This is a genomic window from Oerskovia jenensis (assembly GCF_016907235.1).
In the GTDB taxonomy this organism is placed as follows: domain Bacteria; phylum Actinomycetota; class Actinomycetes; order Actinomycetales; family Cellulomonadaceae; genus Oerskovia; species Oerskovia jenensis.
The window spans coordinates 3,142,452-3,257,794 of the sequence record NZ_JAFBBO010000001.1 but is presented as its reverse complement, the minus strand read 5'-3'; the positions used below and the strand labels follow the sequence as shown (position 1 = coordinate 3,257,794).

101 protein-coding genes (2 of these 101 cut by a window edge) are annotated in these 115,343 nt (G+C 73.3%); 27 read left to right on the top strand and 74 right to left on the bottom strand.

Going from position 1 to position 115,343, the window contains the following annotated elements:
* On the top strand, window positions 1-940 hold the 3' portion of the coding sequence (locus tag JOD49_RS14695) for a DUF4032 domain-containing protein (protein ID WP_205307825.1). Its footprint begins 302 nt before the window's first position; only the last 940 of its 1,242 coding nucleotides appear in the window; the start codon falls outside the window, past its left edge; its stop codon occupies window positions 938-940.
* Between the two features lie 39 nt (window positions 941-979).
* On the opposite strand, the gene JOD49_RS14690 is transcribed toward JOD49_RS14695, so the two are convergent.
* The 5 genes from JOD49_RS14690 to JOD49_RS14670 all read right to left on the bottom strand — a co-directional run bounded on the left by JOD49_RS14690 (window position 980) and on the right by JOD49_RS14670 (window position 6,360).
* The gene (locus tag JOD49_RS14690; protein WP_205307824.1) at window positions 980-1,690 is read right to left on the bottom strand and encodes a YoaK family protein; all 711 of its coding nucleotides are present in this window, start codon (window positions 1,688-1,690) and stop codon (window positions 980-982) included.
* Between the two features lie 185 nt (window positions 1,691-1,875).
* The gene (gene rlmB / locus JOD49_RS14685; protein WP_205307823.1) at window positions 1,876-2,898 is read right to left on the bottom strand and encodes a 23S rRNA (guanosine(2251)-2'-O)-methyltransferase RlmB; all 1,023 of its coding nucleotides are present in this window, start codon (window positions 2,896-2,898) and stop codon (window positions 1,876-1,878) included.
* A 97-nt stretch (window positions 2,899-2,995) separates the two neighbouring features.
* Window positions 2,996-4,435 (bottom strand): cysteine--tRNA ligase, encoded by a 1,440-nt coding sequence (gene cysS / locus JOD49_RS14680; RefSeq protein WP_205307822.1) that lies wholly within the window; start codon window positions 4,433-4,435, stop codon window positions 2,996-2,998.
* A 102-nt stretch (window positions 4,436-4,537) separates the two neighbouring features.
* A complete protein-coding gene (locus tag JOD49_RS14675) occupies window positions 4,538-4,933 on the bottom strand; it encodes a PPOX class F420-dependent oxidoreductase (RefSeq protein WP_205307821.1) in 396 nt (131 codons plus the stop codon).
* A 98-nt stretch (window positions 4,934-5,031) separates the two neighbouring features.
* Window positions 5,032-6,360 carry an alanine racemase gene (locus JOD49_RS14670; RefSeq protein WP_205307820.1) on the bottom strand — a complete coding sequence of 443 codons (1,329 nt, stop codon included), beginning with the start codon at window positions 6,358-6,360 and terminating at the stop codon, window positions 5,032-5,034.
* A gap of 36 nt (window positions 6,361-6,396) precedes the next feature.
* Between JOD49_RS14670 and JOD49_RS14665 the strand changes: the two genes are divergently transcribed.
* Window positions 6,397-7,800, top strand: a complete 1,404-nt coding sequence (locus tag JOD49_RS14665) for a D-arabinono-1,4-lactone oxidase (RefSeq protein ID WP_205307819.1) — start codon at window positions 6,397-6,399, stop codon at window positions 7,798-7,800.
* A gap of 202 nt (window positions 7,801-8,002) precedes the next feature.
* Here the strand turns inward: JOD49_RS14665 and JOD49_RS14660 are convergent, their stop codons facing one another.
* Complete coding sequence (locus JOD49_RS14660; RefSeq protein WP_205307818.1) at window positions 8,003-8,674, bottom strand: TetR/AcrR family transcriptional regulator; 672 nt, start codon at window positions 8,672-8,674, stop codon at window positions 8,003-8,005.
* Window positions 8,675-8,877: 203 nt separating this feature from the next.
* Between JOD49_RS14660 and JOD49_RS14655 the strand changes: the two genes are divergently transcribed.
* Complete coding sequence (locus JOD49_RS14655; RefSeq protein ID WP_205307817.1) at window positions 8,878-9,447, top strand: hypothetical protein; 570 nt, start codon at window positions 8,878-8,880, stop codon at window positions 9,445-9,447.
* 34 nt (window positions 9,448-9,481) lie between these two features.
* On the opposite strand, the gene ispF is transcribed toward JOD49_RS14655, so the two are convergent.
* From ispF to JOD49_RS14640, 3 genes are all read right to left on the bottom strand, one after another.
* Entirely contained in the window at window positions 9,482-9,967 is a 486-nt protein-coding gene (gene ispF, locus JOD49_RS14650; RefSeq protein ID WP_205307816.1) for a 2-C-methyl-D-erythritol 2,4-cyclodiphosphate synthase, read from the bottom strand.
* Entirely contained in the window at window positions 9,964-10,713 is a 750-nt protein-coding gene (gene ispD, locus JOD49_RS14645) for a 2-C-methyl-D-erythritol 4-phosphate cytidylyltransferase (protein ID WP_205307815.1), read from the bottom strand. Before ispD ends, ispF begins: the two co-directional genes overlap by 4 nt.
* A 174-nt stretch (window positions 10,714-10,887) precedes the next feature.
* Window positions 10,888-11,370 (bottom strand): CarD family transcriptional regulator, encoded by a 483-nt coding sequence (locus JOD49_RS14640; protein WP_205307814.1) that lies wholly within the window; start codon window positions 11,368-11,370, stop codon window positions 10,888-10,890.
* A 341-nt stretch (window positions 11,371-11,711) separates the two neighbouring features.
* On the opposite strand from JOD49_RS14640, the gene JOD49_RS14635 reads away from it, so the two are divergent.
* Together JOD49_RS14635 and JOD49_RS14630 are read left to right on the top strand one after the other, a co-directional pair.
* On the top strand, window positions 11,712-12,197 hold the full coding sequence (locus tag JOD49_RS14635; protein ID WP_205307813.1) for a hypothetical protein: 486 nt from the start codon (window positions 11,712-11,714) through the stop codon (window positions 12,195-12,197).
* A gap of 300 nt (window positions 12,198-12,497) precedes the next feature.
* Window positions 12,498-13,037: a septum formation family protein gene (locus tag JOD49_RS14630; protein ID WP_205307812.1), complete on the top strand. Its 540-nt coding sequence runs from the start codon at window positions 12,498-12,500 to the stop codon at window positions 13,035-13,037.
* A gap of 117 nt (window positions 13,038-13,154) precedes the next feature.
* Here the strand turns inward: JOD49_RS14630 and pstB are convergent, their stop codons facing one another.
* From pstB to pstS, 4 genes are all read right to left on the bottom strand, one after another.
* Window positions 13,155-13,934: a phosphate ABC transporter ATP-binding protein PstB gene (pstB, locus tag JOD49_RS14625; RefSeq protein WP_205307811.1), complete on the bottom strand. Its 780-nt coding sequence runs from the start codon at window positions 13,932-13,934 to the stop codon at window positions 13,155-13,157.
* A 65-nt stretch (window positions 13,935-13,999) separates the two neighbouring features.
* Complete coding sequence (gene pstA / locus JOD49_RS14620) at window positions 14,000-15,085, bottom strand: phosphate ABC transporter permease PstA (protein WP_205307810.1); 1,086 nt, start codon at window positions 15,083-15,085, stop codon at window positions 14,000-14,002.
* A complete protein-coding gene (pstC, locus tag JOD49_RS14615; protein ID WP_205307809.1) occupies window positions 15,085-16,068 on the bottom strand; it encodes a phosphate ABC transporter permease subunit PstC in 984 nt (327 codons plus the stop codon). The genes pstA and pstC overlap by 1 nt, the downstream gene beginning before the upstream one ends.
* Before the next feature lie 134 nt (window positions 16,069-16,202).
* Window positions 16,203-17,339, bottom strand: a complete 1,137-nt coding sequence (pstS, locus tag JOD49_RS14610) for a phosphate ABC transporter substrate-binding protein PstS (RefSeq protein ID WP_205307808.1) — start codon at window positions 17,337-17,339, stop codon at window positions 16,203-16,205.
* Window positions 17,340-17,663: 324 nt separating this feature from the next.
* Between pstS and JOD49_RS14605 the strand changes: the two genes are divergently transcribed.
* Window positions 17,664-19,634 (top strand): BCCT family transporter, encoded by a 1,971-nt coding sequence (locus tag JOD49_RS14605; RefSeq protein ID WP_307822563.1) that lies wholly within the window; start codon window positions 17,664-17,666, stop codon window positions 19,632-19,634.
* Between the two features lie 122 nt (window positions 19,635-19,756).
* Here JOD49_RS14605 and JOD49_RS14600 read toward each other — a convergent pair whose 3' ends face one another.
* Window positions 19,757-20,461, bottom strand: coding sequence for a response regulator transcription factor (locus JOD49_RS14600; RefSeq protein WP_205307807.1), 705 nt, complete (start codon window positions 20,459-20,461; stop codon window positions 19,757-19,759).
* Complete coding sequence (locus JOD49_RS14595) at window positions 20,458-21,891, bottom strand: sensor histidine kinase (RefSeq protein WP_205307806.1); 1,434 nt, start codon at window positions 21,889-21,891, stop codon at window positions 20,458-20,460. The genes JOD49_RS14600 and JOD49_RS14595 overlap by 4 nt, the downstream gene beginning before the upstream one ends.
* Window positions 21,892-22,060: 169 nt before the next feature.
* On the opposite strand from JOD49_RS14595, the gene phoU reads away from it, so the two are divergent.
* The gene (gene phoU / locus JOD49_RS14590; RefSeq protein ID WP_205307805.1) at window positions 22,061-22,729 is read left to right on the top strand and encodes a phosphate signaling complex protein PhoU; all 669 of its coding nucleotides are present in this window, start codon (window positions 22,061-22,063) and stop codon (window positions 22,727-22,729) included.
* Window positions 22,730-22,991: 262 nt separating this feature from the next.
* On the opposite strand, the gene JOD49_RS14585 is transcribed toward phoU, so the two are convergent.
* On the bottom strand, window positions 22,992-23,729 hold the full coding sequence (locus JOD49_RS14585) for a phosphoglyceromutase (protein WP_030144068.1): 738 nt from the start codon (window positions 23,727-23,729) through the stop codon (window positions 22,992-22,994).
* Window positions 23,730-23,864: 135 nt separating this feature from the next.
* On the opposite strand from JOD49_RS14585, the gene JOD49_RS14580 reads away from it, so the two are divergent.
* Complete coding sequence (locus JOD49_RS14580) at window positions 23,865-24,302, top strand: nitroreductase family deazaflavin-dependent oxidoreductase (RefSeq protein ID WP_205307804.1); 438 nt, start codon at window positions 23,865-23,867, stop codon at window positions 24,300-24,302.
* Between the two features lie 43 nt (window positions 24,303-24,345).
* Here the strand turns inward: JOD49_RS14580 and mshA are convergent, their stop codons facing one another.
* The 21 genes from mshA to dacB form a co-directional block, all read right to left on the bottom strand.
* Window positions 24,346-25,581, bottom strand: a complete 1,236-nt coding sequence (gene mshA, locus JOD49_RS14575) for a D-inositol-3-phosphate glycosyltransferase (protein WP_205309010.1) — start codon at window positions 25,579-25,581, stop codon at window positions 24,346-24,348.
* A gap of 29 nt (window positions 25,582-25,610) precedes the next feature.
* Entirely contained in the window at window positions 25,611-26,753 is a 1,143-nt protein-coding gene (locus tag JOD49_RS14570; RefSeq protein ID WP_205307803.1) for a lactonase family protein, read from the bottom strand.
* Window positions 26,754-26,859: 106 nt separating this feature from the next.
* On the bottom strand, window positions 26,860-27,195 hold the full coding sequence (locus JOD49_RS14565; RefSeq protein WP_205307802.1) for a histone-like nucleoid-structuring protein Lsr2: 336 nt from the start codon (window positions 27,193-27,195) through the stop codon (window positions 26,860-26,862).
* Between the two features lie 106 nt (window positions 27,196-27,301).
* On the bottom strand, window positions 27,302-27,481 hold the full coding sequence (locus JOD49_RS14560; protein ID WP_205307801.1) for a hypothetical protein: 180 nt from the start codon (window positions 27,479-27,481) through the stop codon (window positions 27,302-27,304).
* A gap of 115 nt (window positions 27,482-27,596) precedes the next feature.
* The gene (lysS, locus tag JOD49_RS14555) at window positions 27,597-29,108 is read right to left on the bottom strand and encodes a lysine--tRNA ligase (RefSeq protein WP_307822692.1); all 1,512 of its coding nucleotides are present in this window, start codon (window positions 29,106-29,108) and stop codon (window positions 27,597-27,599) included.
* A gap of 166 nt (window positions 29,109-29,274) precedes the next feature.
* Window positions 29,275-30,186, bottom strand: coding sequence for a carboxylating nicotinate-nucleotide diphosphorylase (gene nadC / locus JOD49_RS14550; protein ID WP_307822562.1), 912 nt, complete (start codon window positions 30,184-30,186; stop codon window positions 29,275-29,277).
* Window positions 30,187-30,230: 44 nt separating this feature from the next.
* The gene (locus JOD49_RS14545) at window positions 30,231-31,994 is read right to left on the bottom strand and encodes an L-aspartate oxidase (RefSeq protein WP_205307799.1); all 1,764 of its coding nucleotides are present in this window, start codon (window positions 31,992-31,994) and stop codon (window positions 30,231-30,233) included.
* The gene (gene panD / locus JOD49_RS14540) at window positions 31,991-32,419 is read right to left on the bottom strand and encodes an aspartate 1-decarboxylase (RefSeq protein WP_239526437.1); all 429 of its coding nucleotides are present in this window, start codon (window positions 32,417-32,419) and stop codon (window positions 31,991-31,993) included. The genes JOD49_RS14545 and panD overlap by 4 nt, the downstream gene beginning before the upstream one ends.
* A gap of 53 nt (window positions 32,420-32,472) precedes the next feature.
* A complete protein-coding gene (panC, locus tag JOD49_RS14535) occupies window positions 32,473-33,516 on the bottom strand; it encodes a pantoate--beta-alanine ligase (RefSeq protein ID WP_205307798.1) in 1,044 nt (347 codons plus the stop codon).
* Window positions 33,516-34,481, bottom strand: a complete 966-nt coding sequence (locus JOD49_RS14530; protein WP_205307797.1) for a Rossmann-like and DUF2520 domain-containing protein — start codon at window positions 34,479-34,481, stop codon at window positions 33,516-33,518. Before JOD49_RS14530 ends, panC begins: the two co-directional genes overlap by 1 nt.
* Window positions 34,474-36,150 (bottom strand): PH domain-containing protein, encoded by a 1,677-nt coding sequence (locus tag JOD49_RS14525; RefSeq protein ID WP_205307796.1) that lies wholly within the window; start codon window positions 36,148-36,150, stop codon window positions 34,474-34,476. The genes JOD49_RS14530 and JOD49_RS14525 overlap by 8 nt, the downstream gene beginning before the upstream one ends.
* Window positions 36,147-36,722: a PH domain-containing protein gene (locus JOD49_RS14520; RefSeq protein WP_205307795.1), complete on the bottom strand. Its 576-nt coding sequence runs from the start codon at window positions 36,720-36,722 to the stop codon at window positions 36,147-36,149. The genes JOD49_RS14525 and JOD49_RS14520 overlap by 4 nt, the downstream gene beginning before the upstream one ends.
* Window positions 36,723-36,778: 56 nt before the next feature.
* On the bottom strand, window positions 36,779-37,288 hold the full coding sequence (locus JOD49_RS14515) for a DUF3180 domain-containing protein (RefSeq protein WP_205307794.1): 510 nt from the start codon (window positions 37,286-37,288) through the stop codon (window positions 36,779-36,781).
* Window positions 37,288-39,924 (bottom strand): 2-amino-4-hydroxy-6-hydroxymethyldihydropteridine diphosphokinase, encoded by a 2,637-nt coding sequence (gene folK / locus JOD49_RS14510; RefSeq protein ID WP_307822560.1) that lies wholly within the window; start codon window positions 39,922-39,924, stop codon window positions 37,288-37,290. The genes JOD49_RS14515 and folK overlap by 1 nt, the downstream gene beginning before the upstream one ends.
* Window positions 39,921-40,895 (bottom strand): dihydropteroate synthase, encoded by a 975-nt coding sequence (folP, locus tag JOD49_RS14500; RefSeq protein ID WP_205309007.1) that lies wholly within the window; start codon window positions 40,893-40,895, stop codon window positions 39,921-39,923. Before folP ends, folK begins: the two co-directional genes overlap by 4 nt.
* A gap of 79 nt (window positions 40,896-40,974) precedes the next feature.
* The gene (gene folE / locus JOD49_RS14495; RefSeq protein WP_372441312.1) at window positions 40,975-41,586 is read right to left on the bottom strand and encodes a GTP cyclohydrolase I FolE; all 612 of its coding nucleotides are present in this window, start codon (window positions 41,584-41,586) and stop codon (window positions 40,975-40,977) included.
* 1 nt (window position 41,587) lies between these two features.
* Window positions 41,588-43,642 carry an ATP-dependent zinc metalloprotease FtsH gene (gene ftsH / locus JOD49_RS14490; protein WP_205307793.1) on the bottom strand — a complete coding sequence of 685 codons (2,055 nt, stop codon included), beginning with the start codon at window positions 43,640-43,642 and terminating at the stop codon, window positions 41,588-41,590.
* Window positions 43,643-43,876: 234 nt separating this feature from the next.
* Window positions 43,877-44,431 (bottom strand): hypoxanthine phosphoribosyltransferase, encoded by a 555-nt coding sequence (gene hpt, locus JOD49_RS14485; protein WP_030144051.1) that lies wholly within the window; start codon window positions 44,429-44,431, stop codon window positions 43,877-43,879.
* 5 nt (window positions 44,432-44,436) lie between these two features.
* Window positions 44,437-45,669, bottom strand: a complete 1,233-nt coding sequence (gene tilS, locus JOD49_RS14480) for a tRNA lysidine(34) synthetase TilS (protein ID WP_205307792.1) — start codon at window positions 45,667-45,669, stop codon at window positions 44,437-44,439.
* Between the two features lie 7 nt (window positions 45,670-45,676).
* Window positions 45,677-46,798: an Rv3626c family coenzyme F420 biosynthesis-associated protein gene (locus JOD49_RS14475; protein ID WP_205307791.1), complete on the bottom strand. Its 1,122-nt coding sequence runs from the start codon at window positions 46,796-46,798 to the stop codon at window positions 45,677-45,679.
* 60 nt (window positions 46,799-46,858) lie between these two features.
* A complete protein-coding gene (gene dacB, locus JOD49_RS14470) occupies window positions 46,859-48,265 on the bottom strand; it encodes a D-alanyl-D-alanine carboxypeptidase/D-alanyl-D-alanine endopeptidase (protein WP_205307790.1) in 1,407 nt (468 codons plus the stop codon).
* A 274-nt stretch (window positions 48,266-48,539) separates the two neighbouring features.
* On the opposite strand from dacB, the gene JOD49_RS14465 reads away from it, so the two are divergent.
* The gene (locus JOD49_RS14465; protein WP_056645206.1) at window positions 48,540-49,043 is read left to right on the top strand and encodes an inorganic diphosphatase; all 504 of its coding nucleotides are present in this window, start codon (window positions 48,540-48,542) and stop codon (window positions 49,041-49,043) included.
* Window positions 49,044-49,193: 150 nt separating this feature from the next.
* Here the strand turns inward: JOD49_RS14465 and JOD49_RS14460 are convergent, their stop codons facing one another.
* Window positions 49,194-50,627: a C40 family peptidase gene (locus JOD49_RS14460; protein WP_205307789.1), complete on the bottom strand. Its 1,434-nt coding sequence runs from the start codon at window positions 50,625-50,627 to the stop codon at window positions 49,194-49,196.
* Window positions 50,628-51,074: 447 nt separating this feature from the next.
* On the opposite strand from JOD49_RS14460, the gene JOD49_RS14455 reads away from it, so the two are divergent.
* The 6 genes from JOD49_RS14455 (at window position 51,075) to JOD49_RS14430 (ending at window position 57,169) form a co-directional block, all read left to right on the top strand.
* Window positions 51,075-52,439, top strand: coding sequence for a bifunctional o-acetylhomoserine/o-acetylserine sulfhydrylase (locus JOD49_RS14455; protein ID WP_205307788.1), 1,365 nt, complete (start codon window positions 51,075-51,077; stop codon window positions 52,437-52,439).
* A gap of 73 nt (window positions 52,440-52,512) precedes the next feature.
* The gene (metX, locus tag JOD49_RS14450) at window positions 52,513-53,724 is read left to right on the top strand and encodes a homoserine O-acetyltransferase MetX (RefSeq protein WP_239525221.1); all 1,212 of its coding nucleotides are present in this window, start codon (window positions 52,513-52,515) and stop codon (window positions 53,722-53,724) included.
* A gap of 126 nt (window positions 53,725-53,850) precedes the next feature.
* Entirely contained in the window at window positions 53,851-54,564 is a 714-nt protein-coding gene (locus tag JOD49_RS14445) for a maleylpyruvate isomerase N-terminal domain-containing protein (RefSeq protein WP_205307786.1), read from the top strand.
* 87 nt (window positions 54,565-54,651) lie between these two features.
* The gene (gene cofD / locus JOD49_RS14440; RefSeq protein WP_307822559.1) at window positions 54,652-55,584 is read left to right on the top strand and encodes a 2-phospho-L-lactate transferase; all 933 of its coding nucleotides are present in this window, start codon (window positions 54,652-54,654) and stop codon (window positions 55,582-55,584) included.
* Complete coding sequence (gene cofC / locus JOD49_RS14435) at window positions 55,581-56,438, top strand: 2-phospho-L-lactate guanylyltransferase (RefSeq protein WP_205307785.1); 858 nt, start codon at window positions 55,581-55,583, stop codon at window positions 56,436-56,438. Before cofD ends, cofC begins: the two co-directional genes overlap by 4 nt.
* Before the next feature lie 158 nt (window positions 56,439-56,596).
* The gene (locus JOD49_RS14430) at window positions 56,597-57,169 is read left to right on the top strand and encodes a GNAT family N-acetyltransferase (protein ID WP_205307784.1); all 573 of its coding nucleotides are present in this window, start codon (window positions 56,597-56,599) and stop codon (window positions 57,167-57,169) included.
* Window positions 57,170-57,255: 86 nt separating this feature from the next.
* Here JOD49_RS14430 and JOD49_RS14425 read toward each other — a convergent pair whose 3' ends face one another.
* Entirely contained in the window at window positions 57,256-57,993 is a 738-nt protein-coding gene (locus JOD49_RS14425) for a nitroreductase family protein (protein ID WP_205307783.1), read from the bottom strand.
* A gap of 208 nt (window positions 57,994-58,201) precedes the next feature.
* On the opposite strand from JOD49_RS14425, the gene gadC reads away from it, so the two are divergent.
* Window positions 58,202-59,719, top strand: coding sequence for a glutamine/gamma-aminobutyrate antiporter GadC (gadC, locus tag JOD49_RS14420; protein WP_205307782.1), 1,518 nt, complete (start codon window positions 58,202-58,204; stop codon window positions 59,717-59,719).
* On the opposite strand, the gene JOD49_RS14415 is transcribed toward gadC, so the two are convergent.
* The 5 genes from JOD49_RS14415 to JOD49_RS14395 form a co-directional block, all read right to left on the bottom strand.
* Window positions 59,716-62,616, bottom strand: coding sequence for an FAD-binding and (Fe-S)-binding domain-containing protein (locus JOD49_RS14415; RefSeq protein WP_205309004.1), 2,901 nt, complete (start codon window positions 62,614-62,616; stop codon window positions 59,716-59,718). The two genes, gadC and JOD49_RS14415, sit on opposite strands and share 4 nt — an antisense overlap.
* 543 nt (window positions 62,617-63,159) lie before the next feature.
* Window positions 63,160-63,723, bottom strand: a complete 564-nt coding sequence (locus tag JOD49_RS14410) for a dihydrofolate reductase family protein (RefSeq protein ID WP_205307781.1) — start codon at window positions 63,721-63,723, stop codon at window positions 63,160-63,162.
* Window positions 63,724-63,821: 98 nt separating this feature from the next.
* Window positions 63,822-64,292, bottom strand: coding sequence for a DIP1984 family protein (locus JOD49_RS14405; protein ID WP_205307780.1), 471 nt, complete (start codon window positions 64,290-64,292; stop codon window positions 63,822-63,824).
* A gap of 139 nt (window positions 64,293-64,431) precedes the next feature.
* Complete coding sequence (locus JOD49_RS14400) at window positions 64,432-66,537, bottom strand: YhgE/Pip domain-containing protein (RefSeq protein WP_205307779.1); 2,106 nt, start codon at window positions 66,535-66,537, stop codon at window positions 64,432-64,434.
* A complete protein-coding gene (locus JOD49_RS14395) occupies window positions 66,534-67,571 on the bottom strand; it encodes an ABC transporter ATP-binding protein (RefSeq protein WP_205307778.1) in 1,038 nt (345 codons plus the stop codon). The genes JOD49_RS14400 and JOD49_RS14395 overlap by 4 nt, the downstream gene beginning before the upstream one ends.
* A gap of 219 nt (window positions 67,572-67,790) precedes the next feature.
* On the opposite strand from JOD49_RS14395, the gene JOD49_RS14390 reads away from it, so the two are divergent.
* Window positions 67,791-68,831 (top strand): NAD-dependent epimerase/dehydratase family protein, encoded by a 1,041-nt coding sequence (locus JOD49_RS14390; RefSeq protein WP_205307777.1) that lies wholly within the window; start codon window positions 67,791-67,793, stop codon window positions 68,829-68,831.
* A gap of 105 nt (window positions 68,832-68,936) precedes the next feature.
* Here JOD49_RS14390 and JOD49_RS14385 read toward each other — a convergent pair whose 3' ends face one another.
* From JOD49_RS14385 to JOD49_RS14375, 3 genes are all read right to left on the bottom strand, one after another.
* Window positions 68,937-69,377: an OsmC family peroxiredoxin gene (locus JOD49_RS14385; RefSeq protein ID WP_205307776.1), complete on the bottom strand. Its 441-nt coding sequence runs from the start codon at window positions 69,375-69,377 to the stop codon at window positions 68,937-68,939.
* 220 nt (window positions 69,378-69,597) lie between these two features.
* A complete protein-coding gene (locus tag JOD49_RS14380; RefSeq protein WP_205307775.1) occupies window positions 69,598-70,215 on the bottom strand; it encodes a hypothetical protein in 618 nt (205 codons plus the stop codon).
* Window positions 70,216-70,337: 122 nt separating this feature from the next.
* On the bottom strand, window positions 70,338-70,655 hold the full coding sequence (locus tag JOD49_RS14375; RefSeq protein WP_030144034.1) for a YbjQ family protein: 318 nt from the start codon (window positions 70,653-70,655) through the stop codon (window positions 70,338-70,340).
* A gap of 172 nt (window positions 70,656-70,827) precedes the next feature.
* Between JOD49_RS14375 and JOD49_RS14370 the strand changes: the two genes are divergently transcribed.
* Window positions 70,828-73,572, top strand: a complete 2,745-nt coding sequence (locus JOD49_RS14370; RefSeq protein WP_205307774.1) for a cation-translocating P-type ATPase — start codon at window positions 70,828-70,830, stop codon at window positions 73,570-73,572.
* Between the two features lie 66 nt (window positions 73,573-73,638).
* Here JOD49_RS14370 and JOD49_RS14365 read toward each other — a convergent pair whose 3' ends face one another.
* Complete coding sequence (locus JOD49_RS14365; RefSeq protein ID WP_205307773.1) at window positions 73,639-74,334, bottom strand: hypothetical protein; 696 nt, start codon at window positions 74,332-74,334, stop codon at window positions 73,639-73,641.
* 289 nt (window positions 74,335-74,623) lie between these two features.
* On the opposite strand from JOD49_RS14365, the gene JOD49_RS14360 reads away from it, so the two are divergent.
* The gene (locus tag JOD49_RS14360; protein WP_205307772.1) at window positions 74,624-76,924 is read left to right on the top strand and encodes a S8 family peptidase; all 2,301 of its coding nucleotides are present in this window, start codon (window positions 74,624-74,626) and stop codon (window positions 76,922-76,924) included.
* 68 nt (window positions 76,925-76,992) lie between these two features.
* Window positions 76,993-78,252 (top strand): DUF8811 domain-containing protein, encoded by a 1,260-nt coding sequence (locus JOD49_RS14355; protein WP_205307771.1) that lies wholly within the window; start codon window positions 76,993-76,995, stop codon window positions 78,250-78,252.
* A gap of 274 nt (window positions 78,253-78,526) precedes the next feature.
* Here JOD49_RS14355 and JOD49_RS14350 read toward each other — a convergent pair whose 3' ends face one another.
* From JOD49_RS14350 to JOD49_RS14310, 9 genes are all read right to left on the bottom strand, one after another.
* Entirely contained in the window at window positions 78,527-79,933 is a 1,407-nt protein-coding gene (locus tag JOD49_RS14350; protein WP_205307770.1) for an alkaline phosphatase family protein, read from the bottom strand.
* Window positions 79,930-81,240, bottom strand: coding sequence for a metabolite traffic protein EboE (gene eboE, locus JOD49_RS14345; protein WP_205307769.1), 1,311 nt, complete (start codon window positions 81,238-81,240; stop codon window positions 79,930-79,932). Before eboE ends, JOD49_RS14350 begins: the two co-directional genes overlap by 4 nt.
* The gene (locus JOD49_RS14340) at window positions 81,240-82,118 is read right to left on the bottom strand and encodes a TatD family hydrolase (RefSeq protein WP_205307768.1); all 879 of its coding nucleotides are present in this window, start codon (window positions 82,116-82,118) and stop codon (window positions 81,240-81,242) included. The genes eboE and JOD49_RS14340 overlap by 1 nt, the downstream gene beginning before the upstream one ends.
* A complete protein-coding gene (locus JOD49_RS14335) occupies window positions 82,118-82,912 on the bottom strand; it encodes an EboA domain-containing protein (RefSeq protein ID WP_205307767.1) in 795 nt (264 codons plus the stop codon). Before JOD49_RS14335 ends, JOD49_RS14340 begins: the two co-directional genes overlap by 1 nt.
* Complete coding sequence (locus tag JOD49_RS14330) at window positions 82,909-83,814, bottom strand: sugar phosphate isomerase/epimerase family protein (RefSeq protein WP_205307766.1); 906 nt, start codon at window positions 83,812-83,814, stop codon at window positions 82,909-82,911. Before JOD49_RS14330 ends, JOD49_RS14335 begins: the two co-directional genes overlap by 4 nt.
* A 32-nt stretch (window positions 83,815-83,846) precedes the next feature.
* On the bottom strand, window positions 83,847-84,866 hold the full coding sequence (locus JOD49_RS14325) for an SCO3242 family prenyltransferase (protein WP_205307765.1): 1,020 nt from the start codon (window positions 84,864-84,866) through the stop codon (window positions 83,847-83,849).
* On the bottom strand, window positions 84,863-86,083 hold the full coding sequence (locus tag JOD49_RS14320; protein ID WP_205307764.1) for an inositol-3-phosphate synthase: 1,221 nt from the start codon (window positions 86,081-86,083) through the stop codon (window positions 84,863-84,865). Before JOD49_RS14320 ends, JOD49_RS14325 begins: the two co-directional genes overlap by 4 nt.
* Before the next feature lie 316 nt (window positions 86,084-86,399).
* Window positions 86,400-87,905, bottom strand: a complete 1,506-nt coding sequence (locus tag JOD49_RS14315) for a hypothetical protein (protein ID WP_205307763.1) — start codon at window positions 87,903-87,905, stop codon at window positions 86,400-86,402.
* A gap of 56 nt (window positions 87,906-87,961) precedes the next feature.
* Window positions 87,962-88,558, bottom strand: a complete 597-nt coding sequence (locus tag JOD49_RS14310) for an RNA polymerase sigma factor (protein WP_307822558.1) — start codon at window positions 88,556-88,558, stop codon at window positions 87,962-87,964.
* Window positions 88,559-88,720: 162 nt separating this feature from the next.
* Here JOD49_RS14310 and JOD49_RS14305 point away from each other — a divergent pair, with 162 nt between their 5' ends.
* A complete protein-coding gene (locus tag JOD49_RS14305) occupies window positions 88,721-90,556 on the top strand; it encodes a DUF4012 domain-containing protein (protein ID WP_205307761.1) in 1,836 nt (611 codons plus the stop codon).
* Window positions 90,557-90,740: 184 nt separating this feature from the next.
* Entirely contained in the window at window positions 90,741-91,457 is a 717-nt protein-coding gene (locus JOD49_RS14300) for a peptidase (RefSeq protein ID WP_205307760.1), read from the top strand.
* A gap of 109 nt (window positions 91,458-91,566) precedes the next feature.
* Here JOD49_RS14300 and JOD49_RS14295 read toward each other — a convergent pair whose 3' ends face one another.
* The 4 genes from JOD49_RS14295 to JOD49_RS14280 form a co-directional block, all read right to left on the bottom strand.
* Window positions 91,567-92,253, bottom strand: coding sequence for a hypothetical protein (locus tag JOD49_RS14295; protein WP_205307759.1), 687 nt, complete (start codon window positions 92,251-92,253; stop codon window positions 91,567-91,569).
* A gap of 245 nt (window positions 92,254-92,498) precedes the next feature.
* Window positions 92,499-95,264, bottom strand: coding sequence for a glycosyl hydrolase family 18 protein (locus JOD49_RS14290; protein WP_205307758.1), 2,766 nt, complete (start codon window positions 95,262-95,264; stop codon window positions 92,499-92,501).
* Window positions 95,265-95,560: 296 nt separating this feature from the next.
* Complete coding sequence (locus JOD49_RS14285; protein ID WP_307822557.1) at window positions 95,561-97,525, bottom strand: glycosyl hydrolase family 18 protein; 1,965 nt, start codon at window positions 97,523-97,525, stop codon at window positions 95,561-95,563.
* Window positions 97,526-97,771: 246 nt separating this feature from the next.
* Window positions 97,772-100,789, bottom strand: a complete 3,018-nt coding sequence (locus JOD49_RS14280; RefSeq protein ID WP_205307757.1) for a LuxR family transcriptional regulator — start codon at window positions 100,787-100,789, stop codon at window positions 97,772-97,774.
* Between the two features lie 555 nt (window positions 100,790-101,344).
* On the opposite strand from JOD49_RS14280, the gene JOD49_RS14275 reads away from it, so the two are divergent.
* Both JOD49_RS14275 and JOD49_RS14270 read left to right on the top strand, forming a co-directional pair.
* On the top strand, window positions 101,345-101,566 hold the full coding sequence (locus JOD49_RS14275; RefSeq protein WP_205307756.1) for a hypothetical protein: 222 nt from the start codon (window positions 101,345-101,347) through the stop codon (window positions 101,564-101,566).
* A complete protein-coding gene (locus tag JOD49_RS14270; RefSeq protein ID WP_205307755.1) occupies window positions 101,563-102,576 on the top strand; it encodes a CorA family divalent cation transporter in 1,014 nt (337 codons plus the stop codon). The genes JOD49_RS14275 and JOD49_RS14270 overlap by 4 nt, the downstream gene beginning before the upstream one ends.
* A gap of 144 nt (window positions 102,577-102,720) precedes the next feature.
* On the opposite strand, the gene JOD49_RS14265 is transcribed toward JOD49_RS14270, so the two are convergent.
* From JOD49_RS14265 to JOD49_RS14225, 9 genes are all read right to left on the bottom strand, one after another.
* Window positions 102,721-104,286 (bottom strand): glycosyl hydrolase family 18 protein, encoded by a 1,566-nt coding sequence (locus tag JOD49_RS14265; protein ID WP_205307754.1) that lies wholly within the window; start codon window positions 104,284-104,286, stop codon window positions 102,721-102,723.
* Window positions 104,287-104,552: 266 nt separating this feature from the next.
* Window positions 104,553-104,978: a D-aminoacyl-tRNA deacylase gene (dtd, locus tag JOD49_RS14260; RefSeq protein ID WP_205307753.1), complete on the bottom strand. Its 426-nt coding sequence runs from the start codon at window positions 104,976-104,978 to the stop codon at window positions 104,553-104,555.
* A complete protein-coding gene (locus JOD49_RS14255; RefSeq protein WP_205307752.1) occupies window positions 104,975-105,985 on the bottom strand; it encodes an asparaginase in 1,011 nt (336 codons plus the stop codon). Before JOD49_RS14255 ends, dtd begins: the two co-directional genes overlap by 4 nt.
* A complete protein-coding gene (locus JOD49_RS14250) occupies window positions 105,979-106,323 on the bottom strand; it encodes a DUF2516 family protein (RefSeq protein WP_307822556.1) in 345 nt (114 codons plus the stop codon). The genes JOD49_RS14255 and JOD49_RS14250 overlap by 7 nt, the downstream gene beginning before the upstream one ends.
* A gap of 9 nt (window positions 106,324-106,332) precedes the next feature.
* On the bottom strand, window positions 106,333-106,758 hold the full coding sequence (locus tag JOD49_RS14245) for a type II toxin-antitoxin system VapC family toxin (protein WP_205307751.1): 426 nt from the start codon (window positions 106,756-106,758) through the stop codon (window positions 106,333-106,335).
* Between the two features lie 13 nt (window positions 106,759-106,771).
* Window positions 106,772-107,035: a type II toxin-antitoxin system Phd/YefM family antitoxin gene (locus JOD49_RS14240; RefSeq protein ID WP_205307750.1), complete on the bottom strand. Its 264-nt coding sequence runs from the start codon at window positions 107,033-107,035 to the stop codon at window positions 106,772-106,774.
* A 190-nt stretch (window positions 107,036-107,225) separates the two neighbouring features.
* Window positions 107,226-108,377 carry an FUSC family protein gene (locus tag JOD49_RS14235; RefSeq protein WP_205307749.1) on the bottom strand — a complete coding sequence of 384 codons (1,152 nt, stop codon included), beginning with the start codon at window positions 108,375-108,377 and terminating at the stop codon, window positions 107,226-107,228.
* A gap of 59 nt (window positions 108,378-108,436) precedes the next feature.
* Window positions 108,437-109,672, bottom strand: a complete 1,236-nt coding sequence (ygfZ, locus tag JOD49_RS14230; protein ID WP_205307748.1) for a CAF17-like 4Fe-4S cluster assembly/insertion protein YgfZ — start codon at window positions 109,670-109,672, stop codon at window positions 108,437-108,439.
* An 82-nt stretch (window positions 109,673-109,754) separates the two neighbouring features.
* Window positions 109,755-110,375, bottom strand: coding sequence for a heme-binding beta-barrel domain-containing protein (locus JOD49_RS14225; protein WP_205307747.1), 621 nt, complete (start codon window positions 110,373-110,375; stop codon window positions 109,755-109,757).
* A gap of 254 nt (window positions 110,376-110,629) precedes the next feature.
* Between JOD49_RS14225 and JOD49_RS14220 the strand changes: the two genes are divergently transcribed.
* Complete coding sequence (locus tag JOD49_RS14220; RefSeq protein WP_307822555.1) at window positions 110,630-111,037, top strand: DsrE family protein; 408 nt, start codon at window positions 110,630-110,632, stop codon at window positions 111,035-111,037.
* Between the two features lie 69 nt (window positions 111,038-111,106).
* On the opposite strand, the gene JOD49_RS14215 is transcribed toward JOD49_RS14220, so the two are convergent.
* The 4 genes from JOD49_RS14215 to JOD49_RS14200 all read right to left on the bottom strand — a co-directional run bounded on the left by JOD49_RS14215 (window position 111,107) and on the right by JOD49_RS14200 (window position 113,611).
* Window positions 111,107-111,781, bottom strand: coding sequence for a pentapeptide repeat-containing protein (locus JOD49_RS14215; RefSeq protein ID WP_205307746.1), 675 nt, complete (start codon window positions 111,779-111,781; stop codon window positions 111,107-111,109).
* Between the two features lie 104 nt (window positions 111,782-111,885).
* Window positions 111,886-112,347, bottom strand: coding sequence for a DUF4395 domain-containing protein (locus tag JOD49_RS14210; RefSeq protein WP_205307745.1), 462 nt, complete (start codon window positions 112,345-112,347; stop codon window positions 111,886-111,888).
* A gap of 39 nt (window positions 112,348-112,386) precedes the next feature.
* Window positions 112,387-112,818 carry a thioredoxin family protein gene (locus JOD49_RS14205; RefSeq protein WP_205307744.1) on the bottom strand — a complete coding sequence of 144 codons (432 nt, stop codon included), beginning with the start codon at window positions 112,816-112,818 and terminating at the stop codon, window positions 112,387-112,389.
* A gap of 58 nt (window positions 112,819-112,876) precedes the next feature.
* Window positions 112,877-113,611, bottom strand: coding sequence for a hypothetical protein (locus JOD49_RS14200; RefSeq protein ID WP_205307743.1), 735 nt, complete (start codon window positions 113,609-113,611; stop codon window positions 112,877-112,879).
* A gap of 219 nt (window positions 113,612-113,830) precedes the next feature.
* On the opposite strand from JOD49_RS14200, the gene JOD49_RS14195 reads away from it, so the two are divergent.
* Together JOD49_RS14195 and JOD49_RS14190 are read left to right on the top strand one after the other, a co-directional pair.
* Window positions 113,831-114,607: a winged helix-turn-helix transcriptional regulator gene (locus JOD49_RS14195; protein ID WP_307822554.1), complete on the top strand. Its 777-nt coding sequence runs from the start codon at window positions 113,831-113,833 to the stop codon at window positions 114,605-114,607.
* Window positions 114,604-115,343 carry the 5' portion of an alpha/beta fold hydrolase gene (locus JOD49_RS14190; protein ID WP_205307742.1) on the top strand. 193 nt of this gene lie beyond the right edge of the window, so 740 of the gene's 933 nt are visible here — the first part of the coding sequence; its start codon is at window positions 114,604-114,606; its stop codon lies off the right edge, out of view. Before JOD49_RS14195 ends, JOD49_RS14190 begins: the two co-directional genes overlap by 4 nt.

The following is a 115,343-nucleotide window of genomic DNA, read 5'->3' as shown; positions in this document are numbered from 1 at the left end:
GGCCGTGCTCATCACCGAGCACCTGCAGTTCTCGCTGCCCTACCGCGCGCTCTTCAGCCAGGCCCTCCAACCGGACACCGCGACGCGCCTCATCGACGCCCTCGCGGTGCTGCTCGTGCGCCTGCACCTCATCGGCTTCTACTGGGGCGACGTGTCCCTGTCCAACACGCTCTTCCGCCGAGACGCCGAGACCTTCGCGGCCTACCTCGTGGACGCCGAGACCGGTGACCTGCACCGCGAGCTGAGCCCCGGCCAGCGCAGCTACGACGTCGACCTCGCCCGGACCAACATCATCGGCGAGCTCATGGACCTGTCCGCGGGCGAGCTGCTCGACGAGGACATCGACGAGATCCTCGTGGGGGACGCGCTCGTCGCCCGCTACAACGAGCTCTGGGACGCCCTGACGAACGCCGAGACGTTCGCCTCGGACGAGCGCTGGCGCGTCGCCGCGCGCATCGAGCGGCTCAACAACCTGGGTTTCGACGTGGGCGAGCTCGCCATCACGACCGACATCGACGGCACGACCGTCCAGATCCAGCCCAAGGTCGTCGACGCGGGGCACCACGCACGCCGTCTCCTGCGCCTCACGGGGCTCGACGTCCAGGAGAACCAGGCCCGGCGCCTGCTCAACGACCTCGACTCCTACCGGGCCGCCGCCGAACGCCAGAACGACGACGAGGAGTTCGTCGCGCACGACTGGCTCAGCGGGGTCTTCGAGCCCACGATCCAGGCCGTGCCGCGCGACCTGCGGCGCAAGCTGCAGCCCGCCCAGCTCTTCCACGAGATCCTCGACCACCGTTGGTTCATCTCGGAGAAGGCCGGCCGCGACATCCCCATGCCCGAGGCCACGGCCTCCTACGTCGAGAACGTCCTGCGGCACCGACCCGACGAGAAGGCGATCCTGGGCCTCGCCCCCGGTGAGGTCGACCGGCAGGAGTAGCCCCCGGGCCCGAGGCCGTGCTCGGGGCCAGGGCTCCGGCTACCCGGCCTCGGCGCCGGGGGGCCGGGCACTCGCCCTCCGGCGGTCCGTGCGGCGGTACGCCTCTCCCACGACCGCGGCCCCGAGCGCGATCGCCCCGGGCACCACCAGCGCGATCCCTGTCCCCGCACGCAGAAGGAGCGCCCCCACGGCCGCGCCGCTCCCGAGCGCGACCACCGCGGAGACCCGACGGACCCAGGCCCGCCGACCCCGGCCGTCCTGGAAGGAGTCCGCGGCCAGTCCCGTGAGGGTCGAGGTGACCACGACGGTCGTCAGGTCCTTGACCGACAGGTGTCGCGCCGTCGCCGCCTGGACTCCCATCGACACCCCGAGCACGGCGACCAGCACGAGCAGGCGCCATCCTCCTGGCCGTCCGACCAGGTGCGCCACGAGGGACGCCACGAGCACCCCGAGACCGACCCCGGCGAACAGGCCGGTCGTCGTCCGGTGCCAGCCCGCAGGCTGGTTCCGGAAGGCGTACCCGGCGATCGCCGCGCCCGCGACGTACGCCGCCAGGGCCACGAGCGGACCGGCCGTCGGGACGTCCTGTCCCCCGGCCAGGCCCATCCCGAGTATCAGCACGTTGCCCGTCATGTTGGCCGTGAAGACCTGGTCGAGGGCCAGGTAGCAGATGCCGTCGATGATGCCCGTGGAGAAGGTCAGGACCAGGAGCAGCACCCGGTAGTGCCGGTGCACGGGTTCGGGGTCCATCTCGTGAGCATCCCTCGGGCCGCTCTCCGGCGCACCCGCACACCCGCCCTCCCCGCCCGCGCCTCGCGTCGCAGCGCGCGCGAAGGCCGTACCGGCGCGTCGAGACCCCCGGACGACGCAGGGCGCCCCGCCGCGCCACCAGGAAGGTGGTGCGACGGGGCGCCCTGGACGAACGGGACGGGGTCTCAGTCCTCCGCGGCGCGCAGGCGCGCGACCTCGTACAGCGAGATGCCCGCCGCGACGCCCGCGTTGAGCGACTCGACGTCCGAGAGGATCGGGATCGACGCGACGACGTCGCACGTCTCGCGCACGAGGCGCGAGAGCCCCTTGCCCTCGGACCCGACGACGAGCACGAGCGGGTCCTTGCCGAACGCGAGCTCGCCCACCGAGACCGGGCCGCCGCCGTCGAGGCCGACGATGAAGCAGCCTGCCGCCTTGTACTCGGTGAGGGTGCGCACGAGGTTGGTCGCGCGGGCCACGGGCACGCGCGCCGCGGCGCCCGCGGACACCTTCCAGGCCGAGGCCGTGACGCCGGCCGCGCGGCGCTCGGGCACCAGGACGCCGTGCGCCCCGAAAGCCCCCGCGGAGCGCAGGACGGCACCGAGGTTGCGCGGGTCGGTCACGCCGTCGAGGGCCACGATGAGCGGGGGCTCGCCGGCCTCGTGCGCGCGGTCGAGCAGGTCCTCGGGGTCGGCGTAGTCGTACGGCGGGACCTGGATCGCGACGCCCTGGTGGACCGAGCCGTCGGTCATGCGGTCGAGCTCGGCCTTGGTGACCTCGAGGAGGTTGTACCCGCGCCCCGACGCGATGTTCAGGATCTCCTTGGTGCGGTCGTCGGCCTCGAGGCGCGTCGCGATGTACACCGCGGAGACGGGGATGTACGCGCGCAGGGCCTCGAGCACGGCGTTGCGGCCGTTGACGACCTCGTTCGCACTGCTCGACCGCGTCGTGCGCGACGGCGTGCGACCGCTGGGGCGTCCTCCGCGAGCCGCGCTCTTCGCGTCGTGGGAGCGGGGGCCGGTCGAGGTGGCCTCGCGGCGCTCGGAGGCCGCCTTCGCCTTGTGGGCCTTGTGGTAGGTGCGGTCCTCGGCCTTGGGCGTCGGGCCGCGGCCCTCGAGGGCGCGGCGGTTCTTGCCGCCCGTACCGGCGACGGCGCCCTTCTTGTTGCTGCTGCGGGTCGCGCCGCGTCGTTGTGAGTTTCCAGCCATGGGTCTGCCCCGTCGGTCGTTGTGTGCGAGTGAAGTTGTGGTGGCGGATCCCGGCCCCTTCACGGGGCCACGTCCGGCCGTCGGGCCTGGGTACCCGTCAGGTGCCCTGGCGTGCAGCGAGGGACCAGCGGGCCCCGTCGCTGGAGTCCTCGACGACGATCCCGGCGACCGCGAGACGGTCCCTGATCGTGTCGGAGGTGGCGAAGTCGCGTGCTGCCCGGGCCTGCGCGCGGGCGTCGAGCTCGGCCGTGACGACCGCGTCGAGCGCCTGGCGGTACCGGGTGTCCCCGGCGTCGGCCCACTGCTCGCCCGCGGGGTCGAGCCCCAGGACGTCGAGCATCGCCCGGAGGGCGACGAGGTGGTGACGGGCGACGGCGTCCGCGGCCGGGGAGCGGTCGGCGAGCGCCGAGTTCCCCGCGCGCAGGTGCTCGTGCACGACGGCGAGGGCCGCGGGCACGTTGAGGTCGTCGTCCATGGCGGCCACGAAGGCCGCCGGGAGCTCGGCCTGCTGGACGTCCGAGGCGTCGATCGCGCCGACGCGCTCGCCCGCGCGCTGCACGAACCCGCTGAGCCGCTCCCACGTCGCCTCGGCCTCGGTCACGGTGTCCTGCGTCCACTCGAGCATCGAGCGGTACTGGACGGACGCGAGCGCGTAGCGCAGCACGGCCGGGCTGGTCGTGCTGAGCACCTCGCGCACCAGGAGCCCGTTGCCGAGCGACTTGCTCATCTTGGCGCCGCCCTGGGTGACCCAGGCGGAGTGGAGCCAGTACTGGGCGAACCCGTCTCCGGCGGCGCGGGACTGTGCCTGCTCGTTCTCGTGGTGCGGGAAGCGCAGGTCGAGGCCGCCGCCGTGGATGTCGAACGTGCTCCCGAGGTAGCGGTGCGCCATGGCCGAGCACTCGAGGTGCCAGCCGGGGCGTCCGCGGCCGAACGGGGTGTCCCACGACGCCGTGGCGGGCTCGCCGGGCTTGGGGGCCTTCCAGAGCGCGAAGTCGCGGGGGTCGCGCTTGAGCGAGTCCTCGACCGGGTCCGCCGGGGCGGGGGCGAGGTCTTCGAGGCGTTGGTTGGTGAGCGAGCCGTAGTCGGCCCACGAGCGGACGTCGAACCACACGTCGCCGGGTCCGGTCGTGTAGGCGTGCCCCGAGTCGACCAGGCGGGTCATGAGCTCGACCATGTCCGGCACGTGCCCCGTGGCGCGGGGCTCGTACGTGGGCGGTGTGACGCCCAGGGCGTCGTAGGCGGCCGTGAACGCGCGCTCGTTGATCGCGGCCCACGCCCACCAGGGTTCACCCGCGTCGACGGACTTGGCGAGGATCTTGTCGTCGATGTCCGTGACGTTGCGGATGAGGGTCACGCGCGAGCCCGTGCGACGCAGCCAGCGCACCAGGACGTCGAACGCGACGGCCGAGCGCATGTGCCCGATGTGCGGCGCCGACTGGACCGTCGCCCCACACAGGTAGATGCCGACCTCACCCTGGTTCTGAGGGATGAAGGCGCGCACGTCCCGCGTCGCGGTGTCGAACAGTCGAAGGCTCACGCCCAAAGGTTACCGGGGCGCACCCCTCCCGGCAGAACCCGCCCCCTCGGGGCGGCGTCCCGGTGCCCTCTCTCCCCCGTCGCGGCGGGGCACGCGACGGTGTCAGTCGCGCCAGTGGACCTTGCTCGGCTTCACGCGCACGACGACGCGGCGGTTGTCGGTGTCGTCGTCGCCCGTGTACCGCTCGGCGCCCGTGTACTTCTGGGCGAGCGCGTGGATGAGCGAGGCCGAGGGGTCCTCCTCGATCACGGCCTCGCCGCGGACCTCGAGGTACTGGTAGGGCGCGTCGCGCGGGTAGACGAGCACGCTCAGGCGCGGGTCCCGCTGCAGGTTGTCGGTCTTGCGGCGGCCGTGGACGGTCGAGAAGAGGACGTCGTCGCCGTCGCGCGCGACCCACACGACCGACGTCTGGGGGCTGCCGTCGGCCTCGATCGTGGCCACGGTCGCGAACTCGGGGGTGTCGAGGAGCGCCTTGGCGGCGTCGGGGAGGGTCGTCATGTCGTGCTCAATCGCACGGGACGTCCGCCTATTCCCGGATCGCCGGACTTCTCAGCACCTGGACGTCGGCGGGACGCGCGGCGTGCCCGACGGCGTCGCTACCCGAAGTTCTTGCCCTCACCCCGGTAGGTGGGGACCTCCTCGACGACCTGGTCCCCGCGCACGAGGTGCACACGGTCGAAGCGTTCCATGAGCTCGCCGGCCTTGGCGTGCCGGAACCAGACGCGGTCGCCCACGGCGAGGCGCCGCTCGGCCCCGCGGGTCGCGCGCAGCGGTGTCTGGACCTCGCCCACGCCCTCCGACGACGTGAGCCGCCAGCCCGGCTCGACGACACGCGGCACGCGCAGCGCCCCGGCGGGGCCCGAGGCCACGTAGCCGCCCGCGAACGCGGTCGCGTAGCCGGGCGCCGGCACGCGCACGACGTCGAGCCCGAAGTACGCCGACGGGTGCGGGGTGAACGACCGGTAGGCGTCGAACAGCCCGGGGACGTACAGCCCCGAGCCCGACGTCACCTCGGTCACGACCGGGTCCGAGGCCGAGGTCTCGAGGGACCCGGTCCCCCCCGAGTTCACGAGCTCCAGGTCGTGCCCGACGACGTCGCTCACGGCCGCGAGGACCTCGGCACGGCGCGTGGCCAGGTCCGCGACCGAGGCCTTCTTGACCAGCCGTACCGCGGGGCTCGTGTCGGGCAGGCCCGCGACCTGCGCCTCGTAGAACATCAGGCCACGCACGCGCAGGCCGGGGGTGTCCGCGATGGCCCGTGCGAGGGCCCGCGCCTCGGCCGGCGTGTGGACGGGCGAGCGGCGGGTCCCCAGATGGACGGTGAACGGGCCGAGGCCCAGGCGCAGCGACGCGTCGACGTCGAGGCAGAGCAGGACGGGCGGACCGTCCGGTGCCCCGCCGTCGTCCTCGCCCGGGTGGTGCCCCGCGAGCGCCGCGGCGACGAGCGCGACCTGCGCGACGTCGTCGACCATGAGGGTGATCTCGCGGCGTGCCGCCGGGTCCGCGGCGAGCTCGGCGAGCGCCCGGCGGTCGACCGTGGGGTACGCGACCAGGACGTCGCGCGCGCCGGTCTCGACGAGCCACAGCGCCTCGGCGAGCGAGTACGCCATGATGCCCGCGAAGCCCAGCTCGCCCGCACGGCGCACGAGCGAGCGCACGCGCACCGACTTGGACGCGAGCCGCAGGGGCACGCCGCCCGCGCGGGCCAGGAGCTCGCGCGCGTTGGCGTCGAACACGTCGAGGTCCACGACCGCGACGGGGCCCGGGACGCGCTCGGTCGCGGCCGAGAGCCGGTCGCCGAGGGTGCGGGCCTCGGCCACGGCCGAGGCGTCGTGCGCTCCCTGCCCCCCTGGGCCCACCCGTCCCCGGGACCAGGACGGGGTGGACGGGTCCTGCGCGCTGCGCTGCACGGGCGTCGTCGTCATGGAAAGAAACCTACCCCTCGTGAGACAGTGCGTGGTGTGACGAGCCAGCAGGCTCCCGGTTCATGGACGAACTGGGCGCGAAACCAGACCGCCGTTCCCCTGCGCCGCGTCGCCCCGCGCGACACCGACGAGCTCTCCCAGGCCGTGCGACGAGCCGCAGCCGACGGGCAGCGGGTGCGCGCCGTCGGCGCGGGCCACTCGTTCACGGCCGCGGCGGTGACCGACGGGGTGCTCCTGAGCCTCGACGCGCTCGGGGCCGTCGAGGACGTGACCCGCACCGAGACCGGCGCGCGCGTGACCGTGGGCGCCGGGATCCGCCTGCACCGGCTCAACGCGGTGCTCGCGGCCGCGGGCCTCGCGATGCGCAACCTCGGGGACATCGACCGGCAGTCGATCGCGGGCGCGATCTCGACCGGCACGCACGGCACGGGCGCCGCGCTCGGTGGGCTCGCGACACAGGTGCGTGGCGTGCGCGTGGTCGGAGCCGACGGATCGGTCACCGAGGCCACGCCCGACGAGAACCCCGACCTGTTCGAGGCGAGCCGCCTGGGCCTCGGCAGCACGGGCGTGCTGGCCGCCGTGACGCTCGACGTCGTGCCCGCGTTCCACCTGCGGGCCCAGGAGGAGCCCTGGCCGCTCGACCGTGTCCTCGAGGAGCTGAGCACCGCGTCGGGCGGCCGTGGCGGGGGCACGGACGCGGAGGGCCTCGAGAACGCGCACGACCACTTCGAGTTCTACTGGTTCCCGCACACCCGCCGCGCGCTCACCAAGCGCAACGACCGCCTCGCGCCCGACGACGAGGCCACGGCCGTCCTGCGCACGACCCGCGGCGAGCGGCCCGGCCCCCTGACCCGGGCCCGCGCCTGGGTCGACGACGAGCTCCTGTCCAACGGGGCCTTCGAGGTCATCAACCGGCTCGCGACCGCGGTGCCGCGCGCGACGCCGCGGATCAACGCGCTCTCCGCCCGCGCGCTCGCCCCGCGCACGTACGTCGCCCCCTCGCACGAGGTGTTCGTGTCTGCGCGCCGCGTGCGATTCCGCGAGATGGAGTACGCGGTGCCGCGGGCCGAGCTCGTGAACGTGCTCGAGGAGATCGACGCCTGGGTCCGCGCCTCGGGGGAGAACGTGCCGTTCCCGGTCGAGGTCCGCTTCGCCGCGGCCGACGACGTCTGGCTCTCCACGGCCCACGGCCGCGACAGCGCCTACGTGGCGGTCCACCAGTACGCGCGGCTCCCGCACGAACGCTACTTCGAGGGCGTCGAGAAGATCGTCGCCGGAGTCGGCGGGCGCCCCCACTGGGGCAAGCTCCACACGCTCGGCGCCGCGGACCTCGCCGAGCGCTACCCGCGCTTCGAGGACTTCCGCCGGGTCCGCGCCCAGGCCGACCCCGACGGGGTGTTCGCCAACCCCTACACGGACCAGGTCTTCGGGCCGCGCTGACCGTCATCCCCCGCGGGGTTCCTCGGGCGCAGGACGGCCCCGACGCCGTCGGGGCGCTGAGCCGCCCACGTGCGCGTGCCGCGCGGCGGAGGCCCACGTGCGCGTGCCGCGCGGCGGAGGCACCGTCGGGGCGCCGAGCCGCCCGGGAGGCGCCGCCGGGGCCGCTCCCTCCCAGGGACGCCCCGGGGGGCGGCGGGCGGGCCTACCGGGAGGCGGGAGCCGCGGCGTCGGGGCCCTCGTCGGGCGCCGCGCCGGGCGTCGCACCGGGTGCCGCGCCCTCGGGGTGCACCACGAGCGAGAGGACGTAGTCCGCGAGCGCGTGGAAGCTGCGGATCGCGGCGTCGTCGTCCTGCTGGACGAGCCAGGCGATCTCGATGCCGTCGATGTAGCCCGCGACGATGCGCGACAAGAAGGGCGTGTCCATCGAGTACGTGATGCCGGCGATCTGCGAGAGCTGGTCGAGGATGCCCTGCGTCATGGCCCAGGTCTGCTCGAGGTGCGCTCTCGCGACGGGGCGCAGCGCACGGTTGCGCGAGCCGGCGGTCGCGAACTCGAACGTCAGCAGACGCATGTGCCGGCGTGGGGTCAGCCCCTCCCAGAGCCCGTCGGCCGCCGCGTGGGCGATCGCGTAGAGACCCTTCGTGGGATCCATCGCGAGGCGGACCGGTTCCGAGGCGACCACCGCGACGCTGTGCCCCATGGCCCGGAGCATCGCGTCCTTGTCCTCGAAGCAGTAGTGGACCGTGCCCAACGAGATCCCGGCCTCGGCCGCGACGCCCCTGACCGTCACGGCCTCGACACCGTCGCGGACGGCGATGGACATCGCCGCGTCGACGATCTGCGCCCGACGTTCCTCGATCGACATGCGGTTCATCGTCGACCTCCTTCATGACCACACCGCGGCAGCACGACGGGCAGGAACGCGCCGTCGTCGTCCTTGTCCACCATGCCTTCAATGTCGTATTTTCGCACGTGGGAAGCCCGGGAGCGGCCATCCTGCGACCAGGACACGAGCACGACGTGGCAGGCTGGGACCGGGCCCCGGCAGGGCGTCCGACCGTCGCCGAGAGGATCCCCGTGCACCACCCGAGCCGCCCGCTCGCCGTCGCCGTGGTCGTCGCCGCCGTGAGCGCGCTGCTCACCGCGTGCGGGACGAGCACTCCCGCCGCCGCGCCGACCGCCCAGACCTTCGCCGTCCCGGAGGGCGCCGTCGCGGCGAGCGTGACCACCCCCGAGAGCTGGGACCGTGCGGGGCAGAGCGCCCCGCTCGTCGTCCGGTCGACGACCCCTTCCGGGGACCCCGGCTTCACGGCCAACGTCGTCGTCACGACGAGCGGTCCCGGCACCGCGACGCTCGCGGACAGGACCACCGAGGCGGCCCAAGCCCTCCAGACGTCCGACGACGTGAAGATGGACCCGACCCAGCCCGGGCCGGTCACGGTCGCGGGCCTGCCCGCCTACCGGCTCGGGGCGACACGCACCGTCGACGGCGTCCCCGTGACCCAGGTCGAGACGATCGTCGAGGTCGCGACGCCCACGGGCTCGGCGTTCGTCTACGTCACCGAGACCTACGCGACCGCGGACGCCGACGGCGCGGCCCAGGCACGCGCGGTCACCGACAGCCTGGTCGTCACGCCCGTCGGCTGACTCCCGCCGCACCGGCGAGGTCGGCCCGCCCCGGTCAGTCGACAAGGACGACCAGTGCGGTCGCGAGCGCGGCGACGCCCTCGCCGCGACCGGTCAGCCCCAGGCCGTCCGTCGTGGTCGCCGTGAGACTCACGGGCGCCCCGGCTGCAGCACTCAGCACCGCCTCGCCCTCGGCCCGACGCGGCCCGAGCCGTGGCCGGTTGCCGATGACCTGGACCGCCACGTTGCCGATCTCGAAACCTGCCGCACGCACCCGGCGGGCAGCCTCCGCGAGCAGAGACGCTCCGCTCGCCCCCGCCCACTCCGGGGCGCTCGTGCCGAAGTTCGAGCCGAGGTCCCCGATCCCCGCCGCCGAGAAGAGTGCGTCGGCGGCCGCGTGCGCGGCCACGTCGGCGTCGGAGTGGCCTGCGAGGCCGCGTTCCCCCGGCCAGTGGAGTCCGGCGAGCCACAGCTCGCGCTCCTCGCCCTCGGCGGCGTACGCGTGGACGTCGGTCCCGATGCCCGTCCGGGGGACGCTCATCGCCCGTCCTCCGTCAGGAGCTTCTCGATGTAGTAGAAGTCGCGTGCGGTCGTGACCTTCATCGCCAGCTCGTCGCCGTCGACCACGAACACGTCCTCGCCCAGTGCCTCGACGAGCGACGCGTCGTCCGTCGCGGCCGTGGCCTCCGTCCGGGCACGCGCGGCTCCCGCGGCGTGCGCGCGCACCAGGAGCGCCCGATCGAACGCCTGGGGCGTCTGGACGGCGCGCAGCAGCGTGCGGGCCGGGGTCGCGGCGACCCGGTCCACCCCGGCAGGCAGCGCGGGGTGCCCGTCCTCCCCCGGGCCGCGCGGAGCCACGATCTTGATCGTGTCCACGACGGGGAGCCCCGGGATGACGGCCTGGTGCCCCGCCTTGACCGTCTCGACCACGCGACGGATCATCGCGGCCGGAGCCAGCGGGCGGGCGGCGTCGTGCACGACCACCGTGTCGATGTCGGCCCGTGCCCGCGTCAGGCCGGCCGCGACCGAGGACTGGCGCGTGGTGCCACCCGCCACGACGACCACGGGCACGCTCACGTGCGGGTCGTGCTCCAGGACGTCGGACATGACCGAGACGAGACCGTTCGGAGCCGTCACGACGAGAGCGTCGACGACCCCCGATGCCGTCAGACGGCGCGCCGCGTGCAGGACGAGGGGAAGGCCGCGCAGGGGAACGAGCGCCTTGGGGAGGTCGAAGCCGAGGCGGGTGCCGGAGCCGGCGGCGGTCAGGATGGCGAGGGTCGTCACAGCGTTCACGGTAGACGATCTCGGCCTGCGGACCCTCTTCGGCCCGCTGACGAGACGATCGGCCGAGAGTGCCCCCTCACGGCGCGTCCTCGCGCGGGCGGGCCCACGAACGACGACGACGCACGGACCGGAGGAGGTCCGTGCGTCGTCGGTGGTACGGGGGTGAGGCTCTGCTCAGGAAGCCAGGACCTCGTCGAGGATGGCCTCGGCCTTGTCCTCCTCGGTGTGCTCGGCCAGGGCCAGCTCCGAGACCAGGATCTGTCGAGCCTTCGCGAGCATGCGCTTCTCCCCGGCGGAGAGGCCACGGTCTGCGTCACGACGCGACAGGTCGCGGACGACCTCTGCCACCTTGATCACGTCGCCCGAGGCCAGCTTCTCGAGGTTGGCCTTGTAGCGGCGCGACCAGTTGGTCGGCTCTTCGGTGTATGGTGCGCGAAGAACTTCGAAGACCTTGTCGAGGCCCTCCTGGCCGACGACGTCGCGGACGCCCACCAGGTCGACGTTGTCCGCCGGGACCTCGATCGTCAGATCACCCTGAGCCACCTTGAGCTTCAGGTAGATCTTCTCCTCCCCGCGGATGGTGCGGGTCTTGATCTCTTCGATCTTTGCGGCACCGTGATGTGGGTAGACAACGGTCTCGCCTACTGTGAACGTCATCTGCAGATGTCCCCTTTCGCGGAGGTCGATCTTACCACGGGGGGTACCTCCGTTCCGAGCCCCTGCCCTGGCCCGCAGGCGCACCGTCCCGGCGTTTTTCCTGGTCACACGGCAGTCGGACGGACATCTCGGCACGATTACCCACCGCTCGCGGCCCGTGGAACACGCCCCGAACAGGTCGTGGGGGCCTGTGAAGGCCCTCCACGAGCCCTCGAGCCGGATCCCCTCACGAGCGACTAGGCTGTGACCATCTGCGCCCAGGGGCGCCGGACGGCGGAGAAGCTCGCCCGGCACACACCTCCTGGGCACACCGAGACTGACCGCAGCACATTGGAGCGCACGTGACCCGCACCCCGTCCCGCCCGACCACGCCGCGCCGGTCGCTCATGCTCGCGATCCCCGTGATCGTGGCGAGCGCCGTCGCCGTGTCGGCCTGCTCACCCATCACGACGGACATCGCGTACTCGCCGTCCGACGGCATCCGCGTCAACCTGACCGACGAGGTCCGGGCGCTCAACCTGCTCATCGTCTCGGAGGCCGAGGGTGAGCCCGGGACGCTGCTCGGCGGGGCCGCGAACGACTCGGACGAGCCCCTCGAGCTCACCATCGCCCCCGAGGGCACCGACCCGGTCGACGTCCCCCTCGAGGCCGGCGAGACGGTCTACTTCAGCGTCGACGGCGGCTTCGAGGCCCAGTTCGGCAACATCGACGCCGCTCCGGGCGCGACGATCTCCGTCACGGTCACCTCGAGCACGGGCGAGACCGAGACCGCCCAGGTCCCGGTCGTCAACGGCACGCTCTCGGAGTACGAGGACTACCTGCCCTGATCGTCCGCCCCCGCCCGGGGCCCCGTCCGCCCTGCGCACGAGCCCCGCGCTCGGCCCGCTCCGAAGGGAGCGCGCCCGCGCCGGCCGGGGCGGGCCCGCGCGGCACGGTCGGGATCGGCACACCGGGCGGCAGCGGGCTGGAAGAGCGAGGCGACGGCGAGGTTCCCCGAGGGGGACCTCGCCGTCGCGCTACCGGGACTCGTGTGCCAAATCACAACGACACGCGTCAGTACCGGCCAGTAGCATCCCGGTCATCGGGATCGGCCGTCGTGGCCTCCCCCCTCGTAGAAACGACCTTCCATGGCAACAGCCCGCCCTCGCTCCGCCCGCACCGTCGCGGTCGCCGCAGGCCTCCTGACCTCTGCCCTCCTGCTCACCGGGTGCGGCGCGATCGTCGACTCCGTCTTCGGCCCGGCCGAGGCCCAGCGTGACGAGCCGGGCGGTGAGGTCACCGCGGCGTCCGACGCCGACGTCTTCTCGATCCAGGTCGGCGACTGCGTCAACGAGGCCGCCCCCGCGGAGACCGAGGAGGCGGTCGAGTACGAGTCGCTCCCCGTCGTCCCGTGCGCCGACCCCCACACGGGCGAGGTCTACGCCGAGCACGAGCTGCCGGCCGGAGACTTCCCCGGCGACCAGGCCGTCTCCGACACCGGCATGGAGCACTGCTACTCCGTCTTCGAGGAGTTCGTCGGCCTCGCCTACGAGGAGTCGACGCTCGAGTTCTGGGCCATGTTCCCCTCGAAGGAGAGCTGGGACATGGCGGACGACCGCACCGTCCAGTGCTTCGTGGGCCCCGTCGAGGAGACCGTGACGGGCACGCTCAAGGGCGCCGCGATCTAGCCCTCCCCGCGATGCACGACGGCGAGGCCCCCCCTCCAGGAGGGTGCCTCGCCGTCGTGCTGTCCGCACCCCGCGGACGAACCCGAGGTCGGTCGGGCCACGGGCCCGCACCGCGATCTACCCGAAGCGGCCCGAGATGTAGTCCTCCGTGGCCTGCTCGGAGGGCGAGGAGAACATCGTCGCGGTGTCGCCCATCTCGATCAGCCGGCCCGGCTTGCCCGTGCCCGCGATGTTGAAGAACGCCGTGCGGTCGCTCACGCGCGCCGCCTGCTGCATGTTGTGCGTGACGATCACGATCGTGTACTCGTCCTTGAGCTCGGCCATGAGGTCCTCGATCGCGAGCGTCGAGATCGGGTCGAGCGCCGAGCACGGCTCGTCCATGAGGAGCACCTGCGGGCGCACCGCGATCGCGCGCGCGATGCACAGGCGCTGCTGCTGCCCGCCGGACAGGCCCGAACCAGGACGGTCGAGGCGGTCCTTGACCTCGTTCCACAGGTTCGCGCCCTGGAGCGAGGTCTCCACGAGCTCCTCGGCGTCGGCCTTGGAGATGCGCTTGTTGTTCAGGCGCACGCCCGCCAGGACGTTCTCCTTGATCGACATGGTCGGGAACGGGTTGGGCCGCTGGAAGACCATGCCCACCTGGCGGCGGACCGCGACCGGGTCGACGTCGGGCGCGTAGAGGTCCTGGCCGTCCATGACGGCCTTGCCCTGGACGTGCGCGCCCGGGATGACCTCGTGCATGCGGTTGAGCGTGCGCAGGAACGTCGACTTGCCGCAGCCCGACGGGCCGATCAGGGCCGTGACCGAGCGGGGCTCGATCGCCATGGTCACGCCCTCCACGGCGAGGAAGTCGCCGTAGTAGACGTTGAGGTCGGAGACGTCGATTCGCTTCGACATGATGTGCTTCCTTCCGGCGGCCGGTCGCGCGGGGTGCGCTGCCCGGCCGGGCTGGTGGGCTCGGCTCAGCGAGCGGTCTTGGGCGAGAACAGTCGGCTGATGAGCCGGGCGATCAGGTTGAGCAGCATGACGATGAGGATCAGGGTCAGGGCCGCGGCCCAGGCCCGGTCGATCCCCACGCCGCCCTGCTCGTACTGGCGGTAGGCGAAGACCGGGAGGGTCGCCATGCGACCGTCGAAGAGGTCCCAGTTGACCTGCGTGATGAGGCCGACCGTGAGCAGCAGGGGTGCGGTCTCCCCGATCACGCGGGCGATCGAGAGCATGACGCCCGTGACGATCCCCGCGATCGAGGTCCGCAGGACGACCTTGACGATCGTGAGCCACTTGGGCACGCCCAGCGCGAGCGACGCCTCGCGCAGCTCGTTGGGCACCAGGCGCAGCATCTCCTCGACCGAGCGGATCACGACCGGGGTCATGAGCAGCGACAGCGCGACGGCGCCCATGATCCCGGCGCGGTAGGCGGGGCCGAAGATCAGGGTGAACAGCGAGAACGCGAACAGGCCCGCGACGATCGACGGGATGCCCGTCATGACGTCCACGAGGAACGTGATCCAGCGGGCGAGGGCGCCGCGCCCGTACTCGACGAGGTAGATGGCCGTGAGCAGGCCGATCGGCACCGAGATGAGCGTCGCGGCCCCCGTGATGAGGAGCGTGCCGACGATCGCGTGCCAGATCCCGCCGCTCGTCATGTCGCCGTAGACGCCGACCATGTCGGTCGACAGGAACGTCGCCCCGAACAGCTCGGCGCCGCGCGTCACCACGATCCACAGGAGCGAGACGAGCGGGATCAGCGCGAGCAGGAACGCGAACGTCACGAGCGTGGTCGCCAGGCGGTCGGTGGCCCAGCGGGCGCCCTCGACGAACCGCGAGGTCACGCTCAGCCCGACGGCGTAGAGCACCGCGCCCAGGCCCAGCACCCCCGCGAGGGTCGGGCTCCCGGCGAGCGCGAGGATCCCGAACGCGACGAGCACGCCCCCCGCGGCGAAGGCCCAGGGGGCCCAACGGGGCAGGCGCTTCTGCGTCGGGACGAGCTGGAGGGTGCCCGCGTCGCCCGGGGCGGCAGGCGTGGGGGTGAGGTCGGTGGCCGTCATCAGTTCGCTCCCGAGAAGTCCTTGCGGCGCGCGATGATCCAGCGCGCGATCATGTTGACGACGAACGTGATGACGAACAGCGCGAGCCCGGTCGCGATGAGCGTGCTCACCGCGAGGCCGCTGGCCTCAGGGAACTTCGAGGCGATGTTCGCGGCGATCGTCTGCTGCTGGCCCGGCTTGAGCAGGAACAGCGAGTAGAGGAACCCGGGCGAGATGACCATGAGCACGGCCATGGTCTCGCCCAGCGCACGCCCGAGGCCCAGCATCGACGCGCTGATCACGCCCGAGCGACCGAAGGGCAGGACGGCCATGCGGACCATCTCCCAGCGCGTCGCGCCCAGCGCGAGCGACGCCTCCTCGTGCAGCACCGGGGTCTGGAGGAACACCTCGCGCGAGACCGCCGTGATGATCGGCAGGATCATGACGGCCAGGACGATCGAGGCCGACATGATGTTCTTCGCAGGTGCCTGGTAGCCCTCGAACAGCGGGACGAACCCGAGCGTGCCGCTCAGCCACGTGAAGAACGGGTTGAGGATCGGGAGCAACCACAGGGCGCCCCACAGGCCGTACACGACGCTCGGGATGGCCGCGAGGAGGTCGATCAGGTAGCCGAGGCCCTGTGCCAGGCGCCGGGGCGCGTAGTGCGAGATGAACAGCGCGATGCCCACCGAGACCGGCACCGCGATCAGGAGCGCCAGGATCGAGGCCAGGAGCGTGCCGAACACCAGCGGCCCGATGTACGCGAGCAGCGAGTCCGCCTTGAACCAGGAGATCTTCTGGAGCTCCTCGGGGCTCGCCGTCAGCGCGGGCCACGCCTCGATGACGAGGAACACGGCCACCGCGGCCAGGACCACGAGGATGAGGATCCCGGCGCCCGTCGACAGGCCCGCGAAGAGACGGCCCGCCAGGCCGCCCTTGGTCACGGGGACCGTGGGTTCGGACCCGAGCCCTGCTCGGGTGGAGGGAGGAGAGGTGACGGCCACTGATGCTCCGATGACTGAGGTGCGGCGGTGGTGGGACGGGCTTCCAGGTGGTCACGCACCCGCGGCGGGCCGCGTCGGGCGCAGTGCCTCGACGTGACCCGCCCCTGGGTGAGTGACCGTGTTCAGCTGTTCGGTCAGCTCGTGACGCTGATCGTGTCGAGCGCTGCCTGGACCTCGGTGCGCAGCGCGTCCGAGATCGGGGCGGAGCCGGCGACGGACGGCTCGGCGGCGCGCGCCTGGCCCTCCTCGCTGGCGACGTAGGTCAGGTACGCCTTGACGTTGGCGGCGTCCTCGGCCGTGTCGTAGGTGTCGCACGCGATCGAGTAGGAGATGAGGACCAGCGGGTAGGCGCCGGCCTCGGTCGTGGTGCGGTCGATCTCGACGACGAGGCGCTTGTCGGTCGCGTCCGCGGCGCGCGGCGAGGCGTCGACGACCTTGGCCGCGGCCTCGGGCGAGAACGGCACGTACTCCTCGCCGACCTTGATCGCGGCCGTGCCCAGGTCACCGGCGCGCGAGGCGTCGGCGTACCCGATGGCACCCTCGGCGCCCGTGACGGTGTCGACGACACCCTGCGTGCCCTGACCGGACTGGCCGCCGGACAGCGGCCAGTCACCGCTCGCCTCGTGCGGCCAGGCGCCGTTCGAGGCGTCCGCGAGGTACTCGGTGAAGTTCTCCGTGGTGCCGGACTCGTCCGAACGGTTCACGGGGATGATCGCGGTGTCGGGGAGCGTGACGCCCTCGTTCTCCGCGGCGATGGCCGGGTCGTTCCAGGTCGTGATCTCGCGGTTGAAGATCTTCGCGAGCGTCTCGGCCGAGAGGTTCAGGTGCTCGGCGTCGACACCGGGCAGGTTGTAGATCACGGCGATGGGGCTGATGTAGAGCGGGACCTCGATGGCCTCGCCGCCGAAGCAGCGGTCCGTCGCGGTCGCGAGCTCGTCGTCCTTGAGTGCGGCGTCCGAGCCGGCGAACTGCGTCGCACCGGAGAGGAACTGCTCGCGGCCGCCGCCCGAGCCCACCGCGTCGTAGCTGAGGGTCACGCCCGGGGCGATGTCACCGAAGCCGGCGATCCAGCCGGCCACGGCCTTCTCCTGGGACGAGGCGCCCGCACCGGCGAGCGTTCCCGTGAGGTCCTCGGTCGAGCCGTTCGATGCGCCGTCGGTGGCGGCGCCACCGCCGGAGTCGGTGCTGTTCGAGCCGCACGCTGCCAACGTCAACGCGAGCACGCCGACGGCTGCTGCGGAACCTGCGCGGGTGAATCGGCTGAGCTTCACTCTCTTCTTCCATCCTGTCAACGCGGGGGCACCAGCGAGCGCCGGTGACAACAACGACGCTAAGCAGCCCGGGTGACGCGTTCCGGTGCTCCGGGTGAACGACGGATGAACAGTGCACAGACTCTTGCGGCCTGTGGACAGAGCAGGTGCAGCGTGCCCGACGGCGGCCCGGTGAGCGAGGACACGCTCCCCAGGGCCCCCACCGGTTGCCCCGCCCGGACGCGTCGGGAAGTCTGGTGAGAACAGGTCGCCGGGCCGTCACCACGACCCGGCGATCCGAGGTCGATCGACGGCCGCACCACGACGGACGTCAGGAGGACCCCTGTGACAGACGACGGCACGAGCCATCCGCACCCGGCCGAGGGCGAGCCGGAGGCGTCGGCGACGACCCCGGTCGGGGAGCCGGACGCCGGCACCGGCCTCGCCACGTCACGCACCGACGCCCCCGAGGTCGCCCCGACCGACCCGGCCGCGAACCAGACCCGGCCCGCCGACGGCACCCCGCCCCCGCCCGAGGACGCGACGGCGTCGGGCACTGCGGCCCTGCCCGCCCCGACCGGGCGCATGTACCCGCGTGTCTTCTACCCCGCCGCGGGCCTGATCCTGCTGTTCGTGCTCCTCGCGATGGTCTTCACCGACGGGACCACGGCGGTCCTGAAGACGCTCCAGGCCGACGTGATCGGTGCGTTCGGCTGGTACTACGTGCTCATCGTGGCCGGGTTCGTCATCTTCGCGCTGTGGATGGGGCTGAGCCGCTTCGGCGACATCGTGCTCGGCAAGGACGACGAGACCCCGCTGTTCCGGCTGCCCGTGTGGTTCGCGATGCTGTTCGCGACGGGCATGGGGATCGGGCTCGTGTACTGGGGAGCGGCCGAGCCGCTGACCCACTACGCGACCCCCAAGCCCGGAGTCACGGGCGATCCCGCCGCGCTCGCGCAGGCCGCGATGGGGCAGAGCTACCTGCACTGGGGCGTGCACGCCTGGGCGATCTACGTCGTCGCGGGCCTCGCGCTCGCCTACGCGATCCACCGCAAGGGGCGGCCCGTCTCGATCCGGTGGGCCCTCGAACCGCTGCTCGGCGACCGGGTCAAGGGCCGCCTCGGCGACGCGGTCGACGTCGTCGCGGTGCTCGGCACCGTGTTCGGCGTCGCGACCTCGCTCGGCTTCGGCGTCCTGCAGATCGGCGCCGGGCTCGGCTTCCTGAACGTCGCCGAGCCAGGACTCTCGCTCCAGATCGGTCTCATCGTCGGGATCACGGCCGTCGCGACGCTCTCGGTCGCGTCCGGCCTGGGGCGCGGGATGAAGTGGCTCTCCAACGGCAACATGGTCCTCGCGGGCGTCCTGGCCCTCACGGTGCTCGTCGTCGGCCCCACGCTCTTCCTGCTGCGCGACTACGTGCAGTCCATGGGGTACTACCTGCAGAACGTCATCCGGCTCACGTTCGACACCACGGCCTTCCAGGGCGACGCGGGCCTCGAGTGGCAGTCGTCGTGGACGATCTTCTACTGGGGCTGGTGGATCTCCTGGGCACCGTTCGTGGGCGTCTTCATCGCACGCATCTCCCGGGGCCGCACCATCCGGGAGTTCGTGATGGGCACGCTCCTGGTCCCGACGCTCGTGACGTTCCTGTGGTTCTCGGTCTTCGGCGGCTCGGCGCTGTACCGGCAGATCTTCGGCGACGGCGGGCTCATAGGCCCCGACGGGAGCGTCGACACCGACACGGTGCTCTTCCAGCTCCTGGGCGACCTGCCGGGCGGCCCGGTGCTCACGGTCCTCGCGATCGTTCTCATCGGGGTGTTCTTCGTGACGTCCGCCGACTCCGGCTCGTTCGTCGTCGGGATGCTGACCTCGGGCGGCGACCCGCACCCCGCCGTCTGGAACCGGATCCTGTGGGCCGTCCTGTCCGGCCTCCTCGCGATCGCCCTGCTGATCTCGGGCGGCCTCACCGCGCTCCAGACGGCCGCGATCCTCATCGCCCTGCCGTTCTCGGTCGTGATGATCGGGATGGCTCTGTCCACCGTGATCGCCCTGCGCGAGGAGCACAGCGCGATCCTGCGTGCCGAACGGGCGCAGGCCCGCCTGGCCCTCACCCAGCACGTCACGCGCCGCGTCACCGAGTCCATCTCCGAGCAGTGGGACGAGCTCTACGGCAGCGACGGGCGCAGACCGCCCAAGCCGCCGAAACCTCCAAAGACGCCCGCCGAGCGGCGGGGGGCTCTCATCGGTCGGCCTCGGCGGCGCGGCGACCGCGACGCACCGCCCGGCGGCCCACCCTCGGGTCCGCCGCCCGCCTGACACGACCGTCGCCCCGCCGCCCGGTCCGAGCGTCGCCCGGGCGGCCCGCGCCACGTGCGGCCCGGGCGGGCCGGGCGGGCCCTCGCCGGCAGGCGTACCGGCGCTCCCGTCCTTGGCGCGTCCTACGCGGCGCCGTCGGCCACCTTGTAGCCCAGGCCACGGACCGTGAGCAGGTAGCGCGGGGTCGCGGGATCGGGCTCGATCTTGGAGCGGATGCGCTTGACGTGCACGTCGAGGGTCTTGGTGTCGCCCACGTAGTCGGCGCCCCAGACCCGGTCGATGAGCTGCCCGCGTGTCAGCACGCGTCCGGCGTTGCGCAGCAGCAGCTCGAGCAGCTCGAACTCCTTGAGCGGGAACGAGACGAGCTCCCCGTGCACCGAGACGGTGTGCCGCTCGACGTCCATCCTGACCGGACCGACCTCGAGCGCACCGTCGTCCTCGGGCTCGCCAGCGGTGGCCTCCGCGCCGCCCTGGCGGCGCAGCACCGCACGGACGCGCGCGAGGAGCTCACGGAACGAGTAGGGCTTGGTCACGTAGTCGTCGGCCCCGAGCTCGAGACCCACGACCTTGTCGATCTCCGAGTCCTTGGCCGTGAGCATGATGACGGGCACGTTCCCGCGCTGGCGCAGCTCGCGGCACACCTCGGTGCCGCTCAGCCCGGGGAGCATGAGGTCGAGCAGCACCAGGTCCGCTCCCCCGGCGTCGTACGCGGCCAGTGCCTCGGGACCCGTCGCCGCCTCGACGACGTCGAAGCCCTCACGGGCCAGCTGATAGGTCAGAGGGTCGCGGTACGACTCCTCGTCCTCGACGACCAGGATGCGCGTCACGCACCCACCTCCTTGGTTCTGGGGGACGTGCCCTGATGGGGAGCTGCCTGGGAGCCCTGCGCCCTGGAGGGTGCGAGGCCGGGATTCGGGTGGTCGTCGGGAGCGGCCGGTTCGCCGGGGGCCGCCGGGTCGTCGGGGGCCGCCGGGTCGCCGGGGGCGGCTGGGTCGCCGGCGGCGGCCGGGTCGGCCGGGTCGCCGGGGGCGGCAGAGGCAGCCGCGGCCGCGGGCTCCGAGGACTCCGAGGGCTCGTCCACGTCGTCCCCGTCCGGGTCGGCGCTGCTCTCGAAGCCCTCGGCGGTCGGGTTCGCCGCGGGGATGCGCAGCGTGAACGTCGAGCCGCGGCCCGGCTCGGACCACATGGTCACCTCGCCGCCGTGGTCGGCCGCGATGTGCTTGACGATGCTGAGCCCGAGCCCGGTCCCGCCCGTGTCGCGGGAGCGCGCGGGGTCGACCCGGTAGAAGCGCTCGAACACGCGCTGCTGCTGGCCCTCGGAGATGCCGATGCCCTGGTCCACGACCGCGATCTCGACGAGGTCTCCGACCACGCTCACCCCGACCCCGACACGGGTGTTCTCGCCCGAGTAGGCGACCGCGTTGTCGAGCAGGTTGCGCACCGCGGTCACGAGCAGCGCGTGGTCCCCGTAGACCACGGCGTCGAGGTCCCCGCCGACGGTCAGCACGATGCCCTTGCCCTGCGCGGTGGTGCGGGCCCGGTCGACGGACTCCTCCACGACGCCGCGCACGGGCACGGCCGTGACGGCCTGGAGCGCACCGGCGACCTGGAGGCGCGAGAGCTCGATGATCTCCTGGACCAGCGCGGACAGGCGCGTGGCCTCCTGCTGCATGCGGCCCGTGAAGCGGCGGACCGCGACCGGGTCGTCCGCGGCGTCCTGGACCGTCTCGGCCAGCAGCGCGAGCGCCCCCACGGGGGTCTTGAGCTCGTGCGACACGTTGACCACGAAGTCGCGGCGGATCGCGTCGACCCGCCTCGCCTCGGTCCGGTCCTCCGCGAGGACCAGGATGTGGTGGGGGCCGACCTGCGCGACCCGGACCTGCAGCATGACCATGCCGCGCCCCACCGGCCCGCGCGGGAGCTCGAGCTCCTCGTCGCGGATCACGCCGTCACGCTGGACCTCCTCGATCATGTCGAGGATCGGGGCGTGCACGATCGCGTCGCCGCGCACCACGCCCAGCGCGTACGCCGGCGGGCTCGCCCGCACGACCTCGCCCTCGGCGTCGAGCACCACGGCTGCGGACCGCAGCACCGCGAGGACACGGACCAGGCCCTCGTCGAGCTCGGGCGCCTCCTCGTCCGGCATGCTCCGCAGCGCGCGCTCGCTGAACCGGAACGCGAGCGTCGCGAAGACGCCGACGAGGAGCCCGATGACTCCTGCGACGAGCAGCCCGATGCCCTCCTGGATTCCTTCCACGTCACCAGCGTACGGTCGTCCCCCGAGCCCACCCGACCACCCGGGGCGGTTCGCCCGGCGCGTGTCCAAGAGTTCACGTGGCGTCGTCCCACCGTTCACCTGACCGTTCACCTCCCCGTTCACCGCGGCTGTCATGGTGGTCTCTGCTGGTCACCAGGAAAGGGAACCGATGCGGGAAATCTTCGAGGCCGAGCTCAAGCAGGTCGGCGACGACCTCGCCGAGATGAGTCGGCTGGTCGAGTCGGCCATCAGTCGAGCCGGGACGGCGCTGCTCACCGCAGACCTCCAGCTCGCGCAGTCCGTCATCGCGTCCGACCACGCGATCGACGCCCTCGAGCGCGAGCTCGACGAGCGGTGCGTCCTGCTGCTCGCACAGCAGCAGCCGGTCGCGACCGACCTGCGCGTCGTCGTGAGCGCCCTGCGCATGAGCGCGACCCTGGAGCGCATGGGCGACCTCGCCCGGCACGTCGCCCAGGTCGCGCGCGGCCGCTACCCGGCGCACGCGATCCACCCCCTGCTGGAGGGGACGTTCTCCCAGATGCACGACGCCGCGACCCGGGTCGCGCGCCGCACCACGACGCTGCTCACGACGCGGGACCTGACGGTCGCGGCCAACGTCGAGCGGGACGACGACCTGCTGGACCACCTGCACCAGGACACGTTCGCGGCGATCCTGGGGCCGGACTGGACCGGCACGCCGCAGGAGACGGTCGACGTGACCCTCGTGGGCCGCTACTACGAGCGCTTCGGCGACCACGGGGTCTCGATCGCCAAGCGCGTGACGTTCCTCGTCACGGGCGACTTCGCGGAGGGCCGCGGCCAGGCCATGCGCGCCTAGCGAGTCCCCAGGCCCCGGGTCCCCGGACCCGGCCCCCCTTTTCGCTGCCGAGCATGCGGTTGGCGTCGAGAATCACGTGATTCTCGACGCCAACCGCATGCTCGTGGTGCGTCCACCGCATGCTCGGCAGCGAGGGGGCGACGACCCACGCGGACCGCACGGCACGCTGTGGGCGTCTCCCACCCCACCAACGCCCGACGGCGCCGCTCCCCTCGCGAGGGGAGCGGCGCCGTCGGGCGTTCGCGTCAGAGCGACGGGGCGATCAGCGACCCTGGTTCGCGACCGCGGCGATCGCGTCCGCCGCAGCAGCCGGGTCGAGGTACTTGCCGCCCTTGACGACGGGGACCAGGTTCTCGTCCAGCTCGTAGACCAGCGGGATGCCCGTGGGCACGTTGAGGCCCGCGATGTCCTCGTCCGAGATGCCGTCGAGGTGCTTGATGATCGCGCGCAGCGAGTTGCCGTGCGCCGCGACGAGGACCGTCTTGCCGGCCTTGAGGTCGGGGACGACCTCACCCTCCCAGTACGGCAGGGCGCGCTCGAGCACGTCCTTGAGGCACTCGGTCTGCACGACCGGGGCGTCCGCGTAGCGCGGGTCCGTGTCCTGCGAGAACTCCGAGCCCAGCTCGATCGCGGGCGGCGGCACGTCGTACGAACGACGCCACAACATGAACTGCTCCTCGCCGAACTCGGCGAGCGTCTGCTTCTTGTCCTTGCCCTGGAGCGCACCGTAGTGGCGCTCGTTGAGACGCCACGAGCGCTTCACGGGGATCCAGTGACGGTCGGCCGAGTCCAGGGCGAGGTTCGCCGTGGTGATCGCGCGACGCAGCAGCGACGTGTGCACGACGTCCGGGAGCACGCCCGCGTCCGTCAGCAGGCTCCCGCCGCGCTTCGCCTCCTCGACGCCCTTCTCCGAGAGTGCGACGTCCACCCAGCCGGTGAACAGGTTCTTGGCATTCCATTCGCTCTCGCCGTGGCGGAGCAGCACGAGGGTGTAGGTCATGGTGACCATCCTGCCGCACGAGGGACCCGGCGACCGCGCTGTCCCGGGAAATGGTCACCGAACATCTACGGAACGGGAATCTCTCGTCGGCACGTGGCCCGGGAATGGTGACGCGCGCCACGCGTTGCACCAGGTATGCCGATCACCGGAGAGTACGCACCCAGCACGAGCGACTGGGCCCGCAAACAGGCCGAGCTCTACGAGAGCTCCGGAGGGACGAAGGGCACCACCCTGCGCGGCATGCCCGTCGTGATCCTGTGGACCCTCGGCGCGAAGAGCGGCAAGATCCGCAAGACCCCGCTCATGCGCGTCGAGCACGACGGCGACTACGCGGTCGTCGCCTCGCTCGGAGGGGCCCCGCAGCACCCCGTCTGGTACCACAACATCGTCGCGGACCCCCACGTCGAGCTCCAGGACGGGCCCGAGCGCCACGACTACACGGCCCGCGAGGTCACGGGCGACGAGAAGGCGCTGTGGTGGGAGCGCGCCGTCGCGGCCTACCCCGACTACGCGAGCTACCAGGAACGCACCGACCGCGAGATCCCGGTGTTCGTGCTGGAGCGTCGGGACTGACCGCGGGCGTCCCGGCCGGGCGGGCCCAGCACCACCGCCTTGCTCAGCGCGGTCGGCGCGCCCGCACCTCGGCCGCCTGCTCGTACACCGCGAGCATGGCCTCGGCCGTCGCGTCCCAGCCGTAGCGTTCGCTCACCCGCCGGGCACCCGAGGCGAGCTCCGCACGGCGCGCGTCGTCGGCGAGGAGGTCGCTCAGCGTCCGCGACCAGGTCCACGGGTTGTGGTCGGGCACCAGGATCCCGGAGACGCCGTCCTCGACGACCGTCCGCAGGCCGCCCACGGCCGCCGCGACCACGGGGGTGCCGGACGCCTGCGCCTCGGCCGCGACCAGCCCGAACGACTCGTTGTGCGAGGGCACCGCGACGAGGTCCGCCGCGCGGTAGTAGCGCACGAGCTCGTCGCGCGGCACCGGAGGCCGCACGATCACGTGGTCGGAGACTCCCATCTGGTAGGCCAACGCCTCGAGCTCGCGCACGGCCGTCATGCGCCCGCTCGGACCGCCGAGGACCACGAGGGTCGGCAGCGGCTCGTCGTGGTCCGCGAGGACGCCGAGCGCCCGGACCAGCACGTCGGGAGCCTTGAGCGGCTGGACGCGCCCCGCGAACAGCACGAGCCTGCCCGTCGTGGGCAGCCCGAGAGCAGCCCGCAGCGACTCCTTGGTCTGCCCCGCGGCGGGGGGCGAGAACAGGTCGAGGTCGACGCCCGGCGGCACGACGTGCACCTTCGCGGGGTCCGCCCCGTACTCGTCGACGAGGTCCTTGAACTCCTCGGGCGTGCTCGCCACGAGTGCGTCCGCCTCGGCGACCACCTGCTCCTCGCCGATGATCCGCCCGAGCGGCTCCGGGGCGTCCCCCGGGGCGAGGGCGGCGTTCTTCACGCGGGCCATGGTGTGCATCGAGTTCACGAGCGGCACGTCCCACCGGTCGGCCGCGAGCCAGCCCGCCTGGCCGGACAACCAGTAGTGCGTGTGGACCACGTCGTACCAGCCCGCGTCCCGACGCGCCTCGGCCCGCAGGACCCCGGCCGTGAAGGCGCAGAGCTGGCCGGGCAGGTCGTTCTTGTCGAGCCCCTCGAACGGTCCGGCCACGACGTGGCGCACCAGGACGCCGTCCTCGGCCTCGACCACGGGAGGCTGGGCCGACGACGTCGCGCGCGTGAAGATCTCGACCTTGGCACCGCGTCGCGCCAGCGCCCGCGACAGCTCGGTGATGTACACGTTCATGCCGCCCGCGTCGCCCGTGCCGGGTTGGTCGAGCGGCGAGGTGTGCACCGAGAGCATCGCGATGCGCGGCGAGTCCTTCACGGCGCTCAGGCCTCCACGACGCAGGCCGGGACGGGGACCGCGAGCTCGTCGACGACGATGCCCCCACCGTCCACCCGGTCGATCCGCAGGACCGTGAGGTTCGACGAGTTCTGGTTCGCGACCACCACGAGGTCCGCTGCGGGGATGCCCTCACCCGTGGGAGCCAGCACCGCGAAGTGCCGCGGCCAGGCCCCACCGAGCGGGGTGTCGGTGAGGTGCTCGAGGACGGGAGCAGCGCCGTCGGGCCTCGTGACCGCGAACGTGGACAGGACGTCCGCGCCACGGATCGCGACGAACAGGCGCGAGCCGTCCGCGCTCAGCGCGACGTGCGACGGGTAGTTGCGCCCGCCCGCCGGGAGCGGGGCCGCCGTCGCGTCGACCGAGCCGGCCACCTCGAAGGTGCCGCCGTCGGTAGGGACCAGGACGTAGACACGCGCGTCGAGCTCGGTCGCGACGAAGAGCGCGGCGGGTGTGCCGTGAGCACCGTCGAGGACCGCGAGGTGCCGCGGTCCGGCTCCCCCCGGGAAGCCGGCCACGACGCGGGCCGGGCTGCCGCCGTCGGGTCCCTCGGCGAGGGCGCGAAGCTCCGCGAGCGAGTGCGGGTAGGCGCGGAGCTCGTCCGTGCCCAGGTCCACCACGACCGGCTCCCCCGCGACCGCTGCCACGAAGTGGGCGTGCGGCCCCTCCTGGCGGTCCGTGTCCGGCCCGGTCCCTCGGTGCCGCAGGCGCAGCGGCGCCGTCGGGGCGCCCGAGGCGTCGAGCGGGACGACCGCGAACGTGCCGTCCCCGTAGTTGGTGACCCACAGGGCCTCGTCGGTCGCGACCAGGTGGCACGGGTACGTGCCCCCGCTCGGGACCGTGCCCAGCGGCGCGAGGCCCCCGCCCGGTGTGATCTCGAAGCCGCTCACGGCCCCCTGCTCGGTCTCGGAGACCGCGTACAGGCGCGTGCCGCTCGGGTCGAGCGCGACGAACGACGGCGACGGGGTCACGGCCGCCAGGACCGGCGCACCCAGCGCCCCCGTCGAGGCGTCGACCGACAACCGCCAGACCCCCTCGCCGCTCCCGGGCTCCGCGCCCTCGGGGTACGTGCCGAGCCAGAGGGTCCGCGAGTCCGTGCCGGCCGCCGCGGGCGGCGTCGTAGAAGTCATGCACAGAGCCTAGTAGCACCCGGACACGCGTCAGGGGCGCCCTGACCAGCCCTCCGCAGGACGGAGAACCGGTCAGGACGCCCCTGACCGCACGCAGCGAAAGAAATCAGTGCGCCGCGTCGTAAGCCTGCTGGACGTCGGCCGAGATACGACCGCGCTCGCTGACCGTGTAACCGTTGGAGCGCGCCCATTCACGGATCTCCGTCGCCCGCGACGGACCCGCTGCAGAAGAACGCGTCTTGCGCGCGACCGGGCGAGCGCCGCCGCGCGTGACCTTGCGTGCGTGACCGACCCACGACGCAAAGGCGTCGCGCAATTCCTGGGCGTGAGCCGAGCTGAGGTCGATCTCGTAGGAGACACCGTCGAGGGCGAACGTGACGGACTCGTCCGCGACCCCACCGTCGACGTCGTCGACGAGAATTACCTGGACCTTCTGTGCCACTGTGCTACCTCGCGTCTTCGAGAATTGATGCTGGTATCTCGAAGTGTGCCATTACGAGGTTATGACGTCAAAGTCAAAGCGCGTGTCGCGGCAACTCGCAAGGAACCTAAGATTCCTCGGACGCCCGCGCACGGGCGTCGGCCCGCTCCGTCCGGGCGTCGAGCTCGGCCATGGCGTGCCGTTCGTTACGGTCCGCGCGGATGATGGCGCGCATCGCGAAATAGAAGAGGATGCCGACCCCGACCGAAGGGATCAGGGCATAGACGGCAGGCCAGAAATCGCTCATGCGGGCCAGTCTACGACCGCCGCACGCGTGCGGGGTGCGCGTCCGGCGGGCGCGCATCCCGCGCCCGCCGCCTCGTGCCCGCCCGCACGACACGGGCGGGCTCCCGCCTCGCGGCTCACTGCGCGGGCTTGACCAGCGGGAAGAGGATCGTCTCGCGGATACCGTGACCGGTCAGCGCCATGAGAAGGCGGTCGAGACCCATTCCCATGCCCCCCGAGGGCGGCATCGCGTACTCCATCGCTGTGAGGAAGTCCTCGTCGAGACGCATGGCCTCGTCGTCGCCCGCGGCCGCGAGGACCGCCTGCGCCTCGAAACGCTGACGCTGGATCACGGGGTCGACGAGCTCGGAATAGGCCGTCGCGAGCTCGAATCCCCGGACGTACAGGTCCCACTTCTCGACCTGTCCCTTGACAGTGCGGTGGTCCCGGGTCAGCGGCGACGTCTCGACCGGGAAGTCACGGACGAATGTCGGCGCGTACAGGTGGTCGCCCACCTGGTGCTCCCAGATCTCTTCCACGAGCTTGCCGTGCCCGGCACGCTTGGTGTCGTACGAAATCTCGAGGCGGTCCGCGATCTTGGACAGGTGTTCCACAGAGGTTTCCGGGGTGATCTCCTCACCCAGCGCCGCCGACAAGGAGTCGTACATCTTGAGCTGCGCCCATTCCCCGCCGAGCTCGTACTGCTCACCGTCGGGAAGGTCGATCGTGGTCGTTCCCAGCGCATCCTGTGCCGCACGCTGGACGAGGTTCTGGGTCAGCTCGGCCATGGTGTTGTAATCACCGTAGGCCTCGTACGCCTCGAGCATCGCGAATTCCGGCGAGTGCGTCGAGTCCGCTCCCTCGTTACGGAAGTTGCGGTTGATCTCGAACACCCGCTCCACGCCGCCGACGACCGCACGCTTGAGGAACAGCTCAGGCGCGATGCGCAGGTACAGCTCCATGTCGAACGCATTCATGTGCGTCGTGAACGGACGAGCCGCCGCACCACCATGAATGGTCTGGAGCATCGGGGTCTCGACCTCGAGGTAGCCGCGCTCGTGGAAGTTCTCGCGCAGCGACCGCACCACGGCCGCACGCAGCCGGACCATGTCGCGTGCCGCAGGGCGGGCGATCAGGTCGACGTAGCGCTGACGGACACGGCTCTCCTCCGAGAGCTCCTTGTGCAGCACGGGCAGCGGGCGCAGCGACTTCGCCGCGATCTTCCACTCGTCCGCGAAGATGCTCAGCTCACCACGACGCGAGCTGATGACCCGGCCGTGCGCGAACAGGTGGTCCCCCAGGTCCACGTCGGCCTTGAACGCCGCGAGCGACTCCTCGCCCACCACGGCCTGGCTCAGCATGACCTGGAGACGGTTGCCCTCGCCGTCCTGCAGGGTCACGAAGCACAGCTTGCCCGTGTTGCGCAGGTACACGACACGACCCGCCACGCCCACGACGTCGTCGGTCTCCTGACCGCTCTCCAGGTGGTCGTACGCCTCGCGGACCTGGGCGATCGTGTGCGTGCGCGGCACCGAGACGGGGTACGCCTCCTCGCCCTGCGCCAGCAGGCGCTCGCGCTTCTCGCGCCGGACCCGCAGCTGCTCGGGGAGGTCGTCCGTCTCGTCGACCTCGACCGGGTCGGGGTTCACGACGGGAGCGGCATCGGCGGCGGGCACGGCGGCAGCAGCGGGATCGGGGGAAGTCACGCGACGATTCTACCGGGGCGAAGCGGGGCCGGGTCCGGGCCCGCGGCGCCCCGGTCGGGCCGGGCCGACCCCGGGTGATCCGGCGCTGGGCCGGCCGGACCCCGGCGCCTCAGCCGATCAGGTCGAGCGCGAGGTCGAGGATCGGCGCCGAGTGCGTGAGCGCCCCCACCGACAGGTAGTCCACGCCCGTCCCGGCGACCTCACGGGCCCGGTCGAGCGTCAGGTTGCCCGTCGCCTCGAGCTCGATCTTCGCGGGGCCGCCCGGGGCGCCCTCGCGCTCGCGCACGAGCCGGACGGTCTCGGCGAGCACCGGGGTCGGCATGTTGTCGAGCAGCAGGAAGTCCGCGCCCGCGTCGAGGGCCTCCAGGGCCTGGTCGGTCGTGTCGGCCTCGACCTGGATCAGGACGTCGGGGAACATCGCGCGCACGGCCTCGATCGCGCCGCTCACCGAACCGGCCGCGACGACGTGGTTGTCCTTGACCATGGCGACGTCGTACAGCCCCATGCGCTTGTTCGTGCCGCCGCCCGCACGGACCGCGTACTTCTCCAGGGCCCGCAGGCCCGGGGTCGTCTTGCGGGTGTCGAGCACCTGCGCCCCCGTGCCGTCGAGCTCGCGGGCCCAGGCCCTCGTCGCGGTCGCGACGCCGCTCGCACGGCTCGCGAGGTTGAGAAGGGTGCGCTCGGCCGTCAGGAGCACCTGGACCGGGCCCGTGAGGGCCGCGAGGACGCGCCCGCGGGTCACCGCGTCGCCGTCCTGCGCGGTGAAGGTGACGGTCACGGGCGCCAGCCCGAAGCGCTCGGACACCTGCCGGGTGACCTCCTCGACCACGACGAGGCCCGCCACGACGCCGTCGGCCCTCGCCACGAGATGAGCCGTCCCCGTGCCCGACGGCGGCACGGTGGCCTGGGTGGTCACGTCCCGTCCGGGCGTGGGGCCGAGGTCCTCGTCGAGGGCGCGCGTGACGATGTCGGCGACCCACAGGGGGTCGAGACCGGGCTCGATGGGAGAGGGAGAGTTCACGGCGCTCACGCTACCGCCCGCCGAGGGAGATCGGTCGGAGTGCCTCAGCCAATCCGCAGCTCGCCGTCGGCCCCCAGCGTGATCTCGATCCGCCGCGCCCACGCGGGCTCGACCTCGGGGAAGTCCGTGCGGAAGTGGCCTCCGCGGCTCTCCTCGCGCAGCAGCGCGGCCTCGGTGAGCACGGTCGCGACCTGGTGCACGTTGGTCGTCTCCCACTCGGCGGTCTGGGGCGCGGCGACGACGTCGGTGGACCGGTGCGCGTCGGTGCGGACCGCCGCGAGCTTGTCGGCCGCGGCGCGCAGCCCCTCGCCGCTGCGGATCACGCCCGGTCCGGCCGACGAGACCGACTGGACCCGGGACCGTGCGGCGGCCGGCACGAGGGCCGCCTCGCCGTCGCGCTCGACGGGCGTCCCGAGCGGGAGCTCGCCGGCGGCCACCCGGGCCGTGATCTCCTGCGCGGCCCGGTAGGCGAAGACCAGTCCCTCCAGGAGCGAGTTCGACGCGAGCCGGTTGGCCCCGTGCACGCCCGTGCACGCGACCTCGCCCACGGCGTACAGGCCGTCGAGCGTCGAGCGCCCGTGGAGGTCCGTGACGATGCCGCCCGAGTGGTAGTGCTGGGCGGGCGCGACGGGGACGGGCTCCTCGGTGAGGTCGATGCCCTGGTCGAGCAGCCGTTCGGTGATGGTCGGGAAGCGCTTGCGCAGGAACTCGGCGCCGAGGTGGCGGGCGTCGAGCAGCACGTGGTCCGAGCCCGTCGCGGCCATCTGCCGCACGATCGCGTGCGCGACGACATCTCGCGGTGCGAGCTCGGCCATGGGGTGGACCGCGGGCATGAAGCGGTGACCGTCGGTGTCGAGGAGGATCGCGCCCTCACCCCGCAGCGCCTCGGAGATGAGCGGGAGCTGCCCCTTCGCGCCCAGGCCGAGCCACAGCACGGTGGGGTGGAACTGGACGAACTCGACGTCCCCGAGCGTCGCCCCGGCACGCAGCGCGGCGGCCATGCCGTCGCCCGTGGCCTGGGGCGGGTTGGTCGAGGAGCGGAAGACCTGCCCGATCCCGCCCGTCGCGAGGACGACCGCGCGGCCGAGCACGGCCCCGACGCCGTCGCGCGAGCCCTGGCCGCGCACGTGCAGCGTGACGCCGCAGGCGCGCGGGCCGCCGGGCTCGTCGGGGGACGTGGTGAGCACGTCGAGCACGAGGGCGTTCTCGATGACCTCGATCCCGGGGTCGGCGAGGACGGCCTCGAGCTGGGCGACGAGCGCCCGGGAGATCTCGGCGCCCGTGGCGTCGCCGCCCGCGTGCGCGATGCGGTCGGCGTGGTGCCCGCCCTCGCGCGTCAGGGCGATGTCGCCGCCGGGGGCGAGGTCGAAGTTCGCGCCGCGCGAGACGAGCTCACGCACGCGAGCGGGCCCCTCGGTCACGAGGACCTCGACCGCGGCGGGGTCGCACAGCCCGCCGCCCGCGGCGAGCGTGTCCTCGAGGTGCGCGGCCGGGGAGTCCGAGGGGTCGAGGGCCGCGGCGATCCCGCCCTGCGCCCAGACCGTGGACCCGGACGACAGCTCGCCCTTGGTCACGAGCAGGACGCGCGGCACCTGTGTGCGCAGCTCGAGCGCGGCCGTGAGCCCGGCGATGCCGGAGCCGACGACGATCGCGTCGACCGTGGTCGTCCAGCCGGGGGCCGGGGCGGCGAGGCGACGGGCCAGGCGGCGGGGCGCGCGCTCCCCGGTGCCCACCGCGACGGGAGCGGTACCGGGGGCCGCGACGGGCGCCCCGTCGGTGGAGACGTGCGCCTCCGCGGCCTGGGTCATTCGGCCGTGGCGGACTGGAACGGGGCGATGGGCAGGCCGCTCGGCTCGAGGTCGTAGCCCTCGGGCACGAGGCCGGGCTCCTCGCTGACCTCGACGATGCGGTTGTCCCCGTCGACGAACACGACGTTCGGCAGGAAGTGGCGCGCCTCGTGGTCGGCGATCATGCCGTAGGCGATGAGGATCACGGTGTCGCCAGGGTGCACGAGGTGCGCGGCGGCGCCGTTGATGCAGACCTTGCCCGAGCCGCGTTCGCCCGGGATCGCGTAGGTCGTCAGGCGTGAGCCGTTGGTGACGTCGACGATGTCGACCTGCTGGCCGGAGATGATGTCGGCGGCCTCGAGGAGGTCCACGTCGACGGTCACGGACCCGACGTAGTGGAGGTCCGCCTGCGTCACGGTGGCGCGGTGGATCTTGCCGATCATCATGGGTCGTTGCAAGGAAGCGGGGCGGCGCGTGCCGGCCTGCGGTCCCGTCTGGGTCACTGCGTGCCTCCTGGGCGGGCCGTGCTCGCGGCGGGGTCTGCCACGTCCACGGCCAGGTTGTCGATCAGTCGGGTGGTGCCCACGCGTGCCGCCACGAGCAGCAGCGCGGGTCCCACGTACTCCGGTTCCAGGTCGTCCACGGTAGTCGGGTCGACCAGTGCGAGGTAATCGACCACAACGCCGGGGTGCTCGTTGAGCATTCCCGAGGCCACCTCGATGGCCGCGGCGGCACCCTGCCCTGCCGCCGCGGCCGCCGCCCCGGCGCGCAGCGCGCGGCTCAGCGTGAGGGCGTCGGCCCGCTCGGTCGCGGACAGGTAGGCGTTGCGCGAGGACAGCGCGAGGCCGTCCTCGTCGCGCACGATCGGCACCCCGACGACCTCGACGTCGACGTCCAGGTCGGCGACCATGCGGCGGATCGCGAGGAGCTGCTGCGCGTCCTTCTCGCCGTAGAACGCCACGTCGGCCCTGGTCAGGTGCAGGAGCTTGAGCACGACGGTCAGCACGCCGTCGAAGTGGCCGGGGCGGAACGCGCCCTCGAGCACGGTGCCGATGCGTCCGGACGTGACGCGCACGATCGGGTCGCCGCCGGGGTACATCTCCTCGACCGGGGGCGCGAACACGAGGTCCACGGCAGGGCGGCCCGGCGCGGGCTCGGGGAGCCCCGCGAGGAGCGCCACGTCGGCGTCGAGGTCGCGCGGGTACCGGTCGAGGTCCTCGCCCGGGCCGAACTGCAACGGGTTCACGAACACGGTCACGACGACCTGCCCGGTGGGCCCCACGCGCTCGCGCGCCGCGCGCACGAGCTGGAGGTGTCCGTCGTGGAGCGCACCCATGGTCATGACGACGGCCCGCTCGCGGGTGGTGGCACCGCTCGCCGCCGCGTCACGCGGGACGTCGGGGTGCTCGCTCCCACGGCCCGACGGCGCCGCGACGGCAGGTGCGCCGGTCGCGCCGACCGGGGCGGCGAGGGCGCCGCGGAGCTCGCTGCGCGTCCGCACGACGCGCGGCAGCGTCCTGGTGGGGGACGTGGGTACGGACATCACTGACCTTCCTCGAGGACGTCGAGCAGCGCCTGCGCCTGGCGGGCGTCGATGCGCCCCGCGGCCAGGGCCCGGCTGGTCGCGCCCCGGCTGAGCTCGCGGTAGGACGCGGGCACGTCGGTCGCGGCGACGCGCGGCACGGTCTCGTGCGCCGAGGTCACCGCCAGGGCCCGCAGCACCTCGAGGTGCTCGGCGACGGTGCCGACGTCCCCGCGCGACACGGGGCCCGTCAGGGCCGAGATCGCTCCTGGCCCGGCCCCCTCGCCGGCGTCCGCCGAACGGGTCGCACCGTCGAGCGCGGCGGACAGCAGGGGGGCCAGCACGCGGCCGGGCTGCTCGATGCCCGCCGCCTCGAGGGCCTGCGCCGCCTGCGCGACGAGCACCACGAGATGGTTCGCGCCGTGCGCGAGGGCCGCGTGGTAGAGCCCGCGGGCCTCTTCCTCGACGATGACCGGTTCGCCCCCGAGCTCGACGACGAGCGCCTGCCCGATGGGCTGGACGGGCCCCGGCGCGGTGACCGCGAAGGTCGTGCCCACGAGGCGTGACAGGTCGAGCGACGTGCCGGAGAACGTCATGGCGGGGTGGATCGCGAGCGGGATCGCCCCCTGGGCACGCGCCGGGTCGAGCACGCCCGCCCCGTAGCGGCCCGAGGTGTGCACGACGATCTGCCCGCCCTGCCACGCCCCGATCTCGGCGAGACCCGAGACCAGGCCCGGGAGGGCGTCGTCGGGCACGGCGAGGAGCACGAGCTCGGAGCGACGCACGACCTCCTCGACCTCGAGCACGGGGATGCCGGGCAGGAGCGTCTCGATGCGCTCTCGCGACGCCTCGGAGATGCCGCTCGCGCCGACGACCGCGTGGCCGGTGGCCCGCAGGGCGCTGCCGAGAACCGCTCCGACACGACCGGCCCCCACGATGCCGACGCCCAGCCGCCCGGGCCGCCGGCGTCCTGCGGTGTCACTCACGTGCGTCCTCGCTCTTCCGGTGGTCCGCGCCGCGCGGGTCGTCCGCACGGTCCTCGTCGTCGGGCGCTCCCGCCGCGGGCACCGAGGTCGCCACGTACGGCGCGGTCGCCGCGTCGTCGTCCTCGATCCTCTCGACCACGGCTGCGACCTCCTCACGTCGCATCCAGAGCTCGGGCCCGGCGTGCGCGCGGGCCTCGCGGGCACGCCTCGCCTGCTCGTCCATGAGGGCGCCCGCGACGTGCTGGTCGAGGTGCGGGACGCTCGGGGTGACCGGTCCGGGGACCGAGTGCACCGCGAACGTCGCGACGCCCAGGCGACGCTGCCAGGGCCCCTGCTGGAGGCCGAGGGACTGCGTGCGCTCGTGCGGCACGATCTCGACCTGGCGCACCAGGCGGCCGCGCCGCAGGACCAGCGCCCGCCCCGTGACCGCGAACCCGTTGCGACGCCACGCGATCGGGTCGAGGATGCGGGCGCGTCGCGGAGCCGTCGTGAAGTGCTCTCCCGCGTCGATGCCCGACAGCGCCTCGTCGAGCAGGGCGCGCGGGTCGGCCGTGCCGAGGTCGGGCAGCACGAGCCACACCGCTCCCAGGGCCTCGTCGCGCGTGCCCACGGGCAGCAGGACGCTGTTGTTGGTCGTGCCGTCGGCGCTCTGACCGTAGCCCGCGACGTTGACCTCGACGCGCCACCAGTCGGCGCTGCGCCACAGGAGCCCCTGCGTGAGGCGGATCGCCTGGACACGGCCCGGCGGGATGGTCTGCGACCGGGTCTCGAGCAGGCCGTGGCGCAGCCGGATGCCGTCGGGCGAGATGGCGCTGCGGAAGTTGAACTCGCGCGTGAACCGGCCGAACAGGTAGCCGCCGACGCCCAGGACGAGCGGCAGGGCCGTGAACAGCGTCCCGATCTCCCGCGTGCCGACCGCGACCCCGATCAGTCCCAGCACCGCGAGGACCAGGACGATCATCGCGACGGTACGGATCAGCGACCAGACCAGGCGGCCCGAGGGGACCTCCATGACAGGCTGCTCGGGCGCCTCGGGCGCGTCCAGGGCGACAGGCCCGACGGCGTCGCTCACCTCTCCCGCGACGTCACCGTCCGTCGCCTCACCGGGCAGCGCACCAGGGCCACCACCGGGAGCTGCCGCACGCACGGGCGCCCCGCCCACGCGAAGCCCCGCCGCACGCGCCAGGAGCTCGGCACGCAGGTGGTTGGCGTCGTCGAGCTTGAGGAAGCCGAGCTTGATGCCCGAGTCCGAACCGCCCGCGACCTCGAGCTTGAGCTCGGCCAGCCCGAAGAGCCGGGCCACGAGCGGCTGGACGATGTCCACCGCCTGGAGCCGGTCGAGACGGGCCTTGCGCTGCTGGCGGAACAGGACGCCCGTGTGGAGGCGGACGGACTCGTCGTCGATCGCGTACGTCGTCATGCGCCAGGCCAGCGCCGAGTAGCCGAGCCCGACGAGACCGACCACGACGATCCCGCCCAGGATCTGCCACCAGCCGTTGCCGGCCAGCATGTTCTCCCCCGCGGGGAGCCCCTCCAGCGTCCGGTTGCCGACGATCACGAGGAGGACCGCGATGACCGACCAGCCCCTGACCACCGGGGTCACGGGGTGGACACGGTGCCAGGTGAGCTCGGTCGGTGGGGCGTCGGGCTGCGTGGTGCTCTCGCTCATAGCCCGGCCAACCGTGCCTCTCCGCGCGAGGCCAGACGGTCGCGCAGGCGCTCGGCCTCGGCCGGCTCGAGGCCGTCGATCGACGCGTCCGTCGCGGGCGAGGCCGTGTGGAGCTGGACCTGGGCGATGCGGAACCTGCGGGCGACCGGCCCGGCCTGGACGTCCACGTACTGCATGCGGCCGTACGGCACCACGACGAGCGAGCGGAACATCACGCCCTTGCGGATCAGGAGGTCGTCGTCACGCTCGGCGTAGCCGATGGCCCGGACCTGCCGCGGCACGACGACCACGCACCAGATCCCGATCGCGAGCACGACCGCGGGGACGATCCACAGCCAGACCAGGCTGAACACGAGCGCGAACACGGCCCCCAGCACGAACGGGACGAGCAGGAAGATCCCGACCGTGAGCAGCCGAGCGGTGATCAGCCGGCTCGAGACGCCCTGCCACCGCACGCCCGGCGGGTCGAAGGGACCGCTGTGGTCCGTCGGGACCGCAGGGGCCGGGGGCGCCGGGGCGGTCGCTGGGTCCTGGTCCGGTGCGGGGGCCAGGTCGAAGGCGTGGTCCGTCATGTCCCCATCTTCCCATCCGGGCTCGGCCCGCGCGTCGGCCGGGAGACCGACTCTCGTCAGGCCGTGGCACCGGTCTCGGGATCGGCCTCGCCCTGGGCGCGCGACCGTCCGCCGTTCGCGGGGTCGGTGTCGTCGGGCGGGACCTGGCAGAACTTCTCCACGACGAGCCCGACGACGGCGAGCACCACCGCGCACAGGGCCGCCACACCCGCGGCGATCGCCCGGTCACGGCGGGCCTCGATCGCGAGATCACCCAGCACGACGACGACCTGCGCGAGATACCAGCCCGCGAGCAGCGAGCCGGTGAGGGCCGCGGCCTTGGCGAGCACGAGGGTGCGGGCCGCCCGCAGGGGATCGAGCGACGGGCGTCTGCCCTGGAGGTACGACCGGACGGCCCAGCCGGCCCAGAACACCCCTCCGGCCAGCGCGACCAGGGCCACGTCCACGATCCAGGGCACGTGCGGCAGGTACGTCCCTCGGCGCTCCAGCCCGACGACGACGAGCCACCCGACCAGGGTCGTGGCGACCGTGACGAGCAGGAGCGTCGTGACCTTGGTGCGCTGCATCAGCTCGACGGACCGCGGAGGTCGGCCGGGAAGGACATGGGCACGCCCGTGATGGGGGGCTGCGCGGTCGCGGAGTCCTGCTGCTCAGGGTCGTTCGGGGCCTGCGGCGGGAGGAACGCGCCCGCCGGGGCCGGGTGCACGGGGTGGAACTGCGGGGCGACGGGCTCCTCCGGGACCGTCCGGGCGGGAGCCGCCGGGGCGGGCGCGGAGTGCACGGGGAACACGTCGGCCGGCGGCTCGGGGGCCGGTGCCGCGTGCGAGACGTCCGCCCACAGCGGCGGGACCTGGGCGTGCGGGGGCTCCTGCCCGTCCTGCGGGTGCACGGGGTGGAACGCCGGGACGAACGGTCCTGGCTCCTGCGCCGCGCGCTCGGGCGGGCCCTGCTGAGCCGGCGCGACCGGTGCCGGCGCCTGGGTGGTCGGCGCGGACGGTTGGTCCTGCACGAACGGGACCGTCGCCGGGACAGGAGCGTGCCCGACCGGCTCGCCCACCTCGTGCGGGGTCGCGGTGAACATCTCGCCACCGGGGCGCGCCGGGGTCGTGGGCGCCGTGGTCGGCTCGGGAGCCGCCGCCTCGACCGGGGGGCTCGCCGGAGCGGGAGCCTCCTGGGCCGCTGCCGCCTGAGCCTGCCGGGCAGGGTCGGCGGGAGCGTCGGGGCGGACCGCCGGAGCCGGAGCCGGAGCCGCCTCGGGCTCGGCGTCGGTCAGCCAGTCGAGGGCCAGCCAACGGATGCCGCCGCGGTCGGGCGCCGTCGCCGCCAGCGCGGCGACCGGACCGCCGCCCAGGCCGGGCAGCACGGCGTCCGGGGCGATCTGCGCCCACGGCTCGAGCACGAAGGCGCGCTCGTGCGCCCGCGGGTGCGGCAGCTCGAGGTCTGCGGTGAACTCGGTGACCGTCCCGAAGACGATCAGGTCGACGTCGAGGGTCCGCGGGCCGTTGCGCTCGGCACGGATCCGCCCGTGCGCGTTCTCGACCCCCTGGACGGCGTGCAGGAGCGCACGCGGTGCGAGCGTGGTCCGTGCCAGCAGGATGGCGTTGAGGTAGTCCGGCTGGTCCGGGCCACCGACGGCTGCCGTCCGCGCGAGGGGTGAGACGTCCGTGATCTCGAGGCCGGAGATGCGGTCGAGGTCCGTCACGGCGTCGCGCAACGTCTGCTGGGCGTCCCCGAGGTTCGCCCCCAAGGCCAGCACGACGGGCACGAAGCCCGAGGGGGCCTCGTCGAGCCGGTCGAGCGCGACGGCCGGCACGGGCGCCGCCTCGGGCACGTACGGCGCTTCGGCCGCGGTGGGCTCGGCGGGCGCCGTAGCGACCTCGGGAGCGGGACGCACCGGCAAGGGCACGGGGGCCGCGATCGGCTCGGGTTCTCCGAGCGCCGGCGGCACGGGCGCCGGCTCGCTCGAGACCTCCGCGGAGAAGGTCGCGGTCGAGGGCGCCTCGGCGACAGGCTCGGGGACCGCGGGCGTCTCGACCGGGGCCTGCGCGACCGGCGAGGGCGCCGGCTCGTCGTCCAGGACGCGCTCGCCCGGAGCGGGCTCGGCGGCGACCTGGTGCGCGGCGGGCGCGACGGCGTCGGGCAGTGCGGTCCCGGCGGGCGCGTCGAGGTCCGCCGTGGCGTCGTCACCGATGCGCGTCCCGGGCTCCACGGGCACGCCCCGGACGGACTGCGCCTCGGGCACCGCGAGCGGGACGGGGTCCGCGGACCCCTCGGCCTCGGGGGCCACGGCGGACGAGGCGGTCGCGACGCCGGGCGCGTCGGACGGCTCGGCAGCCTCCGACCGTTCATCGGCCGCCTCGTGGAAGGTCTCGGACGCGACGGGAGCCGGCTCGGCGGTGACCTCGGGGGCCGGCCGCACAATCACCTGGGGGGCCGCCTCCGACCCCTGCTCGACGACGGGCTCGAAGCTCTCGGCAGGGGCGCTCAACGCGTCCTGAGGGGCGCTGTAGAACGAGTCGAGCGCGTCGACGAACTCCTGGTCGGACACCCCGCCCGTGCTCGGCAGCTCGCCGGCGGCCGGCCCGAGGTCCTCGGCGGTGGCCGCGAAGACTCCTTGGTCGGGCGAGCGGTCCGGAGCGGGAGCAGGTGACACCGGCGGGATCGAGGGCGGCATGACGACGTGCTGGTCCGGCGAGGCCGGCTCCGCGGCGGCGACGTTCCCGAGCACGGCCGGGGTGATCGACCCGACCGGGATGGGCACGACGCGCGGGACGGCGTCGGCCACGACGGGCACCTTGACGCGGTCGCGGCGGACCACGACCTCGACGTCGTCGAACGGGACGGTGATGGGAGCCTGCGGCTTGTGGACCGCGACGTCGACCGCGACGACCGCCGGGTGACGCAGCGCGACCGCGGCGACCCGCTCGGCGACGGTCTCGATGAGGTCGGCGGGCGAGCCGGCGAGCACCGCGACGACGTCCTCGGCGACGACCGCGTAGCTCACGGTGTCCGCGAGGTCGTCACCGGCCGCTGCGGGGCGCGTGTCGAGGTGCAGCACCACGTCGGCGCGGAAGAGCTGGCCGTCGAGGCGCTCGTGCTCGAACACGCCGTGGTGGCCCGTCGCGCTGAGTCCCGTGAGCCGGATCTGGTCGAGCGGGCGCCCGTCGGTTCCCTGCACCGCCCCTGCGAACGCTGTGCTCACGTCGTACTCCTGTCGTCGCTGTCGTTCGTTCCGTGGTCGTCCGTGCTCTGCCGCGCCTGCCCCACGCGCCCCGTGTCCGCGGACCGGGAGCCGTGGACCGTGTCCCGTGCCCCTGCGGAGGGCTCGGCGGGCGGCGGCGTGGCAAGCACACGCCCGCTCGCATCCTCCCCCGTCCGACCGGCCCGAGTCCACGCGGCGGCGACCCGCACCGCGTCGGCCGAGGCCCGGACCGCGTGCACGCGCACGCACCAGGCCCCTTCCGCCGCGGCGAGCGCCGTGATCGCGGCGGTCGCCGCGTCCCGTTCCAGCGGCGGCGCGGGCGTGCCGTCCGGCCCGGCGAGCAGGTGACCGAGGAAGCGCTTGCGGGACGCCCCCACGAGCACCGGGAACCCGAGCTCGCGCAGCGCGCCCAGGTGCGTCAGGAGGGGCCAGTTCGTGGAACCCGCCTTGGAGAAGCCGAGGCCAGGGTCGAGGACGATCCGGTCGTCGCGCACGCCGGCCGCGCGCAGCGCCTCGACGCGCGCGGCGAGCTCGTCACGGACGTCGGTCACGACGTCGTCGTACACCTCGAGGTCGTCCATGACGTCCGCGTGACCGCGCCAGTGCATGGCCACGAACACCGCGCCGGTGCGGGCGGCGACCGCGGCCATCTCCGGGTCCGCGAGGCCCCCCGAGACGTCGTTGATGATCTGGGCGCCCGCACCGACCGCCTGCTCGGCGACCGTGGCCCGCGTCGTGTCGACGCTCACCACGGCCCCGCGGGCGGCAAGGGCCGAGATCACGGGCAGCACGCGCGCGAGCTCGTCCTCGACGGGCACCCGTCCCGCGCCCGGGCGCGTCGACTCGCCCCCGACGTCGAGGACGTCCGCCCCCTCGGCCAGGAGTGCGAGCCCGTGCTCGATCGCCGCGCGCGGCTCGAACCACTCGCCGCCGTCGGAGAAGGAGTCCGGCGTGACGTTGACGACGCCCATGACGAGCGTCCGGCCGATCCCCGCGAACGGAAGACCGGCCGGTGAGCCGCCGTGCTGTGTGTACCGCACTGCTGCGTGCCTACCGTCCGATGATCAGGCTCATGGCCTCGGCACGCGTGGCGCCGTCGCGCATCTGGCCGCGGACCGCGGACGTGACGGTCCGGGATCCCGGCTTGCGGACGCCCCGCATGGACATGCACAGGTGCTCGCACTCGACCACGACGATCACGCCGCGCGGCTCGAGGTGCTCGACCAGGGCGTCGGCGATCTGCGACGTGAGCCGCTCCTGGACCTGAGGGCGGCGCGCGTACACGTCGACCAGCCGGGCCAGCTTGGACAGGCCCGTGATGCGACCGTCGGCGTTGGGGATGTACCCCACGTGCGCGACCCCGTGGAAGGGCACCAGGTGGTGCTCGCACGTCGAGTAGACCTCGATGTCCTTGACCAGCACCATCTCCTCGTGGCCCAGGTCGAACATGGTGGTCAGGACGTCGGCGGGCTCCTGGCGCAGGCCCGCGAAGATCTCGCGGTAGGCGCGGGCCACGCGGGCAGGGGTCTCCCGGAGCCCCTCCCGGTCCGGGTCCTCCCCCACGGCGAGGAGGAGCTCGCGCACCGCGGCGCTCGCCCGCTCCTCGTCGTACGCGGGGACGTCGGCAGCGGCCCGCAGGCCCTGCTCGGCCCTCGTGGTCACGTCAGACCTGCCCGTCGTCGACCACGCGGTCCGCGGGGACCTCGCCGATGCGCTCGGGCGGGAGCTCGTCGCTCGCGGCCGCGGCCTCGTCCTGCGGGACGACGATGGGCTGCCCCAGCGGGTCCTTCGGCATCGCGGCCTTCTCGGCGTCGGTCAGGACCGGCGGACGGTGCGACACGGCGCGCTGCTCGCTCGAGAGCCAGACCTCGCGCGGGTCGCGCTTGACGACCGGCGCGAAGATCGCGGCGAGCTCGGCCTGGTTCAGCGTCTCCTTCTCGAGGAGCTCCAGGACCAGGTGGTCGAGCACGTCGCGGTACTGGACGAGCACCTCCCACGCCTCGTCGTGCGCGGCCTCGACGAGGCGTCGCACCTCGTGGTCGACCGTGCCGGCGACCGACTCGGAGTAGTCGCGCGTGTGGCCCATGTCGCGGCCCATGAAGGGCTCTCCCGAGCCCGTGCCGAGCTTGATCGCGCCGACGCGCTCGCTCATGCCGTACTCGGTGACCATCTTCTTGGCGATCGCGGTCGCCTTCTCGATGTCGTTCGAGGCGCCCGTGGTGGGGTCGTGGAACACGAGCTCCTCGGCGACGCGGCCGCCCATCGCGTAGGCGAGCTGGTCGAGCAGCTCGTTGCGCGTCGTGGAGTACTTGTCCTCGAGCGGCATGACCATGGTGTAGCCCAGGGCGCGTCCGCGCGGCAGGATCGTCACCTTGGTGACCGGGTCCGTGTAGCGCATGGCCGCGGCGACCAGGGCGTGACCGCCCTCGTGGTACGCCGTGATCTTCTGCTCCTTGACGTTCATCACGCGGGTCCGCTTCTGCGGGCCGGCGATGACGCGGTCGATGGCCTCGTCGAGGGCTCGGTCGTCGATGAGCTGTGCGCCCGAGCGCGCGGTGAGCAGCGCGGCCTCGTTGAGCACGTTCGCGAGGTCCGCCCCCGTGAAGCCGGGGGTGCGCCGCGCGACGGCGGCCAGGTCGATCTCGGGGACGATCGGCTTGCCCTGCGCGTGCACCGCGAGGATCGCCTCGCGGCCCTTGAGGTCGGGGGCCTCGACCGCGATCTGCCGGTCGAAGCGGCCGGGACGCAGGAGCGCGGGGTCGAGGATGTCGGGGCGGTTCGTCGCCGCGATGAGGATGACGTTGGCCTTGACGTCGAACCCGTCCATCTCGACGAGGAGCTGGTTCAGGGTCTGCTCGCGCTCGTCGTGCCCACCACCCATGCCGGCACCGCGGTGACGGCCCACCGCGTCGATCTCGTCGACGAAGATGATGGCCGGGGAGTTCTCCTTGGCCTGCTGGAACAGGTCGCGCACGCGGCTCGCGCCGACGCCGACGAACATCTCGACGAAGTCCGAGCCGGAGATCGTGTAGAACGGCACGCCCGCCTCTCCCGCGACCGCGCGGGCCAGGAGGGTCTTGCCGGTTCCGGGAGGCCCGTAGAGGAGCACGCCCTTGGGGATCTTGGCGCCCACGGCCTGGAACTTGTCGGGCTCGGCGAGGAACTCCTTGATCTCGTGGAGCTCCTCGACGGCCTCGTCCGCACCGGCGACGTCGGCGAACGTCACCTGCGGGGTGTCCTTGGACGCGAGCTTGGCCTTGGACTTGCCGAAGCCCATGACCTTGGAGCCGCCGCCCTGCATGCGGGACAGCAGGAACCAGAAGACCAGTCCGATGATGAGGAACGGCAGGATGAGCGAGAGCGCCGACGCGAGGAACGAGGGACGCGCGATCTCGGAGTTGTAGCCCTTCGGGGGGTCCGCCTCCGTGACGGCGTTCACGACGGCCTCGCCCTGGGGGGCGACGTAGAAGAACTCCACGCTCTTGCCCTGGGACTTGCCGTCGACCTCGTAGTTCTCCTTGAGGGTCAGCTGGACCCGCTGGTCGCCGTCGACGATGAGGGCCTGCTCGACCTTGTCGTCCTGGAGGAGCTCGAGCCCCGTCGAGGTGTCGACACGGTGGACGCTGGGCCCGGACAGCGCCATGAAGGCGATCCCGAGGATCGCCAGGCCCACGACGATCCAGATGATCGGTCCGCTGAGAATCTTCTTGATGTTCATCGGCGACGGGGACGATTCCCCGTATCCCTCCACTCGCGCAATGGTTCCGCCAGTGAAGTTACACGCACAACCTGGCAGTTGGCTGGTCTGTTCGCCCAGGGCGTGGCTTCGACGAGCGACGTCCGCACAGGGTGGCGGCCGAGGCCGCGGGCACCCGGACGGTGGGGCGAGGTGGGCGCACGACGGTCGGTCGTGGCCCTGCCTCGCGTCACCGTCCGGGTACTGGCAAGCGTGTCAGGAGGAGTAGACGTGCGGGGCGAGCGTGCCCACGAACGGCAGGTTGCGGTACTTCTCCGCGTAGTCCAGGCCGTAGCCCACGACGAACTCGTTGGGGATGTCGAAGCCGATGTAGCGCACGTCGACCTCGGTCTTCGCGGCGTCGGGCTTGCGGAGCATCGCGGCGACCTCGACCGAGGCCGGGCCGCGGCTGCGCAGGTTCGACAGCAGCCACGACAGCGTCAGGCCCGAGTCGATGATGTCCTCCACGATGAGCACGTGACGGCCCGTGAGGTCGGCGTCGAGGTCCTTGAGGATGCGCACGACACCCGAGGACTTGGTGCCCGACCCGTACGACGAGACGGCCATCCAGTCCATCTCGACGTCGTGGTGCAACAGGCGGGCGAGGTCCGCCATGACCATGACCGCGCCCTTGAGCACGCCGACGAGCAGGAGGTCCTTGCCCGCGTAGTCGCGGTCGATCTGCTCGGCGAGCTCCACCAGCCTCCCGCGGAGCTGGTCCTCGGTGAGGAGGATGTTCTCGAGGTCGTTGCCGACGTCGGATGAGTCCACGGGTTTCACTCCTGTGCTGGTTCTGCTGGGGTCTCGGCGGGCACGGTTCGCTCGGGCGAGGGGGGATGCGCGGGCCGTAGGAAGAGTCTCCCACGGGTCCGCAGTGCCCGGACGTCACCGGGAAGGTGCGCGGGCCCCTGGCCGCGCCAGTCGGTGATCATCGCGTCGAGCGTCGCGACGTGGCTCGCGAAGAGGGAACCGGCCGGGCTCCCGGCCTCGGTCGCGGCGCGTCGCAGTGCCCGACGGCGGAGCGCGGCCGGGGCGGACCGCAGCACCTGGGTGTCGAGCACCACAGGCGCGACGCTCGTGCGGGGCTCCGCGTCCCCGCGACGCCCGCCGTTCCCGGCTCCCGGGTCCTTGTGGTCCACCGGGTCGGCCGGATCCGCGAGGTCCGTGAGGTCCGTGAGGTCCGCGAGGTCCGCCGGGTCCGCGGCCCGGGCCTCGTCGAGCAGCCGCCCCGCGAGCTCGTCGAGCAGGTCCGCGTCCTCACGGAGCAGGCCGGCCGTCCGGGCGAGCGCGACCGCGACGCCCGGTCCGAGGACGTCCTCGAGGACGGGGAGCACGCGCGCACGCACCTGCGAGCGCAGCGGCAGGGGTGCGCCGTGGCGCATCGCCGGTCCGCTGGGGTCCGCCGAACGGTCGGGGGACGTCACGACCGCGGGCCCCCCGTTCGTGGGGTCGGTCCACCACGTCAGCCCGTTCGCGGTGCACACGTCCTCGGTGTCGGTCCGCCGCAGGCTCAGGAACGGGCGCCGATAAGCACCCCGCACGGCGGCCATGCCCGCGAGCGACCGGGCCCCCGACCCGCGCGCGAGCCCCAGCAGCACGGACTCGGCCTGGTCGTCCAGGGTGTGCCCGAGGAGAACGGCCGATGCCCCCGCGACGCGCGCGACGTCGTCGAGCACCGTGTAGCGCGCGTGGCGCGCCGCCGCCTCCAGCCCTCCCCTGCCCGCGACGTCGGCGCGCCGGACCTCGACCGGGGCGAGCCCGAGCGCGCGGCACTGCGCCGCCGCGACGGCCGCGACCTCGGCACTGCCCGCCTGCAGCCCGTGGTCGACCACGACGGCCCCCGCTCGCAGCCCGTCGCGCGAGGCGACGAAGGCCGTCGCGGCCGCGAGAGCGAGCGAGTCCGCGCCGCCCGAGCAGGCCACGAGCACGAGCGCACCGGGAGCGAGGTCGCGGACCGTACCGCGCACGGCGCGACGCGCCGCGGCCTCGGCGGGGTGAGGACCGACCACGGGCGCGTCAGCCGTGGACCCGGCGCACCCAGGCGCCAGGATCGGCGATCTCCCGGGCGGACGGCAGGCGCTCAGGGGACGACCAGACCGCGTTGAGCCCGTCGCGCCCCACCTGCTTCTCGACCCCGCGCACGAACGCCGCACCGTCCCGGTACTGGGCGAGCTTGGCGTCCATGCCCAGGAACCGGCGCAGGACCGTGTCGAGCGTGCTGCTGCCCTGCCCGTCGCGGCGCGCCTCGAACTGGGCCCGGATCCGGCGGACCGTGGGGACGGTCGCGCGCCCGACCGCGTCCATCATGACGTCGGCGTGGCCCTCCAGGAGCGCCATGACGGCCGACACCTCCTCGAGGGAGCGCCGCTGGTCGGGCGTGAGCAGCCCGTGGGCGACGCCGCCCTCCTGACCGCGCACGGCCCGCAGGACCACGCCGCCGGCGGTCGCGAGCTTGTCGCGCAGGCGCGCCTCGGCGAGCTGCCTCGACGACTCGGACAGACCCACGAGCAGCTCGCGGGCCGAGGCCCGCAGGTGCTGCGCGAGCCACGGGGCCGCCGCGAACTGGAGCGCGTGCGTCTGCTCGTGCAGGCACACCCACAGGCGGAAGTCCGTGGGCACCAGGTCGAGGTCGCGCTCGAGCTGCAGGACGTTCGGCGCGACGAGGAGAAGCCGACCCCGACCGGGCGTGCCGTGCGCGCTGTAGGGGTCGAACTGGCCCAGCACGCGGCTCGAGAGCGCGGCCAGGACGGCCCCCACCTGCGCCGCCCCGACGAGCGCCGTGGTCGCCGACACGGGCTTGTCGCCCCCACCCGTGAGGGAGTCCGCGACACCGTCGGTCAGGCTCGCCATGACCTCGGTGTTGGCCCGGGCCCAGCGCGACCGGTCGACGACGTACACCCGCGAGAGCGCCGCGGTCTCGGTCCGGGCGGCCTCCGGGCTCCCTGCCGGGTCGGCGGGCGTCATCCCCGTGACCCGCAGGACGTGCGGCACTGCCGCCGACGCCGCGTCCCGCAGGCCCGCCACGAGCGCGGCGAGCTCATCGCGTGAGGCCGTCGGACCCGGAGGTGCGACGCGGGCGGCGATCTGCGCGGCAGAGGTCCAGTCGACGAGCGGCGCGCCGACCACGGAAGACGTCATCGCCCCACCGTAGCCCGTGCCCGGGTGCGGGCGGCGCCCGGCCCGACGGCGGGCGCCGGGTCAGCCCGCCGAGCCCACCAGGCTGCCGACGAACCCGTCCATGAGCTGACGCGCGCCGTACCCACCGCCCGGAGGCAGCGCGTCCGCGAGGACCACGAACACGAGCTGGCGGTCCTGCGCGGTGACGACGGTGCCCGCGAGCGACGTCACGTTCGGCAGGCTCCCCGTCTTGGCCCGGACCACGCCGCGCCCGGGCGACGCGAGGTACCGGTCGTCGAGCGTCCCGGACAGACCCGCGACGGGCAGCCCCACGGCCCCGGCGCGCAGCCCCGGCTGCGCCGGGTCGGCCAGGAGGTCGACGACGGCGGCGAGCTGCGCGGCCGAGACGGCGGACCCGTCACCCAGGCCGGAGCAGTCCGCGAGGACGGCCCCCGTGAGGTCCACCCCGAGGCGGGAGACGCTCGCGCCGACGGCCTGCGTGGCACCGTCGAAGGTCGCGGGCAACCCGGCGTCGATCGCGACGACGCGCCCCACGACCTCGGTGATGGTGTTGTCCGAGTGCTGGAGGAAGTACGCGACGACCTCGCCCAAGGGGGCGGACTCGACCGATCCGAGCACCTTGGCGGCCGACGCGGACTCGCCGCGGACCGGGGCGCCGTCGATCGTGATGCCCTGCTCGGTGAGGCGCTGTGCGAGCACCTGGGCCGCCGCGACGGACGGGTCCGGGCTGCGCTTGGCGTACTCCGCGTCGCTGAGCCTCGCGATGTCGACGGCGACCGACGTCACGGGCGCGACGTAGCCCGCCGCGACGTTGCCGGGGAACACCGACGGGCTGACCGTCGGACCCGAGAAGTACCGGTCGTCGACCACGAGACGCACGGTCGTGCGCCCCGTGACCTTGAGCTTGTCCGCGACCTGGGCGGCCAGGTCGGCCATCCCGGCCCGGCCGTTGACGGCCAACGGGTCACCCGCCTGCGCCGCGAGCATCATGTCGCCGCCGCCGACGAGCGCGATCGTGCCGGCGTCGACCTCGACGACCTTCGTGGTGAGCGTCACCTCGGGCCCCGGGGAGGCGAGGGCCGCGGCGGCCGTGAGGATCTTCTGGGTCGAGGCCGGAACCATGAGGGTGTCGGCGCCGCTCTGCGCGAGCACCTCCCCCGTGATCCGGTCCAGCACGACCCCGCCCACCCGGCCTCCCAGGCGCGTGTCCTTGACCAGCGCGTCGAGCGACGCGGAGATCGCCGCGGCATCCGGCAGCGGGGCCGACTCGTCGAGGGCGGGCAGCGTCTGCGCAGGTGAGCCCGAGTCCACGGCGCCGGGAGGAACCGGGAACGGGGCCGCGGGGGCCACCGCGGGAGCCGTCGTCAGGACGCCGGGAACCACGTCGTACGCGTCGGCCGTCAGGTAGCCGCCCGCGAGGACCACCACGATCCCCACGGTGATCCCGGTCCGTGCCACCCAACCCATGTCGTCCCTCGTCCCTCCTGCCGTCGGCGCGCAGGAGTGCGCCGCTCACGTGCGCATTATCACCCAGGAACCGCAGAGTCCTCTGGGTCCGGCCACCGCCGACCGAGAACGTTCGTGTCACACTAGAGGGCGCATGCTGGCCTGATACCTCGTGGTCCACACCACCCGGCCGGGTTCACCGGCCGGAACGGCCGGGGCCGCGTGCGCACGACAGCCGATTCACGACCGCCACACCGCGACCGAGCGGGTGAGCCGGTTCAACTGGAGGAGAACAGTGGAGTTCGACGTCACGATCGAGATCCCGAAGGGCCAGCGCAACAAGTACGAGGTCGACCACGCGACAGGTCGCATCCGCCTTGACCGCATGCTGTTCACCTCGACGCGCTACCCGGACGACTACGGCTTCATCGAGGGCACCCTCGGCGAGGACGGCGACCCGCTGGACGCCCTGGTCCTGCTCGAGGAGCCCACGTTCCCCGGCTGCCTGATCCGTTGCCGCGCGCTCGGCATGTTCCGCATGCGCGACGAGGCCGGGGGCGACGACAAGGTCCTGTGCGTTCCCACCGGTGACCAGCGCGCTGCGTGGCGCCAGGACATCGACGACGTGTCGGACTTCCACCGTCTCGAGATCCAGCACTTCTTCGAGGTCTACAAGGACCTCGAGCCGGGCAAGTCCGTCGAGGGCGCCCACTGGACCGGTCGCACCGAGGCCGAGGCAGAGATCGAGCGTTCCATCCAGCGCGCGATCGACAGCGGGTACCACACCCCCGGTCACTGACCTGCGTCGTCCGGCACGGCCGGACGCCTCGAAGGCCCGGCCTCCCTCTCGGGAGGCCGGGCCTTCGTGCGTGGCCGGCGGGTGGCCGGCGGCCCCGCTCTCCGGTCCCGGTGGTACCGCTGGTCCCGTCGCTCGGACCGGGCAGACCGCTCAGGGCCGCCCCGCGTACGGCATGGTGCTCTTCCAGCGCACGGCGCTGATCTGCACCGGCTTCCCTTCGTAGATGGCCTCGATCATCTGACCGTTCCCGACGTACATGGCCACGTGCCAGATCGTGCTCGGGTCCTGGGGGTTCGTGCCGTAGAAGATGAGGTCGCCGGGCCTGAGCTGGCTGTAGGCGATCTTGGCGACCCGCGCGTACTGCGAGCGCGAGGTCCGGGTGATGTTCACCCCGACGCTCGACCAGGCCTGGGAGGTCAGCCCCGAGCAGTCGTAGGCCGGGCCCGTGCCGCCCCAGAGGTAGTCGGCGCCGATCTTCGTGCGCGCCCACGCGACGGCGGCCTCGCCCTTGGCCGCGCCCGTGTCGGGCGGCGTGACGGGGGGCGTGACGGGTGGGGTCACCGGAGGCGTGACCGGCGGCGTGACGGGTGGGGTCACCGGAGGCGTCACGGGAGGTGTGACCGGCGGCGTCACGGGGGGCGCGACGGGAGGGGTCACCGGAGGCGTCACCGGGGGGACACCGCCCGCGGGCGGTGCCGTCGTCGAGCCGCCTGCGCCGGGCGCGGGCACGCCCTGGCCACCACGGTCGGCCTGGGCCTGCGCCTCGGCGGCCCGCCGCCGCTCGGCATCGAGCGCGTCCTGGCGTTCCCGCTCGACCTCGACGGTCGTGGACCGGGCTGCGGCGAGGTCGGCGAGGAGCTCGTCGCGACGCGCGGCGGCCGCACGGACGGCGCCGTCGATGTCCTGCTGGGCCTCGAGCGCCTCGGTGTAGGCCCGCTCGGCCTGCTCGCTCGCCGCGGACCGCGCCTCCTGGGCGGCGACCGACCGGGCCCGTGCCGAGTCGGCCAGCGCCCGCGCCGTGCGGTGCCCGTCGGCGACCGTCTGGACCTTGCGACCCGTGAGCCGCTGAGCCTGCTCGGACTGGACGATCTGGTCGAGCGCCTCGGCGTCGAGCACGACGCGCAAGGTGTCGAGCGACCCACCGGACTGACGGGACGCGCGGTAGGTCGCCCCCATCGCGGAGCGTGCCTCCGCCTCGCCGGCCTCGGCCGTCGCGAGCGCGGCCTGCGCGGCCTCGACCTCGGCCTGCGCGGCCTCGAGCGCGCTCTGCGCCTCGCCCGCGTCCTCGGCGGCGGTGCCCGCACGCATCCAGGCGTCGTCCTGCTGGTCCGCGAGGCGGGCCAGGTCGGCCTCGATGTCGGCGACGCGCTGGGACACCGCGCGTTCGTCCTGCTGGGCGGAGCGGACGTCGTCGTCGCTCGGAGGCTCTGCCTCCGCGACCGGCACGACACCTCCCGTGAGCGTCACGGCGAGCGCGGCCACGAGCGCCAACCGACCCGCGCCGCGAGACGCGCCGGGGTCCTGGGGCGCGCGACGTCGTCGGGCCGGTGGTTCCTGCTGAGGGGAAGGCTGCGGGAGCGTCACGCTCCTCCTATGCGTCGTCGGGGGCTGTCGGCCGCACCGGCGGCCGGGGCCGCGAGGGCGGCGGACGTCCAGTCTCTCCGGCGGTCTGCGAGGCGGCGACTCGGTACACGGGTGAAGAGGCGCCGAGCAGGGGTGAAGATCGACCCCGGGGTCTCGTATGGCGAGATGGGGGTATCGCCGGATGAGATGCCGACCTACTCTCGGGACATGACCTGCCGCCGAATGTGTAGCTGACCCCCAGCGCACGTTCGCCTGCCCTGCGGGCGGCACCCGGACCCACCTCGGACCGGCGACCTGACGACGACCGTCAGCCGCAGCCCCCGACGTCCGGCCGGACCCGCCCACCGCGTGCGCACCAGTCCCCTCACTGCCCCGCCGCGGACCGCCCCGGAACCAGGCCACCGGACGCACCTGCGGCTCCCTCCCCCGCACCCCCAAGGAGCCACCATGAGCACCGAGCCCCGCTGGTCCTTCGAGACCCGCCAGATCCACGCCGGCCAGACGCCCGACCCCACCACCGGGGCCCGCGCGCTGCCGATCTACCAGACCACGTCGTTCGTCTTCCCCGACGCGGGCGTCGCCGCCGACCGCTTCGCCCTCAAGGACCTCGGCCCCATCTACACGCGCATCGGCAACCCGACCGCCGAGGTCGTCGAGAACCGCATCGCCAACCTCGAGGGCGGCGTCGGCGCACTCCTCCTCGCGTCGGGCCAGGCCGCGACGACGTTCGCGATCCTCAACGTCGCCGAGGCGGGCGACCACGTCGTGGCCAGCCCGTCGCTGTACGGCGGCACGTACAACCTGCTCCAGTACTCGCTCGCCAAGCTCGGCATCGAGACCACGTGGGTCACCGACCCGCACGACCCGCAGGCATGGCGCGACGCGGCCCGCCCGAACACCAAGGCGTTCTTCGCCGAGACCATCCCCAACCCGAAGGCCGACATCCTCGACATCGAGGCCGTGGCCGCCGCCGCGCACGAGGTCGGCGTCCCGCTCATCGTGGACAACACGGTCGCGACGCCCTACCTGCTGCGCCCCATCGAGTTCGGCGCGGACATCGTCATCCACTCCGCGACCAAGTACCTCGGCGGGCACGGCTCGGCGATCGGCGGCGTGATCGTCGACTCCGGCAACTTCGACTTCTCGAAGGACCCCGAGCGGTTCGCGAGCTTCAACACCCCCGACCCCAGCTACAACGGGATCGTGTACGCCCGTGACCTGGGCGTGGACGGCATCCTCGGCGCGAACCTCGCGTACATCCTCAAGGCGCGCGTCCAGCTCCTGCGGGACCTGGGGTCGGCCATCTCGCCCTTCAACGCGTTCCTCATCGCCCAGGGCATCGAGACCCTGTCGCTGCGCGTCGAGCGCCACGTCGAGAACGCCAAGACGGTCGCGGCCTGGCTCGAGTCGCGCGACGACGTCGTGTCGGTCGGCTACGCGGGCCTCCCGTCGAGCCCCTGGTACGCCAACGCGCAGAAGTACACGCCGCGCGGTGCGGGCGCGATCGTCACGTTCGAGCTCGACGGCGGGGCCGAGGCCGGCCAGGCGTTCGTCTCGGCGCTCTCGCTCCACTCGAACGTCGCCAACATCGGCGACGTCCGCTCGCTCGTCATCCACCCGGCGTCCACGACGCACGCCCAGCTCAGCCCCGAGGAGCAGGTCAAGGCCGGCGTCACGCCGGGCCTCGTCCGCCTGTCGGTCGGGATCGAGCACGTCGACGACATCCTCGCGGACCTCGAGGCGGGATTCACCGCCGCGAAGGCCGTGCTGGGGTCCGACGCCGCGACCGCTGCCTCGGTCGCGGCGGAGTAGGACGCCGGGACACGCGATGACGATTCTGGACGGCCGGGGCACCCCCGGTGCCCCGGCCGTACAGTGGACGGCGATGACCTCTCCCTCTCCTTCCGCGTCCCCGCGCCCGCTGCGCGGGTCGGACTCGCGCGCGCGGGCCAAGGCGCCCGTCCCGGCCTCGGCCGCGTGGCGTGAGGGGGACGACGCCGGAGCTCGCCTCTTCGCGGACGTCGGTACATTCGACCTCGAGGCCGGGGGCAGGCTCCCGGACGTGCGCGTCGCGTACGAGACCTGGGGCACGCTCGCTCCCGACGGCTCCAACGCGGTCCTCGTGCTGCACGCCCTGACCGGGGACTCGCACGTCGTCGGACCGACCGGGCCGGGGCACCTGTCGCCGGGCTGGTGGGAGGCCATGGTCGGACCGGGCGCCCCGATCGACACCGACCGGTACTTCGTCGTCGCGCCCAACGTGCTCGGCGGCTGCCAGGGCACCACGGGACCCGCCTCGGCGGCCCCCGACGGCCGGCCGTGGGGAGGGCGCTTCCCGCGCGTCACGACCCGCGACCAGGTCGCGGTCGAGATCGAGCTCGCACGCGCCCTGGGCATCTCGTCGTGGGAGCTCGTGATCGGTGCGTCCATGGGCGGCCTGCGCGTGCTCGAGTGGGCGATCCTCGGCCCCGAGGCCGGCATCACGGTCGAGTCCGTCGCGGTCATCGCGTCGGGCGCCCAGACGTCGGGCGACCAGATCGCGTGGGCCCACCCGCAGCTCGGCGCCATCCGCGCCGACCCGCAGTACCGTGGCGGCGACTACTACGACGTGCCCGACGACCAGGGCCCGCACGTGGGCCTGGGCATCGCTCGGCAGATCGCGCACGCGACCTACCGCAGCGCCCGCGAGCTCGACGAGCGCTTCGGCCGCCTGCCGCAGGGCGGCGAGGACCCGTTCACCGACGGGCGCTACGCCGTCCAGTCCTACCTGGACCACCACGGTGACAAGCTCTCGCGCCGCTTCGACGCGAACTCCTACGTCGTGCTGACCGAGTCCATGCTGACGCACGACCTGGGCCGCGACCGCGGTGGCATCGACGCGGCCCTGGGCCAGATCACGGCGCGCGCGCTCGTCGTGGCCGTCGACACCGACCGCCTGTTCCTCCCCGAGCACTCGGAGCGGATCGCCCAGGGCATCCCGGGCGCGCAACCCCTGCGGCTCCTGCACTCGGAGTTCGGGCACGACGGGTTCCTCATCGAGTTCGACCAGCTCGGCCCCATGGTCACGCAGTTCCTCGGGGAGCGCGCGCAAGTCTGAGCACAGGCGGCAGACGGGCTGCTGCCAACCCGGCACGGCCTGCTGCGCACCCTCAGGGCACCCTCAGGGCGTCCACCCAGCGCACCGTGCGTGACGTCCGACCCGACGACCGGGCACGATGTCCCCATGACCGCAGACCTGACCGAGGCCACCGCAGCCCTCCACGCCCAGTGGGACCGCCTGGAGAAGTGGCTCGGGTCGCTCGACGACACCCTCGACGACGCCGTGGACCAGCCCAGCGTCCTGACCGGCTGGACCGTGGGCGAGCTCGTGTCGCACCTGGGGCGCGCCATGGACGCGCTCGTCGCCGCGGGCCCCGTGGCTCCCGGGACCAACCCTCTGACGCTCGCCGAGTACCTGGGCACGTACCCCGAGCGCGCCGAGCAGATCGCCCAGGTGACCAGGGCCCTCGACGAGGAGATCGCGGCGGACCGCCTGGCCGCCGTCTCCGGGTACGCCCGGCGCGCGTTCGCCCGCCTCGACGAGCTCGCCCCGACCGAGACCGTGGTCCAGGCCCGCCGCGGCCCCATCACGCTGCGTGACATGGTGGTCTCGCGACTGATCGAGCTCGTCGTGCACGCCGACGACCTGGAGCGCAGCCTGCCGGGTGTCACCGAGAAGGCCGTCGACCGCGGCGCCCTGGACCTGGTCGCGGCCGAGCTGCTGCGCATCGTCGTGACGCGCGGCGGCTGGAGCCTCGAGGTCGTCGACCCTCGCCTGTGGGTCCGCCTCGCGACGGGCCGTGTCCCCTACGACGTCGACGACCTGGCCCGCGCGCTCGCCCCGCTCCACACGTCGGACTCGGTCCCGGACCTGGGGCGCATGCTGCCGCTGCTCTGAGGGTCGCCGCCGCGCCACGCCGCCACGGAGACTGGCGCAGACCTCGGCACGCCCACCGATCCTTGCCGCCCCAACTATGCTCGTCCGGTGGTGAACGACGTGCGGGTGACGGTCCTGGCAGGCGGTGTGGGTGGCGCGAAGCTCGCCCACGGCATGGAGCTCGCGGGGGCCGACCTCACGGTCGTGGTCAACACGGCCGACGACGTCGAGCTGCACGGCCTCGCGATCAGCCCGGACCTCGACACCGTGACGTACACGCTCGCGGGGCTCGCGGACGACGTGCGCGGATGGGGCCTGGCCGGGGAGACCTACGCGACGCTCGAGGCCATGCGACGCCTGGGCGAGGACACGTGGTTCACGCTGGGAGACAAGGACCTCGCGACCCACGTGGTGCGCACGTCCCGCCTGCGTGCGGGGGCGACGCTGACCGAGGTCACGGCCCAGCTCACGGCCTCGCTCGGCGTGCGCTCGCGCCTGCTGCCCATGACGGACGACCTCGTGGCCACCGTCGTGGAGACCGCCGACGGGTCGCTGGGCTTCCAGGAGTACTTCGTCGCCCGCCAGCACCGCGACGAGGTCCTGGGTCTGACGTTCGTGGGCGCCGCGCAGGCGACCCCGGCCCCGGGCGTGCTCGACGCGGTCTCGGGGGCGGACCTGCTGGTCGTGGCGCCGTCGAACCCGTTCCTGTCGATCGAGCCGATCCTGAGCGTGCCCGGTGTCCGCGACGCCCTCGCGTCCTCGACGGCCCGCCGCGTCGCGGTGAGCCCGATCGTCGGCGGCCGCGCGCTCAAGGGCCCGGCGGCGTCGGTCCTCGCGAGCCTGGGGCACGACGTCTCGGCGCTCGGCGTCGCCCGCCTGTACGTGGGGCTGGTCGACGTCATGTGCGTCGACGAGGCCGACCGCGACCTCGCGCCCGCGATCGAGGCCCTGGGCCTCGAGGTCCTCGTGACGGACACCGTCATGGGCGGGGCGCAGGGCCGCGAGCGCCTGGCACGCGAGCTGCTCGCGGCATCGGCATGACGCCCGACGGCGCCGCTCGCCCCACGGGCACGGGTGCGGCGGGTGCGTCCCCCGTCCGGCAGCGTGCCGTCGCCGTGGTGCCGCTGCGCGACGGGTCCTCGGGCAAGTCACGGCTCGCGACCGTGCTCGACCCGGCCGAACGCAGCCGGCTGATCGCGACGCTCGCGCGCCACGTCGTCGGGACGCTGCTCGCGAGCGAGGCCGTCGAGCGGGTGCTGGTCGTGACGTCCGACCCGCGGTTCACGTGGCGCGCGCTGGGCAGCCTGGTCGAGCCCGTGGCGCCGCCGCTGGACGAGGCGGCCACGCCGACGGTGACCGGCACTCCCGCCGAGGGGGACGGCGACAGCGCCGAGGGCGGCGGTCCCGGCCGCCTCCAGATCGTCCTGCAGCCCGCGAGCCGCCCGGGTCTGAACGCCGCGCTCGTCGTCGGGCGGGAGATCGTCGCGAGCCTCGCGGCCGACCTGGCGGGCCAAGGTGCGGGCGCCACGGCCGTGCGACCGGTCCGGCTCCTGGTCGCCCACGCCGACCTCCCGGCGCTCACGGCCGAGGACGTCGACACCCTGCTCGCCGAGGACGCCCCGGTCGTCGTCGCGACCGACCGGACGCGCTCGGGCACCAACCTCCTGGTGCTCGACGCCGAGGCACCGTTCACGTTCCGCTTCGGCGTCGGGAGCCTCGAGGCGCACCTGGCCGAGGCCGAGCGACGGGGCGTGCGCGCCGTCGTCGTGCAGCGGACCGGGACCGCGGTGGACCTCGACACGCTCGACGACTGGTCCGAGCTCCCGGGCGACGTACGAGCCCGCGACGAGCTCGCGGACCTGCACCGCGCCATGGACCGGGCCCACCGGAGCTGACACCGCCGCTCCGCCAGGTTGTCAGAGCACGCGAGCAGCGGAGGTCACGCTCGTTCTGACAGCTCCTCACAGGATGCCGACGTGTCAGAGCCAGCGAGCACCGGTGGCCACGCTCGTTCTGACAAGCAGGCGGGAGCGGCCGGTGGCATCGTGGCGGCATGGTGATCGAGGTGCGGCCCGCGACGGAGTTCGCCGACGTGCGCACGATGGTGGGGCCCAGGCGGCCCGACGCGAACGTGTGCTGGTGCCTGAGCTACCGCCTGCCCTCGAAGGAGAACGTCGCGCTCGTCGGTCCCGACCGCGGCGCGCTCGTCGAGGAGCTCTGCCGCCAGGACCCGCCGCCCGGCGTGCTCGCCTACGACGGGGACGAGGTCGTCGGCTGGGCTGCCGTGCACCCGCGCGCCGGCACGGCCTTCGCCCGCAACCGCAAGATCCCGCACGTCGACGACCTCGACGTGTGGTCGGTGTGGTGCGTGCGGGTGCGCCCGGGCCACCGCGGGTCGGGCATCTCGCACCACCTGCTGAAGGGCGCGGTCGCCTTCGCCCGTGAGTACGGGGCGCCCGCCGTCGAGGGGTACCCGCTCGACAACCAGGGGAAGAAGATCGACCTGACCATGGCCTACGCGGGCACCAAGAAGCTCTTCGAGGACGCCGGGTTCACGCAGGCCGCGACGACCGACTCGGTGCTCAACGGGTTCCCTCGCGTGCTCATGCGGCTCGACCTGCGCTGATCCCCCACGTGTCAGAACGAGCGAGCCCTCGAGGTCACGCTCGTTCTGACAGATCTGTCGAGGGCCGGGGAGCAGCCGGCGCAACCTCACCACCCGCCGCGGTGCACCACGTCCTCGAGCGGTCGGCGCGGGCGTCGGGTGGGCGAACCGCTCGCCGGGCTCCCACCCCCCTGGGCCGCGTCCGAGGCCGCGTGCCCGACGGCGACCACCCCGGTCACCAGGAACTCGTCCGGGACCCCGAACGCCTCCCGCAACGCCTCGACCTGCCCCGGCGGCACCCCGAAGAAGCACGCACCGAGCCCCTCGTCGACCGCGGTCTGGAGCATGAGCAGCGACGCCATGCCCGCGTCGACGTGCCAGTACGGCACGTCCCACGGCGAGTCGCCCTCGCCCGCGGCCTGCGCCGCCGCCCGGGCCTTGTCGTCCTCGGCGTACCGCCGTAGGTACGCCTCGCGCGACGTCAGGACCACGACGACCACGGGGGCCGTCCGCATCCCCGTGAGCCACCGGGTCTCCCGCGCCCCGCCTCCGGCCTCGGCGGCGGCGACCTCGGCGGCGGCCCCAGGCTCACCCCCGCTCACGCCCCCGGCAGCGGCTCCACCGACGTCCCCCACCCCGGCCACCGCGCGGGGCGAGGTCGCGGACCAGAAGCGCGCGACGCCGTCGGGCGTGTCGAGGACGACGAACGCCCATCCCTGCGTGAAGCCCGCGTTGGGCGCGCGGACCGCGTTGCGGAGCAGACGGTCCACGGAACGGGGATCGACGGGCTCGTCCGTGAAGCGTCGGACCATGCGGCGGCGGCGGACGACGTCCTGGAACTCCATGCCGACCATGCTGCCAGCCCGGAGCACACCCGGGAGCGCCCGAGCGTCCGTCCGTGCCACTCTTCTCCCCGCGTCTCCCCGCGCGCCGCCGCGCGCCGGGTGCCACGATGCGTGAGACGCGCCGTCGGGCAGCACCACCGCCCGTGCACCCTCGCCGCCCCGACCTCGCGCACGCCCTCGCGCCACCCGCCCCAGGAAGGTCCCGCCCGTGAGCGAAGCCCGCACGACCCCCGGCGCGGGGACCATCACGGTCGCCGCGCTCGCCGTCATGAACATCGTCGCGGTCGTGAGCCTGCGCGGGCTGCCGGCCGAGGCCGAGTACGGGCTCGCCTCGACGTTCTACTACCTGTTCGCGGCGCTGTTCTTCCTGGCCCCCGTGGGCCTGGTGGCGGCCGAGCTCGCGACGGGCTGGCCCGAGGAGGGCGGCATGTTCCGCTGGGTCGGGGAGGCGTTCGGCAGCCGGTGGGGGTTCCTCGCGATCTTCATGGTCTTCATCGAGGGCTGCATCTGGTTCCCCACGATCCTCACGTTCGCCGCGGTCACGCTCGCGTACACGGGGGACGCCGCGGCGGCCCCGCAGGTGTCGAGCGACAAGGTGTTCGTGCTCGCGGTCGTGCTGGGAGTGTTCTGGCTCGCGACGCTCATCGCGCTGCGCGGCGTGAAGTCGTTCTCCCAGGTCGCGAAGTGGGGCGGCATCGTGGGGACGCTCGTGCCGGCCGCGCTGCTGATCGGGCTCGCCGCGGCCTACCTCGCGAGCGGCAACCCGTCGCAGGTCGAGCTCTCGTGGGGCGCGTTCGTGCCGGACCTGTCGAAGTTCTCCAACATCGTGCTGGCCGCGGGCATCTTCCTGTTCTACGCGGGCATGGAGATGAACGCGGTGCACGTGCGCTCGATCCGGAACCCGGTCCGCAACTACCCGATCGCGATCCTCGTGGCCGCGCTGGGGGCCGTCGTCGTGCTCGTGCTGGGGACCCTCGCGATCGCCGTGGTCATCCCCAGGGGCCAGATCGACCTGACGCAGAGCCTGCTCACGGCCTTCAACACACTGCTCACCTGGGCGGGCATCGGCTGGGCCGGGCCGATCCTCGCGGCGATGCTCGCCGTCGGGGTTCTCGCGGGCGTCGTGACCTGGGTCGCGGGCCCTGCGACGGGTCTGCTGTCGGTCGCGCGCGCGGGCTACCTGCCGCGCTGGTTCCACCGCACGAACCGGGCGGGCATGCCGTCGCGCATCCTGCTGGTCCAGGCTGCGGTCGTGACGGTCCTGTCGGTCATGTTCGTGATCCTGCCGTCGGTGCAGGCCGCGTACCAGCTCCTGAGCCAGCTGACCGTGATCCTGTACCTCGTCGCGTACGTGCTGATGTTCGCGGCCGTGATCGCGCTGCGGTACTCCCAGCCGGGCCGACCGCGGCGCTACCGCGTGCCCGGCGGCATCGTGGGCGTGTGGGTCATCGGCGGGTGCGGGCTGCTCGCGGCGACGCTCGCCCTGGTCGTGAGCTTCGTGCCGCCCGCGCAGGTCGAGGTCGGCAGCCCGACGACGTACGTGGGTCTGCTCGTCGGCCTCAGCGTGGTCTTCGTGGCCCTGCCGTTCTGGGCGTACGCCGCACGCAGGGCGTCGTGGCGCGACGAGTCCGCCGACTTCGCGCCGTTCACGTGGCAGGTCGCCGCCCAGGAGCCGGAGACCCGTGGCGCGGGGGCGCAGGCCGCGCCCCCCGAGGCGCCGGCCTAGAGCCGCTCGGCGAGCAGCTCGACGAGCGCCTTGCCCTGCACGCCGCCGAGCTGGTCGGCCTGGGTGCGGCACGAGAACCCGTCGGCCAGGAAGATGTCGTTCGGCCCGGCGGCCCGCAGCGCGGGCAGGAGCGCGTTCTCCGCGACCGCCACGGACACGTCGTAGTGGCCCTTCTCCATGCCGAAGTTCCCGGCGAGGCCGCAGCACCCGGCGAGCGTGTCGATCGTGGCGCCGGCCCCCCGCAGGAGCTTCTCGTCGGCCGCGAAGCCCATGACGGAGTGCTGGTGGCAGTGCGGCTGGACGACGGCCGTGACGTCGGACAGGTCGGGGACCTTCCACCCGGTCTCGGGCGCGGGCCGGGTCTCGGGGCGCGTGAGGAGCTCGGCGACCGTGTGGGTCGCGCCCGCGACGGCCTTGGCGCGCGGGTCGTCGGGGAAGAGGTCGAGCAGGTCGGAGCGCAGCACCGCGGTGCATGACGGCTCGAGCCCGACGATCGGGATCCCGTTGACCGCGAACGGCCCCAGGACCTGGAGCAGGTTCTCGAGGCGCTTGCGGGCGCCGTCGAGCTGGCCCGTGCTGATCCAGGTGAGGCCGCAGCAGGCCTGCTGGTCGGGCACGATCACGTCGTAGCCCGCGGCGTCGAGCACCGTGACCGCGGACTGCGGCACCGAGGGCGCGAGCGCGTCGCTGAACGAGTCGGTCCACAGCACGACCTGCGGCCTCTTGCCGGCCTTGGGCCGACCGGGCGTCTGCCCGACGGCGAGCCCCGGCACCCCGTTCGTCGCGCCCCCGCGCTTCCACCACGTGCGGAAGGGGACCTCGGCGAACCTCGGCACCTCGCGGCGCGGGTCCATGCCGCCGAGGCTGAGCACGAGCTTCGCGAGCGGCCGGATGCCGAGCACCGCGTTGATGACGCGCGGCATCATGCCCGCGAGGCGCGCCCAGCGCGGCAGCCAGCCCAGCGCGTAGTGGTTCATGGGGCGCAGCTTGCCCTGGTAGGTGCGGTGCAGGACCTCGGCCTTGTACTGGGCCATGTCGACGCCCGCCGGGCAGTCGGCCGAGCACGCCTTGCACGACAGGCACAGGTCGAGCGAGTCGCGCACCTCGGGCGACGTGAGGCCGCCCACGAGCGTGCCGTTGATCGCGTCCTGCAGCACGCGCGCACGGCCGCGCGTGACGTCCTTCTCGTCCTTGGTCGCCTGGTACGAGGGGCACATGAACCCGCCCGACGCCGACGAGTCCGCGCGGCACTTGCCGACGCCGACGCAGCGGTGCACGGCCTGGGTCATGTCCCCGTGGTCGTGGCTGAACGAGAAGCCGCCCTTGGTCGGCAGCACGGGCAGCGCCTTGGGGCGGCGCAGGTCCGCGTCGACCGCGTTGGGTCGCACGATCACCCCGGGGTTGAGCACGTCCTGCGGGTCGAACAGCGCCTTGACCTGCTCGAACAGCGAGATGGCCTCGGGCGAGTACATGACGGGCAGCAGCTCCGAGCGCGCGCGGCCGTCGCCGTGCTCACCGGACAGCGAGCCGCCGTACTTGGCCACGAGCTCGGCGGCCTCGGTCATGAAGGTGCGCAGCACCGAACCCGACGTCTCGAGCGGGATGTCGATGCGCAGGTGCACGCACCCGTCGCCGAAGTGCCCGTACGGCAGGCCGTCGACGCCGTAGCGCGCCATGAGCGCGTCGAGGTCGCGCAGGTAGGAGCCCAGCTTCACCGGCGGGACGGCGGAGTCCTCCCAGCCCGGCCACGCCTGCTCGCCCGCGGGCGTGCGCCCGGCCAGCCCGGCGCCGTCGGCCCGGATCTGCCACATGGCCGTGGCGTCGGGACCTGCGGGCAGGATGCGCGTGGACGTCGACGCGGAGGCCGCGACGATCGCCTCGGCGTTCGCGTACGCCTCCTCGGGGGTCGCTCCCCCGACCTCGACCATCATCCAGCCCCCGCCCGGCGGGAGCTCGGGGACCGAACCCGCGCCCTTGGCGCGGCGCACCACGTCGACGAGGCGCGCGTCGAGGCCCTCGACCGCGAGCGGGCTCAGCGAGAGGAGGGCGGGGACGTCGTCGGCCGCGGTGGGCATGTCCTCGTAGGCGAGGACGACGAGCGTGGGCGCGCTCGGGACCGGGACCAGGGCGACCGTGGCCTCGAGGATCGTGACGAGCGTGCCCTCGGAGCCCACGAGGAACTTCGCGAGGTCCGAGCCGTTCTCCGGCAGCAGGTGCTCGACCGAGTACCCCGAGACCTGGCGACCGAACCGCCCGAACTCGGTACGGATGAGCGCCAGGTTGTCCTTGACGAGCTGCGCGAGACCCGGGACCGCGGCGAACGTCGGGTCGCCCGAGCCCGCGGTGAAGCGGCGCCCCGTGCCGTCGACCACGTCGAGCTCGACCACGTTGTCCGCGGTGCGCCCGTACGCGACCGCGTGCGGACCGCACGCGTTGTTGCCGATCATGCCGCCGAGCGTCGCGCGGTTCTGCGTCGACGGGTCGGGGCCGAAGCGCAGGCCGTGCGGGGCCGCGGCCTTCTGGAGCGTCGACATGACCACGCCCGGCTCGATGCGCGCCGTGCGGGCCTCCGGGTCGAGCGACAGGACCGAGTTCACGTGCCGCGAGAAGTCGATCACGACGCCCGGACCGATCGAGTTGCCCGCGACCGACGTGCCCGCGCCCCGCGCCGTGAGCGCGACACCCAGCTCGCGCGTCACGTCGAGCGTCGCCACGACGTCGGCGGTCGAGACCGGGAAGACCACCATCTCGGGGACCACGCGGTAGTTCGACGCGTCGGTCGAGTACTCGGCCCGGCGACGCGTCGAGGAGTCGACGATGCCGCGCGTCGCGGTGCGCAGCGCAGCGGCGATCGCCTCGCGCGCGGCGTCCGCCGCGCTCTCGGCCTCGCGCTCCACCGCACGGTGGGCCGCGGACCGTGCGGCCTCCTCGGCAGCGGCCGCCTTGGCGGCGCGCTGGGTGTCTGCCGTCGTGCGCTCGGGCGGGACGGGGGCTCCTGCGGCGTCGAGTTCAGCGGTCACGTGGGCGATTCTCCCACCACTCCCCCGAGCGGTGGACGCGCGTCCGGGGAGTGTCCGGGATCCGGTCCGGGCGCGGGACGGGCGGGCAGGGTGCCCGACGGCGGTGCGCGGTCGACCGCCCGACACGCCGGGGGGGCGGAGCGGACGGAAGGTCCCCGGACCCACCCTCGCCACGTGCGGGCCAGCACTCGGTGGTGCGCTGTGCCGGGTGCGCGGTGCACATGTGCGCCGTGCTGGGCTGCACCGTGCCAGGAGTGACCCTGTACAAGCCTGCCCACCGGCTCCTGGAGTTGCCCTGCCCGGGCCGGGTCGTGCTCGCTCCCGCTCGTGGCTACCGACTTCCGTCCGCTCCGGTCCCACGGTACTGCGGGTCGGCCCGCACCCCGACCCCGAGCTCGGAGCACGGGCGACCGGGGAGACCTAGCGCCTGGTCTCGTACCGGGTCAGGAGCACACCGCCGGGAAACGTCCGGGTCTCCACCAGGTCCAGGTCCACCCAGTTGTCCAAGGACGGGAAGAACGGCGTGCCGCCGCCCACCAGGACCGGGTGGGTGACGATCACGTACTCGTCGATCAGCCCGGCCCGCACGACCGCCGCAGCGAGCGTGGCACCGCCGACGTCCATCGGACCGCCGTCCCCGGCCTTGAGCCGGGCGACCTCGGTGACGGCGTCGCCGGTGACCAGTCGGGCGTTCCAGTCGGCCTCGCTGATCGTCGAGGAGAACACCACCTTCGGCATCTCCCGCCAGCGGTGGGCGAACTCGGCGTGCGCCGGTGTCACGCCGGGCTGCTGGTCGGCGGTCGGCCAGTGCGAGCTCATCGCCTCCCACAGCCTGCGTCCGTACAGCGCCAGGCCCGTCGCGTCCACGCGGTCGGACCACCACTGGAACAGCTCGTCGCTCGGCACGCTCCAGCCGAGGTCGTCGCCGGGCGCGGCGACGTATCCGTCCAGGCTCGCGCTCATGGCAAACGTCAGCTTCCGCATGGTGCCGTCCTCCCGGGGGTCGGTGTTCGGTGTACTGCAGACCGGCTCGGCGCGGAGAAGTCATCGACCGGGACCTGCTCGACCCCGTGCGCGGGGCCTCAGCCCATGCCGTCGCCCTCGACGTCTGCCGTCCAGTTGACCTGCTGGATGCGGGTGTCGAGCTCACGCAGCGCTCGCGCCAGGTCGTCGGCCTCGGCCCGCGTCGCGGGCACGTCCACACCCGACACGTACCGCAGCTCGGTCCGCGTGAAGCGGTCATGGGAGGCCGATGCCGCGTCGGCGAGGTCGGTCCGCAGACGGTGCCGCAGGCGCAGCACGTCGCGACGCGCGAGCGCCGCCGTCATGGTCAGGCCGGGCTCGACCTCGGTCGCGAGGTTCGCCGCGTTGATGCGCCCGATCAGGGACTCGAGCTGCGCCGCGGTGCGCTCGTGCTCGGCGAGCAGCGCGACCGGGTCCTCGGCCGGAAGGTCGCCCTCCTGGTGACGGGCGTTCGCGATCGCCCTGCTCGCCACCTGGGCGAGCCGGCGCTGGAGGTCGGCGCGCTGCGCGAGGGCCTCGGCGAGCTTCATCGTTGATCGACTCCTGGTGCTGGGACGGGACGGTCTACCGGTCCGAACCTATCCCGGCCCGACGACCCCGTCACGGGATCGCCGCCCGGTGGTGTCAGAACGAGCGAGCACCCCAGGCCACGCTCGTTCTGACACGTCGCTAGAGCACGAGCTCCGGCTGCAGCCTCGTCGGGCTCCACACCCGCTGCCGGTACGCGGCGAACGTCGTGGCGAGCAGCGCGACCGCGAGGACCACGAGCAGCACCCCGACGTCGCGCGCGACCGTCGCGAGGTCCCCGCCGTAGAGGAGCTGCCGCAGGCCCTCGACCGTGTAGGACATGGGCAGGAAGCGGTGCAGCGCGCGCAACGGCTCGGGGATCGTCTGCCACGGGAACGTCCCGCCCGCGGTCACGAGCTGGACGAGCATGAGGACGAGTCCCAGGAACTGGCCCACGGCACCCAGGTACACGTTGAGCGCCTGGAGGATCGCGACGAACGTCGCCGACGCCAGCACGAGCAGGACCGCGGTCCCGACCGCGTACACGGGGTCGATGTCGAGCGCGAACTTCACGACCGTGAACATGAGCGCGACCTGAGCCACGCCGATCACGGCCGGGGGGATCCAGCCGCCGAGCGCGGTCTGCCACGCCGGCCGACCGGCCGCGAGCGACCGGGTCGACAGCGGCCGCACGAGCAGGAACAGCACGTACGCGCCGATCCATGCGGCGAGCGACATGAAGAACGGCGCGAGCCCGGCCCCGTACGTGCCGGCGTTCGCGATCGTGTCCTTCTTCACGGCGACCGGGTTGCCGATCGTCTTCGCGGTGTCCTCCTGCGTCTGCGCGTCGACGTCGGGGATGCGGCCCAGCCCCGCCGCGAGGCCGTCGTAGAGCTCGGTCGTGCCGGACTGCAGCTGGGCCGTCCCGTCGCGCAGCGTCACGCTCGACGACGCGAGCTCGGCTGCGCCGTCGGACACCTGCGCCGTGCCCGAGGCGAGCGTGCCCGCACCGGTCGCGAGCGTGCCCGCACCGTCCTCGAGCTCGGCCGCTCCCGAGGCGAGCCGGTCCCCGCCCGACGCCGCGGTCGCGATGCCCTGCGTGAGCGCGGGCGTGGCGCCCGCGAGCGTCGCCGCCCCGGCTGCGACCTGCGCCGAGCCCGCGCTGAGCTCGCCCAGCTTCCCGGCGGCCCCCTCGACCGTGGCAGCGGCGTCCTCGACCGCGGGGGTGATGTCGGTGATGGCCTGGCTGATCACGGGCTGGATCTGGTCTGCCTGGGCCTGCGTGAGCGTCCCGTCCGCGACGAGCTGGTCGAGCAGCGCCTGGACGTCGGCGTCCGCGTTCGCGAGCTGCCCGACGACGTCCCGCGCCGCGGTGGCCGCCTGCTGCCCGTAGCCCGCGACCTGGGCGTTCCCGTCCGCGACCTGCTGCGCACCGTCGGCGAGCTCCCGCGTCTGGGTCGGGAGGTCCGTGGTCCTGCTGCGCAGCGTGTCGAGCCCGTCGGAGAGCGTCTCCGCGCCCGAGGCGAGGGTGCCGCTCGCGGCCGACAGCTCGTCGGCCCCGTCCGCGAGGCGGGCCGCACCGCTCGCGGCCTCGCTCGCCCCCGCCGCGAGCCGGGCCGTGCCGTCCACGAGCTGCACGGTCCCGTCGGAGAGCTGCGTGGCGCCGTCGACCAGCTTCTGCGCACCCTCGACCCCGCTCGCGAGGTTCGTGTGGATCGACGCGAAGCCCTTGAGGAACGTGTCCGCGGCCTCGGTCCCCACCTCCTCGGCGATCGCGTCGCGGACCTTGCCCACGATCGTGTCGGCGATGGTCGCCGCCAGGTAGTTGTTGGCGTCGTTGGTGATGAGGACCAGGCTCGCCTGCTGCGGCTCGAAGCGCCCCGAGGAGGCCAGGTCCTGCGAGAACGTCGGGCCGATCACGAGGGCCGCGTCGAAACGCCCCGACCGCACCCCTGCCTCGGCGTCCGCCTGCGTCGTCTCGACCCAGCCGAACCCGCCGTCACCGGCGACGAGCTGCTTCGCGACCTCGTCGCCGAAGTTCTTCTCGGTCGAGGTCCCGTCGACCGCGTCCTCGACGGTCGTGCCACGGTCCTGGACCACGAGGGCGGCCGGGACCTGCGCGAGCTTGTCGTACGGGTCCTCGTTCGCGAACAGGTACAGGCCCGAGTAGAGCGTGGGGATCACGATCATCGCCAGGATCGCCAGCTTGGGCAGGGTCCCGGCGCTGATGCGCCGCAGCTCGGAGATGCCGAGGCGGATGGCGGTCATCGGTCGGTCCCCTCGTCGGGGGGTGGTTCGGTCGCGGGGTCGGCCGCGGGGTCGGTCGCCGGGTCGGCCGCGGGGTCGGTCGCCGGGTCGGTCGCAGGGTCGGCCGCGCTGCCCTGCCCCGGGCCGGGATCCGGGCCCGGATCGGGCTCACGCTCCGGCTCCGGCTCCGGCTCACGCTCAGGGGCTGTCGTCGCCTGGTGGCGCCCCGGCGCCTCGCGGGCGGCGGTCAAGGTCGGGTCGGTCGGGTCGGTCGTCTCGGCGGGCTCCGTGGCTCCGGCGGTCCGGGCCTCGTCCGGACCGGCCGGCTCGCCCGCCACCGCCGCCGCGTTCGGCACCGCCGGCACCTCCGCCACCGCCGGCGCGGGCCGCGTCCGCAGCGCCTCGACCGGGGCCGCGCGCAGCGCGTCGTCGCCGCGGGCGGGGGGCAGGTCGGCGCCGAGGTCACGGGCCGAGGAGCGCGTGCACTGCACGAGCACCCCGTAGCCGAGCGCCGCGAGCGACTCGGCGACCGACCACCAGTTCGACGGTTCGCTCCGGTGCCGGTCGGGCAGGGTGAGGACCAGGAACCGCACGTCCTCGCGCTCGGAGGCGAGGGACGACAGGAGCGCTGTGCGCAGCGCACCGTGGAGCTCGTCGACCCGGTCCCCTCGCCGGTCGAGCAGGTCGTGCGCGTCGAGCCATCTCTTGGCGTGACCCGGCAGGGACCGTTGTCCGGCGAGCGAGAGCTCCTCGGCGACGACGTCCCCGACCGTGAGCGCTTCGTCGGGCTCGGAGATCCCCGGGACGTCGACCACGGCCGTGACCCGGCGCAGGTCGGCGGTCGAGGTCGAGGTGGTGCCGTCGTCGTCGACGAGCGTGACGGTTCCCGTGTAGGGGGCGAGGCGGCCGGTCGCCACGAGCGCGAGCGCTGTGTGCCCGTGGCCGGGCTCTCCCGCGAGGAGGACGCACTCTCCCGAGGCGAGGGTCAGGGTGGTGGCCTCGAGCATCGGCGAGCGCCGGCCCTCGACCTGGACGTCGTCCATCGCGATCTGCACCGTCGTGTCCTCTCGTGTCGAGCCCCGTGCGGATCGGCCGCGGTCGAGCCTCGTGTCGATCTTCCGTTGGACCTCGGCGGCGCGCACCTTGTCAGGACGAGGTGCGGGGCGCACGGTGGGGCCCTGGGCGGGGCATCGACGGGGTGAAGGTCGCGCCTCCCCCGGCCGGGTCGGGGTCGGGTCGGTAGCCTGGGGAAACGGGCGTCGAGAGGAGACTTCATGCGTGTCGTGATCGTCGGGGCGAGCGGGAACGTGGGCTCTGCCCTGCTGCGCAGGCTCGCCGGGGATCTCGTGGTCACCTCGGTCGTCGGGGTGGCGAGCCGGGTGCCGCGTGCGGACGGATCGAGCACGGTCGTCCCGCCCTTCGACGCCGCCGAGTGGGTCCGCTGCGACCTCACGGACCCGCAGGACGTCGTGGCGTCGCGGCTCGCGGGCGCGTTCGTCGGCGCCGACGCCGTCGTCCACCTGGCGTGGGCGATCGATCCCGCGCACGACCGCGACGAGCTCGCGCGCGTCAACGTCGAGGGGACGCGGCGGGTCGCGGCCGCGGCGGCGCGGGCGGGAGTCGGCCACCTGGTGGTCGCTTCGTGCGCGAGCGCGTACTCGCCCGCGTTCGACGACTCGCCTCGCGACGAGTACTGGCCGACCGCGGGGATCGCGGGCTCGGTCGCCAGCGCGCAGAAGGCCGAGGTCGAGGAGTTCCTCGACAGGTTCGACGCCGAGCATCCCGGGATCGTCGTGACCCGGGTGCGTGCTCCGTTCACGTTCCAGCGCGATGCGGCGAGCGAGGTGTCACGGTTGTTCTTCGGCCGCGTCCTGCCCGTGCCGCTGCGACGCAGGGGGACCCTGCCGACGCTCGTGTGGCCGCGCGGCATGCGCCTGCAGGTCGTCCACGCGGACGACCTCGCGGACGCGTATCGCGAGATCCTCGTGGGGCGCCATCCGGGGACGTTCAACGTTGCCGCGGAGGGCGTCCTCACGGGGCCCGACGTCGCCGCGATCGTCGCGCAGGGACGGTTGCGCGAGGTGTCGCCCGGGTCCCTGCGGCGTCTGGTCGCCCTCGCCTGGGCGGCCAGGTTGGTGCCTCTCGACCCGGGCTGGTTCGACGTCGCGCTCGCGGTGCCGGTCCTGGACTCCTCACGTGCCCGGCGGCTGCTGCACTGGGATCCCGTGCACGACGCCCGCTCGACGGTCACCGAGGTCGTCGGTGGCCTGGTCGAGGGCGCCGGCACGCAGAGCCCGCCCCTCCTGCCGACGTGACCCGCGCCGCAGCAGCCGCAGGTGCACGTCCAGGTGCCGGCCCCGAGGTCGGTCAGGCAACCCGGTCGGTCTGCCTGCCCGACCTCGGGGTCGGCGCCGGGGGTGCTACGACTCCAGGGATGCGTCCAGCGTGATCGTCGCGCCGGTCAGCGCCTTGGAGACCGGGCACGTGGCCTTGGCGTTCTCGGCCGCAGCGAGGAACCCGGCCTCGTCGAGCCCCTCGACCTCGCCGCGGACCGTGAGCGCGACGGCCGTGATGCGCAGACCGCCCGCCGGGTCCGGCGACAGCGTGACGTCGGCCCTGACCTCGAGCGCGACCGGCGTGCCACCGGCCTCGCCGATCACCCCGGAGAGCTGCATCGCGTAGCAGGAGGAGTGCGCGGCGCCGATGAGCTCCTCGGGGCTCGTGATCCCCTGGGCCTCCTCGGCCGTGCGGCGCGGGAAGCTGACGTCGAAGGTCCCGGTCCCCGAGCTCGTGAGCTCGACCTGACCTGTCCCTTCCATGAGCGTGCCGTTCCACGCGGTGCGGGCGGTGCGGACTGCCATGATGTGGCTCCTTCGTGAGGGGTTCGGGGGACGAGGCCGTTGCCGTCGTCTACCCGTCGACCGTAACCCCGGGGTCCCGGAGCCGCAGCGTCGTCCCACGACGTCCCCTGGGCCGAGCGGTCCCCACCGGGTGCGAGGACCGGGCGAGCACGACCGCCCGCGGGGGCTGCGCCGTCGGGCACGGCCGTGCTCCCGCGGCGGACGCGCCGCGAGGAAGTCCTCAGCGCGACGCGTCGACCTCCACCACGACCGGGAAGCCCACCTCGGTCGTGAGCCGTTCGGCGAGCGTGAGCGGGTTGGGCACGGAACCGACCTGGACGACGATCGACGAGAGGTCGTCGCGGACGTACACCGCGCGGATCCCCGGCCAGCGGTCGTCCCCGAGGAGGGACTCCGCGAGCCCCTCGAGCTCTCCGGGGAGCACCGCGAGCGGCTCGACCCGCACCGGGACGTCGGGGTAGGCCCCGGCGACCGTCGCCAGCGCCTCCTGGGGCGGGTCGCCGTGCCAGACGAGGACGACCGTCCCACCACGGTCGAGCCTGACCGTGCCGAACCGCTCGTCGCCCGCCAGGAGCCCGCCCAGCAAGGACATCGCGCCCTCGGGGCCCTCGCCTCGCTCGACGAGCGTCGACGGGTCCACCGGGTCCACCGGGACGGCACGCTCGCGCGGACCGACCGGGCGGAGCGGGTCGACCAGCTCCCGGGGCGCGGTCTGCTCCGGCACCACGATCCTCAGGGTCGCCTCCACGACCGGCGTCTCCTGCGGCACCGGGGTGGCGGTGCATCCCCCCACGAACAGCACACCGACGACGACCAGGCTCACGGTCCCACGCCTCATCACGCATCCCCCCTCGCGCGCACCCTAGCGAAGTACGGACCGCGACAGGCGAGGCGTCCGGGCACGACGACGGCGCCCCTCGACGTCGCTGCCGTCCGGCCGCCGGTCACGACGGCCGAGCGTCAGGGCGCGAGCACCACGGCCGTCCCGTACGCGACGATCTCCTGGTAGCCGTTGCCGACCTCGTCGCTGTCGTAGCGCATCGCGAGGATCGCGTTGGCCCCCTGCGCGGTGGCCTCCTCGACCATGCGGGCCACGGCCTCGTCCCGCGACTGCTGGAGTTGCTTGGTGAGCCCCTTGAGCTCGCCGCCGACGATCGACTTGAGCCCCGCGCCGATCTGCGCGCCGACGTTGCGGGACCGGACGGTCAGGCCGGTCACCTCGCCGACGACCTGCTGCACGGTCCGGCCCGGGACATCGTTCATGGTGGAGACCAGCACGGTACGTCCTCCTCACGGCCACGCACCGTGCGCGGCCACTCCTCACGGTAGGAGGTCGTCGCGGGTCGCGCCCGGCGTGCGCGGGCCGCCCTGCCGGGCCGGGGTGGAACGGTTCGTCCCACCCCGGCTGCTCCCCGGGTGCCGGACGGTGAGCGGGCGTTGAATGGGACGTATGACAGCCTCGGACACCCCCCTCGCCCCCGTGACTGCCGCCCCCACCCCGTGGGCCCTGCCACCACGGGCCGTGCTCGCCGAGGTCGGGTCGAGCGACGCGGGCCTCACGGCCGAGCAGGCGCGGACGCGGCTCGCGGAGGTCGGCCCCAACCGGTTGGCCCCGGCCGCCCGCACCCCGTGGTGGCGTCGCGTGCTGTCGCAGTTCGACGACGTCCTCATCTACATCCTGCTCGTGTCCGCGGTGCTCAAGGCGATCGTGGGCGACTGGATCGACTTCACCGTGATCCTCGCGGTCGCGGTCATCAACGCGGCGATCGGGCTGATCCAGGAGGGGCGTGCGGAGAAGGCTCTCGACGGCATCCGCGGCATGCTCTCGGTCCATGCGCAGGTCCGACGCGACGGGGCGTGGACGCAGGTCGACGCCGACGACCTCGTACCCGGCGACGTCGTGCGGGTGCGCTCGGGCGACCGCGTCCCCGCCGACCTGCGCCTCCTGACGGGGGTGAACCTGCGCGTCGACGAGTCGGCGCTCACGGGCGAGTCGGTGCCCGCGTCCAAGTCGGTCGACGAGGTGCCCGCCGAGGCAGGCGTGGGCGACCGGTCGAGCATGCTGTTCTCGGGCACGCTCGTCTCGGCGGGCACGGGCACGGGCGTCGTGGTCGAGACCGGGGAGACGACCGAGATCGGCCGCATCCAGACCCTCATCTCCGAGGTCCACTCGCTCGAGACGCCCCTGTCCCGCACCCTCGACGCGTTCGGCAAGAAGCTCGCGGTCCTCATCCTCGTCATGGCCGTGGTCATGGTCGTGATCGGCCGCGTGTTCCACGGGTTCGAGACCCCCGAGCTCGTGTCCGCGGCGATCGGGTTCGCGGTCGCGGCCGTTCCCGAGGGGCTGCCGGCCCTCGTGACGATCACGCTCGCGCTGGGCGTGCAGCAGATGGCCCGACGGCGGGCGATCACGCGTCGCCTGCCCGCCGTCGAGACGCTCGGCTCGGTCACCACGATCTGCTCGGACAAGACCGGGACGCTGACCAAGAACGAGATGACGGCCCGCACGGTGCGCACGGCCGGGCACGAGTACGCGGTGACGGGGATCGGCTACGCGCCCGACGGCGAGGTCAGCCTCGACGGCTCCCCCGCGCCGCTCCCCGAGCACCCCGACCTGCGGCGCCTGACCGAGGTCATGATGCTGTGCAACGACGCGCGTGTCGTGCACGAGCCCGCCGGGGAGGGCGACGGCTGGCGCCTCGTGGGCGAACCGACCGAGGGGGCGCTGCGGACCCTGGGCCTCAAGGCGGGCCTCGACCCGGCCGGGTGGCGGCGCGTCGCGCTCGTCCCGTTCGAGTCCGAGAACAAGTACATGGCCACGCTCACCGAGGACCCCGACGGCGACCTCCACGTGCTCGTCAAGGGAGCCCCCGACCGGGTGCTCGACCGCTGCTCGACCCAGACGGGGCCCGACGGGCGTCCCGAGCCGCTCGACCGCGACTTCTGGTCGGCCCAGATCGACGAGATCGGCGCGCAGGGGCTCCGCGTGCTGGCCGCGGCCCGGGCGTCGGCAGCACCGGGGGCGACGACCCTGGCGCCCGGGGACCTCGAGGCGGGCCTCGAGCTCGTCGGGCTGGTCGGGATCGTCGACCCGCCGCGCCCCGAGGCCGTCGAGGCCATCGCGCAGTGCCAGGACGCCGGGATCACGGTCAAGATGATCACGGGCGACCACTCGGGCACCGCGCTCGCGATCGCACGGGAGATGGGCATCGTGCCGCCGACCGGCACCGGGGACGGAGCACCTGCGCCCCAGGTCCTCACGGGGGCCGAGCTCGAGGCCATGAGCACCGAGGAGCTCCGGGCGGTCGTCCGGGACGTCGACGTCTACGCGCGCACGAGCCCCGAGCACAAGATCCGGATCGTCTCGGCGCTCCAGTCGCACGGCGAGGTCGTCGCCATGACGGGCGACGGCGTCAACGACGCCCCCGCGCTGACGCAGGCCGACGTGGGCGTCGCGATGGGGATCAAGGGCACCGAAGCCACCAAGGAGGCCGCCGAGGTCGTCCTCGCGGACGACAACTTCGCGACGATCGAGCGAGCCGTCGAGGAAGGGCGACGGATCTACGACAACCTGCGCAAGTCGGTGCTGTTCCTGCTGCCGACCAACGGCGCGCAGTCGCTCGTGATCCTCGTCGCGGTGCTCCTGGGGTGGGCCCTGCCTCTCCAGCCCGTGCAGGTGCTCTGGATCAACATGGTCACGGCCGTGACGCTCTCGCTCGCCCTGGCCAACGAGCGCGCCGAGCCCGACATCATGTCGCGCCGGCCACGCGACGCCAAGGCCTCGATCCTCACCGCGGCGTACCTGCGTCGCGTCCTGCTGGTCTCGGTCCTCATCGGCGGTGCGACCATGGCCGTCTACTTCATCGAGCGCGACCAGGGCATGGGCGTGGCCGAGGCCCAGACCACGGCCGTGACGATGCTCGCCCTCGGTCAGCTCGCCTACCTGTTCAACTGCCGGTTCCTGGACCGCTCGTCGATCACGCCCGCCGTGCTCCGGGGCAACCGGGCCGTCTGGTACTCGGCGGGCTCGCTGCTCGCGCTCCAGGCCGTCTTCGTCTACGCGCCCTTCATGCACTCGTGGTTCGGCTCCGCGCCCATCGGGCTGCGCGAGTGGGGCATCACGCTCGGGTTGGCGGTCGTGGTCTTCCTGCTCGTCGAGGCCGCCAAGGCGCTCGGCCGGGCGCGACAGCGCTGAGCTCGACGCACGGTCGGGCACGCCGCTCGGGGAGCGACGTGCCCGACCGCCTCGGGCGAGCGGGCGTCAGTCGATGGTGCCCGCCGGACGGAAGACGATCGACGAGGCGCGGTCGTTCATCGACCCGAGCGTGGCGCAGTGGGGGACGCAGTTCGTGGTGGTGCCCTTGACGTAGTTCTCGAGGTCGTAGAGGGTCGCCCAGCAGTCGGCGTAGGCGTTCAGCGAGCTGATGTTGTTGTTGTAGAGGAGCGCGGACAGCCGGGGGAAGCCGTACGTGCTGCCGGTCTGGCAGCCCAGCCCACCCGCGCCCCAGAAGAGCTTGCTGTCCCCGGTGTAGTTGGCCCCCTTGAACGCGAGACCCAGCATCCTCGATGCCGACGACGCGGCGGCGGTCGCGCCCGGGTCGGCGGTGCGGGACTGCCCGTGGGCCGCCTCGGCCGCCTGCTCCTGAGCGAAGGCTCGCAGGGCCGCGGGCTCCCCGGCCTCGACTGCGGGGTCGGTCACGGGCACTCCCGTCGCGGCCTCGATGGCCTCGCCGAACGAGTCGAAGCACTCGGTCCGAGGCTCGGGCGTGAAGGCGATGTCCTGCCCCGCCGGGGTGGGCTGGGCGAAGACCGAGCAGACCTTGTGCTGCGGGGTGAACGACTTCGACGTGAGGTCGGGGCCCTGGGGTCCGTCGGCGAGCGCGGGTGTCGCACTCAGGGCTCCGACGACCAGAAGTACCGCGGAGACCGCTGCGATGCGGGTCGGACGACGTGACATGTTGTGCTCCTTCACAGCGTGGGCCGGAGTCGACCGCTGCCCGCGGACGACGTCGACACGTGGGTGAGGACCGCCTGCGAAACGTCGGTGTTCCGCGCCCCCGGACCGATCGTAGGGGGCGCAGCGCGTCCTGTCCTGGTTTGTCCCTGCTGCCCGTGCGGCGCGCGTGTGTCGGATTTCACCTATAGCGTGCAGGCACGGTCGTCTGCACACAGCCGTCGGCGACCACCACGGGGGAACCACCACGCACCTTCAACGCCGCCGGTCCGCACCGGGGAAATGAGTGTCGATGAAGCACCGTTCGTTGTTAGCTGCCGTCTCAGGACTGGCGGTGGTCGCAGCATCGACGCTGCCCGCCGCGTCCGCACCGTCCGATCCCGCCGGTCCGTCCGGCCCCGACCTCACGTCGCAGTCCGCGACCGCCCTCACGCCCACCGAGAGCGAGGCGGGCAAGGTCGCCCCGTCGCTCGCCGAGTCCTCCGGGACCGTGACGGCGTTCGTCCAGCTCGACACCCCGTCCGGTGTGGACCTCGCGGACCAGGGCGCGAGCCCGGCGCAGGTCGAGGACAACCAGGCCGTCGTCGAGCGCCTCGCGGACACCGTCGTCCCCGCGCAGACGAACGCCCGCAGCGCCCGCGCCGCAGGCGCACCCCAGCAGGTGTCGGTCACGAGCAGGCTCGTCCCCGGTGTCGTCGTGACGGGTGACGCCGAGCAGGTCCGGGCGCTGGCCGCCGACGACAAGGTCGTCACGGTCTACCGCATCGTCCCCAAGACGCCCTCCAACAAGGGCACCGACGCGTTCACGCGGGCCCTCGAGGCGTGGCAGAGCACGGGCTACACGGGGCAGGGCGTCCGGATCGGCATCATCGACACGGGCATCGACTACACGCACGCAGGCTTCGGTGGGCCGGGCACGCAGGCCGCGTACGACGAGGCGTACGGCGTCAAGGGCCAGGGTCCCGTCCCCGCGGGGACGTTCGACGACGCCAAGTACCTCGGCGGGTACGACTTCGCGGGGTACGACTACGACGCGTCGGGCACCGTGCCGGGCACGTCGCTGATCCCGACGCCGGACGAGAACCCGATCGACTCGCTCGACTCGATCGGCTCGGGTCACGGCTCGCACGTCGCGGGCACGACGGGCGGCTACGGCGTCCTGGCCGACGGGACGACGTTCGACGGCGACTACACGACCCTCACCGACATCTCCGACTGGACGGTCGGGCCGGGCTCGGCCCCCGAGTCGGGCCTGTACGCGCTCAAGGTCTTCGGTGACCTGGGCGGCTCCACGAACGTCGTGGTCGACGCGCTCGAGTTCGCGGCCGACCCCGACGGTGACGGCGACCTGTCCGACCGGCTCGACATCGTGAACCTGTCGCTCGGCTCGGACAACAGCCCCGCCGACGACCCGGAGAACCTGTTCATCGACCAGCTCTCGCGCCTGGGCACGCTCGCGGTCGTCGCGTCGGGCAACGCGGGCGACGTGACCGACGTCGGGGGCTCGCCCGGCAACGCGCGCACCTCTCTGACGGTCGCGAACTCGGTGGGCAACACCCAGACGTTCGACGGCGTCGAGGTCACGGCCCCGGCGGGCGTCGCGGGCTCCTACCCCGCGCAGAACTCGCAGAGCTACGCGGGCGACGCCGACGTGACCGCAGAGGTCGCGTTCCTGGGCGCCACGGTCAGCGGGTGCACGCCCCTGACGCCGGCCCAGGCGGCCGCCACGGCGGGCAAGATCGCATTCCTCTACTGGGACGACAACGACGCCACGCGGGCGTGCGGGAGCGCGACGCGCTTCAACAACGCGCAGGCCGCGGGCGCGGTCGGCGTCCTGCTGTCGTCCGAGCTCGAGGTCTTCGCGGCCGGGATCGCGGGCAACGCCGGCATCCCGGGCGCGCAGCTCACGGGTCCGAGCCACGACGCGCTGCGTCCGGCGATCGAGGCGGGCGGGGTCGTCCTGACGCTCGGCCCGTCGCTCGCGAACTCGTCGTTCGTCGAGATCGCCGCGATCGGGGACACGCTCAACGCGGGGTCCTCACGCGGGGTGCACGGCTCGCTGGGCGTCGTGAAGCCCGACGTCGCCGCACCGGGCACGGGGATCTCGTCCGTGGCCTCGGGTCGTCTCACGCAGCCCGGCATCAAGTCGGGCACGTCGATGGCCACCCCGCACGTGGCGGGCATCGCGGCGCTCGTCAAGGAGGCCCACCCGGGCTGGAGCGCGCAGCAGGTCAAGACGGCCGTCATGAACACGGCCTCGCACGACGTGTGGACGGGCCAGGGCGGCACGGGCACGGCGTACGGCCCCGAGCGCGTGGGGTCGGGGCGCGTCGACGCGGTCGACGCGGTGAAGAACTCGACCCTCGCCTTCTCGGCGCAGGACAAGGAGCTCGTCTCGGTGTCGTACGGGCTCGTGCCCGTGGCGGACAAGACCGTGACGGAGCGCCGCACGGTCGACGTGCAGAACACGGGTTCGCAGGCCGTGAAGTACGCGGCGGCGTTCACGACGTCGAGCTCCGCGGGGGCGCGACCGTCACGGTCTCGCCCGCGAACCTCACGATCCCCGCGGGGCAGACCCGGACGGTCACGCTGACCCTGACGGCCGACCCGGCGACGCTCGCGAAGCAGCTCGACCCGACGTCGGCCGCGACCACCTCGGGGGTGCCGCGCGACTTCGTCGGCATGCTCACCGGTCGCCTGGTCCTGACGCCTGAGTCGGGCAGCGAGCTGCGCGTCCCGGTCCAGGCCGCGCCGAAGCTCGTGAGCGACCTGACGGGCAAGGACGTCACGTTCCTGAACCAGGACACGTCGGCCGAGCTCGACCTCGACGGACGCGGCGTGGCCTCGGGCGGCTGGACGTCGCTCGTGGCGCCGTTCGAGCTCAAGGCGACGAGCCCGCGGCTCGAGGCCGACGCGGCCGAGGGCTCCTCGGCCTCGGCGGTCGCGTCGGGTGACATCCGCGCGGTCGGCTTCACGTCGAGCGCGCCGCAGTACGCGGCCGCGGGAGACGACCCGGGCGCGGGGCGGATCGGCATCGGCGTGGCCATGGACGGTGACTGGGCCTCGCTCGGTGGGGTCATGTTCCCGTCGGTCGAGACCGACGTGGACGGCGACGGCTCGGCCGAGTTCGAGACCGTGGTCCGCAAGTACAACGAGTCGGACCTGACCCTGGCGACCACGTACACGCTCAAGGACTGGACCGGTCCGGACGGCGAGGAGTACGGGGCGGGCGAGGGCGTGCTGCTCGAGCCGGTCAACTCGGTCTGGGCGAACGTCGACACGTCGGTCTTCGACAGCAACGTGCTCGTGGTGCCGGTCGCGATCGGCGAGCTCGGCATCGAGCCGGGCACCGTGCCGTCGTTCACGGTCGCGACGTACTCGTACTACGGGACGCAGCCCGACCAGTCGATCGACCGGGTCGGACCGTTCACGGGCGACCCGTACGACCCCGCGTACTGGTTCAGCGGCGGTGGCCAGCTCCTGTTCGTGGGCGCCGACGACGCCCCGGTCACGGTCAACCGGTCCGCTGCCGCGGCCGAGGCCGGGACGGGCGAGCTGCTCCTGCTGCACCTGCACAACGCGAGCGCGGGCAAGCGCTGGCAGACGGTCGGGGTGTCGAACCTGGACGCGTCGGTCGAGCTCACGGTCACGGCGCAGTCGCGCTGCGTCGCGGGCAAGGCGCAGGTCGCGGTCCGTGCGGTCAACGACGGCGACGTGAAGGCCGACGTCGTGGTCGAGACACCGTTCGGGACCAAGACGTTCAAGAACGTCGCGCCGGGCAAGTCGGCCTCGCAGTCCTTCAGCTCGCGGGCGACCGCGATCGACGCCGGTGCGGCGACGGTCACGGGCACCGCGATCGTCGAGGGCGTCACGGTCACGACGCCCTACGAAGCCGGGTACGAGGCGATCAGCTGCGGCTGACGCCTCGACCAGCAAGACGTGTCAGAACGAGCGTGAGCATGGGGCCTCGCTCGTTCTGACACAACTCCTGGGACCTGAGGTTGTCAGAACCAGCGTGCTCCAGAGGTCACGCTCGTTCTGACGACCCACAGGTCGAACGGGACGACGAAGGGCGCGACCCGCGGGTCGCGCCCTTCTGGTTTCCCTGGATGCCCGAGGGGCACCAGAGGAACCGTGTCAGAACGAGCGTGGCCCCATGTTCACGCTCGCTCTGACAAGTTCGTGCGCCAGGTCTTCAGACCTTCACGCCGAGGTGCTGCATCTCGAGCACCAGGCCCTTGATCGCCGCGGCCGGCACCTGTCCCCCGCGCTCGACCAGCGCGGCGACCGACGCCGGGATCTCGGGCTCCGAGCACAGGATCAGGGGCGTGTCGGCTGCGGAGTCGGGCAGGCGACCGTGCGTGCCGCGCACGTAGGACGCGTCGAGCGGCACGGTGCTCATGGCATACCGCAGCCCGACCTTCTTCTTGACGAGGTTGAGCCCGGCCTTGGCCTTGGCCAGCCGGTCGGCGGGGTCGAAGAAGAGCTCGGCGGGGTCGTAGCCGGGCTTGCGGTGGATGTCGACGCCGCGCGCGTACTCGGGCGCGCGGGCGTCGTCGAGCCAGTAGTAGTAGGTGAACCAGGCGCCTGGCTCGGCGACCACGACGAGGTCACCCGAGCGCTGGTGGTCGAGCCCGTAGCGGGCCTGCGCCTCGCGGTCGAGGACCTCGTCGACGCCGGGCACGGAGCGCAGCAGGTCCTGCACGCGGGCGAGGCGGGACGGGTCGTCGACGTACACGTGCGCGACCTGGTGGTCTGCCACGGCGAACGCCTTGGACGTCCAGGGGTCGAGCTGCTCCTTGCCGTCCTGCACGTAGACCTCGAGCAGACCCTCGCGGCGCAGGATGCGGTTGAGGTGCACGGGACGGTTCGCCTCGGCGATGCCGTACTCGGAGACCACGACGACCGCGACGCCGTTGTTGGCCGCGTCGTCGAGCAGGGGGGCGAGGACCGCGTCGAGCTCGGCCGCGGCGGCGTCGGCCTCCGGGGAGTCGGGCCCGAACCGCTGGAGGTCGTAGTCGAGGTGCGGCACGTAGGCCATGGTCAGCTCGGGCGAGTGGGTGCGCAGGACGTGCCGGGTCGCCTCGACGATCCAGGCCGAGGACGCGATCGCGGCGGTCGGCCCCCAGTAGGTGAACAGGGGGAACTCGCCGAACCGCCCGGTGAGCTCGTCGTGCAGCGCGGGCGGGCGGATGTACGCGTCGGGCGACTTGCGCCCGTCGGCGTGGTAGATCGGGCGGGGCGTGACGGTCACGTCGGTCGTGGCGCCCATGGCGTACCACCAGCAGACGTTCGCGGTGCGGTGGTCGGGGTTCGCACGCCGGGCGGCCTCCCAGATCTTCTCTCCCGAGACGAGCTTGTTGTGCTGGCGCCACAGGAACACCTCGCCGAGCTCGCGGAAGTACCAGCCGTTGCCCACGGCGCCGTGCTGGGCGGGGGCGAGGCCGGTCGTCATGGTCGCCTGGACGGTGCACGTCACGGCGGGCAGCACGGTCGCGAGCTGGGTCTGCCAGCCGCCCGCGGCGAGCTGACGCAGGCGCGGCATGTGGGCGAGGGCCTTCTCGGTGAGCCCGACGACGTCGAGCAGCAGCACGGGCTTCATGCGAGGACTCCTGAGGTCAGAGGGGTGGTGAGGGTCGCGGGAGCGGCCGGGCGGGCGGGGGCGGGGTCGTCGTCGGGCCCGAGCAGGTGCTCGGTCGCCCACCGCAGCTCGGCGGCGATCCCCGCGACGAGCGGCTCGACACCGCCCCCGCCCACGGCGTCCCCGGCCGGGGACGGCACCGGGAACGCGGGCGAGCCGGGCGGCAGCACGGCCCACGTGTAGGTCTCGACGTCGAGGTGGGCCTCGTCGCCGTGCGGTGCGGCCCGCACGGCCGCCACCGCGGCGCGCAGCACGTCGGTCGTCGCGGCGAGCGGCGGGGCGGGCTCGTGGTGCAGGGGCACGTGGAAGTGCACGCGCCACGGCCCCTCCCCCGGCAGGCCGGGGGGCTCGCCGGCGCCCAGGGCGTCGGGCAGGTCGTCGACGGGCAGCACGTCGCCGCTCGGCGCGAGCTCGCGCACCTGGTGGATGTAGCGCTTCTCGACGAACTGCCCGACGGCGTCGCGCGCCCCGGGCGCGGACGGCTCGGCGAGGTGCAGCGCGGCCGAGGCCTGCACCTTGACGACGCGCAGGCCGGCCCCCGTGATGCGCTCGACGGCTGCGGCCGGGTCGGCGAACGAGACCGCGAGGTGGCACGTGTCGAGGCAGACGCCCACGAACGCGGGGTCGATGCCGCCGCCCACCTGCTCACGGGCAGGACCGTCGGGCGCGAGCCGCGCCTCGAGCCACGTCACGACGTCCTCGACCGTGTCGAGCACGCACCCGGGCTCGGGCTCGACCGCGACGCGCACGACCTTGCCCGTGCGGGCGGCGAGGTCGCGCAGCCCGGCCGAGAGGTCCTCGAACGCGCGCGTCGCCGCGGCGTCCTGGGCGGGCGACCACGCGACCCCGTCCGGCTCGCGCCAGGCGAGCGGGAGCGTCGAGATGGACCCGTCCACGCCGTCGGGCAGGAGGGCCGCGAGGACCTCGGCGCACTCGAGCGTGTAGGCGAGCCGCTCGGCGTCGGCCCACGTGGGCGAGTAGACCGCGAGCTTGACGACGTCGTCGTGGAACCCGCCGTAGGGGAACGCGTTGAGCGTGTGCACCTGGAGGCCGTGCTCGTCGAGCGCGGCCCGCAGCCGGGCCATGTCCTCGGCCGCGCGCGGGGACGCCGAGAGGCGGTGCGCGAGCGAGGCCGGCAGCCACAGCCCGACCCCGAGCACGTCGAGCCCCGCGGCCTCGCGCACGGGCCCGGCGTACCGGGCGAGCTGGTCGACCACGCCGTCGAGGTCCTCGGCGGGGTGGACGTTGGTGCAGTACGACAGCAGCATCAGACCCGGGCCCCGCGCAGCACCGAGCTGCCCTCGTAGCTCGCGGTCGCGGCGGGCGCCTCGCCCTCGACGAACCCGGGCACGGGGTCGAGCAGCAGGTTGCCGGACTGCCCGTAGAACGCCACGGGGTTGCGCCACAGGACCTTGTCGACCTCGTCGTCGGTGAACCCGGCCGCGAGCATGGCCCGCCCGGTCTTGAGCGTCTTGAGCGGGTCCGAGCGTCCCCAGTCTGCGGCCGAGTTGACGAGCACGCGCTCGGTGCCGTGCTCGAGCAGGATCGCGACCATGCGGTGCTCGTCCATCTTGGTGTCGGGGTAGACCGAGAACCCCATCCACGCCCCGGCGTCCTTGACGAGCGCGACGTTGGTCTCGTTGAGGTGGTCGACCACGACCATCCCGGGGGCGATCCCCGACTCGCGCACCACGTCGAGCGTGCGGTGGGTCCCGACGAGCTTGTCGCGGTGCGGGGTGTGGACCATGACGGGCAGCTTCGCGTCGACCGCCATCGCGAGCTGACGTGTGAACGCCTCGTCCTCGGCGGGGGTCATGGAGTCGTAGCCGACCTCGCCCACAGCGACCACGCCGTCCTTGGCGAGGTAGCGCGGGATCTCGTCGAGCACCTCGGTGCAGCGCGGGTCGTTCGCCTCCTTGGGGTTGAGGGCGATGGTCGCGTGGTGGCGGATCCCGAACTGCGTGGCCCGGAACCGCTCCCAGCCCAGCAGGGAGTCGAAGTAGTCGAGGAACGACCCGACGGTCGTGCGGGGCTGCCCGAGCCAGAACGCGGGCTCCACGAGGGCACGCACGCCCGCGGCGTACATGGCCTCGTAGTCGTCGGTCGTGCGGGAGGTCATGTGGATGTGGGGGTCGAAGATGCGCATCAGGCGTCCTTGCTGTGGTTCGCGAGAGAGGTCGTGGGCACGGTGGGCAGGGTGGGGGCGCCGGTCCCGTCGGGCGCCTCGGGCGCGATGCGCGCGACGTCGTCGGGCACGACGCGCCCCGCTGCCCGGCGCTCGGCCGCGAAGTCGCGGGCCATGCGCGCGAGCTCGTCGTCGGCGCGCTCGTCGAGCCCGGCGACCGCGTCGAGGCTCACGCCCATGAACACGAGCTTGAGCACCGCGTGGCGCCACGCGTGGTCGTCGAGGTGCGCGGCCGCGAACGGCCCGACCGCGGCGGCCACGAGGCTCTGGTCGTTGGCCCGCAGGGCGTCGGCCGCGAGCATCGACCCGGCACGGACTACGGCGGGCGGCAGGGTGTCTCTGGGCTTCCCGGCGAGCGCCAGCGCGTCGAGCCCGCGCAGCACGCCCCGCCGCTCGGGCGTGTCCCCGCGCTGGTAGGTCTCGGTCAGGCGCGTCGCGAGGGACTCGCCGTCGGCGGGCAGGGCGCCCGCGAGCGCCACGACCAGGCGGGCGCGCGCGGCGTCGTCGAGCGTCCCGTGCAGCACCCCGGCGGGGTCCGCGCCGGGGTCCAGGGGTGTGCGTCCCACGGCCCGCCCGGCCCGCGCCAGGTGCCCGACGGCGGAGCCCGGGTCCGAGGCGACGTCGCCGCACGCCCCGTCCAGCCAGGCGGCCTGCTCGTCGGTGAGCAGGCCCGCGAGGGCGTCGGGGTGACCGGCTGCGGGCGGGCCCGCCGTCGCTGTGGCGCCCGGTGCGGTGGTCAGGTCGGGGGTGGTCATCGGAGTGCCTCCTGGGGTGTGGATGCGGTGGTCGTCGGAGAGGTCTGGTCGGTCGCGCTCCACGCGGCCCAGGCCTCGGTCATCGCGGCCATGCTGCGGTGCGCGAGACCCGGTGCGTCGTACGAGTGACGGGGCAGCTCGACGGCCGCGACCCCGGTGTAGCCGATCTCGCCGAGCGTGCCGAGCGCGAGCGACAGGTCGAGCTCGCCCTCCCCGAACGGCAGGTGCTCGTGCGCGGTGTGCCGCATGTCGTCGACCTGCACGTTCAGCAGGTGGGGTGCCGCGGCGAGCAAGGCTCCACGCACCCCGTCGGGCTCGACGACCACGCAGTGCCCCAGGTCGACCGTCAGCCCCAGCTCGTCGGGCGAGCCGGTGTCCTCGCGCAGCCGCAGGGCGTCTCCCACGGTCTCGACGAGCATCCCGGGCTCGGGCTCGAGCGCGAGCCAGACCCCGTGCTCGCGGGCGTGGGCCACGACGCGCGGCACCCGGGCGAGAAGGCGCTCCCAGCCGGCCTCCGCCGTCGTGCCTGCGGGCAGGACACCGGAGAAGAAGGACACGCACTCGGCGCGCAGGCCCGCCGCGACCTCGACCGCACGGCACAGGAAGCGGACCCGGAGGTCCGCGAGGTCCTCGTCGGGGTCGAGGAACGTCGGGTGGTGCTTGCGGAACGGGTCGAGCAGGAAGCGCGTGCCCGTCTCGACGACCACGCGCATGCCCAGGTCGTCGAGGCGCTCGCGCAACCGGGCGACCTGCACGTCCGCGTCGTCCGCGAACGGGTCCAGGTGCGGGTGCCCGAGCGTCAGCGCCACGGCGCCGTAGCCCTCGTGCGCGAGCACGTCGAGCGCGACGTCGAGCGGGTGGTCGGTGAAGCCGTTGGTGCCGTACCCGAGGGTGAACGGCATGCGAGGGACGGAGGACGCTGCCGAGGTCTCGCTCACGACTCGCTCAACCCCGGGTGCGGGCCCACGCGACGCCGGCCACGGGCGCGCAGCGCACGGCCCACGAGCTCGACCCCCGCGAGGACGGCGACCGAGCCCAGGCTCCCGCCCCGGGCCGCGAGCGCCGCCTGCAGCGGGACCATCGACCGGATGCCGGCCTTGGTCGCCGCGAACGCGTTCGTGGCGTCGGGAGAGCCGACCGTGGCGGCCTGCTGTGGCAGGCACGAGGCCACGTACACCCCCGCGGAGGCGAGCGCGGCGAGCGCGGGGACGACGGCGCGTGCCCGGCCGAGCGCGTCGGTCTGCCCGCCCGACGACCGGACCGACGACGGCGCAGAGGCGAGCGACGTCGTCGGGCCCCTGCGCAGCGAGCGCAGCGCCCCCACGGCCAGGACCCCCGCGACGCCCACCGTGCCCGCGGCGACCGCGGCCGCGACGGGCTGCGTCGTGCCGTGGACCTCGCCCCGCGAGAGGACGGTGACCCCGGCCGTGTGCACGGTGAGGGCGGCCGCGGCCGGGAGCGCCGCACGCACGCGCCCCCTGCCCGCACCCATGAGCACGTCGAGGCCACGGCAGGCCGCCATGACGACCGGACCGCTCACGTGGTTCTTCGCGACCAGGTCGTAGGTCCACACGCTCGCCGCGAGCGGTACCGCGAGGGCGAACGAGCGCCGCCCTCCCCCTGCCCCCGCGAGCACGAGCCCCGCGGCCGTGAGCCCCGACGCGACGCCGAGGGCCTGCGCGGGCGAGATGCGCCCCGAGGGCAGCGGACGCTCGGGGCGCTCGAGCGCGTCGAGCTCGCGGTCCGCGTAGTCGTTGAGGGCCATGCCCCCTGCGTACAGGCACGCCGACGACAGGGGCAGCAGCGCGAGGCGCCACGGCCTCACGTCGGCCGTGCTCCCGGCGCGGCGGGCCGGACGGAGCCGCCCGCCCGCGGCCGCCCCCGCGAGGGTGTCCCCCACGACCGAGAGGACCGCCGGGGCCCGGACCAGGTCGAGGTAGTCGCGCAGGGTCACGGCTCGCCGACCTCGGCCCGTGCCTGGTCCGCCTGCGCGCTCGTCCGGTGCGCCCAGACCCCCAGCTCGCGCGACTGCTCCGCGAACGCGTGCACGTCCGAGCCCCACGGGTCCTTGAAGAAGAAGCCCATCTCCGGCACGGCCCCGGACAGGCCCGCGGCGTCCGCGAGCGCCAGCAGGCGCGCGAGGTCCAGCACGAGCGGGGCCGCGAGCATCGAGTCGTACGCGCTCCAGGTGGTCTGCAGCGTGAGGCGCGACCCCAGGAAGCCCTCCACGTGGACGTGGTCCCACGCGACCTTGATGTCGCCCAGGTCGGGGACGTTGTCGATGTGGAGCGGGGTCACCGTGGTCCCCGTCAGGTCCTGCAGGCCACGGTTCTTCGAGACGAGCTTGCTCTGGACGGCGTGCGGGTCCGCGAGCGTCGCGCCGTCGCCGCCACCCAGGAGGTTCGACCCGGCCCAGGACAGGACACGCAGGCCACGCGACGCCAGCGCGGGCGCCAGGACCGACCGGAGCCACGTCTGGCCGGTCTTGCCGTCCTGCCCCGCGAACGGGACGCCACGCTCGGCCGCGAGAGCGTGCAGCGCGGGCAGGTTCATGCTCGCCGACGGCGTGAAGCCCGCGTACGGCGCCCCGGCCAGCAGGGCCGCGTAGGCCATGACGGAGCTCGCGGGCAGGACCTCGCGCTCGGGGTCCTCGATCGCGGCGCGCAGCAGGTCGAGGTCCTCGAGCTCGGGGGCCGGGGCGGGCAGCGGCTCGGTCGAGGCGAGGTCGACCACGACGACGCGCGCCAGGCCGTGGCGCTCGCGGAAGGCCGTGACGTCCGCGGCGAGACGCTCGGCCGCGGCGGCCTGGGAGCCCGTGCGATGGGCGGGGTCGTAGCCGGGGCGGATCTCGGCGTCGGCAGCGTCGAGCTGGGGGCGCACGGCCTCGAGCAGCCGGTACGGGATCATGCCCGCCTCGACGAGCATCTCGGCGCGCTTGCCGAGCGGGGTGTCGCTGATGTCGTGACCGCCGACGACGAGGTCCGCGAAGGACGGGAGGGCGACGGAGTCGAGCGGCGGCTGCGCGGTGACGCACCCGGTGGCGGCGCTCAGCCCCGAGGCGATCGCGGCCAGTCCGAGCGTGGCGGTCGTCGCGACGGATCCTCGTGCCCCGACGAACCAGATGCCTGTACGGCCGTGGTTCCAGGTGGGCTGGTGGGGTGAAAGGTGCATCGTCGCTCCTGGTCCCGTCGGTCCCCGCGGGCAGGACCGAAGTGCGGAGTCGAGGGCCTCGTCGCCCTCGACGGGCTCCGTCCCGTGGCGGGCACGCTCGCGCGAACGAGGCGTGCCCAGACCTGCCGGGCTGGTGGCCGTGCAGCGACCCTAACCCCCCTTTTGTCGATGGTCAATCAAAAGCCGGAGGAGAGTTGGGCCGTCTCTGGGATTCGACGACAAAAGAAAGGTGCCGAGGGCAACGCTCGCGCGTGACCCTCGGCACCTCGGTACGTGCCCCTCCGCTGTCCGGGGATCCCCCGACCCGCAGGCCCGCTCAGCGGGTCGGCGAGAAGTCCAGCTCGTCGTCGGCCACCGCGACGACCGACCACGTGCTGCCCTCGGCATCGCTCAGCTCGTACGACGGCACCAGCGCCGCTCCGCCGTCGGCCTGGTAGTGCACGGCCCAGCCGAGACGCGCCGACGTGATGGTCACCTCGTCCACGGGCCAGGAGAAGGCGGCGCCCGCTCCGACGGTCGGCGGGACGGTCGGCACCTCGGGCTCGACCGGGACGTCGTCCGTCGTGGACCCCTCCAGCATCGTCGACGAGCCCCCGGGGCGCGCGTACGCGATGATCCCCGGGCTCCCGAACCGAGGATCACCCAGGCGCTCGACGGCCGCGGTGGGGCTCACCACGGCATAGTCGCCGATCGAGACGGTCGGGGCGAGCGACCCGTAGAGCGACGACAACCCCGCGCCCGAGTACGTCAGGCTCCACGCGACCCCGGTCCGCTGGCCGTCGACCACCTGGGACGCCGTCACCGCGAGGATCTTGCCGTCGGCGTCGTACGACTCGGTCGCGTACTCGTAGCCCGCCGGGTCGAGACCCAACGCGCCGAGCACGTCCTTGCTCGACGAGATCGCGGCGTCGGGCGCGGGGGCCGAGCCGAGGTCCTGCTGACCGCACGCGGCCTGCGGGTCGCTCTCCTGCTCCTCGGTCGTCGCCGCGTCGCTCCCGGGGACCGCGACGATTCCGCACGACCACGGGTCCTTGCCGGGGTCGTTGAACGAGACGCTCGTCGTCCCGTCGGGCTGGAGGCTCATGGTGGGTCCCTGTCCGTCGTTCGGCCCGACGGTCCACGCCCCGTACTCCTGCCGCGGCTCCCCTGCGACCCCCAGCGCCGAGGCCACCTTCGCCGCGGTCTCGGCCGAGAAGGTGCCCGCGGCGTCGTACGCCCACGCAGGGGCCGACGTCCCCTCGGTCCCGAGCCCCGCGGACGTGAACACGGTCCGCCCCCCGAACCCCGGCATGCTCGACATCTTCGCGTCGGCGGCCCCCAGGGCCGTGGAGCCGGCCGCCGCCCCGGCCTCCTGACGACCCGCAGCGCGCTCCTGGAGGGCGATGGGTGCGTCCGCGGTCGCGACCGATCCGCCACCGCCCGAACCCTGCGCGCTCCCGAGCGCGTACCCGCCGACCCCGAACGCCAGCACGCCCGCGACGGCCGCAGCGGCGGCTCCGGCGAGCGGGACCCGGCGCCGCTTCTTCTCGCGGTGGACGGCCAGCTCGTCGAGCTCGTCCCCCTCACCGCCCGACGACGTCGCACCGGTCGCGGCGCCCGGCTCCCCCGGGGTGGTCGTCGACACGGGCCCGAAGGCCCCGCCCAGGTGCGCCCGCACGGTCGCGTCCTTGGCCGCGATCGCGCCGAGATCAGGGGTGGCTGACGCGGCCGGGTCGGCGTCACGGACACGCTCGTACGCCTCGTCGGGCGTGCGGCCGTCGTCGGGCCCGGTCCCGGGGGGAGTGCCGGGGACAGGTGCAGAAGACTGGTCGTCGGTGCTCATCGGGAGCCTCCAGCTCGTCGATCCGGGGGCCCGGATCCTCTACCCCGTCTGTGTCGTCACCGCTCGGTCTCTTGCACGGGACGCAGCGCCGGTGCTGCGGCGCGGTCCCGGACCTGGGCGACCGGGACCTCGCCCGTGTCACCGGCGCGCGCCTGCGCGGCCCAGGCGTCCCGCAGGCGCGAGCGCGCGCGCGACAACGCGGCGTCCGCGCCGCCCCGGCTCACGCCCAGCACCTCGGCGAGCTGGTCGCCCGTGAGCCCGTCCCAGGCGTTGAGGAGCAGGATCCGCCGGTCTCGCGGGGCGAGCACGCCGAGGACCCGACGCACGTGGTCGTCGCTCAGCGCGAGGGACTGCGGGTCGACGTCGTCGGCCTCCTCGGGCACGTCGGCCACGAGGACCGGCCGCATCTTGCGGCGGTGGTTGGCGAGCACGAACCCGGCCGTGCGGTACAGCCAGGGCAGCTCGGCCCCCTCGGGGACGTCCTCGCGACGCCGCCAGGCCGTCGCGAAGACCTCCGCGGTCAGGTCCTCGGTGTCCGGTCCGGCTCCCCCCAGGCCTGCCGGGAGCCGGCGGCGGAAGTAACGGTAGACCGCGGTCGTGTGCGCGGTGAAGAGCGCCTCGAACCAGGCGTCGTCGCGGGTCGGGGGCGTCACTGAGGCTCCAGGTGGGATGGCCGGCATCGTCACCCTCCCTGTGTCGTGGTGACCCCGATCCTTGCAGCGGCGCCGATCCCACGCCAAGGCGTCGCGGCACCGGCCGGGTCGCGCGTCCCGCGCCCGCGGGTACCGCTCCGATCATGCCTCTACCCTGATGCCATGAGCGCCACCGACGACGCAGGCCCGACGACGCCCACGACCCCTCGCCGCGCCCGTCGCAAGGGGCGCCGCGCCGGGTGGGTGGTGCTGGTCCTGTTCCTGCTCCTGGTCGGCCTGCTGGTGTGCGCGGGGCTCCTGGTGCGCGACGCCCTCGCCGCCCGGACGTCGTTGACCGGTGCGATCGACCGGCTGCCCGCGGTCGAGGAGGCGCTGCGCGCAGGGGACGGGGCTGCGGCCGAGGCCGCGCTCGCCGAGGTCCAGCCCCTCACCGCGGACGCCCGCAGCACCACCGACGGCCCGCTGTGGTGGGTCGCCGGCCGCCTGCCGTTCGTCGGCGCCGACGTCCGTGCCTTCTCGACCGCAGCCTGGGCGGTCGACGAGATCACGCAGGACGTCCTGCCTCCGCTCGCGCAGGCCGCGGCGCTCGTCTCGGAAGGTGGAGTCCAGGTCCAGGGCGGAGCCGTCGACCTCGCTCCCCTGACCGAGGCCGCACCGTCGGTCTCCAGCGCCGCCACGACCATGTCGACCGTGGTCGACCGGGTCGGGGGCATCGACGTGTCCGCGCTGCAGGACGTGCTCGCCGGGCCGGTCTCCGACCTCCAGGACAAGGTCTGGACGCTCGACGGGCTCGTGACGACCGCTCACCGCGCGACGACGCTCCTGCCCGCGATGCTCGGGGCCGACGGTCCGCGGACGTACCTGCTCATGGCGCTCAACAGCGCCGAGCTCCGGTCCCCCGGAGGCATCCCCGGGGCGTTCGCCGTGATCGGCACGGACGCCGGGCGCATCACGCTGCTCGACCAGGCCTCGACGCAGGACGTCGGCCCGTTCCCGGACGGGATCAGCCCGCTGAGCCCCGCCGACGAGGAGCTGTTCGGCGCCGACATGGCCGTCTACGTGCAGGACACCGTGTACACGCCCGACTTCCCCACCGCGGCGCCCCTGGCCGCCGCGATGTGGCAGGCGTCGAAGGGGCAGGCCGTCGACGGGGTCCTGACCCTCGACCCCGTCGCGCTCTCCTACCTGCTCGAGGCCACCGGCCCCGTCGACGTCGAGGGTGCCACGATCGACGCCGGCAACGCGGTCGACGTCCTGCTCTCCGAGGCGTACGAGGAGCTCGAGCCCGGCCCCGAGACGGACGCGTTCTTCGCCGCGGTGGCAGCCACGGTCCTCACCACCGCGCTGTCGGGCGACACCGACCCGCAGAGCCTGCTCGGCGCGGTCCAGCGTGCGACCAGCGAGCACCGGGCCCTCGTGTGGTCGAGCCACGAGGACGAGCAGTCCCTGCTCGCGGACACCGTGGTCTCGGGGGACCTCTCGTCGTCCGACCGCGCCGCGGACACCGTCGGCGTGTTCTTCAACGACGCGACCGCGGGGAAGATGAGCTACTACCTCGACTCGGCCGTGCAGCACGTCGCGAGCGAGTGCTCGGCGAGCGGCCGCACCGACACGTTCCAGGTGGACCTCTCCTCGACCGCGCCCGCCGACGCGGCGACCAGCCTGTCCTGGTACGTCACGGGCGGAGGGATCTCGGGGACACCGCCGGGCAACATCCGCACCGACCTCTTCCTGTACCCGCCGCGCGGGGGGAGCATCCTGAACGTGACCGCCGACGGGACGCTGACCGGCAGCGAGGTCGTGGAGATCCAGGGACGCGCGGTCGCGACCCTCCCGCGCGAGCTCGCACCGGGTCAGAGCACGAGCGTGACGTTCACCGTCACGAGCCCGGACGAGGACGCCGACGGGTCGTCGGGCACCCGGCAGGTCGACGTCTGGTCGACCCCGACCATCGACCAGCCGGGGCTCGCGACGATCGAGGTTCCCGTCTGCGGGTGACCTCCGGGAAATCACGGCGAGACAACGATTTCCCAGGAATTGCTTTTCACCCGGACAACCGTCCACTTCCTGACCGATAGTCGCTACCCTCAAAAGTTCAGGGTCCAGTGACGGCAGGAAGGCGCGCCGAGGCTTCGACCCCTCCCATTCATCGACCGCCACGACCAAGACTGGTGAAGACGCCATGAGCACTTCAAGGACCGCACTCTGGGCGCGGGGGCTCCTCGTCGCAGGGCTCGTGGGCGCGACGGCCCTCGTCGGCCCCGCGGCGAACGCGTCCGTCGAGACCCCCGACCCGACCGACGGCGGCTACGTCGAGACGACGCCGCCCCCCACGATCGAGCTCACGGTGCTCCAGCCCGTGTGCGACGGCGACGTGCCCTACCTCGTGTACGACGTCGACGTGACGGGCACCCCGAACGACACCGTGACCATCACGTGGCTCAACCCCTCGGGCGCGAACGTCGTCCAGGCCGGGCTGCCCCTCTCCGGACGGGTCCTGTGGCCCGGCGCCACGGTGGACGCCGCCGGCAAGCCCACGGGCTGGCCGGGCTGGGTGTTCGAGAACGGCGAGTGGGTCGAGGGTGGCACCTTCGGCTGGGTCCGCCCGACCGTGAACGTGCTCTTCCAGGTGAACCCCGAGACCACGGTCTCGGTGGCCTACCCGCCGTCGAGCCCCAACTGCAACACCAACCCTCCGGGCAAGACGACGCCCCCCGGAACGACCACGGTCGACGGCAAGGTCACGACCGTCTCCAACAAGGCCGGCGCCGCCCAGGACAGCGGGCTCGCCGCGACCGGTGCGACCGTCGGCAAGTTCGTCGGTGTCGGTGCAGCGCTCCTGCTGGTCGGTGGCGGTCTGGTGCTGGTCGCACGTCGCGGCCGCAAGGGCAACGCCTGACGACCGACGCTCGACGTACAGCACGAAGGCCCCCGGTGATCATCACCGGGGGCCTTCGTGCTGTACGTCGAGCTCCTGGAGCAGCCGCCGCGCCGCGTCCAGGGAAGGGTCAGGCCGGAGCGGTCGCCCACGTCGCGGCGTAGAGACGCTGCTCGAGTCCCTCGAACGCCCAGCGGTCCGCGATGAGCGTCGGCCCGTTGGGCGAGTCCGGCACGAACCACTGCATCTGCTCGACCGTCATCTGCTCCGCTCCCGAGGCGTCCACGCAGCTCAGCTCGAAGCGTGTGAGCGTCGCGGGCTGACCGTCGATCTCGACGTCCAGCTTGCTCGTCTCCTTGGACGAGGCCACCGTGAACTTCCCGGTCCCGGGGCAGAAGGCCCCCTCGGGGACGTACGCCTGGGCCGTGTCGACCTCACCGACCGCGTCGCCGTTGAGGACGTCGAAGCTCGGGCACGCCTCCGCCTCGGGGCAGCCGCCGGCGCGCACCTGGGTCAGCCCCTCGGAGGGCTGCACGACGGACCAGTAGTCGGCCGCGAACAGGGCGAGCGGACCGACGTCGATGGTGTTCGTGTGCTGACCCTCGTGCTCGTCGTGGGTGTCGGCGGCCGCCGGGCCCGAGCCGGACGGATCGGTGTCTGCCGTGGCCTTGTCCGCCCCGTCGCCACCGGAGCAGGCCGAGGCGAGCAGTCCCACGCCCAGGACGACCCCGACGAGGGGGGCCAGGCGCGCCCGAGCGCCGCTGCGCCGTCGGGCCGGCGAGGACGTCGCCGCAGCTGCGGCCGAAGAAAGGATCACGCGGTGCTGGTGCACGGGTACTGCCTCACTCATGTAGGTCGGCCCCGGCATGACCCACTGGGGAGAGTCATGTCGGGGCCTCGGACGATTTCACGCTACTGATGGCTGCCGGAAAGGGTGATGAGGGGTTCCCACATCCTTGCCGGAGAGGTACGGGAAACCCCGTACGCGACGACGTCCGTGGGGTGGGCGGGCGGGCCGAGGCGCCCAGCGCCCACCCCACGAAGGTCAGCGGTCCTACGACGTCAGCAGGCGCCTCCGTCGGTCCAGGCCCCCCACTGCTGGGCGCCCGGGGTGTCGCCCTGGTTCCAGTACTTCGCGGTCCAGGTGCGCCCGCCGTGGCTGACCTGCGCGCCACCCGGGTACGTCGCCGTGGCGGACCAGGCGGTCGCGGTGCAGACGCCCGTGCCCCCCGTGGTGCCGCCCGTCGTCCCCCCCGCGGTGCCGCCCGTCGTCCCGCCCGTGGTGCCGCCCGTCGTGCCGCCGGTCCCACCGGTGGGCTCGACGACCGTGACACCGCGCGGGTAGTCGTAGGTCGTCGAGTAGGACGTCCCGTTGATCGTGACGATCACGTTGGAGAACTGCGCGATCGGCATCGTCCACTTGAGCTGGTTCGTGATGCTTCCGCCCGCGGGGATGCCGCCGAGGGGCACCGTGAACTCGGCCGTGTGGAAGTCACCCTTGAGGCCGCCGACGTTCGGGCCGACGTGGCCCTGCGTGGTCGTCGTCGTCTTCATGCCCGACCAGTCGCTCATCTCACCCGTGTCCGTGGTGCCGTACTGGAACGAGATGGTCGCGCCCGCCGGGATGGCGGTCTTCGACCTGTTGGTGAACACGACCTTGGGGTTGATCGGGTAGTTGCTGTCCCCGAGCGCGAACTGCGTGTAGTCGATGCCCAGGTCGATCGCCTGCTTCGGCATGACCCGGTCCGCGTTCGCCTTGGTCGCCCCGTAGGCCGTGGTCGTGCTGAGCTTGGCGTGCATGAGGTCGACCATGGTCTGGCCGATCTCGTACTGCCCCTTGGTCTGGTTGTAGCCGTAGTCGCCGGCGAGCTCCCAGATCATGACGCCACCCAGGCCCTTGTCGGCCACGTAGTCGGTCTTGGCGCCGATCGCCTGCGTCGTGTCACCGGACAGGAAGACCTTCTTGCTCGCGTTCCACCACCACTCGTTCTTGGTGACCGGGTCGAAGTGGTGCACGTACGAGCCCGTGACCGCCGTCGGGACCTTGTAGGAGGCCGCGTAGTCGCCCGCGATACCCTTCTGCAGGTTCAGCGCGTGCCAGATCGGGTTCACGCCGGCCGGGACCGCGTTGCCCATGGGGTCCGAGTCGAACCAGAGGTTGTCGATGCCCTCGGCCCCGTAGCCGCACTTGCCGTTGGTGCCCGCCGGGCACGTGAAGCCCGCGGGCGGGACGGCCTTGCCGCCCATGCCGTCGGTACCGCCCTGGACTCCCTGGAAGCCACGCGTGTAGAAGCCGACGCCGAGGTTCACGCGCCCCGCGGGCATCGCGCCACGGAAGTAGTGCGCGGCCCAGTCGCCGTTGAGGTAGCCCATGCCCTTGTACGCCGTGTAGACACCCGCAGCGGTGAGCTCGGGGTCCTTGCCGTCGTCGAACAGCGGCGAGTTGCCACCGACGTGCTCGTTCCACGCACCGTGCAGGTCGTACGACATGAGGTTGACGTAGTCGAGGTACTGGACGACCTGGAAGGCCTCCATGCCGCGCAGCAGCCACCCGGACGACGGCGTCGCGGTCGTCAGCATGTAGTACTCGCCGTCCTCGGCGCCCGCCTTGTCGAGCTTCTCGCGGAGCGTCTTGAGGAGGTTCACGTACCCCTGGAAGTGCTTGTCACGCTTGGCGTCCGAGAACGCGAAGTCGTCCGGGTTGCCGGCGCCCTTGTTGGACGTGGGGTACTCGTAGTCGATGTCGATGCCGTCGAACCCGTACTGGCGGATGAACGCGACGGTCGAGTCGGCGAACGTGTCGATCTTCGCCTGGGACTCGGTCATCGTGTAGAAGCCGCCCGACGCGACACGGTTGCCGTTCGCGTCGAAGTAGCCACCGGTCTCGGCCCACCCCCCGACGGCGGGGATCACCTTCACGCCCGGGTTCGCCTTCTTGTACTTCGCGAGCAGGTTGAAGTGCCCCGTGTAGGACAGGGTCGGGTCCATCGCGGCCCCGGCGACCCCCGGCCACGTCATGTCGGTCGACGCGTTGCCCGCGGCCTGCGCGTTGACCGAGATCTTGTTGTCGGCACCGACGTGCGCGAACGCGTAGTTGATGTGCGAGAGCTTGTTCCAGGGGATGTCGCTCGCGAGGTAGCGCGGCTGGCCGTTGGCCCCCGTGCGCCAGCTCGAGAAGTAGCCGATCACGCGGCGGTCCAGGCCGTTGGGGAGCTTCTCGCGGCCCGCGGTGTCGTAGACGTCGCAGTAGGGGACGTCCACGCCCGGGGTCTTGTACATGCCGTCCGGACGGCACGCCTCGTGGCCCGTCGCGGGGGTCACCGGGGTCGTCGTCCCACCGGTCGTGCCACCCGTGGCCCCGCCGGTCGTGCCACCCGTGGTCCCGCCGGTCGTGCCACCCGTGGTCCCACCCGTCGTGCCGCCGGTCGTGCCACCCGTGGTCCCGCCGGTCGTGCCACCCGTGGTCCCGCCGGTCGTACCACCCGTCGTGCCGCCGGTCGTGCCACCGGTCGTACCACCCGTCGTGCCACCGGTTGTGCCACCCGTGGTCCCACCCGTCGGGCCGCACGCTCCCTGGGAGACCCAGGGGCCGGCGGCGTCTGCGCCGGGGACGTTGTTCTGGGTCCACCACTTCGCCGAGTAGTTCACGCCGTCCTTCGAGACGGCCGCACCGTTGGTGTAGGTCGCCGTCGCCGACCAGGCCGGGGCGCAGTCTGCGGCCGCGGCCGACGACGTGGCGGCCGCGACGAGCATCGTCGCGAACAACGCCGTCGTGGTCGCGAGGGCCGCGCCGACCCGGGCGCGGTGCCCGGTGAGTTTCACGTGCATCGAATCTGCCTTCGTTGTACGGAGCGCGACGCGCGGTGTGCGCGCAGCGCCAAGGACCGCAGGGCGGTGCCCGGCGGAGATCAGGGGGAGCTCACGGAGAGCTCGGGGGGAGGTCGCCGAACCCGAGGCCCGCCGCGTCGGCCGGCTGGCCGGTCGGAGCGACCTCGGGTTCGGCAGCGGCGAACCGCTACGTGGTACCCACCGGTGACGGAGCCTCGTTCGGCGTCGGTCCTCGGCGGGGGTCGTGGGGAGGAAGCCGGGGGGCGGGGCGGGGATCCCGCCCCCCGGCTCGACTCTCAGCAGGCGCCGAGCGCCTGCCACGGGCCGTACTGCTCGGCCCCGGGGACGTTGTTCTGCGTCCACCACTTGGCGGTGTACTTCTGGCCGTTGTGCGAGACCGACGCCCCGCCGTTGTAGACGGCCGTGGCCGACCAGGCAGGGGCCGTGCAGGTCCCGGTGCCCGTCGTGCCACCGGTGGTCCCACCGGTCGTCCCGCCGGTCGTGCCACCCGTGGTGCCACCAGTCGTGCCGCCGGTCGTGCCGCCGGTCGTACCACCCGAGGTGCCGCAGGTGCCGACGAGCTCCCACGGGCCACCGGCGGTGCCGGGGGTCTCGTTCTGGGTCCACCACTTGGCCTTGTAGTTCTTGCCGTTGTAGGAGACCGTCGCTCCGCCGCTGTAGGTGCCCGTCGCGGTCCACTGCGCCGCGCACTCGGTCCCGGTCCCGCCCGTGGTGCCACCCGTGGTGCCACCGGTCGTACCGCCGGTCGTACCGCCGGTCGTGCCACCCGTGGTGCCACCGGTCGTACCACCGGTCGTCCCGCCCGTGGTGCCGCCGGTCGTCCCGCCGCCACCCGTCGGGTCACCGATCACGGGTCCGGCCGGGGCCGCACGGAACTTCGTCGCGAGGCCCTTGAGCAGCGAGCCGTCCTGGTTGCCCGTGAGGTCCCACCACATGGCCCCACCGAGCTTCTTGGTGGCGATGTAGTCGCCCTTCACGGCGACGGACTTCGGGTCGTCGAAGCTCCACCACTGGTTGCCGTCGTGGCGCCACGAGGCCACCGATACCGGGTCGAAGTACCCGGTGCCGAGGTTCTTGAGCTTGTCGTAGTCCTCGTTGCCGGCTTCCCAGGTACCGGGTCCGGCATCGGTCGCGACGCCCCAGGGGGCCGACGACGTCGCGCCCTTCCAGCCACGCCCGTACATCGCGAGGCCCAGGGTCAGCTGCTTCGCGGGGACACCGGCGTCGAGGTAGGCCTTGACGGCCTTGTCGACGCTGTACCGGCGGTTCGCCGGGCGGGTGTCGGTCGGGTCGTCGTACAGGTTGCCCTGGTGTCCCGTGAGGGTCTTGTTCCAGGCGCCGTGCAGGTCGTAGCCCTGGATGTTCCCGAAGTCGAGGTACTGGTAGTTCTCCGGGTCGTTCCACCCGCCGGACGCGATGTCGTCGGGGTTCGCCGGGAGGAAGGCGCTGAGCTGGTACTTCTTGCCCGTGGTCGCGCCGTAGGCGTCGAGCTGGGTGCGGAACTCCTTGAGGAGGGCCTTGAAGTTCGCCTTGTCGTTCGCGACGTCGACGATGTTGCCGACCTCGCCGTTGTTCGAACCGGGCCACTCCCAGTCGATGTCGAAACCGTCGAACACACCGGCGGCCGAGCCGGGGCCGCCCCGGCCGTCGACGACGGGCAGGTTGCCCTTGAGGTACAGGTCGATGCAGGACGACACGAGCTTCTTGCGGCTCGCGTCGGTCGCGGCGGCCTTGGAGAAGTTCTTGGACCAGGTCCAGCCGCCGATCGACAGCATGGCCTTGATCTGGGGGTTCTTGGCCTTGAGCTGCTTGATCTGGTTGAACGAGCCGGCGAGCGGCTGGTCCCAGGCGTCGGCCACGCCCGCGACCGAGTTGGCCGCGGTGTAGCCCATGCCGTAGTCGGCCCAGGCGTCGCCCGCACCGTCCGAGCCGTTGGGGCCCGTGCCCTGGGCCTTGTTGGCCTCGAAGCAGGTGAGCGTCTGGTGGTGGATGTTGCCGAACGCGTAGTTGAGGTGCGTCAGGTCGGCGGCGGCGCCGGAGTCCTGGAGCTCCTTCATCTTGAAGTCGCGCCCGTACACACCCCACTGGGTGAAGTAGGCGACGTTGCGGTAGCCGTTGATGGCGCTGTCGCCCGTCAGGGCGGTCGTGGTGGCTGCGGGGAGGGGGGTCGCGGTCGCGGCGACGGTGCCGGCGACCAGGGACGTCGCGAGCATGGCTGCCGCGGTCAGTCCCGCGGCCACCTTCCTCGCACGTCCTCGGGGGGTTCTCAGTCGCATGTGTGTGCCTCACTGGGTGGGGGCTCTGTGCCCGATGGCCCCGGACGTCGTTGCCCAGGAACACCCCGACCCTAGGGAGCGGTGGTCCCCTCGTGAATCAGCGTTTCCCACATTGTTCACCTCGCGTACATACACGGTGGCGCGTAGGTGTTCCCCCCTACGTACCTGCGCGTGGCCTACGGGTCGCGCCGACTCCGCGTGCCGTCCGGTTCATCGCCCGACGCGGTGCGCGAGCACCGCGAGCTCGACCCGGGAGCGCACGCCCAGCTTGCGGAAGACGCGTCCCAGGTGCACCTCGACGGTGCGGACCGAGAGGTAGAGCTGGTCCGCGGCCTCGCGGTTGGAGCCTCCCTGGACGACCAGCAGCGCGACGTCGAGCTCACGATCGGTGAGCTCGTCCGCCCAGCGGGCGCGCAGCTCGTCGAGGGCGTCGTCGGAGACGTCGCTCTCGCGCGCGGCGAGCCGCGCCCTGCCCGACGACGCAGCGCCCGCGTGCGGGACCCCTCCCCCGGGGGTGGTGGTCGGCACGGGCGACGTCTCGGCACGACGTGCGGCGACCTGGAGGGCACCGAGGTGCTCGAGGACACCGGCGAGCTCGCCCTGCGCCTGCCGGGCCCACGCCCACGCCCCCGACTGGGTGAGGAGCTCGACCGCGGACAGGAGGTGCTCGTGGGCCGCGGGGAGGTCCCCCCAGCGTGTCAGCGCCCGGCCGAGGCAGAGCTCGGTGCGCCCGTGCTCGAACGGCGACGCGATCCCGCGCCCGGCCGAGGCGACCGCGTCGCGCAGCGCGACCGCGTCCTCGGGCCGTGCGAGCGCGATCTCGGCACGCGCGAGCGTCGCGACACGGTTCGCCGGGGACAGGTCCTTGGCCTCGACCCGACGTCGCGCGAGCGCCTTCTCGGCCGCGTCGGGACGCCCGGCGAGCACCCACGCCTCGACGTCGTCCATCCCGGGCAGGTGGAGCATGTGGGCGCAGTCGCGCCGGTCGGTCTCGGCCGCCAGCTCGAGCAGGGTCGCCGCCTGGGTGTGGTGGCGAGCGAACGACGCCCCGATGGCCCGGTCCACGAGGAGGCCGAGCCGGACCGGCCGCGACGTCGGGCACGAGCACGTCTCCTCGAGAGCGGTGGCGACCGTGCCCACGCTGCCGTGGACCGCCATGTCGAGGCGGCGCGCGACCGCGACCCCCGTCCCGGCGAACGGCAGCCCGACGGGCAGACGGAAGGCCGCCTCCTCGAGCTCGCGGCGCGCCTTGGTGATGTTCCCCGACCAGAAGTGCACGAGCACCTGCGCCAGCCGCAGGTGCGCCTCGACGTACGGGGTCACGGCCCCCGACGGTGCGTCGAACCATCGGCCGCCGTTGCGCACCGGCGCGAGGTTGGCGACCGCGCTCGCGAGCGCCTGGCCGGCGACGTCGAGGGCGTCCTCGTCGGCCAGGGCGATCGCCCGGCTGACCTGGGCGTACGCCTCCTGCTCGGGCGAGAGGCGCGAGCCGGGCAGGTCGGCCCGCTTGCCGCGCTCCCCGACACCGTAGTTGGCGAGCCACGACCGGGTGACGTCGAGCCCGCCCACTCCCTGCGTGCACCGACGGGCGAGCCGCTTGGCCGCGTCGAACGCCTGTGACGCGGCGACCCCGTCACCTCGCTCGGCGTGCAGCCTCGCCGCGCTCGTGAGCCCCCGCACGACGTCACCGATCTCGCACCCGCCGGCGGCGTCCCGGGGACGCCCCTCGCGGTCGACGCAACAGGTGCAGGACTCGTCGGTGTCGGCGAGCGCCAGGAACGGGGCGAGCACGTCGTCGGGCACCTGGCCCTGGACGTGCGTCAGCGCGGTGACGAGCGGCCCCAGGATGCGGGCCGAGCTCACGCCGCCCTCGCAGCGCGCGGCCCGTCGCAGCCAGTCCGCCGCGTCGTGGACGTGACCGGACTGGAGCGCGGCCGTCCCCGCGAGCACGTACGCCTCGCCGCGCTCGGTCGCGGCGGCCTGGCTCGCGGCCTCGCGGGCGACCTCGTGAGCCCACACGACGTCGCCGCGCTCGAGCAGCCGCTGGGCGAGGGACACGAGCCCGGGCGCGAGCGCCGGGTCCCCCGCGAGGGTCGCCAGAGCCGTGTGCCACGTCGCGATGTCCTCCTCGCCGGCGGCCGTGTGGACCGTCGCGAGGCGCAGGTGCGCGGCCGTCCGGTCCGCGAGGCGCGCGTCGCCGTGGACCAGGGACCGCACCCGGGGGTCCGTGAACGCGAAGCGCCCCGAGACGAGCGAGAGCTGCCCCGAGAGCGGGCCGTCGAGCACCTCGTCGATGCTCAGCCCCGACGCGGCGAGCAGGACGTCCGTCCGCTCGACGACGGCGACGGCGGCCACGAGCAGGGCGCGCCGCTCCTCGGGAGCGAGGTCGTCGAGCCGGTCGCCGAGCAGGGTACGGACGGCCGGCACCGGCGGCAGCGGGTCCGGGAGGATGGCCGTGCCCGCGAGCTGCTCGGCCGTCAGGAGCCGGGCCGTCTGGGAGATCGCGGCGGCGTTGCCCGCGAGGTTCTGCGCGAGCCGCGACGCGACGTGGGGGGCCACCGCCATCCGTTCCTCGACCAGCAGCAGGTGCAGCGCCTCGGACGGACCCAGGGGCGCGAGCTCCCGGACCTCGATCGGGTACGGGAGCGGGCGGTCGAACCCGCCGGGGACGGCGGTCGCGAGGAGCACGAGCGCGGCGCGCCGCTGCGCGACGAGCCCGACGACCACGGCGCGGCTGATCTCGTCGACCAGGTGGAGGTCGTCGGCGAGGAGCACGACCGTCCGGTCGGGGACCGCTTCCTCCAGGTACTCGGCGAGCGCGACCGCGCCGACCTCCGGCAGGTAGCCGTACTCCGGGTCGGCGACGTCGAGCGGGCGCACGAGCCGCTCCGGCACGGGACACCCGGTCACCTGGGCGACCTGGGACACGAGCGAGCGCACCGCTCCACCGGAACGCTGCGGGCCCACCGCCTGCGCGACCCGCAGGACCAGGGGTGGGTGCGGACCGCCGGCCGCGTGGAGCGCCTCGTGGACGAGCTCGAGCGTGGTGCTCGCGCCCATGCCGGGCTCCCCGGTCCAGACGAACGCGCCGCGGCGGTCCGCGACCGCCGCGAGGGCGAGGTCGATCTCCGCCCGCCGGGAGGAGAGGCGCTCAGGGCCGTGCTCGGTGGACGTGCGGGACGTGCGCACCTGATCTGAGGTCAGGACGTCTTGCTGGCTGGCTGGCATGTCAGACCCTCCCGTCCGGGGCAACGATGGCCGGACGACTCTCAGGAATGTTAACAACCCGACGTAAAAGCGGGCATCCTGTCCTGTTACCCGTCAGTGTCTTCGGCGGCTTCCCGTGAGGGTGGGTTGCCGGGGCCTTCGACCAGGTCTAGGGTGACCTCGTTCCTCCGTCTGCTTCTGCCGAGAGATCTCGGTACCTCAGACGAGCACGGAACCAGAAGCAGATGAGAAGGAGGTGAGAGCGATGCCGGACGGCAGCAGTCATAGATCCCCGCACTGCGCGCTCGCTCCCCTCCACCCTGCCCGCTGACCCTTCCGGTCGGATCCCCCGGCACGGCCTCGGGGCGGTCGCCAGTGCGCTCCATGCACCGTCACCCCCCTCGCCAGGACCTGCCCCTGCCCGCACGCAGGGCGGCCCGGCGTCCGGTCGGCACCGTCGAGAGCACGGCGCCGGGAAGGACCACCATGTCGACGAGCACACACCTCAGTGCACCCTGCCCCGCGACCACTCGCAAGGGCTCCGCACCACTCCGAACGAATCGGGCCACCACCCCCGTGCCCGCTCCCCGCCGCCCCGACCTCGAACGGCAGTCGATCACCTTCACGATCGGCCTCTACCTGTTCATCTGCACGGCCCTGCTCGGGACGCACCTGCTGGCCGCAGGGAGCGACGACGCTCGCGTGCCCGACCCCGTGGTGACGACGACCTCCCCGACCGACGCTGCGCCGTCGGGCACGGGCACGCCGCTCGCGGGCGAGCCGGGGGTGACCCCGTGACGGCGGCCACGCCCGTGGTCCCCGTGGCGACCCGTGGTGCGACGACGGCGTACGGACACCGGTCGTCGGTGCCGGTCGGCGCAGCACCCCCGCCGGCCCCCCGGTTCGACCCCCAGGCCCTGCGTGCCCGCTGGCTCCAGGTCGACTCCGAGGACCCCGCCGCCCTCGCCCACGCCCGGGACACGGGCGTCGACTTCTCACCGGCCTCCGGGCGAGTGTGGGAGACCGACGAGCACGTGTACCTGCCGGTCGTGGCGACCTACCGGCGCGGCGACCGGGTCGAGCGCGAGATCCTGATGTTCGCGCTGTCCCCCGGGCGTGTCGTGACCCTCCAGCCCTCCCGGCACTACCCGATCTTCGACAAGGCCATCGCTCGCATGCGGCGCACGCCCCGGCTCGTCCAGACGTCGTACGGCGTCATGTACGCGCTGCTGTACGCGCTCAACGAGGCCGCCGAGCGCGTCATCCTCCACGCGAGCGACCTGCTCGAGGACATGTCCGACCAGATCGAGGAGGCCACGCTGGGCTACGACCGGCGCGGCCGCGAGATCGGTGTGACCGACATGCAGGGCACGATCTCGCGCATGAACCGCGCCGAGGAGATCGTCTCGAGCACCCAGGAGTCCCAGCTCTCCCTCGCCCGCGCCGCCCGGCACCTGCGCAGCGAGATCGCCGACACCGACCCCGTGCTCGCGGGGCTCGTCGAGACCCTCATCGCGGACGTCGACGGCGTCAAGGAGCACGCGAGCTTCGAGCACGACAAGGTCCGCTACCTGCAGCAGGCCATCATGACCTCGCTCGACGTCAAGCAGAACCAGATCGTCAAGGTGTTCACGATCATCACCGCGGTGTTCCTGCCTCCGACCCTCATCACGTCGTTCTACGGCATGAACTTCACGCGCATGCCCGAGCTCGAGTGGGAGCTCGGGTTCCCGTGGGTCGTGCTCGTGACGCTCGTCGCCGCCGTCATCCCGCTCGTGTACATCAAGCGGCGCGGCTGGCTCCGCTGAGGCCGCCCCGGGACGGCGGGAGCGGCGCGGCCCCGGACCCCGCCGGACGTCCCCGGGCACGCGGACGCCGCCAGGCCCACGACAGGCAGGTCGTGGGCCCGACGGCGTCGGGTTGCGCAGGGCCGAGGTCGCTACCGCGTCAGGTCAGACGCAGGAACCGACCACTCGCCACGGGCTCCAGTACGTCTCGGTGCCCGGTGCGTTGGTGTGCACCCACCAGTTGGCCTGGTAGTTGACGCCCTGGTGGGACGCCACCTGGCCTGCAGTGTAGATGCCGGCCTTGGTCCAGTCCCCGTAGCATCCACCGGGAGCGTCCGAGTCGACCGGGCCGGCCGCCGACGCGCGGTAGACGTCCGCTGCCGTGCCGACCAGCTCGTCCTCGTAGTCACCCGCGAGGTCCCACCACATCGAGCCGCCCAGGCCCTTCTCCGCGACCCACTTCGCCTTGAACTCGACGGCGCGCGGGGAGTCGACGCTCCACCACTCGTTGCCGTCGTAGCGCCACGAGGAGCCGGTCTTCTCGTCGAAGTACTCGGTGCCGTGGTCGCGCAGCTCGAAGTACTGCTTGTACCCGGGCTCGTGCGTGCCCGCGGCGACACCTGCGGCGCGCTGCCAGACGCCGGCCTTGCCGCCGTCCTCGACGCCCGTCCAGCCACGACCGAAGGCCGGGATGCCCAGCGTGATCTGCTGCGGGTCGACGCCGCGGCTCAGGTACAGGTCGATCCCCTGCTCGACCGAGATGTCCCCCGTGTAGGACGGGTCGTCCTTCAGGTTGGACTGGTGCCCGGCCAGGTTCGGCGACCAGCCGCCGTGCAGGTCGTAGCCCTGGATGTTGCCGTAGTCGAGGTAGTCGAAGATCTTCGGGGCGTCCCAGCCGGCGTTGATGGCCGTCGGGTTCACGGGGATGTACGACGAGAGCAGGTACTCCTTGTCCTGCGAGGCACCGTACTCGTCGAGCTGCTCGCGGAACTCCGCGAGCAGGGCCGTGAAGTTCGCCTTGTCGTTGACCGGGTCGATGAAGTTCTCGGGGTGCTGCGCCCACGTCGGGGCACCGGGCCACTCCCAGTCGATGTCGATGCCGTCGAAGAGGCCCGCCGCCGCCTCGGGGCCGCCACGGCCGTCGATGACGGGCAGGTTGCCCTTGAGGTACAGGTCGACGCACGAGGACACGAACTTCTCGCGGGACTCGGGCGTCGCTGCGGCCTTCGAGAAGAACTTGGACCAGGTCCAGCCACCGATCGACACCAGCACCTTGGTGTCGGGGTTGCGCTCCTTGAGCTTGCGGAGCTGGTTGAAGTTCCCGGCCAGCGCCTGGTCGGCCGTGTCCGCGACGCCGTCGATCGACTCCGCCGCGGTGACCCCGTCGACGAAGTCCGCACCGGCGACACCGGCGCCGTCGTTGCCACCCGGCGCGGGCGACCCGTCCTTGTCGGAGATGAAGCAGGTGAGGTCGGTCGGGTGGATGTTCGCGAACGCGTAGTTGATGTGCGTGATCTGGTCGGCCTGGCCGGTCTCCTGGAAGTCCTTGACCGTGTAGCCGTAGTTCTCCGGAGCCCACGACATGAAGTAGCCGACGTTGCGGTACCCGTTGATGTCGTTGTCGCCGTTGGGGCTGACTGCCGCGGGGGCAGCCGGGGCGGGCGCCGCCGTCGCGGCGCCGGCCGCGACGAGCCCCGAGGCCACGAGGGCGAGGGTCGTCGCGGTGACCACGGCACCGGCCGCGCGGCGGCTGCGGCGTGGTAGCGGGGAGGGGGTGCGGGATGCGTGCAAAGGGAGGCCTCTTCGTCTTCCGTGCTGCTGACTCCGGTCCGTTCCGGAGCCCCAGATGCTGGGCACTGTCGAACCTAGCCAGCGCGCAGCGCGAAAGATGTACGGGGCATCCACATGGTTCACAGCGGTCACATAAGGGATTTCCCGTACATGTCGGAAACTCGCCTCGAAACGTTACGAACGGTAGCCGTCCGGGCCTCGCAGAACTACGCCTCGACGAGGATCGTCACCGGGCCGTCGTTCACGAGCTCGACCTGCATGTCCGCCCCGAACACACCGGTCGCGACCTCGACGCCCTTCGCACGCAGCGCCTCGACCACCGCGACGACGAGCGGGGACGCCACGTCCCCCGGGGCCGCGCCGTTCCAGGAGGGCCGCCGCCCCTTCTTGGTGTCCGCGTAGAGCGTGAACTGGCTGACGACCAGCACGGGCGCTCCTTCGTCGAGCACCGACCGCTCGTCACGCAGGATCCGCAGCTCGGCGATCTTGCGCGCGACGAGCTCGACCTGCGCGGGCCCGTCGTCGTGCGTCACCCCCACGAGCGCGACCAGCCCCGGCCGGTCGATGCTGCCCACGACCTCGCCGCCCACGCTCACGCTCGCCCGCGTCACGCGCTGCAGGACGGCCCTCATGCCGTGCGGCCCGGGCCGAACGCGGGACGCACCTCGCCGACGGGCTCTCCCCCGCCCAGGACCGGGGTGCGGCCGATGCGGTCGAGCGCGGCGCCGTCGGAGCCTGGCAGGTCACCCGCACCCAGCGCCCCGAGCGCTGCGACCAGCACCGCCGGACGCGGGCGCGGCGAGCCGTCGAGGACCTTGAACGCGAGCGCCCTGCCGTCGGCGAGCCCCGCACCGTAGACGCCGTCCGCGCCGTCCTTGGCGACGAGCCCCGGCACGGCCCGCATGACCTCGGTCGCGTCGCGCCCCGTCCCGCCCACCATCTCGGGGAACGCGGACATCGCGCGCGCCACCAGGGCCTCGGGCGACCCGGGGGCGCCCGACGGCGCCGCGGCCAACCGGCCGAACGCGCGCGCCATGCCGACCAGCGTCGTCGAGAAGAGCGGCGCACCGCACCCGTCGACCGTCACGTGGAGGTCAGCCGCGTCGTCGCCCGTGAGGTCGAGCAGCGTCTCGCGGATCGCCACCTGGAGCGGGTGCGCGGGATCGAGGTACGTCGTGGTGTCCCAGCCTGCCGCGACGCACGTCGCGAGCATCGCGGCGTGCTTGCCCGAGCAGTTCTGCGTGATCGACGCCGGGCCGTTGCCCAGCTCCTGCCACGCGAACGCCGCAGGCGGGTAGACCGGCATGTCCGGGGTGTTGCGCAGCGCCGACTCGTCGAGGCCCACGCCCGCGAGGATCTCACGGGCCCCCGCGAGGTGGACGTCCTCGGCGTTGTGGCTCGCGGCCGCGAGCGCCAGGAGCCGCGGCGGCAGGGACAGCCCGTGGCGGACCATCGCGACCGCCTGGAACGGCTTGACCGACGAGCGGGGCCAGATCACGGTCGACGGGTCGCCCACCACGAGGTCGGTGGCCCCCGACGCGTCGAGCGTGACCAGGTGGCCCAGGTGCACGGACTCGACCAGGTCACCCCGGACGACCTCCGCGAGCGGTGCCGCGAAGTCCGGCACGGAGGTCACCATCCGCCCGGACGGCCGCCGCGGTTGCCGCCCGAGCCGCGGCCGAAGCCGTACGACTTGAGGCGAGGACGCACGTCGACGATGTAGATGAAGGCCGGGACGAGAGCGATGAGGTTGAAGAAGCTCGTGCTGGTCAGCATCATCGGCGGCAGACCGAGGAAGCCGATCGCCGCGGCGACCCCCAGGATCCCCGACCAGATCGGCTTGGTGAGCTTTCCCTCCGCGGTGAACCCGTTCGCGGGTCGCCTCAACGCGTCGACGAGCGCAAAGGCCTGCGCGGCAAACACCACGACCGCGAGGACGACGAGAACGAGCCACTGGGCTCCACCGAAGCTGATCACGTGTCGAGCCTACGGCAGGACCCGCAGCGCCTCCGCGCGCGCCGCGCTCGCGACCCGTTCGTCCCACACGGCGAAGATCGCGTCCTCGTGCCGCAGCACCAGGGCAGAGGCCAGGTGCACGGCGTCCGCGCCCCGCAGCGAGTGGCCGTTCGCGCCCGCGAGGACGCTCGCCCGGTCCAGCACCTCGGGCGAGACCTCGACCAGGAGCAACGCGGGCCACAACCGCTCCCAGGTCGCGAGCGCCTGGGTGCGCTCGGCGGCGTCGAGGACGCCCGTGCGCTCGCCCGCGGCGAGCGCCGCGCGGACCTCGGTGTCCGACAGACGGCTCGTGGTGACCACGTCCGCCCGGTTCCACAGGGCGCTCGCGAGCTCCGAGCCGGGCTCGGCGACGCACAGCTTCACGAGCGCGCTCGCGTCGAAGTAGACCAGTGCCACGGGGTGCGCCGGCTCAGCGTCGGATGCGGCGCACGAGGCCCGACATCGCCGACTGCTTGGCAGCGGGACGCGCGGGCGGCGTGTGCACGGGCCGTTCCTCGGAGGCCGGAGTCAGCAGGCCGTCCCTGGTCAACGACGTGATCAGGTCCGCGCTGCCCACCGCGCTCAGGCGGGCGACCGGGATGCCACGCTCGGTGATCACCACGTCCTCCCCGTCACGCGCCCGCTCGATCCACGTCTTCAGCTCGGCCCGCAGGGCGCTGACGGAAACCTCCATCCCCCGAAGGTACCGGCACCTGCCCGGATTGCGTAGACCTCCACGCATGCAGATCCTGCGGGATCGCCTGGCGCGCGCACGGAGTCCGCCGGAGTCGCGCGCGGAGTCCGCCGAGAGCGCTCACGGCACCGACGCGCAGCGTGCTCACGGGACCCACGCGCAGCGTGCTCGCCGGAGACAGCGCCCTCGCTCAGAGCTCGTGGAGCGCCGACCGTGCGTCCTGCGGGGACATCCCCGCGGCCTCGAGCAGGTCCACGATCGGCGAACGCATCAGCATCACGAGCGACTGGACCTGCCAGTCGCCCGCACCGACGGTCCGCGGGTCGGCCGCGGCCGCGGTGTCGGCGAGGATCTCGCGTGCCGTCGACGGGTCGCGGCCCGCACCGATCGCCTCGGCCAGGACGCGCGTGCCGGCCGCGAACCGGTCGACGATCGCCGCGACGGGCAGGAGGTCGTGGTCCGCCCCCGCGACCGGGCGGGCGCGCCGGGCCAGGACGCGGACGCTGCGCATGGCGCGGTCGACCAGGAGCGCCTTGCGCTCGATGTCGCCCAGCTCGGTGCGGTGCTTGCGCCCCATGGGACTCACCCGGGACAGCTCCTGGGCGCTCGTCGCGGTGGCCTGCCACTCCTCGAGCGCGGGTTCGGACGCCCGCCCGCGCACGAGCGCCGCGTCCAGGTCGTCGACGTCGCCCGAGCGGAAGCCACGGGCGAGCAGCTCGAGCGTCTCCGCGAGCTCGGTCGTCGCCTCGTCCCCCAGGATCCGGGGCCGACGGCGTGGGTCGCCCGGCGTGAGCGTCGCGACGAGCAGTGCGACCGCCCCACCGACCAGCGCGTCGACGAGTCGACCCCCCGGGCCGCCGGTCTGCGCCGCGGGCAGACCCACGATCACGATGGCCTGCACACCGGCCTGGGTCGCGAGGAGGGCGCCACGGTCGATGAACCGGGCGACCAGGGCGGACGTCGCCAGAACGACCGCGACCTGCCACCAGCCCGACCCGATGAAGTGGACGATCAGGTCACCGAGGCCCACGCCGACCGCGACCCCGATCGCGAGCTCGCCGACCTTGCGGACCTGCCGGTCCTGGCTGAACCCGAGACAGATCCACACCGAGACGGGCGCGAAGAACGGGTACGGGTGCCCGAGCACGTAGTGCGCGATCCCGTACGCCACGCCCGAGGCGAGCGACGCCTGGATGACGGGCCAGAACGCGACCCGGACCCTGGAGGTCCCCTGCCGCAGCCGCGCGCGGAGCAGCAACCGACGGAACGCCTTGCGGGCCGACTCGACCGCTCCCGGTTCCGGGGTCGCGGCTCCCCCGGCCGACTCCCGCGCCTGCGTCATGTGCTCCTGCTCACCACGTCCCACCGTGCCGGATCCCGGCACGGTCCTCGGATACCGCTCTAGATCATGCTCTGGGGCGCGCCCGCGCCCTTGGGGGTGACGCCGCGTGCGACCGGGCCGCGCGGAGCCGGCCGGTCGACCGACACGCCCTCGCCGGGGACCACGATCTCCTGGGCCGCGGCGACGGCTCCCCCGTCGCAGTCGACGACGAGCTCGACGTCCTCGGGTGCACCGCGCTTGAGGACCGCGAGCGCCACGGGTCCCAGCTCGTGGTGCCGGGCGACCGAGGTCACGACCCCGACGGCGCGACCCGGGGCGGACACCCCGTCGGGTCCGGGCGTCCCGCCCGGCAGTCGCACCTCGGCCCCGGCGACGGGGAGCAGGTGCCCCGAGCCGTCGAGGTGGAGCATCACGAGGCGTCGCGGGGGGCGGCCCATGTTGTGCACGCGCGCGATGGTCTCCTGGCCGCGGTAGCAGCCCTTGTGCAGGTGGACCGCGGTGCGCAGCCAGTCGAGCTCGTGCGGGATCGAGCGGTGGTCGACCTCGGTGGCGAGGCGGGGGCGCCAGGCCTCGACGCGCAGCGCCTCGCTCGCCCAGGTCCCGGCGAGCCGCCACCCGGCGGCCTCGCGGGACGCGACGGCGTCGGACAGCTCGGCGCGGGGCACCAGGACCATGCGCCACGGACGGTGGGCGCCGGGGTGCTCGTCGTCCGCGGGGCCGTAGCGGGTGCCGCCGGGTGCGGTGCGCGGCCACGGGTCGCGCCAGGTGACGGGCTCGCCCTCGGCGCCCTCGGCGTCGCGGGGCTCGCCCAGGACGGCGACCTCGTCGCTCATGTCGGTGATCTCGACGCGCAGCGCGAACTTCATGCGGTCGAGCCAGGCCGCGAGGGTGGGGGCGTGCGACCCCTCGGTCACGAGCCACGTGGACTCGCCGTCGTCGACGACGCCGGCCGCGTGCTCGACGTGACCTTGCGGGCTCAGCACGAGCAGCTCGGTCGAGGTGCGGGGCGCCAGGCCCAGGAGGCTCTGCGACGTGATCGAGTTGAGCCACGTGAGGCGGTCGGGACCCGTGACCCGTACGACCCCGTGGTGCGAGAGGTCGACGACCGCGCCGCCCGACTCGAGCGCACGCTGCTCGCCCGTCGGGTCGCCGTAGTGCCAGGCCACGCCCGCGTCGGGTCCGGAGCCCGCGACCGCGCCGGGGCGCGACAGCAGGGGGCTCGTCCGAGCCGGGGGCTCGGGCTCGGTCCGGGCAGGAAGCTCGGTCCGGGCGGTGTCCTCAGGTCCAGCGGTCACGGTGCAACATCCTCCTCGCGCCCGGTGGGCGCACGTCCGTCAGGCCGCGCGGTGGCGTCGGCCGTGTCTCACGTCGGAGGTGCTAGAGGCGGTCCAGCTTCGCCGACGCATACGACTGCAACGGTTGACCGAAGGCCGCCAATTCCCAGACCCACAGGAGCTGGCCCTGGACGTTGCCGTAGAGCCGGTTCGACGCCGTGACCTCGGCCGAGGTGGACGTGCGCACCATCGCGTCGCTCGACAGGTCCACGCGGCCGTTGCCGACGATGCCCAGGTACAGGGTCATGCGGCCCGACGGGTCCGCGATCATGACCTCGATCGCCGCCTTGTCCTCCGGGAGCCCCTCGGGGCGCTCGGGCGACACACGCCAGTAGCCGGTCTCGGTGGACCAGATGCGCCCGGGCGCGAGATGCCCCTCGGTGCTCGGCTCCGGCTGGTCGCTCGACCGGTGAGCGGACGGCTCGGCGGCGTCGTCCGTGGTCCAGGCCTCGGGCACGGTCTCCGGCACCTCGGCCTCGAGGACGCGGAGGGTCGACTCGTACCGCAGGTACGGCCCGCCGTCGTGGTCGAACACGACGTCCTGGACGAACGGGGTCTCGGCGAGACCCGGGTAGGCGATGACGCCCTCACCGCGCCAGGATCCGACGAGCCACGCGAGCGGGTAGGCCTCGGGGGCGAGCCCCTCAGGGAACGCGAAAGCCATCTGGTGGTACCTCCGGCGGTTCCGGTCCGGGGGGACCGGTGGTGACGACAAGGGGAGCAGGACCGTGGTCCCACCGGGCGACAGCGCCCGGTGCGACACAGGTCAGCGCTGACCCTTGTACAGCTTGTAGACGACGAACCCGGCGAACCACGTGATGGTCACGGTCGCGGCGATCAGCAGTCCCAGGAAGATGAGCTCGAGTGCATGCGTGGACATGTCGCCGATCCTACCGTCCGGCCTCTAGGCTCGCGCACGTGACCACCCAGCCAGTCCCCGTGTCCTCGGCCACCCCGGCCGCCGCCTCCCGCTCCCTGGTCGTCAAGTCGACCGCGGGCCTCGAACGCGCCGAGGCGACCAACCAGGCGTTCACGGTCGCGGCCGCGGCGGTCGCCGCCGGGGTCGAGGTCAGCGTGTGGCTCACCGGGGAGTCGGCGTGGTTCGGGCTGCCGGGGCGTGCGAGCGAGCTCGAGCTCGAGCACGCGACGGCCCTGCCGGACCTGCTGGAGGTGATCCTGTCCGCCGGGACGGTCACGGTGTGCACCCAGTGCGCGGTGCGTCGCGGCATCACGGAGGCCGACCTGCTCCCGGGGGTGCGGATCGCGGGTGCGTCGGTGTTCGTCGAGGAGGCGCTGCGTCCGGGGGCGCAGGCCCTGGTCTACTGACGCCCGGCGGGTTGTCAGAACGAGCGTGACCTCGGCACCTCGCTCGTTCTGACAACCGGCCCGGTGTGCTCAGTCCTCGACGCGGATGCCGAGCTCGGCGGCGAACAGCGGCGCCATCTCGACGAGCTGGGACGGACCGACCGTGGCCCCCGCGAGCCTCTCGATGCTCGTGATCCGACGCAGCGTCGCCCCGCGCAGGTCGGTGTGCGCCAGGCGCGCGCCCGCCAGCACGAGGTGGTCGACCGACGTGCCCTCGAACGCGACCCGCAGGGTCTGGGCGCCCGTCAGGTCGAGCTCGTCCACGGTGCACCGCGTGAACCGCAGGTCGCGGACCGTGGCCCCGCGCAGGTTGACGTAGCCGAGCTTGCAGTCGACCAGCTCGACCGACCGCCACGCGGACTCGTACAGCTCGGCCGAGCCGATCCGTGAACCGGCCAGCACCACGTCGTGCCACACCGACCGCGGGGCGCTCAGGACGGGGGCGTCGATCCGTTCGAGCCGGGACTCGCTGAACGTCGCGGCCCGCAGGTCGGCCTGGTGCAGCGAGAGCCCGACGAGGTCGCACCGCTCGAACGTGACGTCGGACAGGTCCGCGTGGGACAGGTCGCCGCCCTCGAACCGCTCGTCGTGGCGACGGTCCTCCGCGCGGATCCCCTCGGCGTCGCCCGGGAGACGGACCCCGGCGCGCAGGCGCTTGATCCTGGGTGGGACGGTGGTCGGGGAGTTGTCGTTCTGCGCGCGCACCGCACGACCCTACGCCTGCGGAGCAGTCCCGGGCCGCCGCCGTGCCACGCGCCCGGACGGCGTCCCGCACCGCGTGACGAGGACCGGGCCGCACCTCCCACCGGTCACCGAGCGGGGGCGAACCGCCTGATCAGCAGGTACATCTCGCACCCCAGGCACAGCCCGAACGCCGCGTTGAGCACCGCCGCCACCAAGGCGATCCCCGCGGCGACGGGCACGGCCACGAGCGACACCGTGAAGCCCAGGACCACGCCGAGCCCGGTGATGACGAACCCGACCCCTTGCGCGAAGCGAGGCGGACGCGGGTCCTCGCGCTCCGCCGTCGGACCGAGCCGGGGCTGGACGAGGGTCTTGAAGACCCAGCCCTGCCACGTGCCCTGCGCGCCGCGCAGCGCCCCCAGCAGGAAGCTCAGCGCGATGAACGACAGCAGCCAGAGCGCCGCCTGGGAGGCGCCCAGGAGCAGCGTCACGGCGAGCAGCAGGGCGGTGATCCCGGCCCCGACGCGAGGGCCGCGCGGGTCGATGCCCTGGGTCACGCTCGAAGAAGGGTGCGGTTCGTGCGACATGACGGCTCCTCGGTCGGCCCGCCCGGTGGGCGAGCGGTGTCAGGCGACGGACCCGGCAGGCACGTCGAGCGCCTCGAGGGCCTGGGTCCGGTTCACGCTGCCGCTCATCCGAGCGACCTCGCGGCCCGACGGGTCCAGGACGAGCACCGTCGGGGTGCGCAGTATGCCGAAGGTTCGCACGAGATCGTGGTGCTCGTCGACGTCCATCTCGCGATGTGTCACGTCGGTACGTGCGGCGACGACCTCGTCGAGCACGCGCGCCGTGTGCCGGCACGGCGAGCAGAACTCGCTCGAGAACTGCACGAAGGTCCGGTGCTCCCCCAGCACGATGCCCCGGGCAGCCCAGTCGACCCCAGCGTCCTCGGCGGCGGCGCGGCCCGCACGGACCACTCCCTGGCGGCGCTGCCACCAGACGCCCAGCGCCACGCTCGCAGCGAGCAGCACCACCAGGACCACGATGCGCAAGACCATTGCCTCGACCTCTCCTTCGTGCGGCGAGCGGGGCGGCGAGGGTGTCACGGAGGACCGCTCAGCCCACGACCACGCGACCCACCACGAAGACCAGGATCCCCCCGACCGTCACGGGCAGCACTATCGCAGCAACCGCCGCCTGCCTGCGCTCGAGGGCCGGCAGCTGGTCGAACAGCGCGCGCAGCCCCGCGACCAGCATGCCCGAGACGACGCCCGTCCACAGCCCGTTGCTGATCTCGACCTCGGGCAGCGCGTACCCGAGCCCGCCCCCGGCGGCCGCGGCCGCGGCGACCGTCACGATCGAGCTCCACCACCCGGCCAGCGGCAGCGCCGAGATCGCGGACGCGACGGCGATCGCCGCGGCGCACGTCACCACGAGCTGGGCGCCCGCGTCGGTGCGGTCGGTCGCGATCCACCCCGCCGCCGACACCGCGACGACCAGGCCGCTCACGGTGCCCAGCAGCGACTCGACCAGGCGCGGTCGACCGTCCCGGCGCAGCATCTCGGCGACGAACGCGAGCACGATGCCCATCGCGAGCACGATCGGCAGGTTGCGCAGGGCGGGCTCCCCCTCGGTCGCGGCCACCACGCCGACCGCACCGACCCCCGTCAGGCCGATCACCAGACCGGAGCCGCCCGGGGCGGGCTGCCCCAGGAGCGCGGGCCACCCGATCGCGACCAGGACGACCAGCACGGCGGACGCGATCGTCAGGGGAAGGAGTCCGAAGAACGCGGCGGCGGCGACCGCCGCAGCCACCACCGACGTGGCGACGGCGCGCGAGGAGAGCCCCACTAGGCACACTCCCCCGACGGCGCGGGGCGCGGGGGGGCGGGGGTGAGACCGGGTCCGGAAAGGCTGAGCACGAACATGAGTCTCCCAGATGACGCGCGGCGGCGAACACGAAACAAGGTTGTAACAGCGCAAAGGCCTTGGTCACCCCGTCGACCCCTGTTCCACGCGCTACGGTAATGATTCCGGCCTCCTCGGGGGTCACTGGGAGGAGGTGCGTCGGTGGCAGAGCTGTTGATCCTGACACCGGCGACAGGTGGGTCCGTCGATATCCTGCCTGCGCTGGGACTGCTGTCGCACCGTCTGCGGGTGCTGCCCATGGAACCGTCCGCGCTCGTCGACGCCCCTGACTCGGACGTCGTGCTGCTCGACGCCCGTCGGGACCTCGCGGCCGCACGCACCACCTGTCGTCTGCTGCACGCGACCGGTCTGACGGTCCCCCTCGTGCTCGTGCTCACCGAGGGCGGCCTGACCGTCGTGACCGCCGAGTGGGGGGCCGCGGACCTGCTCCTCGAGCACGCGGGCCCCGCCGAGGTCGAGGCCAGGCTGCGGCTCGTGATCGAACGGTCCTCGCACGGTCGCGCCGACGACGCGCCGCAGGAGATCTCCGCGGGTGAGCTCGCGATCGACGCGGGCGGGTACACGGCCCGGCTGCGCGGCCGCCCGCTCGACCTGACCTACAAGGAGTTCGAGCTCCTCAAGTACCTGGTGCAGCACCCGGGCCGCGTCTTCACGCGCGCCCAGCTCCTCCAGGAGGTCTGGGGCTACGACTACTACGGGGGCACCCGCACGGTCGACGTCCACGTACGACGCCTGCGGGCCAAGCTGGGCCCCGAGCACGAACAGCTCATCGGGACCGTGCGCAACGTCGGCTACCGGTTCGACCCGCCCAAGGACCGGCGGGCCGCAGCCTCCGCAGCGGACGGCACCGCCGACACGTCGGGAACCGAGGCGACCGACACCGCTGTCTCGAGCGAGCAGGTAGGTTCGTCCGGGTGACGACCGACTCGAGCGACTTCTCCGCAGCCCTCGTCGACGGCCCCTGGCGGCACGAGTTCGTGCCCGCCAACGGTGCCCGCTTCCACCTGGCCCTGGCCGGCCCCGAGTCCCGCGGAGGCGGTTCGAGCGCGCCGCTCGTGCTCCTGCTGCACTCGTTCCCGCAGTTCTGGTGGGCGTGGCGGCACCAGCTCGAGGCGCTCGCGGAGGCCGGGTACCGCGTCGCCGCGATGGACCTGCGCGGGACCGGCGCGTCGGACAAGCCACCGATCGGCTACGACGCCCCGACGCGCACGCGCGACGTCGCGGGCGTGGTCCGTTCGCTCGGTGCCGACCGCGCCGTCGTCGTCGGGCACGGGACGGGGGGCGGGCTCGCCTGGGCCATGGCGGCGCTCCAGCCTGCCGTGACCGCGGGCGTCGCGGCGTTCGCCGCACCGCACCCCTCGCACGTCCACACGTCCGGGCGCAGGCTCCTGACGCCGCTCGCGCAGCGCTACCTCGCGTTCGCCCAGCTCCCGACGTTTCCCGAGCGCGCCCTGACGCAGGACGACCTGGTCGGCCGGGTCCTCGCGGACGGGGCCGCGACGCCGTTCGCCCCCGAGACGGTGGACACCTACCGCACGGTCATGCGCATCCCGTTCGCGGCGCACTCCGCGATGGAGGCCATCCGTTGGTCCGTGCGCTCGGCGCCCCGCCCCGACGGCCGGCGCTTCCGCAGCGCGCTGCGCCGCCCGATCAC

Bases quoted from the DNA above. Each gene is read 5' to 3' on its own strand.
- JOD49_RS14690 (WP_205307824.1), bottom strand. From the start codon at position 1,690: ATGGACCCCGAACCCGTGCACCGGCACTACCGGGTGCTGCTCCTGGTC.
- rlmB (WP_205307823.1), bottom strand. From the start codon at position 2,898: ATGGCTGGAAACTCACAACGACGCGGCGCGACCCGCAGCAGCAACAAG.
- JOD49_RS14675 (WP_205307821.1), bottom strand. From the start codon at position 4,933: ATGACGACCCTCCCCGACGCCGCCAAGGCGCTCCTCGACACCCCCGAG.
- JOD49_RS14670 (WP_205307820.1), bottom strand. From the start codon at position 6,360: ATGACGACGACGCCCGTGCAGCGCAGCGCGCAGGACCCGTCCACCCCG.
- JOD49_RS14660 (WP_205307818.1), bottom strand. From the start codon at position 8,674: ATGAACCGCATGTCGATCGAGGAACGTCGGGCGCAGATCGTCGACGCG.
- ispF (WP_205307816.1), bottom strand. From the start codon at position 9,967: ATGAGCGTCCCCCGGACGGGCATCGGGACCGACGTCCACGCGTACGCC.
- JOD49_RS14640 (WP_205307814.1), bottom strand. From the start codon at position 11,370: ATGACGTTCACAGTAGGCGAGACCGTTGTCTACCCACATCACGGTGCC.
- JOD49_RS14630 (WP_205307812.1), top strand. From the start codon at position 12,498: ATGGCAACAGCCCGCCCTCGCTCCGCCCGCACCGTCGCGGTCGCCGCA.
- pstB (WP_205307811.1), bottom strand. From the start codon at position 13,934: ATGTCGAAGCGAATCGACGTCTCCGACCTCAACGTCTACTACGGCGAC.
- pstA (WP_205307810.1), bottom strand. From the start codon at position 15,085: ATGACGGCCACCGACCTCACCCCCACGCCTGCCGCCCCGGGCGACGCG.
- phoU (WP_205307805.1), top strand. From the start codon at position 22,061: ATGCGGGAAATCTTCGAGGCCGAGCTCAAGCAGGTCGGCGACGACCTC.
- JOD49_RS14585 (WP_030144068.1), bottom strand. From the start codon at position 23,729: ATGACCTACACCCTCGTGCTGCTCCGCCACGGCGAGAGCGAATGGAAT.
- JOD49_RS14580 (WP_205307804.1), top strand. From the start codon at position 23,865: ATGCCGATCACCGGAGAGTACGCACCCAGCACGAGCGACTGGGCCCGC.
- mshA (WP_205309010.1), bottom strand. From the start codon at position 25,581: ATGCTCTCGGTGCACACCTCGCCGCTCGACCAACCCGGCACGGGCGAC.
- JOD49_RS14570 (WP_205307803.1), bottom strand. From the start codon at position 26,753: ATGACTTCTACGACGCCGCCCGCGGCGGCCGGCACGGACTCGCGGACC.
- JOD49_RS14560 (WP_205307801.1), bottom strand. From the start codon at position 27,481: ATGAGCGATTTCTGGCCTGCCGTCTATGCCCTGATCCCTTCGGTCGGG.
- JOD49_RS14545 (WP_205307799.1), bottom strand. From the start codon at position 31,994: ATGACCCAGGCCGCGGAGGCGCACGTCTCCACCGACGGGGCGCCCGTC.
- panD (WP_239526437.1), bottom strand. From the start codon at position 32,419: ATGATGATCGGCAAGATCCACCGCGCCACCGTGACGCAGGCGGACCTC.
- panC (WP_205307798.1), bottom strand. From the start codon at position 33,516: ATGTCCGTACCCACGTCCCCCACCAGGACGCTGCCGCGCGTCGTGCGG.
- JOD49_RS14525 (WP_205307796.1), bottom strand. From the start codon at position 36,150: ATGAGCGAGAGCACCACGCAGCCCGACGCCCCACCGACCGAGCTCACC.
- JOD49_RS14520 (WP_205307795.1), bottom strand. From the start codon at position 36,722: ATGACGGACCACGCCTTCGACCTGGCCCCCGCACCGGACCAGGACCCA.
- JOD49_RS14515 (WP_205307794.1), bottom strand. From the start codon at position 37,288: ATGCAGCGCACCAAGGTCACGACGCTCCTGCTCGTCACGGTCGCCACG.
- folP (WP_205309007.1), bottom strand. From the start codon at position 40,895: ATGGGCGTCGTCAACGTCACGCCGGACTCCTTCTCCGACGGCGGCGAG.
- ftsH (WP_205307793.1), bottom strand. From the start codon at position 43,642: ATGAACATCAAGAAGATTCTCAGCGGACCGATCATCTGGATCGTCGTG.
- JOD49_RS14475 (WP_205307791.1), bottom strand. From the start codon at position 46,798: ATGACGTCTTCCGTGGTCGGCGCGCCGCTCGTCGACTGGACCTCTGCC.
- dacB (WP_205307790.1), bottom strand. From the start codon at position 48,265: ATGGGTTGGGTGGCACGGACCGGGATCACCGTGGGGATCGTGGTGGTC.
- JOD49_RS14455 (WP_205307788.1), top strand. From the start codon at position 51,075: ATGAGCACCGAGCCCCGCTGGTCCTTCGAGACCCGCCAGATCCACGCC.
- metX (WP_239525221.1), top strand. From the start codon at position 52,513: ATGACCTCTCCCTCTCCTTCCGCGTCCCCGCGCCCGCTGCGCGGGTCG.
- JOD49_RS14445 (WP_205307786.1), top strand. From the start codon at position 53,851: ATGACCGCAGACCTGACCGAGGCCACCGCAGCCCTCCACGCCCAGTGG.
- cofC (WP_205307785.1), top strand. From the start codon at position 55,581: ATGACGCCCGACGGCGCCGCTCGCCCCACGGGCACGGGTGCGGCGGGT.
- JOD49_RS14430 (WP_205307784.1), top strand. From the start codon at position 56,597: ATGGTGATCGAGGTGCGGCCCGCGACGGAGTTCGCCGACGTGCGCACG.
- JOD49_RS14425 (WP_205307783.1), bottom strand. From the start codon at position 57,993: ATGGAGTTCCAGGACGTCGTCCGCCGCCGCCGCATGGTCCGACGCTTC.
- JOD49_RS14410 (WP_205307781.1), bottom strand. From the start codon at position 63,723: ATGCGGAAGCTGACGTTTGCCATGAGCGCGAGCCTGGACGGATACGTC.
- JOD49_RS14405 (WP_205307780.1), bottom strand. From the start codon at position 64,292: ATGAAGCTCGCCGAGGCCCTCGCGCAGCGCGCCGACCTCCAGCGCCGG.
- JOD49_RS14400 (WP_205307779.1), bottom strand. From the start codon at position 66,537: ATGACCGCCATCCGCCTCGGCATCTCCGAGCTGCGGCGCATCAGCGCC.
- JOD49_RS14390 (WP_205307777.1), top strand. From the start codon at position 67,791: ATGCGTGTCGTGATCGTCGGGGCGAGCGGGAACGTGGGCTCTGCCCTG.
- JOD49_RS14385 (WP_205307776.1), bottom strand. From the start codon at position 69,377: ATGGCAGTCCGCACCGCCCGCACCGCGTGGAACGGCACGCTCATGGAA.
- JOD49_RS14380 (WP_205307775.1), bottom strand. From the start codon at position 70,215: ATGAGGCGTGGGACCGTGAGCCTGGTCGTCGTCGGTGTGCTGTTCGTG.
- JOD49_RS14370 (WP_205307774.1), top strand. From the start codon at position 70,828: ATGACAGCCTCGGACACCCCCCTCGCCCCCGTGACTGCCGCCCCCACC.
- JOD49_RS14365 (WP_205307773.1), bottom strand. From the start codon at position 74,334: ATGTCACGTCGTCCGACCCGCATCGCAGCGGTCTCCGCGGTACTTCTG.
- JOD49_RS14360 (WP_205307772.1), top strand. From the start codon at position 74,624: ATGAAGCACCGTTCGTTGTTAGCTGCCGTCTCAGGACTGGCGGTGGTC.
- JOD49_RS14350 (WP_205307770.1), bottom strand. From the start codon at position 79,933: ATGAAGCCCGTGCTGCTGCTCGACGTCGTCGGGCTCACCGAGAAGGCC.
- eboE (WP_205307769.1), bottom strand. From the start codon at position 81,240: ATGCTGCTGTCGTACTGCACCAACGTCCACCCCGCCGAGGACCTCGAC.
- JOD49_RS14340 (WP_205307768.1), bottom strand. From the start codon at position 82,118: ATGCGCATCTTCGACCCCCACATCCACATGACCTCCCGCACGACCGAC.
- JOD49_RS14335 (WP_205307767.1), bottom strand. From the start codon at position 82,912: ATGACCACCCCCGACCTGACCACCGCACCGGGCGCCACAGCGACGGCG.
- JOD49_RS14330 (WP_205307766.1), bottom strand. From the start codon at position 83,814: ATGCCGTTCACCCTCGGGTACGGCACCAACGGCTTCACCGACCACCCG.
- JOD49_RS14320 (WP_205307764.1), bottom strand. From the start codon at position 86,083: ATGCACCTTTCACCCCACCAGCCCACCTGGAACCACGGCCGTACAGGC.
- JOD49_RS14315 (WP_205307763.1), bottom strand. From the start codon at position 87,905: ATGAGCACCGACGACCAGTCTTCTGCACCTGTCCCCGGCACTCCCCCC.
- JOD49_RS14305 (WP_205307761.1), top strand. From the start codon at position 88,721: ATGAGCGCCACCGACGACGCAGGCCCGACGACGCCCACGACCCCTCGC.
- JOD49_RS14300 (WP_205307760.1), top strand. From the start codon at position 90,741: ATGAGCACTTCAAGGACCGCACTCTGGGCGCGGGGGCTCCTCGTCGCA.
- JOD49_RS14290 (WP_205307758.1), bottom strand. From the start codon at position 95,264: ATGCACGTGAAACTCACCGGGCACCGCGCCCGGGTCGGCGCGGCCCTC.
- JOD49_RS14280 (WP_205307757.1), bottom strand. From the start codon at position 100,789: ATGCCAGCCAGCCAGCAAGACGTCCTGACCTCAGATCAGGTGCGCACG.
- dtd (WP_205307753.1), bottom strand. From the start codon at position 104,978: ATGAGGGCCGTCCTGCAGCGCGTGACGCGGGCGAGCGTGAGCGTGGGC.
- JOD49_RS14255 (WP_205307752.1), bottom strand. From the start codon at position 105,985: ATGGTGACCTCCGTGCCGGACTTCGCGGCACCGCTCGCGGAGGTCGTC.
- JOD49_RS14240 (WP_205307750.1), bottom strand. From the start codon at position 107,035: ATGGAGGTTTCCGTCAGCGCCCTGCGGGCCGAGCTGAAGACGTGGATC.
- JOD49_RS14235 (WP_205307749.1), bottom strand. From the start codon at position 108,377: ATGACGCAGGCGCGGGAGTCGGCCGGGGGAGCCGCGACCCCGGAACCG.
- JOD49_RS14225 (WP_205307747.1), bottom strand. From the start codon at position 110,375: ATGGCTTTCGCGTTCCCTGAGGGGCTCGCCCCCGAGGCCTACCCGCTC.
- JOD49_RS14210 (WP_205307745.1), bottom strand. From the start codon at position 112,347: ATGTCGCACGAACCGCACCCTTCTTCGAGCGTGACCCAGGGCATCGAC.
- JOD49_RS14205 (WP_205307744.1), bottom strand. From the start codon at position 112,818: ATGGTCTTGCGCATCGTGGTCCTGGTGGTGCTGCTCGCTGCGAGCGTG.